General features: G+C 67.8%; 107 protein-coding genes, 3 tRNA genes and 2 pseudogenes (1 of these 112 only partly in view). 46 read left to right on the top strand and 66 right to left on the bottom strand.

The annotated features are described in order from the left end of the window. Nucleotides 1–36, bottom strand: the 5' portion of a protein-coding gene (locus tag U5N23_RS17195; protein ID WP_322593998.1) for an ABC transporter permease. Its footprint begins 810 nt before the window's first position; 36 of the gene's 846 nt are visible here — the first part of the coding sequence; the start codon lies at nt 34–36; its stop codon lies off the left edge, out of view. A gap of 53 nt (nt 37–89) precedes the next feature. Between U5N23_RS17195 and U5N23_RS17190 the strand changes: the two genes are divergently transcribed. The 6 genes from U5N23_RS17190 (at nt 90) to cynS (ending at nt 5,979) form a co-directional block, all read left to right on the top strand. Then, a complete protein-coding gene (locus U5N23_RS17190) occupies nt 90–1,301 on the top strand; it encodes a PAS domain-containing sensor histidine kinase (protein WP_322593997.1) in 1,212 nt (403 codons plus the stop codon). Next, nucleotides 1,298–1,984 (top strand): response regulator transcription factor, encoded by a 687-nt coding sequence (locus U5N23_RS17185; RefSeq protein WP_322593996.1) that lies wholly within the window; start codon nt 1,298–1,300, stop codon nt 1,982–1,984. Before U5N23_RS17190 ends, U5N23_RS17185 begins: the two co-directional genes overlap by 4 nt. Nucleotides 1,985–2,130: 146 nt before the next feature. Next, entirely contained in the window at nt 2,131–3,534 is a 1,404-nt protein-coding gene (locus U5N23_RS17180; protein WP_322593995.1) for a CmpA/NrtA family ABC transporter substrate-binding protein, read from the top strand. Between the two features lie 171 nt (nt 3,535–3,705). Next, on the top strand, nt 3,706–4,575 hold the full coding sequence (ntrB, locus tag U5N23_RS17175) for a nitrate ABC transporter permease (protein ID WP_322593994.1): 870 nt from the start codon (nt 3,706–3,708) through the stop codon (nt 4,573–4,575). Further along, a complete protein-coding gene (locus U5N23_RS17170; RefSeq protein WP_322593993.1) occupies nt 4,565–5,431 on the top strand; it encodes an ABC transporter ATP-binding protein in 867 nt (288 codons plus the stop codon). The genes ntrB and U5N23_RS17170 overlap by 11 nt, the downstream gene beginning before the upstream one ends. 104 nt (nt 5,432–5,535) lie before the next feature. Further along, nucleotides 5,536–5,979 carry a cyanase gene (gene cynS, locus U5N23_RS17165; RefSeq protein ID WP_057199926.1) on the top strand — a complete coding sequence of 148 codons (444 nt, stop codon included), beginning with the start codon at nt 5,536–5,538 and terminating at the stop codon, nt 5,977–5,979. A gap of 33 nt (nt 5,980–6,012) precedes the next feature. On the opposite strand, the gene U5N23_RS17160 is transcribed toward cynS, so the two are convergent. The 8 genes from U5N23_RS17160 to U5N23_RS17125 all read right to left on the bottom strand — a co-directional run bounded on the left by U5N23_RS17160 (nt 6,013) and on the right by U5N23_RS17125 (nt 14,078). Then, on the bottom strand, nt 6,013–6,768 hold the full coding sequence (locus U5N23_RS17160; protein WP_322593992.1) for an anti-sigma factor domain-containing protein: 756 nt from the start codon (nt 6,766–6,768) through the stop codon (nt 6,013–6,015). Continuing rightward, nucleotides 6,765–7,331, bottom strand: a complete 567-nt coding sequence (locus U5N23_RS17155) for a sigma-70 family RNA polymerase sigma factor (protein ID WP_322593991.1) — start codon at nt 7,329–7,331, stop codon at nt 6,765–6,767. The genes U5N23_RS17160 and U5N23_RS17155 overlap by 4 nt, the downstream gene beginning before the upstream one ends. A gap of 154 nt (nt 7,332–7,485) precedes the next feature. Beyond that, on the bottom strand, nt 7,486–8,064 hold the full coding sequence (locus tag U5N23_RS17150; RefSeq protein ID WP_322593990.1) for a DUF3455 domain-containing protein: 579 nt from the start codon (nt 8,062–8,064) through the stop codon (nt 7,486–7,488). Nucleotides 8,065–8,206: 142 nt separating this feature from the next. Further along, entirely contained in the window at nt 8,207–9,487 is a 1,281-nt protein-coding gene (locus tag U5N23_RS17145) for an FAD-dependent oxidoreductase (RefSeq protein WP_322593989.1), read from the bottom strand. Then, nucleotides 9,484–10,638, bottom strand: coding sequence for an acyl-CoA dehydrogenase family protein (locus U5N23_RS17140; protein ID WP_322593988.1), 1,155 nt, complete (start codon nt 10,636–10,638; stop codon nt 9,484–9,486). The genes U5N23_RS17145 and U5N23_RS17140 overlap by 4 nt, the downstream gene beginning before the upstream one ends. A 56-nt stretch (nt 10,639–10,694) precedes the next feature. Continuing rightward, nucleotides 10,695–11,264 carry an OsmC family protein gene (locus tag U5N23_RS17135; RefSeq protein WP_322593987.1) on the bottom strand — a complete coding sequence of 190 codons (570 nt, stop codon included), beginning with the start codon at nt 11,262–11,264 and terminating at the stop codon, nt 10,695–10,697. A gap of 73 nt (nt 11,265–11,337) precedes the next feature. Then, nucleotides 11,338–12,237, bottom strand: coding sequence for a sulfurtransferase (locus U5N23_RS17130; protein ID WP_322593986.1), 900 nt, complete (start codon nt 12,235–12,237; stop codon nt 11,338–11,340). A 236-nt stretch (nt 12,238–12,473) separates the two neighbouring features. Continuing rightward, nucleotides 12,474–14,078, bottom strand: a complete 1,605-nt coding sequence (locus tag U5N23_RS17125; RefSeq protein WP_322593985.1) for a sigma-54 interaction domain-containing protein — start codon at nt 14,076–14,078, stop codon at nt 12,474–12,476. Between the two features lie 114 nt (nt 14,079–14,192). Between U5N23_RS17125 and purT the strand changes: the two genes are divergently transcribed. After that, nucleotides 14,193–15,395 (top strand): formate-dependent phosphoribosylglycinamide formyltransferase, encoded by a 1,203-nt coding sequence (gene purT, locus U5N23_RS17120; protein WP_322593984.1) that lies wholly within the window; start codon nt 14,193–14,195, stop codon nt 15,393–15,395. A 165-nt stretch (nt 15,396–15,560) separates the two neighbouring features. Here purT and U5N23_RS17115 read toward each other — a convergent pair whose 3' ends face one another. The 4 genes from U5N23_RS17115 to U5N23_RS17100 all read right to left on the bottom strand — a co-directional run bounded on the left by U5N23_RS17115 (nt 15,561) and on the right by U5N23_RS17100 (nt 21,383). After that, a complete protein-coding gene (locus U5N23_RS17115) occupies nt 15,561–16,502 on the bottom strand; it encodes an ATP-binding cassette domain-containing protein (protein ID WP_322593983.1) in 942 nt (313 codons plus the stop codon). Between the two features lie 38 nt (nt 16,503–16,540). Continuing rightward, nucleotides 16,541–17,674 carry a GGDEF domain-containing protein gene (locus U5N23_RS17110; protein WP_322593982.1) on the bottom strand — a complete coding sequence of 378 codons (1,134 nt, stop codon included), beginning with the start codon at nt 17,672–17,674 and terminating at the stop codon, nt 16,541–16,543. 34 nt (nt 17,675–17,708) lie between these two features. Further along, the gene (locus U5N23_RS17105) at nt 17,709–19,190 is read right to left on the bottom strand and encodes an AMP nucleosidase (protein WP_322593981.1); all 1,482 of its coding nucleotides are present in this window, start codon (nt 19,188–19,190) and stop codon (nt 17,709–17,711) included. A gap of 111 nt (nt 19,191–19,301) precedes the next feature. Beyond that, nucleotides 19,302–21,383, bottom strand: a complete 2,082-nt coding sequence (locus U5N23_RS17100) for a putative bifunctional diguanylate cyclase/phosphodiesterase (protein ID WP_322593980.1) — start codon at nt 21,381–21,383, stop codon at nt 19,302–19,304. Between the two features lie 127 nt (nt 21,384–21,510). Between U5N23_RS17100 and dbpA the strand changes: the two genes are divergently transcribed. Continuing rightward, on the top strand, nt 21,511–22,914 hold the full coding sequence (dbpA, locus tag U5N23_RS17095) for an ATP-dependent RNA helicase DbpA (protein ID WP_322593979.1): 1,404 nt from the start codon (nt 21,511–21,513) through the stop codon (nt 22,912–22,914). On the opposite strand, the gene U5N23_RS17090 is transcribed toward dbpA, so the two are convergent. The 4 genes from U5N23_RS17090 to U5N23_RS17075 all read right to left on the bottom strand — a co-directional run bounded on the left by U5N23_RS17090 (nt 22,904) and on the right by U5N23_RS17075 (nt 26,434). Further along, complete coding sequence (locus U5N23_RS17090; protein ID WP_322593978.1) at nt 22,904–23,623, bottom strand: ankyrin repeat domain-containing protein; 720 nt, start codon at nt 23,621–23,623, stop codon at nt 22,904–22,906. The genes dbpA and U5N23_RS17090 overlap by 11 nt on opposite strands. A gap of 28 nt (nt 23,624–23,651) precedes the next feature. After that, on the bottom strand, nt 23,652–24,143 hold the full coding sequence (locus U5N23_RS17085) for a GlcG/HbpS family heme-binding protein (RefSeq protein ID WP_057266446.1): 492 nt from the start codon (nt 24,141–24,143) through the stop codon (nt 23,652–23,654). Nucleotides 24,144–24,260: 117 nt separating this feature from the next. Further along, on the bottom strand, nt 24,261–24,896 hold the full coding sequence (locus U5N23_RS17080; RefSeq protein WP_322593977.1) for a response regulator transcription factor: 636 nt from the start codon (nt 24,894–24,896) through the stop codon (nt 24,261–24,263). After that, a complete protein-coding gene (locus U5N23_RS17075) occupies nt 24,893–26,434 on the bottom strand; it encodes a sensor histidine kinase (protein ID WP_322593976.1) in 1,542 nt (513 codons plus the stop codon). Before U5N23_RS17075 ends, U5N23_RS17080 begins: the two co-directional genes overlap by 4 nt. 46 nt (nt 26,435–26,480) lie before the next feature. On the opposite strand from U5N23_RS17075, the gene U5N23_RS17070 reads away from it, so the two are divergent. Next, a complete protein-coding gene (locus tag U5N23_RS17070; RefSeq protein ID WP_322593975.1) occupies nt 26,481–27,416 on the top strand; it encodes a cation diffusion facilitator family transporter in 936 nt (311 codons plus the stop codon). Beyond that, nucleotides 27,413–27,871, top strand: coding sequence for a D-aminoacyl-tRNA deacylase (gene dtd, locus U5N23_RS17065; protein ID WP_322593974.1), 459 nt, complete (start codon nt 27,413–27,415; stop codon nt 27,869–27,871). Before U5N23_RS17070 ends, dtd begins: the two co-directional genes overlap by 4 nt. 6 nt (nt 27,872–27,877) lie before the next feature. On the opposite strand, the gene U5N23_RS17060 is transcribed toward dtd, so the two are convergent. The 6 genes from U5N23_RS17060 to U5N23_RS17035 form a co-directional block, all read right to left on the bottom strand. Further along, entirely contained in the window at nt 27,878–28,246 is a 369-nt protein-coding gene (locus tag U5N23_RS17060) for a response regulator (RefSeq protein ID WP_322593973.1), read from the bottom strand. A 22-nt stretch (nt 28,247–28,268) separates the two neighbouring features. Next, a complete protein-coding gene (locus tag U5N23_RS17055; protein ID WP_322593972.1) occupies nt 28,269–28,823 on the bottom strand; it encodes a hypothetical protein in 555 nt (184 codons plus the stop codon). Nucleotides 28,824–28,833: 10 nt separating this feature from the next. After that, a complete protein-coding gene (locus tag U5N23_RS17050; RefSeq protein WP_322593971.1) occupies nt 28,834–29,547 on the bottom strand; it encodes a methyl-accepting chemotaxis protein in 714 nt (237 codons plus the stop codon). Continuing rightward, the gene (locus tag U5N23_RS17045; RefSeq protein ID WP_322593970.1) at nt 29,544–31,910 is read right to left on the bottom strand and encodes an ATP-binding protein; all 2,367 of its coding nucleotides are present in this window, start codon (nt 31,908–31,910) and stop codon (nt 29,544–29,546) included. Before U5N23_RS17045 ends, U5N23_RS17050 begins: the two co-directional genes overlap by 4 nt. Before the next feature lie 347 nt (nt 31,911–32,257). Beyond that, nucleotides 32,258–33,133 carry an AEC family transporter gene (locus U5N23_RS17040; RefSeq protein ID WP_322593969.1) on the bottom strand — a complete coding sequence of 292 codons (876 nt, stop codon included), beginning with the start codon at nt 33,131–33,133 and terminating at the stop codon, nt 32,258–32,260. Nucleotides 33,134–33,182: 49 nt separating this feature from the next. After that, nucleotides 33,183–33,923, bottom strand: a complete 741-nt coding sequence (locus U5N23_RS17035; RefSeq protein ID WP_322593968.1) for a sulfite exporter TauE/SafE family protein — start codon at nt 33,921–33,923, stop codon at nt 33,183–33,185. A gap of 273 nt (nt 33,924–34,196) precedes the next feature. Here U5N23_RS17035 and U5N23_RS17030 point away from each other — a divergent pair, with 273 nt between their 5' ends. Further along, nucleotides 34,197–34,793, top strand: coding sequence for a histidine phosphatase family protein (locus tag U5N23_RS17030; RefSeq protein WP_322593967.1), 597 nt, complete (start codon nt 34,197–34,199; stop codon nt 34,791–34,793). Here U5N23_RS17030 and ybeY read toward each other — a convergent pair. Then, nucleotides 34,790–35,287, bottom strand: coding sequence for an rRNA maturation RNase YbeY (gene ybeY, locus U5N23_RS17025; protein WP_322593966.1), 498 nt, complete (start codon nt 35,285–35,287; stop codon nt 34,790–34,792). The genes U5N23_RS17030 and ybeY overlap by 4 nt on opposite strands. Nucleotides 35,288–35,318: 31 nt before the next feature. Next, the gene (locus U5N23_RS17020) at nt 35,319–36,275 is read right to left on the bottom strand and encodes a PhoH family protein (protein ID WP_322593965.1); all 957 of its coding nucleotides are present in this window, start codon (nt 36,273–36,275) and stop codon (nt 35,319–35,321) included. An 82-nt stretch (nt 36,276–36,357) separates the two neighbouring features. Between U5N23_RS17020 and ruvA the strand changes: the two genes are divergently transcribed. Then, on the top strand, nt 36,358–36,933 hold the full coding sequence (gene ruvA / locus U5N23_RS17015) for a Holliday junction branch migration protein RuvA (protein WP_322593964.1): 576 nt from the start codon (nt 36,358–36,360) through the stop codon (nt 36,931–36,933). Here ruvA and U5N23_RS17010 read toward each other — a convergent pair whose 3' ends face one another. Then, nucleotides 36,934–38,076 (bottom strand): carbonic anhydrase family protein, encoded by a 1,143-nt coding sequence (locus tag U5N23_RS17010; protein ID WP_322593963.1) that lies wholly within the window; start codon nt 38,074–38,076, stop codon nt 36,934–36,936. A gap of 119 nt (nt 38,077–38,195) precedes the next feature. Between U5N23_RS17010 and ruvB the strand changes: the two genes are divergently transcribed. Both ruvB and U5N23_RS17000 read left to right on the top strand, forming a co-directional pair. Continuing rightward, nucleotides 38,196–39,260: a Holliday junction branch migration DNA helicase RuvB gene (gene ruvB, locus U5N23_RS17005; RefSeq protein WP_322593962.1), complete on the top strand. Its 1,065-nt coding sequence runs from the start codon at nt 38,196–38,198 to the stop codon at nt 39,258–39,260. A gap of 24 nt (nt 39,261–39,284) precedes the next feature. Further along, nucleotides 39,285–40,163 (top strand): hypothetical protein, encoded by an 879-nt coding sequence (locus tag U5N23_RS17000; protein ID WP_322593961.1) that lies wholly within the window; start codon nt 39,285–39,287, stop codon nt 40,161–40,163. Here U5N23_RS17000 and U5N23_RS16995 read toward each other — a convergent pair. From U5N23_RS16995 to U5N23_RS16970, 6 genes are all read right to left on the bottom strand, one after another. Then, nucleotides 40,114–41,922, bottom strand: coding sequence for a lysoplasmalogenase family protein (locus U5N23_RS16995; RefSeq protein ID WP_322593960.1), 1,809 nt, complete (start codon nt 41,920–41,922; stop codon nt 40,114–40,116). The two genes, U5N23_RS17000 and U5N23_RS16995, sit on opposite strands and share 50 nt — an antisense overlap. Before the next feature lie 38 nt (nt 41,923–41,960). Continuing rightward, nucleotides 41,961–43,133 carry a DSD1 family PLP-dependent enzyme gene (locus U5N23_RS16990; RefSeq protein WP_322593959.1) on the bottom strand — a complete coding sequence of 391 codons (1,173 nt, stop codon included), beginning with the start codon at nt 43,131–43,133 and terminating at the stop codon, nt 41,961–41,963. Continuing rightward, a complete protein-coding gene (locus U5N23_RS16985; RefSeq protein WP_322593958.1) occupies nt 43,117–43,755 on the bottom strand; it encodes a histidine phosphatase family protein in 639 nt (212 codons plus the stop codon). Before U5N23_RS16985 ends, U5N23_RS16990 begins: the two co-directional genes overlap by 17 nt. A gap of 10 nt (nt 43,756–43,765) precedes the next feature. Next, nucleotides 43,766–44,377, bottom strand: a complete 612-nt coding sequence (locus U5N23_RS16980) for a DUF4136 domain-containing protein (RefSeq protein ID WP_322593957.1) — start codon at nt 44,375–44,377, stop codon at nt 43,766–43,768. Between the two features lie 56 nt (nt 44,378–44,433). Next, the gene (ttcA, locus tag U5N23_RS16975; protein WP_322593956.1) at nt 44,434–45,420 is read right to left on the bottom strand and encodes a tRNA 2-thiocytidine(32) synthetase TtcA; all 987 of its coding nucleotides are present in this window, start codon (nt 45,418–45,420) and stop codon (nt 44,434–44,436) included. Nucleotides 45,421–45,584: 164 nt separating this feature from the next. Beyond that, nucleotides 45,585–46,007: a hypothetical protein gene (locus U5N23_RS16970; protein ID WP_322593955.1), complete on the bottom strand. Its 423-nt coding sequence runs from the start codon at nt 46,005–46,007 to the stop codon at nt 45,585–45,587. Between the two features lie 823 nt (nt 46,008–46,830). Between U5N23_RS16970 and U5N23_RS16965 the strand changes: the two genes are divergently transcribed. The 6 genes from U5N23_RS16965 to tnpA all read left to right on the top strand — a co-directional run bounded on the left by U5N23_RS16965 (nt 46,831) and on the right by tnpA (nt 49,064). Beyond that, nucleotides 46,831–46,906 (top strand) — tRNA-Trp (locus U5N23_RS16965). Nucleotides 46,907–46,933: 27 nt separating this feature from the next. Further along, nucleotides 46,934–47,008 (top strand) — tRNA-Glu (locus U5N23_RS16960). A gap of 30 nt (nt 47,009–47,038) precedes the next feature. Then, a tRNA-Gln gene (locus tag U5N23_RS16955) sits at nt 47,039–47,109 on the top strand. Nucleotides 47,110–47,173: 64 nt separating this feature from the next. Beyond that, nucleotides 47,174–47,362: a short-chain dehydrogenase gene (locus U5N23_RS16950; protein ID WP_322593954.1), complete on the top strand. Its 189-nt coding sequence runs from the start codon at nt 47,174–47,176 to the stop codon at nt 47,360–47,362. Between the two features lie 166 nt (nt 47,363–47,528). Beyond that, nucleotides 47,529–48,137, top strand: coding sequence for an HNH endonuclease (locus tag U5N23_RS16945; RefSeq protein WP_322593953.1), 609 nt, complete (start codon nt 47,529–47,531; stop codon nt 48,135–48,137). 495 nt (nt 48,138–48,632) lie between these two features. Beyond that, nucleotides 48,633–49,064: an IS200/IS605 family transposase gene (gene tnpA, locus U5N23_RS16940; protein ID WP_322593130.1), complete on the top strand. Its 432-nt coding sequence runs from the start codon at nt 48,633–48,635 to the stop codon at nt 49,062–49,064. A 164-nt stretch (nt 49,065–49,228) separates the two neighbouring features. Here the strand turns inward: tnpA and U5N23_RS16935 are convergent, their stop codons facing one another. Genes U5N23_RS16935 through U5N23_RS16920 form a run of 4 tightly spaced genes read right to left on the bottom strand, consistent with a single transcriptional unit; the run spans nt 49,229 to nt 54,529 of the window. Then, nucleotides 49,229–50,974, bottom strand: coding sequence for a carboxylesterase/lipase family protein (locus U5N23_RS16935; protein WP_322593952.1), 1,746 nt, complete (start codon nt 50,972–50,974; stop codon nt 49,229–49,231). Nucleotides 50,975–50,978: 4 nt separating this feature from the next. Further along, complete coding sequence (locus tag U5N23_RS16930; protein WP_322593951.1) at nt 50,979–51,998, bottom strand: tripartite tricarboxylate transporter substrate binding protein; 1,020 nt, start codon at nt 51,996–51,998, stop codon at nt 50,979–50,981. 39 nt (nt 51,999–52,037) lie between these two features. Then, nucleotides 52,038–53,315 (bottom strand): DUF1254 domain-containing protein, encoded by a 1,278-nt coding sequence (locus tag U5N23_RS16925; RefSeq protein ID WP_322593950.1) that lies wholly within the window; start codon nt 53,313–53,315, stop codon nt 52,038–52,040. Nucleotides 53,316–53,317: 2 nt separating this feature from the next. Next, nucleotides 53,318–54,529, bottom strand: coding sequence for a CoA transferase (locus tag U5N23_RS16920; RefSeq protein WP_322593949.1), 1,212 nt, complete (start codon nt 54,527–54,529; stop codon nt 53,318–53,320). A gap of 107 nt (nt 54,530–54,636) precedes the next feature. On the opposite strand from U5N23_RS16920, the gene U5N23_RS16915 reads away from it, so the two are divergent. Both U5N23_RS16915 and U5N23_RS16910 read left to right on the top strand, forming a co-directional pair. Then, nucleotides 54,637–55,626, top strand: a complete 990-nt coding sequence (locus U5N23_RS16915; RefSeq protein WP_322593948.1) for a LysR family transcriptional regulator — start codon at nt 54,637–54,639, stop codon at nt 55,624–55,626. Nucleotides 55,627–55,810: 184 nt separating this feature from the next. Further along, nucleotides 55,811–56,140, top strand: a pseudogene (locus U5N23_RS16910) (transposase); the annotation flags it as partial. A 610-nt stretch (nt 56,141–56,750) separates the two neighbouring features. On the opposite strand, the gene U5N23_RS16905 reads toward U5N23_RS16910, so the two are convergent. Both U5N23_RS16905 and U5N23_RS16900 read right to left on the bottom strand, forming a co-directional pair. Then, nucleotides 56,751–57,128 (bottom strand): dihydroneopterin aldolase, encoded by a 378-nt coding sequence (locus U5N23_RS16905; protein WP_007856513.1) that lies wholly within the window; start codon nt 57,126–57,128, stop codon nt 56,751–56,753. Between the two features lie 28 nt (nt 57,129–57,156). Further along, the gene (locus U5N23_RS16900; protein WP_322593947.1) at nt 57,157–57,945 is read right to left on the bottom strand and encodes an SDR family oxidoreductase; all 789 of its coding nucleotides are present in this window, start codon (nt 57,943–57,945) and stop codon (nt 57,157–57,159) included. 8 nt (nt 57,946–57,953) lie between these two features. Between U5N23_RS16900 and U5N23_RS16895 the strand changes: the two genes are divergently transcribed. After that, nucleotides 57,954–59,069: a class I SAM-dependent methyltransferase gene (locus U5N23_RS16895; protein WP_322593946.1), complete on the top strand. Its 1,116-nt coding sequence runs from the start codon at nt 57,954–57,956 to the stop codon at nt 59,067–59,069. 13 nt (nt 59,070–59,082) lie between these two features. On the opposite strand, the gene eutC is transcribed toward U5N23_RS16895, so the two are convergent. Beyond that, entirely contained in the window at nt 59,083–59,895 is an 813-nt protein-coding gene (eutC, locus tag U5N23_RS16890; RefSeq protein WP_322593945.1) for an ethanolamine ammonia-lyase subunit EutC, read from the bottom strand. After that, complete coding sequence (locus U5N23_RS16885; protein ID WP_322593944.1) at nt 59,892–61,286, bottom strand: ethanolamine ammonia-lyase subunit EutB; 1,395 nt, start codon at nt 61,284–61,286, stop codon at nt 59,892–59,894. The genes eutC and U5N23_RS16885 overlap by 4 nt, the downstream gene beginning before the upstream one ends. Nucleotides 61,287–61,533: 247 nt before the next feature. On the opposite strand from U5N23_RS16885, the gene U5N23_RS16880 reads away from it, so the two are divergent. Continuing rightward, a complete protein-coding gene (locus U5N23_RS16880) occupies nt 61,534–61,728 on the top strand; it encodes a DUF2905 domain-containing protein (RefSeq protein WP_322593943.1) in 195 nt (64 codons plus the stop codon). 11 nt (nt 61,729–61,739) lie between these two features. Here the strand turns inward: U5N23_RS16880 and otsA are convergent, their stop codons facing one another. The 3 genes from otsA to otsB are packed head-to-tail and all read right to left on the bottom strand — an operon-like array spanning nt 61,740 to nt 65,724. After that, entirely contained in the window at nt 61,740–63,119 is a 1,380-nt protein-coding gene (otsA, locus tag U5N23_RS16875; RefSeq protein WP_322593942.1) for an alpha,alpha-trehalose-phosphate synthase (UDP-forming), read from the bottom strand. Nucleotides 63,120–63,166: 47 nt separating this feature from the next. Next, nucleotides 63,167–64,990, bottom strand: coding sequence for a glycoside hydrolase family 15 protein (locus tag U5N23_RS16870; protein ID WP_322593941.1), 1,824 nt, complete (start codon nt 64,988–64,990; stop codon nt 63,167–63,169). Further along, entirely contained in the window at nt 64,987–65,724 is a 738-nt protein-coding gene (otsB, locus tag U5N23_RS16865; protein ID WP_322593940.1) for a trehalose-phosphatase, read from the bottom strand. Before otsB ends, U5N23_RS16870 begins: the two co-directional genes overlap by 4 nt. A 238-nt stretch (nt 65,725–65,962) precedes the next feature. Here otsB and trxC point away from each other — a divergent pair, with 238 nt between their 5' ends. Next, nucleotides 65,963–66,403 carry a thioredoxin TrxC gene (gene trxC / locus U5N23_RS16860; protein ID WP_322593939.1) on the top strand — a complete coding sequence of 147 codons (441 nt, stop codon included), beginning with the start codon at nt 65,963–65,965 and terminating at the stop codon, nt 66,401–66,403. 19 nt (nt 66,404–66,422) lie between these two features. On the opposite strand, the gene U5N23_RS16855 is transcribed toward trxC, so the two are convergent. From U5N23_RS16855 to U5N23_RS16840, 4 genes are read right to left on the bottom strand one after another with little or no spacing between them, the layout of a single operon-like run. Beyond that, entirely contained in the window at nt 66,423–66,905 is a 483-nt protein-coding gene (locus U5N23_RS16855; RefSeq protein ID WP_416208625.1) for a DoxX family protein, read from the bottom strand. Next, nucleotides 66,902–67,684, bottom strand: a complete 783-nt coding sequence (locus tag U5N23_RS16850; protein WP_322593938.1) for a DNA-binding domain-containing protein — start codon at nt 67,682–67,684, stop codon at nt 66,902–66,904. The genes U5N23_RS16855 and U5N23_RS16850 overlap by 4 nt, the downstream gene beginning before the upstream one ends. Further along, entirely contained in the window at nt 67,675–68,514 is an 840-nt protein-coding gene (locus tag U5N23_RS16845; RefSeq protein WP_322593937.1) for a DUF692 domain-containing protein, read from the bottom strand. Before U5N23_RS16845 ends, U5N23_RS16850 begins: the two co-directional genes overlap by 10 nt. Nucleotides 68,515–68,541: 27 nt before the next feature. Continuing rightward, a complete protein-coding gene (locus U5N23_RS16840; protein WP_322593936.1) occupies nt 68,542–68,835 on the bottom strand; it encodes a DUF2282 domain-containing protein in 294 nt (97 codons plus the stop codon). A gap of 206 nt (nt 68,836–69,041) precedes the next feature. Here U5N23_RS16840 and U5N23_RS16835 point away from each other — a divergent pair, with 206 nt between their 5' ends. Then, nucleotides 69,042–69,584 (top strand): sigma-70 family RNA polymerase sigma factor, encoded by a 543-nt coding sequence (locus U5N23_RS16835; RefSeq protein ID WP_322593935.1) that lies wholly within the window; start codon nt 69,042–69,044, stop codon nt 69,582–69,584. Continuing rightward, a complete protein-coding gene (locus tag U5N23_RS16830) occupies nt 69,581–70,222 on the top strand; it encodes a DUF1109 domain-containing protein (RefSeq protein ID WP_322593934.1) in 642 nt (213 codons plus the stop codon). Before U5N23_RS16835 ends, U5N23_RS16830 begins: the two co-directional genes overlap by 4 nt. An 8-nt stretch (nt 70,223–70,230) precedes the next feature. On the opposite strand, the gene U5N23_RS16825 is transcribed toward U5N23_RS16830, so the two are convergent. Beyond that, nucleotides 70,231–71,472, bottom strand: a complete 1,242-nt coding sequence (locus U5N23_RS16825) for a multifunctional CCA addition/repair protein (RefSeq protein ID WP_322593933.1) — start codon at nt 71,470–71,472, stop codon at nt 70,231–70,233. An 85-nt stretch (nt 71,473–71,557) separates the two neighbouring features. On the opposite strand from U5N23_RS16825, the gene U5N23_RS16820 reads away from it, so the two are divergent. After that, entirely contained in the window at nt 71,558–72,013 is a 456-nt protein-coding gene (locus U5N23_RS16820) for a hypothetical protein (RefSeq protein ID WP_322593932.1), read from the top strand. Between the two features lie 5 nt (nt 72,014–72,018). On the opposite strand, the gene U5N23_RS16815 is transcribed toward U5N23_RS16820, so the two are convergent. Together U5N23_RS16815 and U5N23_RS16810 are read right to left on the bottom strand one after the other, a co-directional pair. Continuing rightward, nucleotides 72,019–72,327 (bottom strand): NIPSNAP family protein, encoded by a 309-nt coding sequence (locus U5N23_RS16815; protein ID WP_322593931.1) that lies wholly within the window; start codon nt 72,325–72,327, stop codon nt 72,019–72,021. A 4-nt stretch (nt 72,328–72,331) separates the two neighbouring features. Beyond that, nucleotides 72,332–73,027 (bottom strand): glutathione S-transferase family protein, encoded by a 696-nt coding sequence (locus U5N23_RS16810; RefSeq protein ID WP_322593930.1) that lies wholly within the window; start codon nt 73,025–73,027, stop codon nt 72,332–72,334. Nucleotides 73,028–73,121: 94 nt separating this feature from the next. On the opposite strand from U5N23_RS16810, the gene U5N23_RS16805 reads away from it, so the two are divergent. Then, entirely contained in the window at nt 73,122–74,423 is a 1,302-nt protein-coding gene (locus tag U5N23_RS16805; RefSeq protein WP_322593929.1) for a J domain-containing protein, read from the top strand. A 33-nt stretch (nt 74,424–74,456) separates the two neighbouring features. On the opposite strand, the gene U5N23_RS16800 is transcribed toward U5N23_RS16805, so the two are convergent. Continuing rightward, a complete protein-coding gene (locus U5N23_RS16800) occupies nt 74,457–75,029 on the bottom strand; it encodes a 5-formyltetrahydrofolate cyclo-ligase (protein WP_322593928.1) in 573 nt (190 codons plus the stop codon). A 14-nt stretch (nt 75,030–75,043) separates the two neighbouring features. On the opposite strand from U5N23_RS16800, the gene U5N23_RS16795 reads away from it, so the two are divergent. Beyond that, entirely contained in the window at nt 75,044–77,026 is a 1,983-nt protein-coding gene (locus U5N23_RS16795) for a lytic transglycosylase domain-containing protein (RefSeq protein WP_322593927.1), read from the top strand. Nucleotides 77,027–77,056: 30 nt separating this feature from the next. Here the strand turns inward: U5N23_RS16795 and U5N23_RS16790 are convergent, their stop codons facing one another. From U5N23_RS16790 to U5N23_RS16740, 11 genes are all read right to left on the bottom strand, one after another. Then, nucleotides 77,057–77,734, bottom strand: a complete 678-nt coding sequence (locus U5N23_RS16790; RefSeq protein ID WP_322593926.1) for a Fe2+-dependent dioxygenase — start codon at nt 77,732–77,734, stop codon at nt 77,057–77,059. Between the two features lie 75 nt (nt 77,735–77,809). Further along, the gene (locus tag U5N23_RS16785) at nt 77,810–80,173 is read right to left on the bottom strand and encodes a catecholate siderophore receptor Fiu (RefSeq protein WP_322593925.1); all 2,364 of its coding nucleotides are present in this window, start codon (nt 80,171–80,173) and stop codon (nt 77,810–77,812) included. 279 nt (nt 80,174–80,452) lie between these two features. Beyond that, complete coding sequence (locus U5N23_RS16780) at nt 80,453–81,388, bottom strand: MBL fold metallo-hydrolase (protein WP_322593924.1); 936 nt, start codon at nt 81,386–81,388, stop codon at nt 80,453–80,455. A 124-nt stretch (nt 81,389–81,512) separates the two neighbouring features. Further along, nucleotides 81,513–81,902 carry a D-ribose pyranase gene (gene rbsD, locus U5N23_RS16775; protein WP_322593923.1) on the bottom strand — a complete coding sequence of 130 codons (390 nt, stop codon included), beginning with the start codon at nt 81,900–81,902 and terminating at the stop codon, nt 81,513–81,515. After that, a complete protein-coding gene (gene rbsK, locus U5N23_RS16770) occupies nt 81,899–82,852 on the bottom strand; it encodes a ribokinase (RefSeq protein WP_322593922.1) in 954 nt (317 codons plus the stop codon). The genes rbsD and rbsK overlap by 4 nt, the downstream gene beginning before the upstream one ends. Continuing rightward, nucleotides 82,849–83,862, bottom strand: a complete 1,014-nt coding sequence (locus U5N23_RS16765) for a LacI family DNA-binding transcriptional regulator (protein WP_322593921.1) — start codon at nt 83,860–83,862, stop codon at nt 82,849–82,851. Before U5N23_RS16765 ends, rbsK begins: the two co-directional genes overlap by 4 nt. Before the next feature lie 42 nt (nt 83,863–83,904). Continuing rightward, the gene (locus U5N23_RS16760; RefSeq protein WP_322593920.1) at nt 83,905–84,894 is read right to left on the bottom strand and encodes an ABC transporter permease; all 990 of its coding nucleotides are present in this window, start codon (nt 84,892–84,894) and stop codon (nt 83,905–83,907) included. Continuing rightward, nucleotides 84,891–86,489, bottom strand: a complete 1,599-nt coding sequence (locus U5N23_RS16755) for a sugar ABC transporter ATP-binding protein (protein ID WP_322593919.1) — start codon at nt 86,487–86,489, stop codon at nt 84,891–84,893. Before U5N23_RS16755 ends, U5N23_RS16760 begins: the two co-directional genes overlap by 4 nt. Nucleotides 86,490–86,514: 25 nt before the next feature. After that, a complete protein-coding gene (locus tag U5N23_RS16750; protein ID WP_322593918.1) occupies nt 86,515–87,468 on the bottom strand; it encodes a sugar ABC transporter substrate-binding protein in 954 nt (317 codons plus the stop codon). Between the two features lie 283 nt (nt 87,469–87,751). Further along, nucleotides 87,752–89,440, bottom strand: a complete 1,689-nt coding sequence (locus U5N23_RS16745; RefSeq protein ID WP_322593917.1) for an AMP-binding protein — start codon at nt 89,438–89,440, stop codon at nt 87,752–87,754. 64 nt (nt 89,441–89,504) lie between these two features. Beyond that, on the bottom strand, nt 89,505–90,245 hold the full coding sequence (locus U5N23_RS16740) for an FFLEELY motif protein (RefSeq protein WP_305745030.1): 741 nt from the start codon (nt 90,243–90,245) through the stop codon (nt 89,505–89,507). Between the two features lie 100 nt (nt 90,246–90,345). Between U5N23_RS16740 and U5N23_RS16735 the strand changes: the two genes are divergently transcribed. Further along, a complete protein-coding gene (locus U5N23_RS16735) occupies nt 90,346–91,242 on the top strand; it encodes a permease (protein WP_322593916.1) in 897 nt (298 codons plus the stop codon). Nucleotides 91,243–91,253: 11 nt separating this feature from the next. Here U5N23_RS16735 and U5N23_RS16730 read toward each other — a convergent pair whose 3' ends face one another. From U5N23_RS16730 to U5N23_RS16720, 3 genes are all read right to left on the bottom strand, one after another. Beyond that, the gene (locus U5N23_RS16730) at nt 91,254–92,222 is read right to left on the bottom strand and encodes a tripartite tricarboxylate transporter substrate binding protein (RefSeq protein WP_322593915.1); all 969 of its coding nucleotides are present in this window, start codon (nt 92,220–92,222) and stop codon (nt 91,254–91,256) included. Between the two features lie 106 nt (nt 92,223–92,328). Beyond that, a complete protein-coding gene (locus U5N23_RS16725; protein ID WP_322593914.1) occupies nt 92,329–93,324 on the bottom strand; it encodes a lipase secretion chaperone in 996 nt (331 codons plus the stop codon). Nucleotides 93,325–93,343: 19 nt separating this feature from the next. After that, nucleotides 93,344–94,285, bottom strand: coding sequence for a triacylglycerol lipase (locus U5N23_RS16720; protein WP_322593913.1), 942 nt, complete (start codon nt 94,283–94,285; stop codon nt 93,344–93,346). Nucleotides 94,286–94,452: 167 nt separating this feature from the next. On the opposite strand from U5N23_RS16720, the gene U5N23_RS16715 reads away from it, so the two are divergent. From U5N23_RS16715 to fabB, 9 genes are all read left to right on the top strand, one after another. Next, nucleotides 94,453–94,935, top strand: coding sequence for an Lrp/AsnC family transcriptional regulator (locus tag U5N23_RS16715; RefSeq protein WP_145694738.1), 483 nt, complete (start codon nt 94,453–94,455; stop codon nt 94,933–94,935). A 55-nt stretch (nt 94,936–94,990) separates the two neighbouring features. After that, nucleotides 94,991–95,884, top strand: coding sequence for an ABC transporter ATP-binding protein (locus U5N23_RS16710; RefSeq protein WP_322593912.1), 894 nt, complete (start codon nt 94,991–94,993; stop codon nt 95,882–95,884). Beyond that, nucleotides 95,881–96,714, top strand: a complete 834-nt coding sequence (locus tag U5N23_RS16705) for a hypothetical protein (protein ID WP_322593911.1) — start codon at nt 95,881–95,883, stop codon at nt 96,712–96,714. The genes U5N23_RS16710 and U5N23_RS16705 overlap by 4 nt, the downstream gene beginning before the upstream one ends. Next, nucleotides 96,711–97,667, top strand: coding sequence for a hypothetical protein (locus U5N23_RS16700; RefSeq protein ID WP_322593910.1), 957 nt, complete (start codon nt 96,711–96,713; stop codon nt 97,665–97,667). The genes U5N23_RS16705 and U5N23_RS16700 overlap by 4 nt, the downstream gene beginning before the upstream one ends. 279 nt (nt 97,668–97,946) lie before the next feature. After that, nucleotides 97,947–98,678, top strand: coding sequence for a GNAT family N-acetyltransferase (locus tag U5N23_RS16695; protein ID WP_322593909.1), 732 nt, complete (start codon nt 97,947–97,949; stop codon nt 98,676–98,678). Nucleotides 98,679–98,800: 122 nt separating this feature from the next. After that, a complete protein-coding gene (locus U5N23_RS16690) occupies nt 98,801–99,676 on the top strand; it encodes an HlyC/CorC family transporter (protein WP_322593908.1) in 876 nt (291 codons plus the stop codon). Next, nucleotides 99,676–101,301: an apolipoprotein N-acyltransferase gene (gene lnt / locus U5N23_RS16685; RefSeq protein ID WP_322593907.1), complete on the top strand. Its 1,626-nt coding sequence runs from the start codon at nt 99,676–99,678 to the stop codon at nt 101,299–101,301. Before U5N23_RS16690 ends, lnt begins: the two co-directional genes overlap by 1 nt. 173 nt (nt 101,302–101,474) lie before the next feature. Next, nucleotides 101,475–102,005 carry a 3-hydroxyacyl-[acyl-carrier-protein] dehydratase FabA gene (fabA, locus tag U5N23_RS16680; protein ID WP_057200013.1) on the top strand — a complete coding sequence of 177 codons (531 nt, stop codon included), beginning with the start codon at nt 101,475–101,477 and terminating at the stop codon, nt 102,003–102,005. Continuing rightward, entirely contained in the window at nt 102,002–103,216 is a 1,215-nt protein-coding gene (fabB, locus tag U5N23_RS16675; RefSeq protein WP_322593906.1) for a beta-ketoacyl-ACP synthase I, read from the top strand. Before fabA ends, fabB begins: the two co-directional genes overlap by 4 nt. Nucleotides 103,217–103,267: 51 nt before the next feature. Here fabB and U5N23_RS16670 read toward each other — a convergent pair whose 3' ends face one another. Continuing rightward, nucleotides 103,268–104,179 carry a LysR family transcriptional regulator gene (locus tag U5N23_RS16670; RefSeq protein ID WP_322593905.1) on the bottom strand — a complete coding sequence of 304 codons (912 nt, stop codon included), beginning with the start codon at nt 104,177–104,179 and terminating at the stop codon, nt 103,268–103,270. Between the two features lie 155 nt (nt 104,180–104,334). On the opposite strand from U5N23_RS16670, the gene U5N23_RS16665 reads away from it, so the two are divergent. From U5N23_RS16665 to U5N23_RS16640, 6 genes and pseudogenes are all read left to right on the top strand, one after another. Next, nucleotides 104,335–105,405, top strand: a complete 1,071-nt coding sequence (locus U5N23_RS16665) for a type II asparaginase (RefSeq protein ID WP_322593904.1) — start codon at nt 104,335–104,337, stop codon at nt 105,403–105,405. A gap of 313 nt (nt 105,406–105,718) precedes the next feature. Continuing rightward, entirely contained in the window at nt 105,719–106,639 is a 921-nt protein-coding gene (glyQ, locus tag U5N23_RS16660; RefSeq protein ID WP_057200239.1) for a glycine--tRNA ligase subunit alpha, read from the top strand. Nucleotides 106,640–106,662: 23 nt separating this feature from the next. Next, a complete protein-coding gene (gene glyS / locus U5N23_RS16655) occupies nt 106,663–108,795 on the top strand; it encodes a glycine--tRNA ligase subunit beta (RefSeq protein WP_322593903.1) in 2,133 nt (710 codons plus the stop codon). 35 nt (nt 108,796–108,830) lie between these two features. Beyond that, nucleotides 108,831–109,400, top strand: coding sequence for a D-glycero-beta-D-manno-heptose 1,7-bisphosphate 7-phosphatase (gmhB, locus tag U5N23_RS16650; protein ID WP_305745044.1), 570 nt, complete (start codon nt 108,831–108,833; stop codon nt 109,398–109,400). A 69-nt stretch (nt 109,401–109,469) separates the two neighbouring features. Then, nucleotides 109,470–110,216, top strand: a complete 747-nt coding sequence (locus U5N23_RS16645) for a lysophospholipid acyltransferase family protein (RefSeq protein ID WP_322593902.1) — start codon at nt 109,470–109,472, stop codon at nt 110,214–110,216. A gap of 12 nt (nt 110,217–110,228) precedes the next feature. After that, nucleotides 110,229–110,664: pseudogene (locus tag U5N23_RS16640) on the top strand (YgjP-like metallopeptidase domain-containing protein); the annotation flags it as partial.

Genomic DNA, 110,664 nt, shown 5'->3' with positions numbered 1-110,664 from the left:
CGGTGGCAGCGGGGTCGATGGGTTGGCGGCTTGCATGCCCCTATTGTGCTGTGCATCGGCCGGGCATGCCCATTGCTTGTGCCCAGGGCATGAGCGCCAACGTCCTGCACCTGTCCCCCAGCGCCCACGCGCTGTGGCGCGAGCGGCTGGGCCTGCTGCTCGAATCCACGGGCGAGGGCGTGTTCGGCATCGACCTGGCGGGCGACTGCGTGTTCATCAACCAGGCCGGTGCGCGCATGCTCGGCCTGGCCGCAGCCGAAGTGATGGGGCGCAACATGCACGCGCTCACCCACCATTCGCACCCCGACGGCAGCCCCTACGCGGACAGCGACTGCCCGATCTTCAACGCCTTTCGCAGTGGCCTGCCTTGCCGGGTGGACAGCGAGGTGTTCTGGCGCCACGACGGCTCGTCCTTCGCGGTCGAGTACTCGAGCCATCCCATCATGGAGGACGGCCGGGTGCACGGCGCGGTGATCACCTTCGTGGACATCACCGAGCGCAGGCGCGCAGCCGGCGAGCTGCAGCGCGCCCACGACGAACTGGCCCGCGCCAACGATGAACTGGAGCGCCGGGTGGCCGCGCGCACGCAGGAGCTGTCGCAGGCGCTGGGCCAGCTGCGCGAGCTCTCGGCGTATTCCGAGCAGGTGCGCGAGGACGAGCGCACGCGCATCGCGCGCGAGGTGCACGACGAGCTGGGCAGCCTGCTCGTTGCCCTCAAGATGGACGTCAACTGGCTGCACAAGCGCCTGGGCGAGCAGGGCGAGCGCAGCCCCGAGGCCGCAGGCGACATGCGCCAGCAGATGCGCTGCAAGTGCCAGAACATGAGCCGCCTGATAGAGAATGCGGTGGACAACGTGGGCCGCATCATCACCGACCTGCGCCCCAGCATCCTGGACCACCAGGGCCTGTGGGCGGCCCTGGAGTGGCAGGCGCAGGAATTCGTGCAGTCGGCAGAATTGCAGCTGCGCTGGCAGATGGAGGTGCCCGAGACGCTGCACCTGCCCGAGCCGGCTGCCATCGCGGTGTTCCGCATCTTCCAGGAGATGCTGAGCAACGTCGGGCGCCATGCCCAGGCCAGCGCCATCGCCATCCGCATCGATACCGAGGAGCAGCAATTGCATCTGCGCGTGCAGGACAACGGCGTGGGCGCCACGCGCCAGGCGCTCGAAGCGCCCACGGCCTATGGCGTCATGGGCATGCGCGAGCGTGCGCGGCAGCTGGGCGGGCAGTTGCACATCACCAGCGAGCCGGGCGAAGGCTCGTGCCTGCAGCTGAGCATTCCGCTGGAGGTGGCTCCATGAGCGCCCCGGTGCGCGTGCTCATCGGCGACGACCACCGCATCGTGCGCGAGGGCTTGAAGCAGGTGCTGGGCGACCCGGCCAACGGCCTGCCCGACATCGTGGTGGTGGCCGAGGCCACGCACGGCCAGGAGGTGCTGGACCAGGTGGCGGCCCTCGGTGGCACGGCCGGCATCGACCTGGTGTTGCTCGATATCGCCATGCCGGGCATGGATGGCCTGGAGGTGCTGCAGGCCCTGCGCAAGGCCTGGCCGGGCCTGGCGGTGCTGATGCTCAGCACCTATCCCGAGCGGCAGTACGCGGTGCGCTGCATCCAGATGGGCGCGGCCGGCTACCTGCACAAGAGCGCCGACCCCGACGACATGGTGGCCGCCGTGCGCAAGGTGGCCGGCGGTGGCCGCTACCTCACGGAGGCCACGGCCCAGGCGCTGGCCGGCGCGGTGGAGCGCACCGGGGTGGTGCGGGCGGCCCAGCAGGGTGTGCCAGCCGGGGTGGACGCGCTATCGTACCGGGAGCATCAGGTGTTCCGTCTGCTCACGGCGGGGCAGAGCGTGGGCGAAATTGGTGCGCAGCTCAAGCTCGCGCCCAACACGGTGAGCACCTACCGCGCCCGCATCCTCGAAAAGACCGGTGCGCGCAACGACGTGGAGTTGGCGCTGCTGGCGCGCGGCACGCCTGCGGAGTGATTTTGGGGCCCTGCAGGCCCGATTTGTAGTGCTGCCCCTACACGCTGTAGACACGGCACCCACGAATTCACGGCGGCAGGCCTGAACGGGCCGCAACTGGCCCGCGCTTTGCGTAGCGCATGGCACCAACTTCTCCGAGGTGTGCCATGTCCGAATTCTTCTCGCCTTTCGATGCCGACCGCCCGTTGATGCTCAAGTGCAGCTGCGGCCGCGACCATTCGGTCGCAGACCACCATGCCGAAGTGTCTGCCGACGCTGCCGCCGCCACCTTGCGCCAGCGCAGCCTCACCAGCGAATTCGAGGCCTACAGCAACGAGTTCATCGAGGCCACGCTGGTCAAGGCGCTGTTCCCGCAGGACGCGGTGCGCCGGCGCTTCATCAAGGCCGTGGGCAAGGGCACGGCCATGGCGGCCATCGCCAGCGTGCTGCCCGTGGCCAGCATGCAGGCCATGGCACAGGAGAAAGGCGCGCTGGAGAAGACCAACCTGAAGATCGGCTTCATCCCGATCACCTGCGCCACGCCGCTGATCATGGCCCACCCGCTGGGCTTCTACAGCAAGCAGGGCCTGAATGTCGAAGTCACCAAGACGGCTGGCTGGGCGCTGATCCGCGACAAGATGATCAACAAGGAGTACGACGCCACGCATTTCCTGTCGCCCATGCCGCTGGCGATCTCGATGGGCCTGGGTTCCAACGCCACGCCCATGAACGTGGCCACCATCCAGAACGTGAATGGCCAGGCCATCACGATGAGCCTCAAGCACAAGGACAACCGCGACCCGAAGAACTGGAAGGGCTTCAAGTTCGCGATCCCGTTCGAGTACAGCATGCACAACTTCCTGCTGCGCTACTACCTGGCCGAGGCCGGCCTGAACCCCGACACCGACGTGCAGCTGCGCGTGGTGCCGCCGGCCGAGATGGTGGCCAACCTGCGCGCGGGCAACATCGACGGCTTCCTCGGCCCTGATCCGTTCAACCAGCGCGCCGTGTTCGAGGAAGCGGGCTTCATCCACCTGCTCACCAAGGACCTGTGGAACGGCCACCCGTGCTGCGCTTTCGGCACCAGCACCGAGTTCATCCAGAAGAACCCCAACACCTTCGCCGCGCTGTACCGCGCGGTGCTCACCTCGGCGGCGATGGCGCGCGACCCGGCCAACCGCGAACTCATCGCCAAGGTGATCGCGCCCCAGGCCTACCTGAACCAGCCCGAGGCCGTGATCACCCAGGTGCTCACAGGCAAGTTTGCCGACGGCCTGGGCAAGATCCAGAACGTGCCCGACCGTGCCGACTTCGACCCCATGCCCTGGCAGAGCATGGCCGTGTGGATGCTCACGCAGATGCAGCGCTGGGGCTACGTCAAGGGCGACGTGGACTACAAGCAGATCGCCGAGAAGGTCTTCCTCATCACCGACGCCAAGAAGCAGATGAAGGCGCTGGACCAGAAGGTGCCCGAGGGCGCCTACCCCAAGTTCAAGATCATGGGCCGCGAGTTCGATGCCGCCAAGGCAGCCGAATACGCGAGAAGCTTCCCGATCCGCAAGGTGACCTGAAATGAAGCAGCCCCTGAGTCGCTTCGCGCCTTCACCCCTCTCTCATATTGTTTCGCAATCTGGGAGGGGGACGCCCCCAAGCGCGGCGGGGCGGCCCTTGCGCGGGGGCGCTGGCTTCGGCCCTGCCCGTTTCGCGGGCTGGTGGATTTGTGAAGCGCACGGAGATTTGACATGACAAGTTCCAAGAGTCTGAACCTGCGCGCGGGCCTGCTGTCCGTGCTGATCTTCCTGACCCTTCTGGGCATCTGGTATGCGGCCACGGCGTCGTCGGGCCCTGCCAACAGCACGGCGGGCATGACGCCCGAGCAGATCGAATACGCCAAGATGATGGGCAAGGACCCGGGCGCCGGCACCAAGAGCAGCGGTTTCCCCTCACTCGGCGAGATGGGCACCACGGTGTGGAGCCATGTGTCCAACCCGTTCTACGACAACGGGCCCAACGACAAGGGCATCGCCATCCAGCTCGCGCATTCACTGGGTCGCGTGGCGCTGGGCTTCGGCCTGGCCTGCCTGGTGGCGATACCGCTGGGCTTCATCATCGGCATGTCGCCGCTGCTGCGCCGCGCCTTCGACCCCTTCATCCAGGTGCTCAAGCCCATCAGCCCGCTGGCGTGGATGCCGCTGGCGCTCTACACCATCAAGGACTCGTCGATCTCGGGCATCTTCGTGATCTTCATCTGCTCGGTCTGGCCGATGCTGGTGAACACGGCCTTCGGCGTGGCCTCGGTCAAGCGCGAGTGGCTCAACGTCTCGGCCACGCTGCAGGTCAACCCGCTGCGCAAGGCCTTCCTGGTGATCCTGCCGGCAGCGGCGCCGACCATCCTCACGGGCATGCGTATCAGCATGGGCATCGCCTGGCTGGTGATCGTGGCCGCCGAGATGCTGGTGGGCGGCACGGGCATCGGCTACTTCGTCTGGAACGAGTGGAACAACCTGTCGCTGACCAACGTGATCTTCGCCATCCTGGTCATCGGCGTGGTCGGCATGCTCCTGGATCTGGCCTTCGGCCAACTGCAGAAGGTGGTGACCTATGTGGAGTGACGTCGCTCAGCGCCCGGCCGCCACTGTCCCCGACGCCCCGCAACGAAAGGCCTCCCCCGTGTCCTCCGGCTTCCTCCAGATCGATCGCCTCAGCAAGGCCTATGTGCCCGCCAAGCCGGTGTTCGCCGACGTGTCGTTCACGCTCGACAAGGGCGAGTTCGTCTGCATCATCGGCCACTCGGGCTGTGGCAAGACCACCATCCTCAACGTGCTGGCGGGCCTGGACACCGCCACCTCGGGCACCGTCATCATGGACGGCCGCGAGGTCGCCGGCCCGAGCCTGGACCGGGGCGTGGTGTTCCAGAGCCATGCACTCATGCCCTGGCTCACCGTGCGCCAGAACATCGCCTTCGCCGTCAAGTCGCGCTGGCCCGACTGGAAGAGGCCCCAAGTCGATGCGCACGTGGAGAAGTTCGTCGCCCTGGTGGGCCTGTCGCCCGCCATCGACAAGAAGCCCTCGCAGCTGTCGGGCGGCATGAAGCAGCGCGTGGGCATTGCGCGCGCCTTCTCCATCCAGCCCAAGATGCTGCTGCTCGACGAGCCCTTCGGCGCGCTCGATGCGCTCACGCGCGGCACCATCCAGGACGAGCTGATGGCCATCGTGCGCCAGACGCAGCAGACGGTGTTCATGATCACCCACGACGTGGACGAGGCCATCCTGCTGGCCGACCGCATCCTGCTCATGAGCAACGGCAACGAGTCGCCCGCGGGCTACCACCCGGGCGGCATCGCCGAGGTGGTGGTGAACCCGCTGCCGCGCGAACGCACGCGCAGCAGCCTGCACCACCTGGACGGCTACTACGCGCTGCGCAACCACATCGTGGACTTTCTCGTGACCCGGGCCAAGGCCCACTGACCCCGCCAGAGACCGCCCCGCCGGGTCGCCTGCATGGGCGGCCGGGGAGATCTGCACCCTGAATTCTGCCCCCTGTTCCAACGTCCAAACCCAAAGGAGCCCACATGAACCGCAACGACGTCACCGAAAAGATCATCAGCACCAAAGTCTCGAAAGGCCTGCAATGGGACGCCATTGCCAAGAAGGTCGGCCAGTCCAAGGAATGGACCACCGCCCTGTGCCTGGGCCAGATGACCGCATCGCCCGAACAGGCCAAGGTGCTGGGCAAGATCTTCGGCCTCACGGCCGAAGAGCAGAAGTGGCTGCAGGTCGTGCCGTACAAGGGCTCGCTGCCCACGCCCGTGCCCACCGACCCGCTGATCTACCGCTGGTACGAGATCGTGAGCGTGTACGGCACGACCATCAAGGAGCTGATCCACGAAGAGTTCGGCGACGGCATCATGAGCGCCATCGACTTCAGCATGGACATCACGCGCGAGGCCGACCCCAAGGGCGATCGCGTGAATGTGGTTCTGTCAGGCAAGTTCCTGCCCTACAAGCAGTATTGAGACGGGCCCGGGGCGCCAGCGCGCGGGGCCAGGTCAGAGTACCTGGACCGCCCGACCAATGAACTGGATGGGGCCCGTGGGCTTGCCGATGGGCGAGCCCGTGGGCGGCTCCAGCGTCAGCTCGAAGAGCTGGTTGGGCTGCAGTGGCGGCAGCTTGTCGAGCTGCACCTGCAGCGGCTGGCCGGGTTTGACCAGGCCCAGGGAGACGGGGCCGTTCCAGTCATCGGCCTTGGTCCAGAACTCGAGCGCCTTGTCGGCCGGCACTTCGGCCACGCCCAGCGGGATCAGGCTGATCTGCTGTGGCGAGCTGGCCTGCACCACCCAGCCGGGCGCCTTGTCCTGCGGTGCGACCAGCACCACCATGAACTTCGGCGGCGCTGCCACGGGCGCGGTACGGGTGACGAGCACCGCTGCCAGCACGGCGGCCATGGCAAAGCCCGATCCGGCGAGGGCGCGCCACAGGCCCAGGTGGTTCCACCAGCCGCCGGAGCGGCTGCGCGGGGGCATTGTTGCCACGGGCGCAGCCTGCGCCCTGGTCTGCTGGCCCATGCCTTGCAGCGATGCCTCGATGCGCGAAGCCAGGTGGGGGGGCAGGGGCACGGGCTCGGCCAGTTGGGTCAGCGGTAGCAACCGTTCCTCCCAGTCGTTCACCGCCTGCTGCAGCGCGGGCTCCGTGGCCAGGCGCTGCGAGACGGCCAGGCGCTCGGCCGCGGGCAGCGTGCCCAGCACGTACTCGCCGGCCAGCACCTGCAGGTCGTCGTTCGGGTCTTCGGGGTAGGGTGTGCTCATGCCATGCACTCCCGCAGCGAGGTCAGGCTGCGCCGTATCCAGGCCTTCACGGTGCCCAGTGGCGCGCCCAGGCGTTCGGCGATCTCGCCGTGCGAGCAGCCTTCCACATAGGCGTGCAGCACGCAGTTGCGCCGTGCCGGCTCCAGCGCCTCCAGGCAGTGCTGCAGGCGGCCCAGGCTGGCGTTGAGCTCGAAGCTGCTGGCGGCATCATGGAAGGCCTGCACGGACATGTCGGCCTCCAGGGTGTGGGTGGTTTCTTCGTCGATGTCGACGTGGCGGCGCGCATTGCGCACGGCGTTCAGAGCCAGGTGGCGCACCACGCTGTAGATCCAGCCGCGCGCACTGCCGCGCGCCGCATCGTAGCCCGTGGCGCGGCTCCAGATGTTCACGCAGGCGTCGTGCACGATGTCCTCGGCCAGCGCGCGCTGGCGCACGATGCGCAGTGCCACGCCCAGCATGCGTGGGCCCTCGTGCTCGTACAGCCGGCGCATGGCCTGGCGGTCGCCGGCGGCGCAGGCGGCCAGGGCCGCTTCGTAGTCAAAATCGCCAGGGGTTTCAGGCACGGTTGCGCAAGGGGCTCGGCACGGTCGTCGGTTGGCTGGGGCTGGCGCAATGCCAGCGCCCAGGGCGTGCCTGCATCCTAGCCCACCAGGCCCTGCATCCACGCGCAATCCCCTGAATTGCAAGGGATTGCGTTCATCGCACTGCGGGAGGCGCTTACGCGGCCTTCCAGAAGATGTAGTCGGCCTGGTACTTCACGATCTGGCGCTCGCCCTTGTTGGCGGCGCTGCAGGTGGCAGCAGGGGCCGCGCCACCCTTCAAGGCCACGCGCTGGATGTAGGTCACACCCGTCATGGCGCCCGAACCCATGGCCGGGTTGGCCTTGACCAGCTGGTAGGGGATGTTGCCAGCACCGGCCGGGGCCACGGCGACCTGCGTGGCGGTCAGCTTGGAGCCGTCCTTCGATTCCCAGGTGGCAGGTGGGCCGTAGTAGGTGCCCACTTGCTTGCCGCCGCGGTCGTTGAGCACGGCCTTGGGGCCCACGAAGAACCATTCGGTCTGGCCGGGGGCGTTGGCCTTGTCGCGGCATTCGTAGGTGATCTCGCCCACGCCCACGGTTTCCATGGCGACCTTGTTGCCGCCGGGCACCTTCACGGTGTCGGGCAGGCTGTCCTGCGAGAACATGGGCCCGCTGCTGGAGCCCATCATCGAGCCGCAGGCCGTCAGCAGCGCTGCTGCGGCGATGGCTCCGGCCAGGGAGATGGTGCGGGAGATCGTTGGCTGGGTGGTCGTCATGGCGTTCCTCTTCTTCAAATGGGTTGAATGGACAGCAGCAAAAAGTGGGCTGCTGCAGGTACTACCCGCGAGGACGCCGTTTGGATGCAGGCCGGCAGAAAAATAGTGGAAATATTTTTTTTGCGTGCCCGGGTTTCGCCGATCAGAGGCTCATGGGCCAGGAGCTGGTCTTGACCCGGATGGAGGCGGGCCGGGGCTCATACGGCACATCGCCCGCCCCTGCAATCGCTGCCGCAATGGTGCGCGCCTGCCGCGCGATGGGCTCGATGAAGCGGCTGGCCTGCCCGCCGATGGTGATGCAGTCGCCCAGTGCGTGGATGCCCTGGACGCTGGTCTGCAGCTGCTGCGGCGTCACGGCGATGCCGCCGTCCCAGGCCAGGCCGGCACTCTGCGCCAGGCGCGGCGGGGTCTGCAGGCCGGCAGCCACGATCACCTGGTCGGCCGTGAACTGCCGGCCGTCGGTGGTGGTCAGCTGCAGGGCTCCATCCGGACTGGGCACTGCGAGGGGGTCGAGCGAAGCCACGCGCACGCTACCCACGAACGCGATGGGCAGCTGCCCCCATGCCGCCAGCAGTTCACTGGCGCGGGCTTCGCCAGCGCAGCGCGCCAGCGGCAGGGGCTCGGTATCGAGCAGGGTGATGCTGTGGCCGCCCAGTGCCAGGTCGTTGGCCAGTTCGCAGCCGATCAGACCGGCGCCCACGATGAGCACCCGGCGCGGTGTGTGCCCCAGCGCGGCGCGCAGGCGCTGGTAGGCCTGCAGGTGGTTGATGCGCCAGCACAGCGCGGCCGGCAGCCCCGGGGGCAGGGCAGCGCGCGCGCCATGGGCCAGCACCAGGTGCTGGTAGCGCAGCGGCCCGCGCGTGGTGCGCAGGGTGCCGCCGTTCGCAGAGGTGTCGATGCGCACGGCATGCGTGTGTGCCAGCAGCCGCAGGTTCAGGCGCGCCGCCGCGGCGGTGCCGGTTTCGCGCACCAGGCGCTCGGCGGGCAGGTGCTTGGCCATGGCGATGGACAGCTGCGGCTTGTCGTACAAATCGCCGCTGCAGTCGGTCACCAGGGTGATGGGGCGCTGCGCGTCCAGCGCGCGCAGGGCTTCGGCCACCAGCCAGCCTGCACGCCCGGCGCCCACGATGACAACGCCTGGCCGGGCGTTGCGTGCGGTGGTGGGTACAACTGCCGTGCCGCTGCGTGCCTGGGCTTTCAGTGCCTCCATGCTGGGCGCCAGGTAGGGCTCGAAATCGGCCTTGGTCACGCCGCACAGCGGGCAGGCCCAGTCGTCGGGGATGTCGGCGAAGCGCGTGCCGGGCGGCAGGCCACCGTCGGGGTCGCCCTGTGCCTCGTCGTAGAGGTAGCCGCAGGCGTGGCAGATGTACTGCAGCCAGGGGTCGTCGGCCAGCGTGGAGTGGGTGGTGGTGGCAGCGCTCATGCCGGCATCTCCTCGGTGGACAGGCGCGCGATCTCCTTGCGCAAATGCTTGATGGCCGGGGTGACGATGGCCACGAAGTGCGATTCGCGCACCCGGCGCTGCACCTCCGAGCTCATCAGGTAGCCGCGCGCGCCCTGGTGCATCAGGGCCGACTGGGCAGCGCGCAGGCACAGCTCGGCGCCGTGGGCGCGGGCGTCCAGCACGTCGATGAAGAAATCGGTACGGGTGTCGAACGGGGTCTGCGCGAGTGCCATCACGCGCGCCGTCAGCGCGTCGAGTTCGGCCTGCAGGGCATCGGGCCGGTCTTCGAGGAACTGGTTGACGTGGCCGAGCTGTGCCTCCACCGCCCACATCGAGTCGATGGCCCCCTGGGTGATGCCCACCGCCATGCCGCACTGCAGCATGACGAAGGCGGCACGGATGCGCGCGATGGTCGGCCGTGTCGGGTCGGCAATGGTGTGGTCCGCGCCCACGAAATGGTCCTTGAGGCGCAGCGCATAGGTGCCCGTGCCCTCCATGCCCGAGAAGCTCGGGCACTCGCGCATCTCCACGCCTGGCGCACCGCAGCGCAGCAAGAACATCAGCTCGCGCGGCGCGCTGCCTTCGGGCTGGGCGATCGCCGCCACGGCGCCGCAGTAGTGGTCGGGCCCCAGGTTGCTGACCCAGGGCAGGGTGCCGTTCACCAGGTAGCCACCCTCCACGGGCGTGGCCTTGAGCAGCAGGGATTCGATCTGGGCGTAGCTCTTCATGGGGTTGGACAGGGCGGTGCCGCCCAGGCCGACCCCGCTGGCATGGCGCTGCAGCACCTCGCCCATCAGCGCGGGGTTGCCCGACTGCTGCAGGTACAGCCCGCACACCGCCTGGCACCACAGCATGAAGCCGGTGGCACCGCACACGCGCGAGACCTCGGCCATGGCGCGGATGGCCAGACCGTAGTCCGCCGGGCCGGCCGTGCTGTCCAGGTGCACCCCCATGGCGCCCACGGCCCCCAGTTGCTGCAGCTCGGCGCGCGGGTAGTAGCCCACGCGGTCGATGGCCTCGGCCTGCGCGGCCAGCGGGCCCTGGGCGATGGCGCGCACGGCGGCGAGCAGCGCGTCGCCCTGCAGGGCGCCTTCCAGGTGGAGTTGGGGTGGGAGGTCGGCGGGGTTCATGGGGAAAGTCCTTGGAAGCGCAGGCAGGCAAAGAAATGGCGGAGCGGGGCCGGTGGTCAATCCATCAGGCCGATCTCGAACGGAATCGGATTGCGCATGCTGTTGGCCACGGGCGAGTAGAAGTTGGCGTGCTGCACGATCTCGTCGAGCACTTCGCGCGGTGCGTCGCCCTCGATCAGCACCTTCACGCGGATCGCCTGGAAGCCCATCTCGGGCGGTAGCTTCTGCAGCGCGCCACCGGCGCCCCAGGCGGCGGGGTTGCCGATGTCGCCCTCCATGAAGATCTCGATCTTGCTGAGCGTGACCTGCTTCCAGGTGGCCACGGCGGTGATGCCCACGGCCAGGCAGCCGCCCAGGCCAGAGAGCACGATCTCGCCCGGGGCGGGCGCCGTGTCCTGGCCGAACAGGTGCAGTGGTTCGTCCACCACCACCGGTGTGTGGTTGCCCACGGTGCTCAGCGAGCGGTATTGCCCCTCCATGACCGTGTGGACCTTGTTGGTGCCGCGGCTGGCGGGGTTGTTGCGGCCCTTCTCGGCAAACGCCATCAGGCCATCGCGGTCGATGGGACGCAGCGCGGTGTGGACGGTGGTGACGGGGGCGGTGGGTTCCAGCAGGTCGGTGGACATGGGTTTCCTTGGAGGCAGTGATGAATGAAAGAAGCAAAAAGGGATGGGTGGGGCAGCCTGCCCCAGCCCGTGGTCAGGCCGCCAGTGCCAGCGCGGGCTTCCTGGCCGTGCGCAGCAGGGGCAGTCCGCTCTCGATGGGCAGCTTGTCGTCGCGCGACCACTCGTTCCAGGAGCCGAAGTACATGCGCACGTCGGCAAAGCCGGCCTGCTTGAGCGCCAGGAAGGTGTTGGAGGCGCGCGCGCCCTTGAAGCAGTACAGGTACACCGTGTCGCTCGGGGCAATGCCGGCGGTGGCGCATTCGGCGCGCACCTCGTCGGGCGACTTGAAGACCGGGCCCTGGGCCGAGGGCTTCATGAAGCGGTACCACTCCACCCACTTGGCGCCCGGCAGGCGGCCCTTGCGGGGTGCGAAGTCCTTGCCATAGGGGCTGGAGCTTTCGCCGATCCACTCGTCCACGTCGCGCACGTCCAGCAGCACGGTGTCGGTGCCCAGGGCCTGGGCGACGTCGTCCTTGGTCAGCATCACGTCGGCGGTGGCCAGTGTGGTCGGGAAGATGGCGGGCGTGGGCACCGCTGCTTCGGTGGAGACGGGCAGCTCGGCCGCCTTCCAGGCCGAGTAGCCGCCGTTCAATACCTTGACCTTGGGGTAGCCCAGCCAGGTCAGCAGGTAGTAGCCGCGGCAGGACTGGCCGTAGCCGCTGTTCAGCGCGTCTTCGTAGAACACCGCCGTCTCGGCACCTGACAGGCCGATGGCCCCCAGGTGCGCGGCAAAGGTGTCCTTGAGTTCCTGCAGCCCCTCGGGGCTGGAGGTGGCCAGGAAGGTGAAGGTCTCGCGCAGGTTCACCGCACCCGGGATGTGGCCCAGGGCATAGGTGTCGGCGTCGCGGGTGTCGATCAGGACGACAGGCTCGGCGGCCTGCAGGGCCTGCAACTGGGTGGGCGAGATCAGGACGGCGTCGGAATCGGTGCTCATGGAAAACCTTTCGATGCGGTGGTGGGCAGGATGGCCTGCCTCCCTTACCGCAACAGGTGTGCCAGAGTGGTCGATTCGAGGTGAAATTCCATGCAGGTGTCTGCTGTGCTTTGTTTGATGCTATTGAATGAGTAGCAAAAATGATCGCCATGGCTCCGAAGGCAAGGTCCGCTGGCTGGTGCTCTGGACACTGTGTCGACAAATTGTCGACACAGTGGCGAGTCTTCTTACCAGGCTCAGCGCAACCCAGCTTTGCGCAGGCGGTAGCTGAACTGGCGCAGCGTGAGGCCCAGGCTTTGCGCCGCGCGAGACTGGTTGCCGTGGTGCTCGGCCAACGCCGCCTGCAGGGTGTGGGTGCTGTGGGAATGCGCCGGGGCGTAGTCGCGCACCAGGGGCGCCTCGCCCGGCGGCTGCGCCTGGGGGGCGGCCATGGGGGCCGCCTGGGTGGCCATGGCGCCGGGCAGGAAGCGGTCCAGCTCCGCGTCGGTCACCAGTGCGTCGTTGGCCAGCAGCACCAGGCGCTCGATCACGTTGCCCAGTTCGCGGATGTTGCCGGGCCAGGGCTGGCCCTCCAGCCGGGCCAGGGCGTCGGCCGAGAGGTTCACGTTGCGCTGGTGGGCCTGGTTGGCGCGGCTCACAAAGTGCAGCGCCAGTGCGCGGATGTCCTCGCGCCGCTCGGCCAGCGAGGGCAGGCGGATTGGTATCACGTTGAGCCGGTAGTACAGGTCCTGGCGGAAATGTCCGGCCTCCACCTCGCGTGCCAGGTCGCGGTTGGTGGCGGCCACCAGGCGCACGTTGACCTTCACCTCGCGCTGCCCGCCCAGGCGCACCAGCGTGCCCTCCTGCAAGGTGCGCAACAGCTTGGACTGCATGGCCAGCGGCAGCTCGCCGATCTCATCGAGAAAGATGGTGCCGCTGTCGGCCTGCTCGAACCAGCCCGCGCGCGCCGTGCTCGCGCCTGTGAAGGCGCCGCGCTCGTAGCCGAAGAGTTCGGATTCGAACAGCGCATCCGGTATGGCCGAGCAGTTGACCTTGATGAAGGGCCGGTCGCGCCGCCCGCTGGCCAGGTGCACGGCGCGCGCGAACAGCTCCTTGCCCGTGCCCGACTCGCCCAGCAGCAGCACCGTGGCCTGGGTCTGCGAGACGCGCTCGAGCTCGCCCAGCGCCTGCAGCAGCGGCGGCGAGTTGCCGATCAGCCCGTAGCGCGCGCTCTTGGTGTTGAGCGCATTGGCCAGCACGGCGTTGCGCGCCTCCAACTGGCGCGTCTGCTCGGCCACCAGGGCTTCGAGCTGCAGCAACTGGCCCACCAGCGTGGCCAGCACGCGCAGCACGGCCAAGTCGTCGTTCAGGTGGCGCTGGCGGCTGCGGATGCGGTGGCAGGCCAGCACCCCGATGGGCGCGTGGTGGAGCTCAATGGGCAGGGCGATGAAGGCCACGGTCTCTGGCGGCAGGTGGCTGCGCTGCACCGCGCGCGCCAGGAACAGCGGCTCGGCATCGATGTCCTGCACAATGGCCGGCTGTCCCGTGGCCAGCACCCGCCCGGTGATGCCCTCGCCCCAGGCGTAGCGCCCACGTTCCACCTCGGCCTGGGTCAGACCATAGGCGTGCTGGATGGAGGAGGTGCGGGGCGCTGCGGCCCCGCCCGCATCCACCAGCACGATGCGCCCCCGGTTCAGGCCCAAAAGCTCGCTCATCAGGTGCAGCATTTCGCGCAGCACCAGGCCCGGTGCCAGGCTGCGGCCGATCAGCCGCATCACCTCGCGCATCAGCAGCAGCTCCTGCGCATGCCAGTCGGGTGTGTCCTGGGGGCGGGGCTTGCCGGAGGAGGGCGGGGCGGTCATGCCCGAGGTATTGCAAGTTCTGCGCCACGCGGGCTGCCTCCGGGGTGCATTAAAGTCGGCACCCACGGGCCGTCTGGCGGCCCACCCCATTCACCCTCTGTCGAAAGCACCGCCATGATCACCTTCGGAACCCCCTTGTCCCCGCATGCCACCAAAGTCATGCTGCTGGGCTCGGGCGAACTCGGCAAGGAGGTGCTGATCGCGCTGCAGCGCCTGGGCGTGGAAACCATTGCGGTCGACCGCTACGAGAACGCCCCCGGCCAGCAGGTGGCACACCACCGCCGCACCATCACCATGAGCGACCCGGCACAGCTCAAGGCCCTGATCGAGGCCGAGCGCCCCCACCTGGTGGTGCCCGAGATCGAAGCCATCGCCACCCCCATGCTCGAAGAGCTGGAAGCCGCCGGCACGGTGCGCGTGATCCCCACCGCCCGCGCCGCGCGCCTGACCATGGACCGCGAGGGCATCCGCGTGCTGGCCGCCGAGACCCTGGGCCTGCCCACCAGCCCCTACCAGTTCTGCAATTCGCTCGAAGAACTGCAGGCCGCCATCGACGCCGGCATCGGCTACCCCTGCATCGTCAAGCCGGTGATGAGCAGCTCGGGCAAGGGCCAGAGCAAGATCGACGGCCCCGGCGACGTAAAGACCGCCTGGGACTACGCCATGGCCGGTGGCCGCGTGAGCCACGGCCGCGTGATCGTCGAGGGCTTCATCGACTTCGACTACGAGATCACCCAGCTCACCGTGCGCGCCGTGGGCGCCGATGGCCAGATCGAGACCCATTTCTGCGACCCCATCGGCCACGTGCAGGTCAGCGGCGACTATGTGGAAAGCTGGCAGCCGCACCCCATGCACCCGGCAGCGCTCGACAAGTCGCGCCAGATCGCCAAGGCCGTGACCGACAACCTGGGCGGCCAGGGCCTGTTCGGGGTGGAGCTGTTCGTCAAGGGCCAGGACGTCTGGTTCAGCGAGGTGAGCCCGCGCCCGCACGATACCGGCCTGGTTACCTTGTGCACCCAGCACCAGAGCGAGTTCGAGCTGCATGCCCGCGCCATCCTGGGCCTGCCGGTGGACACCCGTCTGCGCAACCCCGGCGCCAGCGCCGTGATCTATGGCGGCGTGGACGCCGTGGGCATCGTCTTCGACGGCGTGGAGGAGGCCCTGCGCGTGCCCGATACCGACCTGCGCCTCTTCGGCAAGCCCGAGAGCTTCACCAAGCGCCGGATGGGCGTGGCCCTGGCACGTGCTTCAGACGTGCACACCGCTCGCGACAACGCCAAGCTTGCCGCCAGCAAGGTGAAACCACGCACCCCCTGAGTCGCTTCGCGCCTTCCCCCTCTCTCATATTGCTTCGCAATCTGGGAGGGGGACGCCCCCAGTGCGGCGGGGCGGCCCTTGCACGGGGGCACTGGCTTCAGCAGCGTCAGTTTTCTCCGCTGCGTAGAGTGCTAAGCATCGGGCAAAGTTGGCACGGACTCCAAATCAGCCGTCTTCGCGGATCTGGCGCCCTGTGAGCTTGAGGAACAGGTCCTCCAGGTTGGCCGGCCGGTGCAGGGTGCGCAGGTGCGGGTGCGCGCCCAGCGCATGCAGCAGGGGCTGGGCGTTCTGGGTGTAGAAGAACACCGTTTCGCCGCTGACCTCCACGCGCGCCGCCAGCGCGCGCAGCGCGGCATCCTCGGCCAGGGCCACGGCGCCCACGCCGAAGACCTCCACCACGTCGGGCTCCAGGTGCTGGGCGATGAGTTCGCGCGGGCGGCCCTCGGCGATCTTCTTGCCATGGTCGAGCACCAGCAGGCGCGAGCACAGGCGCTCGGCCTCGTCCATGAAGTGGGTGGTCAGCAGGATGGACTTGCCCTGCTGCAGCAACAATTGCAGGCGCTCCCACATCAGGTGGCGGGCCTGCGGGTCGAGGCCCGTGGTGGGCTCGTCGAGCAGCAGCAGGCGCGGGTCGTTGACCAGGGCGCGCGCCAGGCTCAGGCGCCGCTTCATGCCGCCCGACAATTCACCGGGCTTGGCATTCGCCTTGTGCGTGAGGGCCGCGAACTCGAGCAGTTGGGGCACGCGCTCGTCCATGGCCGGGCCCTTGATGCCGAAGTAGCGACCGAACACGCGCAGGTTCTCGTAGCAGGTGAAGTCCGGGTCCAGCGTGTCGAACTGCGTCACCACGCCGATCTGTGCCTTGATGGCCAGCGCATCGTGCGGCATGTGCAGGGGCGAGGCGTCAGCGCCGGGGTAGAAGCGCACGCTGCCGCTGTCGGGGTTGGTCAGGCCCAGGCACATGCGGATGGTGGTGGTCTTTCCCGCGCCGTTGGGGCCGATCACGCCCAGGCATTCCCCGGGGGCGATGGCGAACGAGACGTCCTTGACCACTGTGGTTTCGCCATAGCTTTTGCGCAGATCGCGCACTTCGAATAGATCCGTCATGCACCGATTGTGTGCGATCACGGGCCGTCGCGTTTCGGTCAGGCTTCCACCATCCGGCCGCGCCCTTGTGCCTTGGCCAGGTAAAGGGCGGCATCGGCCCGGGCCATCAGGTCGGGCAGGCGCGTTTCCGCAGGCAGCAGCACGGCCATGCCGGCGCTGTAGTCGAGCGCAAAGCCCAGTTCGGCGGCGCTGGCGTCCTGCAGGCGCGTGCGCAAGCGGCGGTCGAAGGCAATGCCCGCCGGCGCGCTGTTGTGCAGCAGCAGCACACCGAATTCCTCGCCCCCGAGCCGCCCGACCAGGTCGCCGGTGCGGCAGGTTTCCTCGAGCAGGCGGGCAAAGAGCTTCAGGGCACGGTCACCCGTCTCGTGGCCATGGGTGTCGTTGATCTGCTTGAAGTAGTCCAGATCCAGCACCAGTGCCGTGAGCGGCAGGTGGTGGCGCCAGGCGTGCGAGAGCATGTTCTCCGCCTGCTTGGTGAACCCACGCCGGTTGAGCACGCCGGTCAGCCCGTCGGTCATGGCCAGGGCGCGCAGCTTCTGTTCGGCCTCGGCACGCCAGGCCACCAGCAGGGCCGCAGTGCCCAGCACCAGGCAGACATTGGTGGCCACGGCCGCAGCCAGGTTCACGGGGTGGGGCGTGCGAAAGCTCGGGTACTGGTCGGTGAAGGCGCCCAGCAGGCCGCGCGCCAGCGTGAACGCCGCCGAGGTGACCAGGCAGGCCAGCAGCAGGCGCCGCCAGCGCGGGTCGGCATAGCGTGCAGGGTAGAGGGTGGCGCGGGCCACGATGAGCAGGATGGCCGCCATCAGGATGTTGGCCCAGCCCACACGCCAGGCATAGTCGCCAAAGGCGAGCGTGTAGCCGAGCGGCGTGACCACCACCAGCACCAGCAGCAGGGATTTCAGGGGGCGCTCGCCCAGCCATTCGCGCAGGGCCCGGTACAGCAGCCATTGCGCCAGCGCATTGCAGGCCACCGACAGGGTGGACAGGGCCTGGTCCCACCAGGACCCGGCCGCGATGATGGCCGCCCAGGCCGTGGCCTGCAGCAGCATGCTGGCCTGCACATAGCGGGCTGCGGGGCTCACTCCGGGGCCCATGATCAGCGGCAGGGCGGCCGAGATCATGAACAGGTTGGCGGCCATCACCGCCATCAGTGTCAGAAAGTCCAGTGGCATGGATGAGGGCGCCGCCGTGGGGCAGGGGATGCTCTTACTGGAACGCCACCTCGGCAAAGCTGCGCAGCTTGCGGCTGTGCAGGCGGTGGATGCCTCCTTCGCGCAGGATCTCGATGGCGCGCATGCCGATGCGCAGGTGCTGGTCGACCCGCTCGCGGTAGAAGTGGTTGGCCATGCCGGGCAGCTTGATCTCGCCATGCAGTGGCTTGTCGCTCACGCACAGCAGGGTGCCGTAGGGCACGCGGAAGCGGAAACCGTTGGCCGCGATGGTGGCGCTCTCCATGTCCAGCGCCACGGCGCGGCTCTGGCTGAAGCGGCGCTGGGGCATGTTGTCGGGCAACAGCTCCCAGTTGCGGTTGTCGGTGCTGGCCACGGTGCCCGTGCGCATGATGCGCTTGAGGTCGGCTTCGGGGATCTGCGTGACGTCCGCCACGGCCTGCTCCAGCGCCACCTGGATCTCGGCCAGCGCCGGGATCGGCACCCACAGCGGCAGTTCCTCGTCGAGCACATGGTCCTCGCGCACATAGGCATGCGCCAGCACGTAGTCGCCCAGTTGCTGGCTGTTGCGCAGGCCGGCGCAGTGGCCCAGCATCATCCAGGCGTGCGGGCGCAGCACGGCGATGTGGTCGGTGATGGTCTTGGCGTTGGCCGGGCCCACGCCGATGTTGACCATGGTGATGCCGCTGCGGTCCTTGCGCACCAGGTGGTAGGCGGGCATCTGCGGCAGGCGCGGCGGGGCCACGCCCAGGGCGTCGGCCTCTGCGGCCGGCAGGCCGGTGCGGCGCGTGATCACGTTGCCCGGCTCGATGAAGGCCACGTACTCGCTGTCGGGCTTGGCCATCTCGGCATGGCCCAGGCGCACGAACTCGTCGATGTAGAACTGGTAGTTGGTGAACAGCACGAAGTTCTGGAACCACTCGGGCGCCGTGCCCGTGTAATGGCGGAGCCGGTGCAGCGAGTAGTCCACGCGCGGCGCGGTGAACAGCGACAGCGGCTGGGCCTCGCCCTGGCGCGGCGCCCAGGTGCCGTTGGCGATGCCATCGTCCATGGCCGCCAGATCGGGCAGGTCGAACACGTCGCGCATCAGCATGCGGCGCTCCTGCGTCAGCGTGCCCTCGATGTGGTCGTGCTCGGCAAACGAGAAGTGGATCGGGATGGGCTGGGCGCTGGTGCCCACCTCCAGCTCGACATTGTGGCTCTTGCGCAGCAGGCGGAACTGCTCGGCGTAGTAGTCGCCGAACAGGTCCGGGCGGGTCAACGTGGTCTCGTAGCGGCCGGGCCCCTCCACGAAGCCATAGGCCAGCTTGGTGTCCGCCCGCGCCACCGTCGCGGTGTGGATGCGCACGAAGGGGTAGAAGGCGCGCACATGCCCCCCCGGCGTCTCGCCGGACACGAACTGGTGCATGGCCTCGCGCAGGTGGCCGATCTGCTGCTGGTAGATGCGCTGCACCTGGGCCAGGGCCTCGGCAGGGTCGGTGTGGCGGGTGGGGGCGATGAAGTCGGGAATCAGGGGCATGGCCCTATTGTCCACATGCGGCGGGGTGGTGGGGATGACAGCGACCTGCACCGCAGCAGAAATTCACGGGAAACCGCCCTGTCGGACCCCCGCCCGGGGCCGCTGTGGCGTTCAGGCCGCAGTTTGCGCGCCCTGGCCCAGCAGCCACTGGCGAATGGCCGGGGCGTCCATGGGCACCGAGATCAGGTGCCCCTGGATCAGATCGCAACCCAGGCTGCGCAGCAGGGCCATCTGTTCGGCGGTCTCCACCCCCTCGGCCACGGTTTGGAGCTGCAGGCTGCGGCCCATCTGCACGATGGCGGTGACGATGGCCACATCGTCGGCGCTGTCCGGGGTGTCCATCACGAAGGAGCGGTCGATCTTGAGCTTGTCGATGGGGTAGCGCTTGAGGTAGGCCAGCGACGAGTAGCCGGTGCCGAAATCATCGATGGAGATACCCACGCCCAGGTCCTTGAGGGCTTGCAGCGTGCCGAGCACCTGGCCGGTCTGGTGCATCAGCACCGATTCGGTCAGCTCGATCTCCAGGTACTGCGGCGCCAGGCCCGTGGCCGTGAGGGCGGCGGCGATCTCGCCGGCCACATCGCGCTGGCGGAACTCCAGGGCCGACAGGTTCACGGCCACCGGCACCAGGGCCAGCCCCTCGTCCTGCCAGGCCTTGAGCTGGCGGCAGGCCTCGTGCAGCACCCACCGGCCAATCGGCGTGATGAGCCCGCGCGACTCGGCGAAGGCGATGAAATCGGTGGGGCCCACCAGGCCGCGCACCGGGTGGTTCCAGCGCACCAGGGCCTCGAAGCCCCTGAGCGTGCCGTCCTTCAGGCAGATCTGCGGCTGGTAGTGCAGCACGAAGGCGTTGTCCGCGATGGCCTCGCGCAGCAGGCGTTCCTGCTGCAGCACCTCCATGGCGCGCAGGTCCATGCCCGGCTGGTAGAACTGGCGGTTGCCGCGGCCACTGTCCTTGGCCTGCTGCATGGCCGCATCGGCGCAGCGCAGCAGCGCGTCGCCGGTGGCCCCGTCGCCCGGGAACAGGCTGATGCCGATGGACGGCGACATGGTCAGCGGCAGGTGGCCCACGGTGAAGACGGTGCGCATGGCCTGCAGCACGGCATCGGCCACCCGCGCCGCATCTTCGGGTGCGTGGATGCTGGTGAGCACCAGCACGAACTCGTCGCTGCCCAGGCGGGCGACCACGTCGGCGGCACCGACACAATGGCGCAGCCGGTCGGCCACTTCGCGCAGCAACTGGTCGCCGGCGTGGTGGCCGAGCGAATCGTTCACGGTCTTGAAATGGTCCAGGTTCACGAACAGCACCGCCACCTGGCCCTGGCGGCGGGCCAGCGCCTTGGCCAACTGGTCCATCAGGTGGCGGCGGTTGGGCAACTGCGTGAGCGAGTCGTGCAGGGCGTTGAAGGCCTCGCGCTCCTGCGCCTGCTTGCGCGCGGTGATGTCGCGCACCACCACGATGCGGTAGTCCGCATGGTGGAACGGCATGGTCTTGCCCACCACCTCCACCGGGATGGCATGGCCATCCTTGTGGCGAATGGTGACCTCGTAGGGGTCTTCGCGGCCGCTGCGCGTGTAGTCGAGCGCCACGGCGCGCCATTCGGGGCTGATGAAGTTGAAGATGGACAGGCCCACCACTTCGTGCAGCGCATAGCCCGTGAGCCGGTAGAGGGCCTCGTTGCCGTCGGAGATCAGGCCATCGCGGTGGAACACGATGGCTTCGTCCGTGGCTTCGGTGAACTTGCGCATGCGCTCTTCGCTCTCGCGCACCGAGCGCTCGGCGCGCCAGCGCTCGGTGATGTCGGTGATCAGCACGAAGGAGCCCAGTTGCCGGTCCTTTTGCGCGCCTTCGAAGTGCGGGATGAGATTCACTTCGATCATGCGCACTTCGCCATTGGGCAGGGTCTGCTCGCGCGCGTACTTGACGTGTTCGCCCCGGGTGGAACGTTCCACATGGGGCTGTATGGCCTGCCAGGCCTTGTCGCCGATGGCCTGCTGCACCGTGAGGCCGAGGATGGATTCGGTGGAATGGCCGTTGTAGGCCGCATAGCCCTGGTTGGCGAACAGGCAATGCAGGCCGGGCAGGTCGTAATAGGCCATCAGCGCGGGCACGGAGTCCGCGATCAGGCGCAGCAGCAGGTCGCTGGAGCGGCCCTGCCCGGCGGTGCTGGCTGCGTTGATCGTTTCTGGCATGTACCACCCGGTTCCTGCGCTGTATTCCGTTATAGCCGATTCACCTGACGCTGGCGTAAGGTAGTTCTCCCTATGCACAGGGCGGGGCAAATAGGTCTTTTCCGGCGCGCCCCGGATAATCGGGGCCATGACCTCCAAAGAAAACCAAGCCGGCACTGACTTCGGCACGCTGGCCCTCGGCCCCGCCACGCTGGCCAACCTGCAGCAGCTGGGCTACACGCAGATGACCCCCATCCAGGCCGCCAGCCTGCCGCCCGCCCTGCTCGGCAAGGACCTGATCGCCCAGGCCAGCACCGGCAGCGGCAAGACGGCCGCCTTCGCCCTGGCCCTGCTGGCCAACCTCAACCCACGCCGCTTTGCCGTGCAGGCGCTGGTGCTGTGCCCCACGCGCGAACTGGCCGACCAGGTGACCACCGAGATCCGCCGCCTGGCGCGGGCCGAGGAGAACATCAAGGTCGTGACGCTGTGCGGCGGCGTGCCGCTGCGCGGCCAGACCGTGAGCCTGGAGCACGGTGCCCACATCGTGGTCGGCACGCCTGGCCGCGTGATGGACCACCTGGAGCGCCAGCACCTGTCGCTGGAAGCGCTCAACACCCTGGTGCTCGACGAGGCCGACCGCATGCTGGACATGGGTTTCTTCGACGACATCGCCACCGTGGCGCGCCAGTGTCCCAAGGAGCGCCAGACCCTGCTGTTCTCGGCCACCTACCCCGAGGGCATCGCCAGGCTGAGCCAGCAGTTCATGAAGGCGCCCGAGCAGATCACCGTGCAGGCCCAGCATGCCGAGGGCAAGATCGAGCAGCGCTGGTACGAGGTGAAGAACTCCGAGCGCCTGCACGCCGTATCGCAGATCCTCGACCACTTCCGGCCCGAGTCCTCGCTGGCCTTTTGCAACACCAAGCAGCAATGCCGCGACCTGGTGGCCGTGCTGCAGGCCCAGGGCTTCAGCGCCCTGGCGCTGTATGGTGAGCTCGAACAGCGCGAGCGCGACCAGGTGCTGGTGCAGTTCGCCAACCGCAGCTGCTCGGTGCTGGTGGCCACCGACGTGGCCGCGCGCGGCCTCGACATCGCCAACCTGGCCGCCGTGATCAACGTGGACGTGACGCCCGACCCCGAAGTGCACATCCACCGCATCGGCCGCACCGGCCGGGGCGATGCCGAGGGCCTGGCGCTCAACCTGTCGAGCATGGACGAGATGGGCAGCGTGGGCAAGATCGAGCAGTTGCAGGGCCGCGAATCGCGTTTTTACCCCTTGGCCGAACTCACGCCCACCGGCGACGGGCCACTGGTGCCCCCCATGGCCACCATCCAGATCATCGGTGGCCGCAAGGAGAAGATCCGCGCGGGCGACGTGCTGGGCGCGCTGACCGGCGAGATGGGCTTCACGCGCGAGCAGATCGGCAAGATCAACGTCAACGAGTTCTCCACCTATGTGGCGGTGGATCGCACCGTGGGCCGCCAGGTGGCCGACCGCCTCAACAGCGGCAAGGTCAAGGGCAAGTCCGTGAAGGCCCGCCTGGTCACCGACTGACCAGCATCTGCACCATGGCATCGTAGCCCCGCTGCTTTGCCAGTTGCAGGGGCGTGTTGCCCTGACGGTCGGTCAGCGCCTGGCTGGCCCCCGCCTTGACCAGGGCCTTGAGCGTGGCCTGGTGGCGCGGCCCGCCGTTGCCCAGCACGATGGATTCGATCAGCGCCGTCCAGTGCAGGTTGTTCACATGGTCCAGCGGGGCGCCGGCCGCGATCAGCTGGCGCACCACGCCGTCGTGGCCCAGGTGGGCGGCGGCGATCAGGGCCGTGCCGTCGTAGCGGCTGGTCACCTGCTTCGCGCTGGCACCCAGCGACAGCAGCAGGGCCAGCGTTTCCTCGTCATCGGCCACGGCGGCAATCGTCACTGCGTCGTAGCGGTCGTTCTCCAGCAGGTCCAGCCCGGCGCCGGCCTTGGCCAGGGTGCGGATGGCGTCGCGCTGGCGGGCAAACGTGGCCACGTGCAGCGGCGTGCGCCCATGGGCGTCGCGGGCATTGAGCTGGGTGGCTGCGGCACCTGCAAGCAGGCGCTGCAGCGCGGCAGTGTCGCCCTGGGCCGCAGCCGCATGCAGGCCTTGGTAGGCCGCGATGTCTGCAGGGCTGGGCGCTACCTGGGCCTGGGCAGGCTGCAGGGCAGCGAAGGCCAGGGTGGCGGCGATGGCGCACAGCGCACGCGCCGTGCTTGAAAAAGAAGGGGCGGTGCAGTGGGCCATGGCTCTTTCCTCGTCGGTCAGGTGTGGCTTACTTGAGCAGGTCCTGCACCTTGGCGATGCCGGCCACGGCGCATTGCTCGTCCAGGTGGCCGCCGGGCGCACCGCCCACGCCCACGGCGCCGATCACTTCGTTGCCCACCTTCACGGGCACGCCGCCGCCCAGCAGCAGGTAGCCGGGGATGTTGACCAGGTTGGCGGCTGCGGGGTTCTTCTGCGCGCCTTCCATCATGGCCAGCGTGGTGTTCTTGGCCGAGGCCGAGGTGTAGGCCTTCAGGCGGCTGGCTTCCAGGGTGTGTGGGCCGGCATTGTCGGCGCGGTGCACGGCGCGCACGGTGCCGGCGCGGTCCACCACGGTGGCGGTCACGGCGTAGCCGTTGGCGGTGCAGGTGGCCACGGTCTGGGCGGCGATCTGCGTGGCCAGGTCCAGCGAGATGTTCTTTTCGGTGCGCACGCCTTCGGCGCTGGCAGCGGTGGCGACGAAAGCGAGGGCGATGGCGGCGGTCTTGAAGTGGCGTTGCATGGTGTGTTCTCCGGTGGTTTGGAAGGCCGGCCTGGCAGGTCGTCAGGCCGTGGGAGAACTGTAAAAAATGCAGGCCGCCGGCACCATTCGTGCGGCTACGCGCGGGCCTCCGTAGAACTACGCAGTGTCGCTGTCCACCAGCGCCGCGTAGCGCCGGATCAGCTGTGCCAGCGATTCGGCGCCGAGCTTGGCGAACAGGTTGGCGCGGTGGGTTTCCACCGTGCGCGGCGAGAGCTCCAGCGCACGGCCGATCTCCTTGTTGGTCAGCCCTTCGACGATCAGGCCCAGCACCTCGCGCTCGCGCCCCGAGAGCTGGGCATGGCGCTCGCGCGCCTGCTGGTCGGCCTGGTGGCGCTCGCGCGAGCGCACGTGCTGGCGCACCGCGTTCTGCAGCGCTTCGAGCAGCACCTCGTCGTCCACCGGTTTTTCGAGGAACTCGGCGGCGCCGGCCTTGAAGGCGCGCCGGCACATGTCCACCGTGCCATGGCCGGTGAGCATGATCACCGGCTGGTCCACACCCTGCGCCAGCAACTGCTCCAGCAGGGCCAGGCCGCTGGTGCCGGGCATGCGCACGTCGAGCACGATGGCCCCGATGCTGGCGCGGTCGAAGCCCGCGGCAAAGGCCAGCGGGTCGGCCCAGGCCTGCACGCGCAGGCCCACGGTGCCGATCAGCAGGGCGAGTCCCTCGCGCACGGCGGCATCGTCATCCACCAGGTGGATCAGCGGGGACAGGGGCGTGGCGTTGTCGGTCATGGAAGCACGGGGGTGTGGAGCGGGGCGGCCGGGTGGGCGGCAGGGGCCTGCGCCGCCACCGGCAGCACCAGCACGAAGGCCGCACCCCGGCCGGCAGCGGGTGCCAGCCACAGCTGCGCGCCCATGGCCTGGGCCAGGCTTTCGCACAGCGTGAGCCCCAGGCCCAGGCCGCCTTCGCGCGTGGTGTAGAAGGGCTCGAACAGGCGCTCGCGCGCCTCGGCCGGTATGCCCGGGCCATGGTCGCGAACGGTCAGCGCCACCTGGCCCGTGTCCTGCCGGGCCAGGTGCAGCTCCAGCCGGCGCTCGGTGGCGGGCACCTGCTCCATGGCCTGCAGGGCATTCATCACCAGGTTGTGCACGATCTGCTGCAGGGCCACGGGTTCGGCCAGCACCGCAGGCAGGTCGGGTTCCGCCTCCAGGATGAGTGCCACGCCGCGCTGCTGCAGTTCGGGCTCCACCAGGTGCAGCACGTCCTGCACGGCGGCGGGCAGGGCCAGCGAATGGGCCTGCCCGGCCAGGTCGGGGCGCTCCACCAGGCGGCGCAGCCGGCCCACCACGGCCGATGCGCGGCGCGCCTGCTCCACGGCACGGCCCATGGCGTCGAAGGCGGTGTCCAGGTCGGGTGGCGATTCGCCCAGCAGGCGCTTGGCAGCCTGGGTGCTGGCCAGCAAGGCCGTCAGGGGTTGGTTGAGTTCGTGCGCCATGCCGGCTGCCAGCTCGCCCAGGGTGTTGAGCCGCGCCACCTGGCCCAGGCGCAGCAGTTCCTCGGCCCGCTGGCGCGCCACGCGCTGGCGCCACCAGGCCAGGGCGCCGGCCCACAGGGCAGCCGTGAGCACGCACCAGCCCAGCATGGCCCACCAGGGTAGCTCGGCCGGCGTCACGGTGCGCTCGGCCACCACGTCCAGGGGTTGGCTCGGCGATGCCAGCAGCTTGTGCACATTGAAATGCCAGCCCATGCGGTCCAGGCGGCGCCCCGGCTGCACGACGAAGGACTGGCCGGCCCGTGTGAGCGCCACGCGCACCGGGCTGGTCACCGGGTTCATGGGCCATTCGTCCAGCGGCACGGTGGCCGCCAGATCGATCTGCAGCGCATAGCTGGCCGGCGTGCCGGCCAGCACCAGGTGGTAGCGGCCGGCGGCCAGGTCGGCCAGGGCCATCTCGGCCCGGCCGGAGCGGCGCGAGGCGGCCTCGGCCGCATCGAGCGCGGCTTTCTGCTCAGCGGGCCAGGCTCCTGCGGCCGGGCGCTGCAGCACGGCCAGGATCTGGGGGTAGACAGACGGCAGGCGCGGCAGGGCCGATGCGGCCGCCGTGTCGGCCACCGCACCGGGTACCGGGGGCTGCAGCAGCGCCAGCGTGGCCATCACGGCGTCGTGCTGTACCACGCGCTGGCTCAGCAGCCGGTGCACGATGCGCGCGTCCGTATCGAAGGCCGCACGCAACTGTTCCACGCGCGCATGCGCCAGCCAGCCGGCACCGGCGGCCGCCACGAGGGCCCACAACAGCAATCCTGCGAGGCGGTGACGCCATGCCTTGGTCATGGGGCGGATTCTGGCACGCGCACGGTCTGGTGTAATCCAGCCAGCCATGTCCGCACCTGCCCCTTCCCTGCATCCCTGGTTCACGCCGCGCAACCTGCTGTGGGCGTCCGTGGCCGTGGCGCTGGTCACCATCGTTCTCAAGACGCTGGCCTGGTACGTGACCGGCTCGGTGGGGCTGCTGTCGGACGCCCTGGAGTCCTTCGTCAACCTGGCCAGCGCCATCTTTGCCCTGGCCATGGTCACCGTGGCGCAGCGCCCGGCGGACGACAACCACCCCTACGGCCACCACAAGGCCGAGTATTTTTCATCCGGCTTCGAAGGCATCCTGATCGTTGGCGTGTCGTTGGGCATCTTCTGGGCGGCGGGGCATCGGCTGTTCGACCCGCAACCTCTGGAGCAGGTGGGCTGGGGCTTGGTGCTCTCGGCGGTGAGTTCCGGCCTCAACGGCCTGCTGGCCTGGTTCATGTTCCGGTCCGCCCGCGCGTACCGCTCGATTGCGCTGGAAGCCGACGCCCGCCACCTCGTCACCGACGTATGGACTTCGGCCGGGGTGCTGGTCGGCATTGCCGGCGCCGCGCTCACTGGCTGGCTCTGGCTCGACGCGGTGGCCGCCATCGCCGTGGCGATCAACATTCTCAAGGAAGGCGTGTCGCTGGTCTGGCGCTCGTCCCAGGGGTTGATGGACGAGGCCGCCCCGCCTGCGGTGCAGGCACGCATCGAAGCCACCCTGCAGCAGTTCGTGCAAGGGCAGGCACCGGGGGTGCTGCGCTTTGACCATGTGTCCACGCGCCGGGCCGGCCAGCGCCAGTTCGTCGATCTGCATCTGCATGTGCCAGCCATTTGGACCCTGGGCCAGGCCGCCGACTTGCGTGGCCAGGTGGAGCGGGCGCTGATGGCCGCCGTGCCTGGCCTGCGCGCGACCATCGAACTGCTGCCCACCGATGTGGAAGCCCATTTTGACGACCCCAAGGATGTGACGTGATCAGTGTCTTGCAACGCGTGCGCGAAGCCCGCGTGGATGTGGAGGAAACCACCGTGGGCGCCATCGGCGCCGGCCTGCTGGTGCTGGTGTGCGCCGAGCGCGGCGACACCGAGGCCGAGGCGGACAAATTGCTGGCCAAGCTGCTCAAGCTGCGCATCTTTGCCGACGATGCCGGCAAGATGAACCGCAGCGTGCAGGACGTGGCGGGCGGCCTGCTGCTCGTGAGCCAGTTCACGCTGGCGGCCGACACCACGGGCGGCAACCGCCCGAGCTTTACCCAGGCTGCGGCACCCGACGACGGGCGCCGCCTGTTCGACTACCTGGTGCAGCAGGCGCGTGCCCTGCACCCGGTGGTGGCCACCGGCCGCTTCGCCACCGAGATGCAGGTGCACCTCGTCAACGACGGGCCGATCACGATCCCGCTGCGCATTGCGCCTGCGGCACCCCTCGCATAGGAAGGGTCAGGCCCCGACGAGCTTCTGGAACGACCCGAGCACCGCTGGGCCGTTGAAAGGCTTGACGATCCAGCCGCGGATGCCGGCGGCCTTGCCGCGCTCCTTCATCGCGGGCGAGTTCTCGGTGGTCAGCATCACGATGTTGACGCCGCTGTTCTTGAGCTCGCTGCGCACTTTCTCGGCCATGGTCAGGCCGTCCATGTGGGGCATGTTCACGTCGCAGACCACGAGCTTGATGCGCGGGTCCTGCTGCAGCTTGGCCAGGCCATCGCGGCCGTCCACCGCGTAGGCGATGTCGAATCCGTTTTTGCCCAGGAAGCCGCCGACTTCGTTGCGCACGGTGCTGGAGTCGTCAACGACGAGGATGTTGGCCATGGTGCGGGTCCTTCAAAAATGGTCAGAAAAATTCCAGTTCGCCCGCTGCCTCTTCGACCTCGGGGGCCTTCCAGTCGAAGTCCATGGGGGTGTAGGCACGGGCGCACAGGGTGGCATGCAGCGGCAGGCCGCCGGGCATGTCGATGCGGAAATGCTGCAGGTGGTCGGTGCCGATCTGCGCCATGTGCGGCAGGCTGCGGATGTCCAGGATCTGCGGGGTCGACAGGCCCAGGCAGTCGTAGAAGGCGCCCAGTTCGCGGTTCATCGCGCCACAGCACATGTTGCCGATCTCGCAGATGGCGTCGATGAATGGCTGCGGGCCCAGCCCGTGTTCGTCCTGCCCGACCATGCCTGCGATCCATGCGCGTGTGCGCGCATCGTGCGAAAAGTGCAGCGCCGCGATGACGCGAAACGAGTAGGACGCGATCGAGAGCACCGCCATGTGGGTGAGCGACTCCTGCGCCACCGCAGGCACCGTGCAGACCTGCACCTCCGAAGGTTGCGGCCCCATGCTCTGGCGCAGGCCTGCGATCATCATGCGGTCCAGGCTGTCCCTGGCGCGTTGGCTCAGCGTCATGGCGGCGGGCTCAGGAGGACAGGGCGGCCTGGATCTTGCGATTCGTCAGCGCGAGCCCCATGGACGCATTGATGATCATCTTGCCGCCGGCCTGCATGTCCTGGAAGGTGGTGGTGGCGATCAGGTCGTTCTTGTAGAGGTTGTCCCGGTAGTGCTTGGACAGGGCCTCGGCGTTCACCGACAGCGTGCGCATCTCGTTGGCCACCACAGCGAAGCCGCGCCCGGCGCCGCCCGCGCGCGCCGCCTCGATCGAGGCGTTGAGCGCCACGATCACCATCTGGCGCACGATGCGCGCGAACTCGTCGTTCTTCTCGTGCATGTCCTTGTTGTGGGCCACCAGCTTGCTCATGTCGGCATGCCAGCGCTCGAAGGTCTTGCTGATGCCCTGCAGATCGGCCAGCGCCTTGGCCAGCGTCTGGCTGTGGCCCATGGCGCCCTGCACCACGGCCTGCGTCTGTTGGCTGGCACTGTGTTCGATCAGGCGCTGTTCCTGCTCCCACTGCCCGATGGCTTCCTGCATGCGCGCCTGTGCCTGCTGCAGCGCGCCGTGCAACTGATCGATCTGGGACTGGAGCCGGGCGTTCTCGCTCTGCACCTCCCATTGCGCATCCCTGCCCAGGTCCTCGGTCTGCAATGCGGCCGTGCGCAGCCTGCGGCCGCACATCCACCAGCCCGCCACGGCGCCCAGGGCGCAGCCGCACAGCAGAATCAGCACTTCCATCATTGCGCTTCCTTCTCGGCGTGCTCCGCCGGGGCGCGGTGTGCCACGCCGTACTGGGCGGGCAGGTGGATCACGGTGTGGAACGGTGTGTGGCCTGCCTGCCCATGGGTCGGCTGGAGTTCCAGCGCGATGCTGCCGCCCACGGATTCGATGAAGGCCTTCACCGCGTCCATGCCCACGCCACGTCCCGAGATGGCGGTCACTTCGCTGGCTGTGGAGAAGCCGGGCGCAAAGATCAACTGCGCCGTCTCGGCCGCAGCCAGGGCGCTGCCTTCCTGCACCAGGCCCGAGGCAATGGCTTTTGCGCGGATGCGGTCCAGGTCCAGGCCCCGCCCGTCGTCGGACAGCCGCAGCGTGATCCGGCCGTCCGCCTGGTGCAGCGCGATCTCGATCCGGCCCTGTTGCGCCTTGCCTTGCGCGGCGCGCTCCCGCGGGGCTTCGATGCCATGGTCGAGCGCATTGCGCAGCAGGTGCATGAAGCTGTTGCGCAGCACATCGGTCACCTGGGTGCGCAGCACGACGCCGCCATCGGTGATGACGACCTTGGGCGCCTGCTTGCCCAGTTCCTGCGCCAGGTCGGACAATGAGGCCACCACCGTCTCCAGCACGTCGTGCAGCGTGTGGGTGCCCAGCAACTGCAGCGCGTGCTGTACCTGCTCCAGCATGGCGTGCGTGGCATGCGCGTCGCCGCTCTGGATGGCACTGTTGGTTGCTTGCAGCAGTTCGTCGACGCGTTCGCGCGGCACCATCAGGTACTTCTCGACGCTGCCGCGGCGCCCGGGGCCCTTGCGGCCCAGCTTGGTGTCGTTGATCTGCGCGTAGCTGACCAGCGACGCGCGCACCGCCTGCAACTCGGCCAGCAGTGCCGCGTTGTCCCAGCCAGAGAGGTCCTGGCGCAGCGCGTCGTAGCGCTGCTCGGCCGCGTGCGCCATGTCGGCCAACTGCAGCAGTCCGTAGGTTCGGGCATTGCCCTTGATGGTGTGCATGTTGCGAAACAGCTCCGCCACGGCGGCTGCACGGGCCGCCGCATCGGTGGTCGCACCATCCAGCAGGCGCTGGTTGTGCAGCACGAAGGAGGCCGAGCTGTCCACGAAGTCGTGGAATTTCTCCTGCTGCACGGCGAGCACCTCGCCGATCATCGCCAGCTCCTGTTTCTGCGCCTGGGCGGCGCGCGCGAGCTCGCGCAGTTCGGTGACGTCGCGCACGCACAGCATCAGGCGCTCGGTGCTGCCGTCGCCCGAGGCGATGGGCGACCAGGTGAGGTCCAGCACCTTGGTCTTGCCATCCGCGAAGCGCGCGCTCACCTCGCCCGGCAGCAGGTGGGCATTGAAATCGAAGTTCATGGCGTCTTCGCCGATGCAGGCATCGATGGCCGTCGTCGCTTGCGACAGGGCATCCGCTCCCAGGTCGGTATGGGCCAGCAGCACATCGGTCACACTGCGCCCCGCGAGATCGCTGGTTTCCACGATGCTGGCCAGGTGGTCCGAGTATTCGGGGTGGATCACGCCGCCGGCCTGCAGGGTCATGATGCCCTGCGGGATGGTGTGCAGCATGACCTGGATGTCGGCCGTCTTCTGGCGCACGAGTTCCGTGCTTTCCTGGATCTTCTCCACCATCAGGTTGAAGGCCGTGAGCGAGCGCCCGATCTCGTCCATTCGGGTGACCGGAACGCGGTGCGAGAAGTCCTGGCTGGTGGCAATCTCGGTCATCTTGTGCTCCATCTCACCAATGGGGCGCACGATCTGCCGGTACAGCACGAAACCGATGCCGCCCATGACCAGCACGGCCACCATGGTGATGGCAGTCAGCGTCGTCGTGGTCTGGGTCAGGTTGGCGTTCAGCGAGGCGATGGCCTGGTCCTTGCCGCGGCGCTTCTCGACCTGCACGGCCTCGATCATTTGGCCCTGCTCGCGCAGGTACTGGTCCACGGTGGCGGCCATGGTGGCCTCGGCGGCATCCTGCTGGCCCGCCAGCTTGAATTGGGCCGTGTCGTCGATGGCCTGGAAATAGTTCTCCAGGCTCATCTCGGCCTCCTTGATCAGGCCGCGCTGCGCATCGCTGTCGGCCTGGCGCATCTGCGAAGCCAGCGCGTCCTTGAGTTCGGCCTTGCGCGAGCTCAGCGCCTCGTAGGTGGCCTTGGCGCTCTCCCCGTCCGGCGCCGCCACCATGGCCATGGTGGCGATGTGCACGTCCTTGAGCTGCCCCATCATTTCCACGGACTGGATGGTGCTGGGCACCACGCCCTCGGTCACCGCCTTGACCTGCTGCGCACCCCGGGACGATTGGTAGAGCGCGAAGCCACCGATGGCACACAGCGCCAGGAAGGTGAGGGTGATAAGCAGGATGATGCGCAGGCGAACGGTCATGGGAGGGCGGTCGCTGGACCTGTAACAATTTGTGTAACTATTAGGGATTACCATTGCGCCTTCATGACAACGCCGAATGGGCTTGCTGGACTCGGGGCCATTGAGGCTGTCCATCGGCGCAGCATCAAGGACCGTGTCATGACGACTGTCATGAGAAAAAATGGCGCTGTCATGTGGCGACATTTGCGGCCTTTCGCCATTGCCGGCCATGCGGCGTGTTCAGCACGCGCAGTCGATGAATGTGGCCCAACCGCACAGACGGTCCATGGAATTTGCACTTGCCGCAGAACTGCTCGACGGGCTGAACCAGAGCGCGTGATGCGTGCCCGGGACCAGGCTGCGCTTTTTTAGCGAAGCGTCAGCGCCAGCGCGATGGGCAGGAACACCAGCGCCCCGAGGTTGCCGATCAGCACCATCGAGGCCACCTTCTCGGGTTCCTGCCGGTAGCGCTCGGCCAGGATGAAATTGATCACCGCCGGGGGCAGGGCGCCGAACACCAGCAGCAAGCCCTGCTCGCGCGGTGCCAGGCCCATGCCCCAGGCCACGGCCCAGGCGATGGCCATGCCGGCAACGGGGCGCAGTACCGCGCCGAAGAGGCCGAAGCCGACGGACTGGATGTGCGAATCCGCCAGGCGCGCACCCAGCGCGAACAGCATCAGCGGAATCGACACATCGCCCACCATGCGGATGGCCGTGAGCAACGGCGGCCACAGGTCCACGCCTGCCATGCCCACCGCCAGTCCCGCGATGGCGGCCAGGATGGAGGGCGAGGTCCACACGCTGCGCAGCCGCGCCTGGTGGTCCAGCAGCCAGATGCCGAAGGAGAACTGCAGCGCGTTCGACACCACGAACATCGCGATGGCCGGCGCCAGCGCTTCCTGCCCGAAAGCCAGCACCGCCAGCGGCAGGCCTAGGTTGCCGCAGTTGTTGAACATCATGGGCGGCACCAGCGTCTTGGGGTCCATGCGCAGCGCACGGGCCACCAGCCAGCCCACCACCCCTGTGCCCGCGATCAGCAGCAGCGTGGCCAGCAGCAGCGCCAGGTGGTCTTGCGCCCGGAAGTCCTTGCCCGCCATGGCCCCGAACACCAGGGCCGGCACGAACACCGCCAGGTTGAGCTGGTTGGCGGTCGAGAGGTCGGGCTTCATGCGCCGCCCGACGGCATAGCCCAGGGCTGCAATGGCAAACAGGGGAAACAGGATGGAGAGGATGCGCAGCAGCATGGAGGACGTGGTGGACGGCCCTGCGAGCTTAAGGCACGGGCGCCGCCGTTCACTGCCGCCAGAAGAACAGCCCCGCCATCACCAGCCCCGTGGCCACGATGCCGCCGCGCAGCCACTGCGCGGGAATGCGCCGTGCCACGCGCGCACCGCCATAGCCCCCGGCCGTGGCGGCCAGCATCATCATGAGGGCTTGCGGCCACTGCACCACGCCGCCCGCCGCATAAATGGCCACGGCAATCGCCGTGAGCAGGGCCGAGACCCCGTTCTTGAGCCCGTTCATGGCATGCAGGTTCGTCTGCCCGAGCAGGCCGAACAAGGCCAGCAGCAGGATGCCCAGCCCGCCGTTGAAATAGCCGCCATAGACCGCCACGGCCAGCAGGCCTGCGACCGCCTTGAAGCGCGAGGGCGCGCCGCCCGCGAGGCGCTGCCGCAGCCAGGGGCCGAAGGCGAACAGCGCGGTGGCGGCCAGCAGCAGCCAGGGCACCACGCGGCGGAAGGTGGCCTCGGGCGTCACCAGCAGCAGCGCCGCACCGGCGGCGCCGCCGGCCAGGGACAGCCCCACCAGCAGCCGCATCGACAGGCCCGGCGGTGGGGCCGTGTCCTCGCGAAAGCCCCAGGCCCCGGCCAGGTAGCCTGGCAGCAGCGCCACGGTGCCCGTGGCATTGGCCACCACGGGCGGCACCCCTGTGAACACCAGGGCTGGCAGGGTCAGGAAGCTGCCGCCCCCGGCAACGGCATTGAGGGCGCCGGCCACGAAGGCGGCGGTGAGCAGCAGGGCGGTTTCGAACATGGGGCTTTCACAGGGTGGACAAGCCGGTCTGGGGCCGGCGCGCCGCGCATCTTAGGTGCGGGCCTCGGGCTTTTTCGGCGTCCAAGCTCTCTACAGCGGGCTGGCCCGCACCGCGCCGGCTGCGCACGACAGGCTGCCAGGGCGCGCCAGTGTTGGGAATGGCGACGCCATGGCGCCGCGCCGTGCCTGCGCCAGGTAAAAAGTGTTTTGCGTTAAAAACAGCGATGGCGAGGGCCGTGCCCGCGCCACCCGAACCATTCCCGCACGGAGCCCATGCGCACGATCCATTTCATCAGCCACCCCGACGTGGTGATCAGCCCCCATGTGCCGATCACCCGCTGGCCCTTGTCCGAGCGCGGGCGTGCGCGCATGGCGGCGGCCCTTGCACAGCCCTGGGTGCCAGGCATCTCGGCGGTGTACTGCAGCACCGAGCAAAAGGCCATCGACGGTGCGCTGATGCTGGCCATACACCGGGGGCTGGCGCCCACGCAGGTGGCATCGCTCGGCGAGAACGACCGGACTTCCACCGGCTACCTGCCGCTGGCCGAGTTCGAGACCGTGGCCGACGCCTTCTTTGCCCAGCCGGGCCAATCGGTGCGCGGGTGGGAGACGGCTGTGCACGCCCAGGCCCGCATTGTGGAGGCCGTGGCATCCATCGCCGCGGCCGATACCTCCGCCGGGGCCCTGGCCATCGTCTCGCACGGCGCGGTGGGTGGGCTGCTCTACTGCCACCTCTCGGGGCAGCCCATCTCGCGGCACTGGGACCAGCCGGCCAATGGCGGTGGCAACTACTTCCCGATCGAGTGGGGAGAGCAGCCCCGGGCGCTGTCGTGGTGGCTGCCGGTCGATGAAGTCGCGCCTGCCCTCTAACGTTTGCGCGCCTTGGCGGGCGGGGGGGGCACAGGCTGGGTGTCGTACGGGTCGGCAAAGCCCAGCTCCTGCAGGATGGCGGTCTCGTAGGCTTCCATCTCATCGGCATCGGCCGCGCTGGTCTCGTGGTCCCAGCCCTGGGCGTGCAGCGCGCCATGCACCAGCATGTGGGCGTAGTGCTCTTGCAGGCTCTTGTTCTGCTCCTTCGCCTCGCGTTCGATCACCGGGGCGCACAGCACCAGGTCGGCCGTGACCAGGGGCTCCTGCGTGTAGTCGAAGGTCAGCACGTTGGTCGCGTAGTCCTTGTGGCGGTAGTCCTTGTTGAGCTGGCGACCCTCCTCGGCGTCCACGATGCGCACGGTGATCTCGGCATCGGTGGCCAGGGCGTGGCGTATCCAGCGCGTGACCTGGTGGCGCGGCAGCACGGCGCGGTGCGCAGCGGCGCCATCGAAACGGCCGAACTGCAGCGACAGGGAAAGTTGGTTCAAGGGCATGGGTGGGAATGTCTTGTCAGGAGCGGCCTGCTCAGGTGCGGGTGCGCGTAGCCGCGGCGCGGCGGGGGGCATCGTAGGCGTCCACGATGCGTGCCACCAGGGGGTGGCGCACCACGTCGGCGCTGGTGAAATGGGTGACGGCGATGCCCTTGACGCGCTTGAGCACGCGTTCGGCGTCGACCAGCCCGCTCATCGCCCCCTTGGGCAGGTCGATCTGGCTCACATCGCCCGTGACCACGGCGCGTGCGCCGAAACCGATGCGGGTGAGGAACATCTTCATCTGCTCGGGCGTGGTGTTCTGGGCTTCGTCCAGGATCACGAAGGCGTTGTTCAGCGTGCGCCCGCGCATGAAGGCCAGGGGCGCGATCTCGATGGCGTTGCGCTCGAAGGCCTTTTGCACCTTGTCGTTGCCCATCAGTTCGTACAGCGCGTCGTACAGTGGGCGCAGGTAGGGGTCGACCTTCTGCGCCAGGTCACCCGGCAAAAAGCCCAGGCGCTCGCCGGCCTCCACCGCAGGGCGCGTCAGCACAATGCGCTGCACGTTGCTGCGCTCCAGGGCATCCACCGCGCAGGCCACGGCCAGGTAGGTCTTGCCGGTGCCGGCCGGACCGATGCCGAAGGTGATGTCGTGCGTGGCGATGTTCTGCAGGTACAGGTTCTGCGTGGGCGTGCGCCCGCGCAGGTCGGGTCGGCGCGTGTTGAGCACGATGGCGTCGTCCGGGGCCTCCAGCAGATCGCTGTCGCCCGCCAGCATGAGCTGGATATGGTCCTCTGGGATGGGGCGCTCCGCCATCTCGTACAGCGCCTGCAGCAGCTCCATGGCCTGGGTGGCCTTGGCCTTGGGGCCGTCCACCTTGAACTGTTCGTGCCGGTGCGCAATGCTCACCTGCAGCGCCACCTCGATGGTGCGCAGGTGCGCATCGGCCGGGCCGCACAGGTGCGTGAGCCGGGTGTTGTTGTGGGGAGTGAAGGTGTGGCGCAGGATCACGCTGATAATTCCCGTCAGGCAATGGAAAAGAACGCAAGAGCGACGGCGCTGCTTGTCACGCCAGCGACGGCAAAGGACATCAATGATAGGCAAATTGACCGGCACCCTGCTGGAGAAGAATCCCCCCGAGGTGCTTTTGGACTGCCACGGGGTGGGCTACGAGGTGAATGTGCCCATGAGCACCTTCTACAACCTGCCTTCCGTGGGCGAGCGCGTGAGCCTGCTCACGCAGTTCATCGTGCGCGAGGATGCGCAGTTGCTGTATGGCTTTGGCACGGCCGAGGAGCGCCAGGCCTTTCGCGAGCTGATCAAGATCTCGGGCGTGGGCCCGCGCACGGCGCTGTCCATCCTGAGCGGCATGGGCGTGGGCGACCTGGCCCAGGCCATCACGCTGCAGGAGGCCGGGCGCCTGGTCAAGGTGCCCGGCATCGGCAAGAAGACCGCCGAGCGCCTGCTGCTGGAGCTCAAGGGCAAGCTGGGTGCCGACATGGGCGGCGCGCACAGCCACGCCGCCAGCGACGCCCAGGCCGACATCCTGCAAGCCCTGCTGGCCCTGGGCTACAACGACAAGGAAGCGGCCGCCGCCCTCAAGGCGCTGCCGGCCGATGTGGGGGTGAGCGACGGCATCAAGCTGGCGCTCAAATCGCTGGCCAAATAGTTACTGGGCTTCACGCACCAGGCGGCCGTTGGTGGCCTGTATGGGGCGCGCGTTCGGGGGTGACACGCGCTGCAGCAGGCGCAGCTGTTCGAGCCCGACGCTCACCGGCGTCTTCATCACGATGCGCAGCACGCCCTCGGTGCAGGGCGGGGTGGTCAACGAGCCTGCGTACTGGTAGTAGCGCCGGTCCTGCGGCAGCAGCTCGCCCACCGAGAGCACCGGCTGCTGGATGCGCACGCGGTCCTGGGCGTCCAGCGGCATGTGCATCCAGAGGCGGGTGATGAAGGCATTGGGGCTGCCCAGCTGCATGGGCACGCTCACCACGGCCATCTGGCCGCTCGGGCCCTGGTACACCAGTTCGGTGGCCATGGGGTAGTTCTGCAGGTGCACGCGCTCCTCTGCCGGGTGGCGGAACTGCAGGCGCAGCAGCCGCCAGGGGGCACCGCGCAGCGGCAGGATGCTGGTGCCCTCCACCTCCAGCGCCAGGCCATGCCCCGTGTTCCACACCGTGCCGCCGAAAAACTGGTTGCCGAACGGCAAGGGCTCGGCCGGGCCGGTCGCCACGTCCTGGGCCGTGATGTGGATCGGCGATTGCCGTGTGCCCTGGCTGCAGGCCGAAAAATCCGGGTGCAGGCCACCCCAGGCCTGTGGTCCCTTGTCGCCGCTGGCATGGTCCCAGGGCACCGTGCGCGGGTCGGCGGGCGCTGGCGCGGGGGCCGGTGGCGCGGCGGCCGCCAGTTCGGCCGCCCGCGACTGGATGTAGCGGCGGCTGGCGCCGGGGTCCTGCACGGCCGGGCGAGGTGGTGCCGGTGGGGCCGCTTCGGCCTTGGCAGGCCTGGGCGGGCGTTCTGGGGGAATGCGCACCTCCACGCTGGGGATGGGCTGGGCACGCCCGCGTGCGCCCCGCGCCGCCGGGGCGGCGTTCCTGGCCTTGGCGCGCTGGATGGCCTCGTCGATCCGGGTGGCCAGGGTGGCCTTGTCCTGCGGGTTCTCGATGCGGATGGTGCCGCTGGCCGCCCGGGAGGGCGGGGGCGGCGTGGTCTGTGCGGTCGCGGCAAGGGTGGCTGCGCCACAGGCAGCCAGCGTGGCCAGCAGTTGCAGCGGCCGTGGCAGGCGGGTGGGCGCAGGCATCATCTGTTTCATGGTGTGCGTCATGTATCGGCACAGTACACACTTACTTGACCCCTGGGCGGTCGCCCCGGGCGATATAGTTCCAGCCTGCCCGCCCCCGCGCGGGTATTTGCCCCCCTGACGGAACCACCGTGACCATCCAGACCGACGACTTTGCCCCCGTACCGCCGCCCAAGCGCGTGGTGTCCGCTGCGCCCGCTTCCCCGCAGGAGGAGGCCATCGAGCGCGCGCTGCGCCCCAAGCTGCTGCAGGAATACGTGGGCCAGTCCAAGGCGCGCGAACAGCTCGAGATCTTCATCGGCGCGGCGCGCAAGCGCGGCGAGGCGCTGGACCATGTGCTGCTGTTCGGCCCGCCCGGCCTGGGCAAGACCACGCTGAGCCACATCATCGCGGCCGAGCTCGGGGTGAACCTGCGCCAGACCAGCGGCCCCGTGCTCGAAAAGCCCAAGGACCTGGCCGCGCTGCTGACCAACCTGGAAAAGAACGACGTCCTGTTCATCGACGAGATCCACCGCCTCTCGCCCGTGGTCGAGGAAATCCTGTACCCGGCGCTCGAGGACTACCAGATCGACATCATGATCGGCGAGGGGCCGGCGGCGCGCAGCATCAAGCTCGACCTGCAGCCCTTTACGCTGGTGGGGGCCACCACGCGCGCCGGCATGCTCACCAACCCGCTGCGCGACCGCTTCGGCATCGTGGCGCGGCTGGAGTTCTACACCGCGCAGGAGCTCGCGCGCATCGTGCAGCGCAGCGCCGGCCTGCTCAATGCGCCCATGGACGAGGCCGGCGGCTTCGAGATCGCGCGCCGCTCACGCGGCACGCCGCGCATCGCCAACCGCCTGCTGCGACGGGTGCGCGACTACGCCGATGTCAAGGGCGACGGGCGCATCAACCTCGATATCGCCAACCGCGCCCTGGCCATGCTCGACGTGGACCCGCAGGGCTTCGACGTGATGGACCGCAAGCTGCTCGAAGCCGTGATCCACCGCTTCGATGGCGGCCCCGTGGGTCTGGACAATATCGCCGCCAGCATCGGCGAGGAGGCCGGCACCATCGAGGACGTGATCGAGCCCTACCTGATACAGCAGGGTTTTCTGCAGCGCACCACGCGCGGCCGGGTGGCCACATTGGCCGCCTACCGGCACCTGGGCGTGACCCCGCCCAGGACCGGCGGGCAGGACCTGTTCGAGGGCTGAAGGTACTGGGGGAGCTGCTCGTCCATGGCCCGCTCCAGCAAACGCCGCAAGCAGCTGCGCGAAAGCGCCAGGTCTGCACCCGTGCGCACAGGCGCCAATGTGGACTGGGCTCAGGTCAGGTGGGATGCACTCACGCCCGAGCTGAAATTCGTCATGTCCTTCAGCCAGGTGCTCCTTGTGGGCACCATGCTGCTGCACGGCTTGAGCGGCCCGGTCTATGGTCAGCTCTCCGTGTTCGTGGGGGCGGGGTTCGCGGATATGCCCGGCTGGGTCGCCTTGTGGGGCGCGACCAGCGTGTGGTGCCTGGCCGCCGCCGTGGCCACCCATCTGGCCGAGCGCTACTTGCCGTTGATGGGCCACCTGCGCTGCGCGCGCTGGCGACTGCAGGCCTATGTGGCCGCAGCTGTGCTCGCCGGCATCAGCCTGTTGCTGTGGTTGCTGAGCACGCCGGGAATGTGGGGCTCTCTGGGTGTCTGGCCCGGCCTTGCGCCGCGGTCCGAATGGCTGCTGGCTCCCTTGCCCTGGGCGTGGGAATGGATGTTGCCCGCCGCACGTGATGAGGTTCAGCGCTGGTGGCTGGGTATTGCACTGGCAAGCATCCTCCTGTCGGCGTGTTGCTTGGAACGGGGTCGGTGGCCGCGCACCGGGCTGGCCTTCATGGCCACAGCGCTGCTCGCCTCTGGCCTGTGGGCGCTGGGCGGCGCGGCCTACCACTACGTGGCCGGCCGGAGTTTCGCGGGCGTCGCCGATGCGATCGCGGTGTTGAACCTGCAGTCCCATCCGGGCCAGCGCAACGCCGATACCTTGCTATGGCTCGTCTGGGCCTGGTTTCTGCTGGGCCTGGGAGCCCTGGTCATGGTCGTGGTGCTGCATACCCCGTCGAAGGAACTGCAGAGGTCTTAGGCGCGTCGGTGACCGAGGCGCGCCTCGTGGTCGACGCTTTGTCCAGCATGCCCGCCACGATCAGCACCTGCGCGATGTAGTAGGTGGCCAGTACCCAGAGCTGCGCCAGCGGCAGGGGTTGCACGAAGCGGTTGGTGGCCAGTGTGGCATCGCTGAGCATGAAGAAGCCGGCGCCGATGGCCACCAGCCAGGCGCCGCGCCCGCCCAGCACGGCAGCGCGGCCGATGGCCTGGGCCGCCATGAGCGCGATCACCAGCACATAGGCGGCCACCGGCCCGCGCAGCGCGGCGGGCAGGCCGCCGAGCCACAGGAAGGCGTACATGCCCACGCCGATGGCCAGTGTGGCCACCAGCGCGCCGCGCCGGGCAAACCACGGAACGCCCTGGCGGAACAGCACGATGTAGCACAGGTGGGCGAGCAGAAAGCTCACCAGCCCGGGGATGAAGAAGCCGCCGAACATCAGGAACACATCGCCCGCCAGCGAGCCGGCCAGCGCCGCGATGAGCCAGCGACCTTCGGTCCTGTCGAGGTGGTTGCCATGGGCCGCCGTGCGCAGATGCTGGGCGACCACGGCGATGGCGATCACCATCGTCAGCGGCTTGAAGAGCCAGTGCCATTCCTGCAGTCCCAGGGCGCTGGTGGCGGTGGCCAGGGCGGCCGATTCGACCAGCAGCGCCATGCCCATGCCGATGCGCCCCTGCACCGCCGCACCCAGGGCCCATTGCGCGGCCAGCAGGGTGGTGAACCAGATGGCGTTGTGCACCAGCGGTGCCGTATCGGCCTGCCACAGGAAGGCCGCCACTCCCGCCAGCATGAGCGCGAACTGTACGCCCGCAAACCACTGCAGCGCGCGCGACATGGGCGGGTGGTACAGCGGCATCCGGGCGATATCGAAGGGGGGCTTGGGAAAGCGCTCTGCCACGTCGGCTGGCCGCCAGCCTGGCGGCTTGAGCCAGACACGCAGCTTGTCTGCCCAGCTGCGCGCATGCCAGCTGTCGTGCGCCAGGCCCGCATACACCTGGGCATTGGCCCACAGCGGATCCCAGCTGTTGAGCAGGCCGCGCGTGCCGTAGACGCATTTCTCCCGGTCGTCCTCGTCCTTGAAGGTTCCGAACATCCGGTCCCACAGGATCAGGATGCCGCCGTAGTTCTTGTCCAGGTACACATCGTTCACCGCATGGTGCACGCGGTGGTTGCTGGGGCTGCAGAACCAGCGGTCGAACCACCCCAGGCGCCCCACCTGCTCGGTGTGCACCCAGAACTGGTAGAGCAGGTCCACCAGCGCCACGATGGCGAACACCAGCGGCGGCACGCCCGCCAGCGCCATGGGCACGTAGAACACCCAGCCCAGCAGCGCGCCCGAGCTGGTCTGGCGCAGCGCGGTCGAGAGGTTGTAGTCCTGGCTCTGGTGGTGCACCGCGTGCGCGGCCCATAGCACGGCAGATTCGTGGCCCATGCGGTGCAGCCAGTAGTAGCAAAAATCGTAGAACACCAGCGCCAGCAGCCAGCCCGGCAGGCTGAGCCAGAAGGCGTCATTGCGCCACAGCGCCACATGCTCGAACACGGCGGTGTAGATGCCCACGCGCAGGAGGCGCGTGAACACCGCGCTGGTCTGGCTCAGCATGCCCAGGCTGATGCTGCTGATGGCGTCGGGCAGCCGATAGGTGACGCGCTGGCGCTTGTAGCCCACCGCCAGTTCGATGGCGATCAGCAGGAAGAAGACGGGTGTGGCAAGGACGATGATCTGGCTGGGGCTCATGAAGGGCGAATGCAGTGTTTCGCCGATTCTTGCCCCAATCAGGTCAGCGCGCCTCTGGCATCAACCCTGATGATGCGCTCCACCGTGCCCAGGGCCAGCCCGCCGCGCACGCCGATCAGGTGGTCGTGCAGGTTCACCGTGGGATCGCAGTGCCCGGGAATGAGCCACAGCATGCGGCCCAGGGCCGGCAGCCGGGCCTTGGGGCTCTCGGTGTAGAGCAGGCCATGTTCGTCGCCACCATTGCCGTAGCGCAGCGCGCGCTCGGGCGGCAGCATGGCCACCAAGGGCAGGCCCGAATCGATGGCATGGCTCTTGTGGCCGGCATCGCACACCGCATGGGTGTCGCGCACGGAAACCACCTGTGTCTTGATGAACAGGGCGTGCTCGAACGTGGGTTGCGCCGGCTCGCGCTCGTTGCGCGCGTAGTCGGCATCCATGAACAGGAAGGAGCCGGCCTGCAGCTCGCCGTAGACGCCGCTGGCCGCTTCATGCACCAGGGTGCCCGTGCCCGAACCCGTGATCAGGGGCACCGGAATGCCTGCGGCTTCGATGCAGTGGCGGGTGTAGGCCGCCGCGCGCACCACGCCGGCAATGGTCTCGCGCCGCTCGGCCGTGCCCGGCAGGTGCTGGGCGCGGCCGTGGTAGGCCTGCAGCCCGGCAAAGCGCAGGCGCTGGGCGTGGCGCACGATGGCCTGGGCCAGCGGCACGGCATCCTCGCCGGGGGGCACGCCGCAGCGGCCCTGGCCCACATCGATCTCCACGAACACGTCGATGCCGGCATCGCTGCCGGCCAGCGCCATGGCCTCGGCCAGGCGTTCGATGCCTTCGGGGTGGTCCACTGCCAGCGCCAGGCGCCCGCCGCGTGCGGCCAGCTGGGCCGCCAGCCGCGCCACGCGCAGCAGCTTGGGGCCGGCCACGACCTGGTTGCTGATGTAGATGTCGGTCACGCCGCCGGCGGCCAGGGCCTCGGCCTCGGCCACCTTCTGCACGCACACGCCCTGGGCCCCGGCCTGCTGCATCAGCAGGGCCAGCTCGGCGCTCTTGTGCATCTTGGCATGGGGGCGCCAGCGCACCCGGTGCTTGCGCGCGAATTCGGCCATGCGCTGGATGTTGCGTTCCATGGCATCGAGGTCCACCACCAGCGCGGGCGTGTCGATCAGGTCCACCCGTGCGCCGATGCTGGCGCGCAGGGCTTCAGGCAAGGGTTTCATCGCGGGCCGCGTTGTCCAGGTGTTGGGTATCGGCCCAGCCGACCAGCGTGAGGCCATCGGGTGTCCAGAGCAGGCGGTTGATGGCCGCGTTCGACAGCTGCCAGGTGCGCGGCGCCTGGATCTCCTGGCGCGTGGCCAGGCGGTACAGCACGTCAAGCACGCCGCCGTGGGCCACCATCAGCACCTGCTCGCCGGGGTGCTTTTCGGCCAGCGCGAACACCGTGCGCTCGATGCGCTCGCGCAGCATGACCAGCGATTCGCCGCCTTCGGGCACGTAATCGGGGTCCCGCTTGCGCCAGCGCCGCGCGTCCTCGGGCAACTCCGCCTCGATCTCGGCGAAGGTGCGGCCCTGGAAATGGCCGAAGCTGCGCTCGCGCAGGCCGGTCTCGGGCGTGATGGGTGCGCCCGTGGCGTCGGCCACGGCCTGGGCCGTGGCGAAGGCGCGTTGCAGGTCGCTGGCGTAGATGGCGTCGATGGGCTCGTCCGCCAGGGCCTGCGCCAACTGCTGTGCCTGCCACTGGCCGGTCTCGTTCAAAGGGATGTCCAGGTGGCCCTGGATGCGGGTGTCCACGTTCCAGGCGGTTTCGCCATGGCGTACGGCAATGATGCGGGTGGCTTGCATTCAGATGGGGTCAGGGTGGGGGCGCGAAGGGAATGCGCACCTGGCGCGGGCCGGCGGGCGGTTGGGGGAAGCCGGTGAGGGCCGCGTCGAAGAGGATGCCGAACACGGCGGGGTCGGCCACCCACACATCCTCGTGCACGGCCGAGGTTTCGTAGACGCTGGCCTGCGTGGCCGTGTCGCGCATCACCAGGCTCACCGCGCGTCGATGCAGCGGCGTGGGCTCGCCCATGCGCCACAGGCCGCCCATGCCCCAGCCGCGACCGTACCAGCCACCGCCAAAGCCCCAGGGGTAGGGGCCGTAGAAGCCGTGGGGGCCGTAATAGGGGTCATGGCGCGGCACCGTGCCTGCCTGAACGCCGATCTGCACCAACAGCTTCGGGGCGGCATCGTCGCGCTGCAGGCCAATGCGGCCCAGCGACTGCTCGGCCAGCGCGGCAATGGCGTCGAACGCCGGGGTCTGCTGCGAGGGCAGGCGGTCGATGCGGTAGGTGGCCGGGCTGGGCACGGCGGCCAGGGTGGAGAAGCTCTGCACCTGGCCTTCCACCACGCGGGTGGTGCTGCAGCCGGCCAGGGTGGTCACTGCTGCGCACAGCAGCAGGGCGGGAATCCAGCGACGGGTCATGGTTGTCTCCGGGGATGGGGTCAATCCACCTTGGAGTGTGCTCCTGTCGCCGGGGTTCACGACAGCTGCACCACCTGCACACCTGGTAACGACGGGCTGGGCGCCGAAAACTCTTCCTTGTCGAAGGCCTTGTCGCCGTCATCGCTGGCCACACCCGTGGCGCGCGCGTTCTTGAAGTCGTACTGGCTGCCGTCCAGCAGGTGCGAGGGCACCACGTTCTGCAGGGCGTTGAACATGTTCTCCACGCGGCCGGGGAATTTCTTCTCCCACTCGCGCAGCATCTCGCCCACCTGCTTGCGTTGCAGGTTCTCCTGGCTGCCGCACAGGTTGCACGGGATGATGGGGAAATTGCGCTGCGCGGCCCAGCGCGTGGTGTCCTTCTCGGTCACGTAGGCGAGCGGGCGGATCACCACGTGGCGGCCATCGTCGCTGACCAGCTTGGGCGGCATGCTCTTCATCTTGCCGCCAAAGAACATGTTGAGCAGCAGGGTCTGCAGAATGTCGTCGCGGTGGTGGCCCAGCGCGATCTTGGTGCAGCCCAGCTCGTCGGCCACGCGGTACAGAATGCCCCGGCGCAGGCGGCTGCACAGGCTGCAGGTGGTCTTGCCCTCGGGAATCAGGCGCTTGACGATGCTGTAGGTGTCCTCGTTCTCGATGTGAAAGGGCACGCCCGTGCTCGCCAGGTACTCGGGCAGCACATGCTCGGGAAAGCCGGGCTGCTTCTGGTCCAGGTTCACGGCCACCAGGTCGAAATGAATAGGCGCGCGCGCCTTGAGCTTTTGCAGGATGTCCAGCAGGGCATAGCTGTCCTTGCCGCCGGACATGCAGACCATGACCTTGTCGCCCTCTTCGATCATGTTGAAGTCGACGATGGCCTTGCCGACCTCGCGGCACAGGCGCTTTTCAAGCTTGTGCGCCTCGCGCTCGATCTTCAGGCGCGCAGGGCCCGATGCAGCCGCAGCCGCATCGGCGCCGGTGTCTGCCGCTTCGGGGGGCTCGGCGGTCCAGCCGGCCCGTTGGGGTTCGTTCATCACTGCGCTCATGGAAGGGGCTCTGGGGTCTGGTGAAAGCGGGGCCCGCCGGGCGCCCGGACAGGGTGCGCTCGCGCTGGGGCCAAAAAGACAGGAATAAACCCAATTGTCGGCGAAACCGCCCGCCCATGGGCTGGAGCGGGCTCTCCAGTGCGGGCAAAGCCCCGGTGCAAGCGCTATTTTTCTGTTTCCGCCGTCTCGCCTTCAGAGGATGCACCGCCTTGTTGGAGGGGTGCGGCCCGCTCTGCCAGCCACAGCCGCATGTCGCGCTTGCCCTTGGCATTGGCGCGGCGCCAGGCCTCGCGGGCCAGTGCCAGGAAGCGTTCCTCCCCCGGGTCGGGGTGCTGCGTGGCGTGCTCAGTGTCGAGCCAGCCGCTGTCCACCTGCGCATGGCGCTCGATCTGGCGTGCCAGCGTGTCGCCGATGGGGCGCGAGCTCTTGATCTGGCTCCACATGCTCGGGGAGATTTCGAGCGAGGCGGCAAAGGCCTGGTCCAGCCCCTTGGCCGGCTTGCCGGCAGCGATCTCTTTTTCGAGGAACAGGCGGTGCAGCGCCAGCACGTTGGTGCGGCGGATGACGGTGAGGGGAGGCGGGGTCACAAAGAAAAAACAACAAACGCAGAAAAAAGATTGTGCAGGGTGTTGACGGGTAAGTAAAGACTATTTACAGTCCATTCCCATCAGGACTCTCTGTCCTCCTCGAATTCACCACCGAACCGACCTACCGCCGAAAGACCACCGTGAAAGCCTGCCGCACCGCCATCCTCCACCGCTCCCGCCAGGGTGCCGTGGCCGTGCGCGGGGCGTTGGTTGCGCGCACGTTGTCGTCCATGCCATCCCATGCAAAGCGACTGCCATCGCAGCAGCGCACCTCGTATTTGCAGGGCAATGGCAGCCAGCCGCAGTGGCTGGGCAATGGTTTCGAGGATACCGCGCCCCCCCCGGGCGGAGGTTGCAGCGCAGGGCAATAGCCCACAGGCGCTCTCCCTCCCGATCTCTTGATCAAGAGGCCCGGCAACCAGGTGGTTCCGGGCCTTTTTCATTGCCGGCCGTTTTTTTTCAATTCCCCTTCTTTTCCCGCAGCGCCAGCCGCTGCCCCCGCAGGCATCGACCCGCCGGGGACCCAGGTTCTTTAACAGTTCGCTGCAGGCGGTCTGCTCCACCAGAGCGACGACCGGCCTGCCCATCGAAAGCAGAGAGGCAGGCGTGTGCAACACCCCGACCCTCTCTCCATTTCGGGTGTGCCTTTGCTTTTCACCGCCGGACCCGGCCGCATGCGCGGCCCGGCGGGATGTGCTGGGATTGATCACCCAGTGCAGCGACGTGCATGCGCAGTTACTTCGGAACTGTGGTCGCGTGAAGACACAACCGAAATGGAGATGCGCTCAGGCAGGAGTGCCTGATATTTCGTTTTTCGCTTTCTACGCGTGTAGCTCAACTGGCAGAGCACCGGCCTCCAAATCCGACGGTTGAGGGTTCGACTCCTTCCGCGCGTGCCAATCTTTTTCCTGGCCATGGCCAGGCATGCCGTAGCAGCCCTGTCGGATTGGGGCGCCTGGTCTTCGTGCCAGGGATTGCAGGTTCGACTCCTGTCTGCGGCTCCCTCCCTTTTTCCCCTTTTCCCTTTTGCTGACCGGTCGCCAAGTGGTAAGGCAGCGGATTTTGATTCCGCCATTCGGAGGTTCGATCCCTCCCCGGTCTGCCCTTTTTCCCTTCACCAACCCCCCCTCATTTCTATTCACCACACCGCTTTCCAGGAGACCACCATGGCCACCCCTATCCAGATCACTTTCGGCGCCCGGCAGCGGCGCCGCCCCGGCCTCATCGCAGGCTGGGTTGCACGCCTGGCCCTCGTGCGTGCGCGCGCTCAGCGTGGCGCCAGTGCGGCGGCGGCCGCCCGCCGCCTAGAGCACCTCGACCTCGACCAGCGCGTGCGCGAGGTCGGCGAGTGGTAGCGGCGTGTGCGCCTGTGCGCCCGCTGCCTGCCCCACCGCATCCAACAGGGCGTCCATCGATTGCCGATGGATGCCCGCTTTTGCCATTGACTGACGGTTGTTGAAACGGGGCGTGCGCTTGGCTGGGCGGCTGCGCCCTCCATTGCCAAGCAAGAAAGGACGCCCCATGCCCCGCACCGAACCCGAAACCCTTTACCGAAAGCCCCCGGCACCCACGCCCCGCGTGCTGCAGCTGGACCTGCACGGCACGCCCCAATCCTGGATGCCGCTGGAACAAGCCGCCGTGCACTACGCCAGCGGTGCCGTGGCCTGGGATGCCGGCCTCGATGTCCTGGCCACATTGCGTGGCGGGCACAACGCCGCGACGGGCCGGCAGTCGGTGCTTCAGATCGCACCCATCATCGCCCTGCGCGGTGTGTCCAGGATCAACCTCTTTGACGTGGTGCCCGGGCTCACCAAGCGCCGCCTGCTGCGCCGCGACCGCCACACCTGTGCCTACTGCGGCGGCGTCTTCGGCGAAGAGCTGCTGCAGTGCGAGCACATCGTGCCGCAGTCGCGCGGTGGTGCCACCTCGTGGACCAACCTCGTGGCGGCCTGCGCCGGGTGCAACGGCTACAAGGCCGACCGCCTGCCAGAAGAGGCCGGCATGCGTCTCTTGTATCTGCCCTATGTGCCCAGCCGGTATGAATCCTTCCTGCTGGATGGGCGCAATGTGCGCGCGGACGTGCACGAGTGGCTGGCCAAGAGGCTGCCCAAGGGCTCCAGGCTTCATTGAGATAGCCTGGGCCTTCCCAGCCGGAGGTTAGCGGGTCGTGGTCAGTGACCACGGCCCTTTTCCGCATCCCGGCGCTCAGCCGTGGCAAGTGCCGCGAGCAATGGAACTTGCGAAGCACCCAAGTGCAGAGGATCAGGGCAAGGATGACCGGGAACGCACGGCTGCAGCTTTGCGGTTCACTCTGCGGATCGCCTCTGCGAAAGCCGTCAGGATATCCGGCTTTGCCTGTCCCATCCCTGCGGAAGAAAAGGCCGAAGGAGGGCAGAACCATGGGTGGCATGACCTTGAGCTGCCCTGCAGTTCGTGGGGTCCGGTTGGATTCCTCGGGTTGATGGCCCTAGATCCTGGCTCTTCGTCCCCACTCTCGCCTAGTCCGTTGGGAGACCCCCCGGCTCTGCCGGGGAGGCAGTAGAAGTTTGACGTATTCGTAGGTATGGATGTCCATCGCAGAAACTGCCAATCGTGAGCCGCCAAGCAAACGAAAGGAAGAACTGGATGGACAAGATAGAAAGCCTAAATCACACGAAATGGGACTGCAAGTACCACGTGGTGTTCATACCGAAATGTCGAAGAAAGACGCTGTACCTGGAGCTGCGAAAGCACCTGGGGGAGGTGTTTCGGACATTGGCGAGTCAAAAAGAGAGCCAGATAGAAGAGGGGCATCTGATGCCGGACCACGTGCACATGATGCTATCGATACCGCCGAAATACGCGGTGTCTCAGGTGGTGGGATACAACAAGGGCAAGAGCGCGATCCATCTGGCCAGGGTGTACGTAGAGCGCAGAAGGAATTTTGTAGGCCAACACTTTTGGGCGCGAGGGTACTTTGTTTCGACGGTGGGACGAGACGAAGAGGTGATCCGAAACTATATAAGGCACCAAGAGGAGGAGGACGCGAGATTGGAACAGCTTGGGTTGTGGAGGTAGCGGCCACCGGATAGGTGGCGCAAAGAGTTGGGGCCGCGTTAGCGACCCCTTTAGCCGCTTTGAGCGGCTCACATCCCGAAAGCCCCCGGCTTTGCCGGGGGATGGTTACTGCCCATAACGCGGTCTTCGAGCGAGGCCATGACGCCAAGCTGCAACGTCCAGGTTCACTCCACCGCCAGCCGTGCCGCTTCGAGGCTCGAATCAAAAACCAGTGAACGGGGCCACGCTGGCCAGGCGGAGCCCAGACCTGGGCTGTTGGGGTCCCCGTCCTGCGCAAAGCTGCCGATACTCTGAATCATCTTTGCCGACAAGTCGAGCCGGCCCGCCTTGTTCGCCCGATTGAACGAGATGTTCGAGTAGAGCGATGGCCCGAAATTGCCGAAGATGAACGGCAGGTCAAAACTGTGTGCCGCGCCATAGACCTTGTCAAAAGGCGGCGGCAGCTCATCCCAGTCAAAACGGTAGTGCCAAACATCGGGCTGGCGAGACTTGAGCGCATTGAGCACATCATCCCGAAATGCAAAGAACCAGTTGCGGTCGAGTTCTGCTATGCGCGCGTTCAGCCCTGTCGTCGGCGCGTCGACCGGCAGGTATTGTGCAGGCACCCAGTCCTCGATACGGCTGGCGGGTGGGGCGTCAGGCTGGTAGCCATGGACCAGCTTGAACACCGCGGCGTCATCGAGCAGGCGGCCGCTGGTGCCGCCAAAGGCTGGCCGAGTTGCCAGTAAGGCAGGAAATAGTTTGCTTTCGTCGCGCGTATTCCCCGCCAATACCGGCACCTTGACGTAACGGCCGGCGCGGATTGCAGCGATGGGATCCGCAGGCACGACGTATCCGTCGGGGATCGGGTTGGCAGCCGACAGTCCCAGCGGTGCAAGCCGCCTGAGCACGGTGGTCAAGATGGCGTCGGGTGATAGCCCGCGCAGGTAGGCGGCTAGCTGCTGGGGCGTGCGCGAAGCAATGTGTGCCTCTGCGGCAGGCCGATCAGCGGCTACACCGTCGGCCACGAGAGAATGAGTCAGCAAGGCGTTGCCCCGCGTCGCCCACACGCTGCGGGGCAAGATGGTTGCAAAGGAGCCCGGCGGCAGGGTGGCTGCCGATGAAATGCCCCCGCTGAGCGCCACCAACCGGTGAAACAAGGGCGTGGGCTTGGCAACCACCATGGGCGAGGTGAGCAGCGCGTACACGTTGACCGCCCCCGCCGACTCACCCATCAACGTGACCCGGCCAGGGTTGCCTCCAAAGGCGCCGATATTGCGCTGGACGAATTCCAGCGACTTCACGATGTCGAGCAGCGCGAAGTTGCCTGAGTCGGTAGCAGCGTCACCTGTCTTCAAGGGTGCAAGCTCCAGAAAACCGAAGACACCGAGCCGGTAGGCGACCGACACCACGACCGAGCCGGTAGCGCGTGCCAGCGTGGCGCCGTCGTACACCGGGTCCGCGGTGTAGCCGGTGATATTGCTGCCGCCGTGGACCCAAACGATGACGGGCCTCGGGGTCGATGCGGAAGCGGTGGGCGCCCAGATGTTGAGGTAGAGGCAGTCCTCCGAGCCCAATGTCTGGCCCAGCGTGCTGCCGATGGTGGCGTCGTATCGGTTGTTCAAGCCCGGCCCATACAGTCGGCCGGTCTGCATGCACGCGTTCGCAAACGACGTCGCCGCACGTGGCTGCGTCCATGCGGGCGGATCCTCAGGTGCTCGCCAGCGGCGCTGCCCCACTGGCGCGGCCGCATAGGGAATACCTTTCCAGCTGTGAATGCCACCGACCGATGCATCTTCGGCGCCGACCACAGGACCAAAGGCCGTGGGTCGTTGAAGGCCCGTGTTCACGGCGGGTGTGTGGGTGCAGGCGTTGAGCGTCAACAGTGCGCTAATGGCGAGAGCCCAGCAAGTCGAGGAGGATTTCATCATGCGCTCAATCGATCTTGATGTTGGCATCACGGATCACACCGGTCCACTTGCGTGTCTGGTCGTCGATGTACGTCGCGAACTTGGCTCCGGGCGCGCCGCTGGCCTCCAGACCCATGTCGAGCAGCTTCTGTTTAATGGTGGAGTCGTCCAGTGCCCGCAAGATGGCAGCTTGCAGCTTCGCCACCACATCCCCTGGCGTGGCGGCTGGCACCATGAAGCCGTACCACCCGGACGCGACCACCCCCGGGAAGCCCTGTTCGCGAATCGTAGGTGCTGCCGGATATAGCGCACTGCGTTTTTCGGAGGCCACGCCCAGCACCCGCAACTTGCCGGCCGCGATGTGGGGCAGCGCCGTACTGATCGCCGTCAAGGTGGCATCGAGGCGCCCCCCCAATAACTCCGAGTAGGCGACGGAATCCCCTTTCATGTGGACGTTGATGCCCTCAATGCCGGCTTCACGCAAAAGCAGTTCGCCAGCCAGGTGGGGTTGCGACCCTGCGCCAGGCGTGCCAATGTTGATGCCCCCCGGGCGGGTCTTGGCGAACGCGACCAGATCGCGCGTGCTCTTTATCTGAGTCTGCGCATTGACGATCAGGAACAAGGGCGCGTGCATGGCCATCGCGATGGGGCGCAGCTGCTCGCGCTGGTAGCTCAGACCCTTCCCGTAAAGCGCCTCGGCCGTTGCATAGGGCGCCGCCACGTAGAGCACGGTGTAGCCATCGGCGGGCGCGCGCGCCACGAACTCGGTCCCCAGCCGAGTGCCCGCCCCAGGCTTGTTTTCGACGACAAACTGCTGGCCCAGGACCTTGGCAAGATACTCGCCCAGCACTCGTGCCGAGAGGTCACTGGCCCCGCCCGCCGCGTAAGGCGAGATCAACTTGACCGGCCGCGTGGGCCAGTCCGCCTGCGCATGCGCTAGCAGGCCGGTGCCCGAAGCCAAGCCGGCGGCCATCGTGGCGAGCACGGTGCGGCGCTGGAGCCGCGTTGATCCAAGGGTGTTCAAAGCCCGATGGTGCAAGGTCATGTCTGTCTCCTGTTGTGGTTGTGTGGAAGGGCGGCCGTGCTACAGACGGCGCAAGGGCGGGTATGGAAACCGGAACTCTCGGTGTCGAAGTCTGGGCTGATAGAGACGAAGGACCAGGAAGAACTCCTCTGCGGGTGTGGCGGGCAGCCAGTTGTGCGCCGGGCCCGGGTCCTCGGCTTGAATTCGGATGGAAAGGCTTCCGTCCGAACCCTTCAGCAGACCCGGCAGGCGATCGCCGACCGAATAGCGGTGCGCTGGGTTGGCTACCAGCAGGCAGTCGCTTCGCCGGTACAGCGTAAGCGACCAGAAGGCATCCACCTCCGGCACTGCGCCTGGCTCGAAGTGCAGCTCGTAGGCGTGCGACCCGTTGAGCAGCGCGCCATCGGCGTCCACCTCCGCTGTCGGGTACATGGCCTCCTCGATGCCCAGTGCACCGATGAAGTTGCGCGCGACGCGCGCTCGCATCGCTACGTCTGCGCCCCAGTGCGTTCGCACCGCGACGGGCAGCGCCCAGCCACCCCCGAGGGCGTGCGGCTGGGCCTTCTGGCGAAGCTCCTCGTACACCAGTGGCAACGCGTCCGCGAGAGCTCCCTCATCTACTGGCCAACACAGGCTCTCCCCCATCGGCACCGGGTTGCGAGCCAGGGCCTCGTCGATCGTGGCGCGGTAGAGTGCGGCATCCGGCGCATGCTCCGCGCGGCCATCGAGCCCCGTGTCCACCCTAAAGGCGGCCTCCCCGCCGTCCAGCCGGTGCGTGGAGATGCCGCGTTGCAGCGCGGCAGCCTGTTCCAGGTCATCGGGACGATCGTCCACCAGGAGGCGTCCGATCACCCAGACATCCTCGCCCGGCGCGGCGATCACGTTGTCCACACCGTTGGGCACAGGGCCTTGCCAGGCAGGCCCATGCACCAGCGTGCGCTGGCGCCGGTTCCCGGTGGTGCGGCGCCCTACGTAAGCAAACGGGTTGGTCCATGCGTCGAGCAAGCCCAATGTCCAGTAACGCTCACCCATGTCTGGCGTGTCTATGAGCACGGGCCCTCGGGACAGATCCAGCCACGCATTGCTAAAGACGGTGTCGTTGTTGGGACTGACCACTTCGCGGTCTTCCGGCCCGATTCGGCGGTGGGTGTGGGTGAAATGATTGACCCATCGCATGTACGACGCGCGGTCGTCGCTCGCGAAACCCTGAACGGGATGGCGGCGCGCCGTGGTGGCAGCGCGCATGCGCATCATCTCGAACAGCGGTAAGGTCTGCAGCACCGCGGCACCTGCGGTGCCATGCGAAGGCGTCTCGGTCTTGGAGAAGGTAGGTGTCATGCTCATGCCACCACCCCGGATTCGCGCATTGTGGAAATGTCGTGCGCCGAGTAGCCTAACCCGGCGAGCACTTCGGCGCTGTCCGCCCCGCACTCTGGCGCCGCGGCGGGTGTGGGCCGGGCACCACTGCCCATGCGATACGGCAGTCCAAGGGCCCGATACCTTCCGCCGTCGCTCGACGCGGAGTCCACGAAGATACCGGTAGCCATCACGTCCGCGTTGGTCAGCACATCGCGGTAAGGCCTCACTGCCCCGGCAACAATCTGGTGCTGACTGAGCATCTGGACGGCCGCGTCGCTGGTGTAGGCCGAGAGGCATTCATCCAGCACCTGACGCAATTCGGCGCGGTGGGCAACGCGTTGCTCGTTGCTGGAGAATCGCGGGTCTTGAACCAGTTCTTCCCGGCCCAAGGCCCGACAAAAGCGCTTCCAATGATCCTCAACGTAGGCGGATAGCACTATGTGGCCATCTCGCGTAGCCACGACCTCGGCTGCGGGCGCGTTATTGGGCTGACCATGTCCGATGCGGGTGGGCTCTGGCCCGCCACCCAGGTATTCGCACCAGGTGGCCGCCTGAAGATGGAGGGCCGTCTCCAGCAGCGACACCTCCAGCGTCTCGCCCACGCCGCTGCGTTCGCGTCCATAGAGGGCCGCCAGGACGGCCTGGGCCCCCAGGTCCGCTGCAGCAGCATCGATGATCGGCACACCCACCTTTTGCGGCGGGCGATCAGCCTCACCCGTGACGGACATGAGGCCGCTCTCCGCCTGCGCCGCAATGTCGTAGCCGGGGCGTTCGCGCGATGGCCCCTCGCTGCCAAAGCCCGAGATCGACAGGTAGATAACCCGAGGATGACGAGCACGCACCTGCGTAGGGCCCAGGCCGAGCTTCTCGACTGCGCCCGGGCGCAGGTTTTGCACGACCACGTCGCATTGGGCAATGAGACGCCAAGCAACTTCCCGGCCCGACTCGCTCTTGAGGTCCAGCGCGATGGACCGTTTGCCCCGGTTGTAAGCCCTCACCATGGCCTCGCCATATCTCCCCACATGGCGTGCCTGATCGCCCGTCATCGGCTCGACCTTGATCACCGTGGCCCCCAAATCTGCCAGCGCCATCGCGGCACCGGGGCCTGCAATGTATTGGCCCAGATCAATGACGGAGACCCCGGCCAAGGGCGCTGCGGGTGAAGTCGAAGTGTTTTCTCGGGAATAAGTCATGGCCACAACCATAGTCGTGGTCGACATTCCTGAAAAATCCATAATCCTGATTGCATGATTACTTTAGGTGATCACTATCAATTGGTAGCCATTCGCGGAGGCGCTTCATGTCTTTACCATCCGACTACCTGGTGCGGCGTCTGCGCATGCGGCATCTGGAACTGCTGGTGGCCCTTGTCGATGCGGGCTCAATGCGCGCCGCCGCAACCCATTTGAACTTGAGCCAGCCAGCTCTAAGCAAGATGCTGGGCGAGATCGAAGCGGGATTCGATGCCCGCCTGTTCGAGCGCACAGCGCATGGACTGGTTGCCAACGCGGCGGGCAACGCAGCGATCTACCGTGCCCGGGTCATCCTGGGCGAGCTTTCGCGCAGCAAGGACGAAGTGGATGCGGTGCGAGACGGCGCAGAGGGGTTGCTGCGATTGGGCACCCTCTCCGTAACCGCCACCGTGCCTCAAGCGGTGATCGAACTACGCAGGCGACTACCGCTTGCCAAAGTACAAGTGCACGAAGGCAGGGTCCGCGAGCTGATCCAGCGACTCTTGAACAGCGAGCTCGACTGCGTGTTCGGCGCCGTCACCCCCGAACTGCTCACCAGCGCACAACTCTCGCTGCTGAAGCCGGAGTTGCTGGTGGCTGACGAACTGTGCGTGTTGTGCGCGCAAGGACACTCTCTGTCGCGCAAGCGCCGATTGACATGGCGCGATGTTCAATTGCAGCCGTGGGTCGCCCCCCCAAAGGACACGCTGGTTCGACAGGCATTGATGACCGCGTTTCTCAACGCGGGCCTGAAGCCGCCAGAACCCGCGATTGAAGTGCTCTCGTCTGTGACCCTCGGCAGCGTTTTGCGCCTTGATGAGAACATGCTCGGCGCGGTGCGCTTTGAACAGGCACGAGACGAACTGGCGCGCGGAGGCATCGTTCGTCTGCCCATCACACCGCCGGCGCTGCTTCCTTCGCTAGGTCTTTACACGCGGCAAGCTGCAGAAGGACCTCCCGCGGTCGTGCAGGCTTTCGCAGATGCAATTCGCTCGGTGAGCACCCGTGTCAACATACAGAAGCCATCAGGCACGGCCAAAAAAAGAAAGTCCGGATGATCCATTGCAGGTATCCGGCGGTCAGCCGTCGCACTTTGGTCACACCGTTCACGGCGAGGTGAAGACAATCTACTCCGCAGCACCGTCCTGGCAGGCTGAAAAAATGCCTCCCACCCAGCCAGCCCAGCAGCCCAACCCCGCTAAGCCTCACCGGTCCCTCCTACCTGGCTTGACCCTGACCCCCATGCGCGGCGCCGACACCTTCACCGAGAGCCTGCTCTCTGTACGCATGCTCGAATACTTCGTGCCAGCATCGCACCCCCTGCGCCCGTTCGCAAGACGGTCAACACCGCCTTGGCCAAGATGGATGCCCTGTTCTCGCGCATGTACGAAGCAGACATCAAGGGCGGCCGCCCCAGCGTCGCCCCAGAGAAGCTGCTGCGCGCCATGCTGCTGCAGGTGCTGTACAGAGTGCGCTCGGAACGCCAGTTGATGTGCAACCCTGTTTCGTTGGTTCATCGGCCTGTCCATGGACGACGAGGTCTGGGTGCCCAGCGTATTCACCAGCTACCGTAGGCTCAAGAAGAACACGGCCCAGCTGTTCACGCTGTTTGCACTGCCCAACCTGTGGATGGTGCGCAGCAAACTGTTGGGTGGTCAGACATGAGTGCGCCTGAAAAGGGCAAATGCGCCGCGATTGCCCGCAAATCAAAACCCGTTGCGGGCTGAGGTACCGCCAAGATTTGCCGATCGGAGCACCGGGGCCTGTCTTGGATCAATTCAACTTGCTACGTTGTCATGCATCGCTTTGTGCAGACCTTCCTTAGCACAAGTTTCCCCGCTACTGACACCAGCAGTTCGTCGTCGAAGTACTTGCGCAACCGCGTTGGGGACTGAAGATAGTTTCGCCGTCACTCTCGACGGCACCATGGCTCACGGAGAGCGTTTCCATCTTGGTGGTGGTCTTGCGGGTGCCGTCCCAGCCGAACTGGCCGGCGCGTAGCTTCTGGTGCTGCAGCCAAGTGCAGATCTCGACCAGCCGTCTGGAGCTTTGGGAACTGGGCAGTGCCTTGTATTCAGTTTCAAATAGTTTGTGCAGGCACTGTAACTTGTTGATTTATATGGAGAATGATTTCAATTTCAATTATCGACCTTCACCTTCAATTGTTTTCGGCAGCAGCCGCTCACCATTGCCCGGTTTCGATGCGGATGGCCACCTCGCAATCGTCGAAAATCTCGAGCTTGGCGATCTTCACGCGCACGCCCAGCACGCCGGGCAGTTGCATCAGGCGGTTGGCGAGCTTGCCGATCAGGCTTTCGAGCAGGTTCACGTGCTCGGCGCGGCACTCGTCGATGATGATCTGGCGCACTTTGCGGTAGTCCAGCACGTGCAGGATGTCGTCGTCGCGCGGCGTCAGCGGCTGGGCGCCCAGGCTCAGTTCGGCATCCACCTGGATGGGTTGGGGGGCGGTCTTCTCGTGCGAGAGGATGCCCAGGTTGGCGTCGAAGCGCAAACCGGTGAGCGTGAGGATCTGGGTGCCTGTGGCGTGGGTGGTCGTCATGGGGTTTCCTGCGTGAGCGGGTGGGGGCTCACATCAACGAGAAGTCGCGCTCGAATTTCATCAGGTGCTGGCCGCCGTCCACCATCAGCGTGGTGCCGGTGATGGAGCGGTTCTCCAGCGCAAAGCGCACGGTGGCGGCCACGTCCTCGGGGGTGGAAGAGCGGCCCAGCGGGCTCAGGGCGTGCAGCTGGGCGAATTTCTCGTCGCTGAGCATGTGGCTCGTGAGCGTCAGGCCCGGGGCCACGCCCACCACCCGCACGCGCGGCGCCAGCGCCAGTGCCAGCATGGTGCCGGCCGCCTCCAGCGCCGCCTTGGACAGCGTGTAGCTCATGAAGTCGGGGTTTTGGTTCCACAGCTTCTGGTCGAGCAGGTTGACCACCGCGCCCTGGGCATCGGCCTCGCCGGCAGCCGCGCGCGCCTGCAGGTGCTCGTGCAGGGCCTGGGCCAGCAACACCGGGGCGCCGGCATTGCTGCGCAGGTGCTTTTCCAGGCTGGCAAAGCCCAGCGTGGCGGCGTTGTCGTGCTCGAACAGCGAGGCGTTGTTGACCACGGCATCGAGCGCGCCGAAGCGGTCCACCACGCGCGGCACCAGGCCACGCACGGCGGCTTCGTCATCGAAGTCGCCATCGAAATGCGCGCTCTGGCCCGCTGACAGTCGCGCACACTCGGCCACCGTGTCGATGGCGTCCTGCTCGGAGCTGCGGTAGTGCACGGCCACCTGCCAGCCGCCGGCCGCCAGCGCCAGCGCAATGCTGCGGCCCAGGCGCCTGGCGGCGCCGGTGACGAGCACGGTACGGGGGCGGGGTGAAGAGGGCATGGAGGACAATGCGGGCCGTGACAAAAACACCCGACAGTTTAACGACCGCCCTCCAGGCGCACATTGCCGATGCCATTGCCGCTGCCGGCGGCTGGATCGGCTTTGACCAGTTCATGGCCCTGGCCCTGTACACCCCCGGCCTGGGCTACTACGCCAACGACTCCGCCAAGTTCGGCCTGCTGCCCGGATCGGGCAGCGACTTCGTGACCGCGCCCGAGCTCACGCCCCTGTTCGGCCAGACCCTGGCCGTGCAGGTGGCCGAGGCCTTCGAGCACACCGGCACCAGCGAGGTCTGGGAGTTCGGCGCCGGGTCCGGCGCGCTGGCGCTGCAACTGCTCGACGCCCTGGGTGATCGGGTGCAGCGCTACACCATCGTGGATCTGTCGGGCAGCCTGCGCGCGCGCCAGCAGGCGTTGCTGGCACCACACGCGCACAAGGTGCAGTGGGTCGATGCCCTGCCCGAGCGGTTCGATGGCGTGGTGGTGGGCAACGAGGTGCTCGACGCCATGCCCGTCAAGCTGCTGGCCCGCCATGGTGGCCAGCACGGGGGCGTGTGGCATGAGCGCGGCGTGGCGCTGCACGAAGGCGCCTTCACCTGGGCCGACCAGGCCACCGACCTGCGCCCGCCGCTGGAGGTGGAGGGCCCGCAGGACTACCTGACCGAGATCCACCCCCAGGGCGAGGGCTTCATCCGCATGCTGGCCGACCGCCTGCAGCGCGGCGCGGCCTTTCTGCTGGACTATGGTTTTGGCGAGAGTGAGTACTACCACCCCCAGCGCCACATGGGCACCGTGATGTGCCACCAGGGTCACCTGTCCGACAGCGACCCGCTGGTGGAGGTGGGCCGCAAGGACATCACCGCCCACGTCAATTTCACCGCCATGGCGCTGGCCGCGCAGGAGGCCGGCCTGCAGGTGCTGGGCTACACCACGCAGGCGCACTTCCTCATCAACTGCGGACTGGCGCAGCGCATGGTGGAGCTGCCCCCGCTGGAGCGCGCTACCGCCGCGAAGCTGATCATGGAGCACGAGATGGGCGAGCTGTTCAAGGTCATCGCCCTGGGCGCGGGCGAGGCCTGGGAGCCCCTGGGCTTCTCCCAGGGGGACCGTTCGCACCGGTTGTAGCCCGTGGCCGCGATCAGGGGCCTGGCAACGCAGTGCCTGCCGCCAACCCCGCCTGCAGCGTCAGCGCATCGCTGCGGTCCTTGAGGCCTATGCCCGTCAGCCCCAGGCGCCGGGCTTCGGCGCACAGCCACCACAGGCGCGCTGCCGCAGAGTCCGGCGCCAGCCCCTCGGGCCGCACGTTGGAGATGCAGTTGCGTTCGGCATCGCTGCGGCCCGCCTGCGGGTGCCAGGTGAGGTAGATGCCCAGGCTGTCGGGCGAGCTCAGGCCCGGGCGCTCGCCGATCAGCACCGCCACCATGCGCGCACCCAGCAGCGCGCCCACCTCGTCACCCAGCGCCACGCGCGCCTGGGTGGCGATGGCCACCGGGCCGATGTGCCAACCCGGCGGTGCCGTGCGCAAAATGGCCTGCACCAGCGGCACGGCATTGCGCTCGGTGGCCAGCGCCGACAGGCCGTCGGCCACCACCAGCAGCAGGTCGCAGCCCGCACCATCGTTATCCGCCTGGCCGCGCAGCCGCTGCGCATCGGCATCGCCCAGGCGCCGGCCCAGGTCGGGGCGCAGCAGGTAGGTGGCACGGTCGGGCGCTGCACTGGCCACGCGCAGCGTGGTGCAGCCCAGCCCGGTGAGCTGCACCGCCAGCGCATCGGCGTCGAGCGGCAGGTGCACGGCATCGCGTGCCTGGGCATGGGCCAGGCCGAAGTCGAGCAGTTCGCGCGTGGGGATGGCGTTGCCCGCGCGGCCCAGGGCGAGCCGCGCGGCGGTGTGGGCGCGCAGGTCGCCCCAGGGGTCGGGCGGCGGGCCGGTGAAGAGCGTTGGATCGCTCATGCCCGCATCCCGATCTGCCGCAGCTGCGCGATGGCGGCCTGCTGCTGTGCAGCGGGCAGCAGCCGTCCCGCCCCATCGGCCAGTTGCATGCCCTGCAGCCAGGCCTCGAACTCGGGCGCGCGCTTCAGACCCAGCACCTCGCGCAGGTACAGCGCGTCGTGGAACGAGGTGCTCTGGTAGTTCAGCATGATGTCGTCGGCCCCCGGCACGCCCATGATGAAAGTCAGGCCCGCCACGCCGAGCAGCGTCATCAGCGTGTCCATGTCGTCCGAATCGGCCTCGGCATGGTTGGTGTAGCAGACGTCGCAGCCCAGCGGCACGCCCAGCAGCTTGCCGCAGAAGTGGTCTTCCAGGCCGGCGCGGATGATCTGCTTGCCGTCGTACAGGTACTCCGGCCCGATGAAGCCGACCACCGTATTGGTGAGCAGCGGCGAGAACGCGCGCGCCACGCCGTAGGCCCGCGCCTCGCAGGTCTGCTGGTCCACGCCGTGGTGGGCGTTGGCCGACAGGGCGCTGCCCTGGCCGGTCTCGAAATACATCACGTTGTCGCCCAGCGTGCCGCGCTTGAGGGACAGGGCCGCCTCGCGCGCCTCGCGCAGCAGTGTGAGGTGGATGCCGAAGCCGGCATTGGCCTTCTCGGTGCCCGCGATGGACTGGAATACCAGGTCCACCGGCGCACCCTGCTCGATCATCTGCACGGTGTTGGTCACATGCGTGAGCACACACGATTGCGTGGGGATCTGCAACTTGGTGATGACCTCGTCCAGCATATGCACCAGACCGGTGAGGGCAGCGATGCTGTCCGTGGCCGGGTTGATGCCGATCACCGCGTCCCCCGCGCCATAGAGCAGGCCGTCGACCATCGACGCGGCGATGCCGCGCAGGTCGTCGGTCGGGTGGTTGGGCTGCAGGCGCACGGCCAGGTGGCTCGGCAGGCCGATGGTGTTGCGAAAGCGCGTGACCACCTGGCACTTGCGCGCCACGGCGACCAGGTCCTGGTTGCGCATGAGCTTGCTCACGGCGGCTGCCATCTCGGGGGTGAGGCCAGGGGCCACGGCGACAAGCGCGGCCGTGTCGGCGGCCAGCAGCCAGTCGCGCAGGCCGCCCACGGTGAGGTGTGCGATGGGCGCAAACGCCGCCGCGTCTTGCGTGTCGATGATGAGGCGGGTGACCTCGTCGCTCTCGTAAGGCACCAGGGCCTCGCTCAGGAAGCGTGTCAGCGGCAGGTCTGCCAGGCACATGCGCGCGGCCATGCGCTCCACCGCCGAGCCGGCCGCAATGCCGGCCAATGCGTCCCCGGAGCGCGCTGGCGTGGCCTTGGCCATCACATCGCGCAGGTCGCCAAACAGCCAGCGGTGGCCGTGGATGGTGTGGTGGTAGGTGGCTGGCATGCGAGGGGGCCTGGCGGTGTGACAGGCAATGATGACGCAGCCACCTGCTGCCGGCAAGGTCGACAGGCCCGCCAGGCCGAGATGCGCTCAGACCCTGGCATCGCTGATGGTGGTGCCGATGCCGGGCATGCCCGCGTGCACCAAGCGGCTGGCCTGACCGGCCATGGCGCATGCACTGCAATCTCGCGGTGCTCCCAGCGCTTGGCACCGAAGCGGTGCGGGTCGGCTCACGCCCTACACTCGGGGCATGCTCCGCTGGTTCCTTGTCGTCTTTCTCGCGCTGATGTTCATCAGCTGGCTGTCGCCCATGCTGCGGCGCATCGGCTTCGGCAGGCTGCCGGGGGACCTGCGCTTCAGATGGCGAGGGCGTGAGTGGGATCTACCGCTGGCCTCCACCCTGCTGCTGAGCTTCGTCGCCAGCCTGATCGCCAAATTCATCTGAAGGACTGTCGATCAGTCGCCCGCAGTCTGCAGGGCGGCGAGGAAGGCCTTGCGCCACCAGTGCACATCCTGCTCGCGGATGCGCGCCATGAGCTTCTGGTGCCGCGCCTGCCGCTCGGGCAGCGGCATCTGCAGGGCATGCTGGATGCTGTCTGCCGTGCCCTGGGTGTCGTAGGGGTTCACCAGCAGCGCTTCCTTGAGCTGCTCGGCCGCACCGGCAAAGCGCGAGAGCACCAGCACGCCGGGGTCCTCGGGGTCCTGCGCGACCACGTATTCCTTGGCCACCAGATTCATGCCGTCGCGCAGCGGCGTCACCAGGCCCACGGCGGCGGCGCGGCACAGGCCGGGCACGCGCTTGCGCGCCACGGTGCGGTGGATGTAGCGCACGGGCATCCAGTCGAGTTCGCCATAGTCGCCGTTGACCGATCCGCACAGCCCTTCGAGCTCCTGGCGCAGGTCCGAATAGGCGTGCACGTCGTCGCGCGAGGGCGAGGCGATCATGATCATCGTGGCGCTGTTGCGGTTTTCGGGGTAACGATCGAGCAATTCGCGGTAGGCGCGCACGCGGTGCGGTATGCCCTTGGAGTAGTCGAGCCGGTCGATGCCCAGCAGCAGGCGCCGGCGCGAGTACTCGTCGCGCATGTTCTCGTAGGTTTCCACGGCGTCGGGGGCCTGCGCCAGGCGTGTGAACTCGTCCACGTCGATGCCGATGGGAAAGGCCTGCACCTGCACCGTGCCGCCGAACGCACGCAGCCGCTGGGCGCCCACTTCTTCGGCACTGCCCTCGTTGCGCACATAGCGCGTGAAATGCGCCACATCGGCCTCGCTCTGCAGCCCCACCAGGTCGTAGGCGAAGAGCGAGCGCATCAGCCACTCGTGCTGGGGGATGGCCGCCATGATGAGCGGAGGTGGCACAGGTATGTGCAGGAAGAACCCCATGCGCTGGCGACAGCCCATGGCGCGCAGCTCGGCGGCCAGCGGGATCAGGTGGTAGTCATGGACCCAGATGACGTCGTCGTCGCGCAGCAGCGGCAGCAGCTTGCGCGCGAACATCTGGTTGACGCGGCGATAGCCGGCAATGTAGCTGGCGTTGAAGTCGGCCAAGTCCAGCCGGTAGTGGAACACCGGCCACAGCACGCTGTTGCTGTAGCCCTGGTAGTAGCTGTGGTGGTCCTCGCGGCACAGGTCCACAGTGGCCAGCGTCACGGCACCGGCGTTGCGGATGCGAAGATCGCCCTCGCCGGGAGTGCCGTCCTCCACCACGGTGCCGCTCCAGCCAAACCAGAGCCCTCCGGTCTGGTTCAGGGCTTCACCCAGAGCCACTGCGAGGCCTCCGGCGGCGGGTTTGCGGGGATCGGCAAGGCGGTTGGAGATGACAACAAGACGGCTCATTGCTCAATCATTACCGTAGTAAGTGCTCGGGGCTGTGGGACAGGACCTCAAATCACGCTGTCCCACTTGGCGGACAGGCGCACCGCAGCGTTGATCACGCCCACCATCGAGTAGGTCTGCGGGAAGTTGCCCCACATCTCCTGGGTCTCGGGGTGGGTGTCTTCGGACAATAGCCCCAGCGGGTTGCGTGCGGCCAGCATGGTCTCGAAAATCGCACGCGCCTCGTCCTTGCGGCCGATGCGGGCCAGCGCGTCGATGCGCCAGAAGGTGCAGATGTTGAACGCCGTCTCGGGCTTGCCGAAGTCGTCGGCCGCCTCGTAGCGGCGCATGTAGGGGCCGTCGCACAGGCTTTTTTCCATGGCCTCCACGGTGCTCACGAAGCGCGGGTCCCGGGGGTCGATCAAGCCGACCTCGGCCATCAGCAGCACGCTGGCGTCGAGCTCGTTGCCGCCGAAGCTTTCGGCGAAGGCCTGGCGCGATTCGCTCCAGGATTTGGTGATGATCTCCTCCTGCATGCGCCGGGCGTGGCCGTGCCAGTACTCTGCCCGGTCGGGCAGGTTGAGCACCGTGGCGATCTTGGCCAGGCGGTCGCAGGCCGCCCAGCTCATGAGGGCCGAGGAGGTGTGCACCCGCGCCCGGGTGCGCAGCTCCCACATGCCCGCATCGGGCTGGCCGTAGACGCGCACCGCGTTCTCACCCACCTGTTCGAGCCGCGTGAATTCGCCCAGGCCCGCGCGGTGCAGCAGCCGGTGGTCGTGGAAGGCCTGTGCCGCACCGAGCACGATGTTGCCGTACACGTCGTGCTGGAAATGCTCGGCCGCCTGGTTGCCCACGCGCACCGGGCCCATGCCGCGGTAGCCGGCCAGCTGGGGCATCATCGATTCGGGAAGCTCGCGCTCCAGGCCGATGCCGTAGAGCGGCTGGATGTGGCCGCTGCCGGCATCCACCACCACGTTGCTCAGCCAGCGCAGGTAGTCCTCCATGGTGCCTACCTCGGAGATGCTGTTGAGCGCACGCACCACGAAGAACGCATCGCGCAGCCAGCAGTAGCGGTAGTCCCAGTTGCGCCCGCTGTGCGCGGATTCGGGGATGCTGGTGGTCATGGCCGCCACGATGGCCCCCGTGTCCTCGTACAGCGAGAGCTTGAGCGTGATCGCCGCGCGGATCACCGCGTCCTGCCACTCCAGCGGCACGGCCAGGGCCCGGCTCCAGCCGCGCCAGTAGGAGGTGGTCTCCTGCTCGAACAGGCGCGCCGTGTCGGCGATGCCGTCCAGCAGGCTCTCGTCGGCACCCAGGATGAAGTTGTGCTCGCGCGTGAGCACGAAAGGCTGGCCCGAGAGCACATGCGACAGCGGCGCATCGGTGGACAGGCGCAGCGCCATGCTGCCGCCCACGTAGCGGATATGGTTGCTGCCGCGCGTGATCTGCGGCTCGCTCTGGCCCCAGTCGTAGCGCACCTTGACGGCCACGCGGATGCGCGGCGACCCCTGGATGGGGCGCACGCGGCGCACCAGCGTCATGGGCCGAAAAAAGCGCGAGCGGCTGTAAAAGCGCGGCGCGAAGTCGGTGATCTCCACGCCATGCCCGGCCTTGTCGAACAGCTGCGTGCGCAGGATGGCGGTGTTCGGTTCGTACCACTGGTGCGCCGAGGCCATGTCCTCGATCTCGATGGCGAAATGGCTGCCCTCGTCGCCCGGCTGCAGCAGGGCGTTGAAGACCGGGTCGCCATCGAAGCGCGGCAGGCAGCACCAGACCATGCGGGCATGGTTGTCGATCAGGGCGCTGATGGCGCAATTGCCGATCATGCCCAGGTTGAGCGAGCCCTGTTGCGGGTCTATGGCTGCGGTGTTGTGCTCGTTCGTGGTGGTCATCGTGCGCGCTCCCAGGAGGTTCGTGCCGCGGACAGCCAGCCGCGCAATGCGGCCGGCGTCATGCAGCGGTGTTGTGCCTGCGTCGGGCCTTCGCCCACCTTGATGCCCCAGCCGCCCAGGGCATGCACGGCGGCAAAGCCGGCTTCGTCGGTCACGTCGTCACCGGCGAAGACGGGCACGCGGCCGGCGAACGGCGCCTGGGTCATGAAATCGGTGATGGCCTGGCCCTTGTCCACGCCGCGGGGCTTGGCTTCGAACACGAACTTGCCCTCCATGAGTTCCAGGCCATGCACCTTGCGCAGCGCGGTGAGCATGGTCTCGCGGCACAGCTCCTCCAGGTGCGGTGCCAGCCGGTAGTGCAGGGCCACGCTGGCGCGCTTGGGCTCCACCAGCAGGCCGGCGTACTGCACGGCCAGCTGCGTGGCAGCCTGCAGCACGTGCTCCAGGTTGGGCGGTGCGATGGCCGGGCGTGAGCCATCGGCCAGCCGGTACTGCGAGCCGTGCTCGCTGGCCAGGGGCAGGCACAAGGGGTCCAGAAAGTGGTCGATATCGCTTTCGCGCCGGCCCGTGACGATGGCGAGTGCGCCGTCGAGGTGCGTGCTCAGCGCCGCGAGGGTGGGGACCAGGCCGGAAGAGATGCGCACGGCCTCGGGCCGGGGCGCCATCTCGGTGAGGGTGCCGTCGAAATCAAGGAAAAGCGCATGGGCTGTTGTCAGGGATGGGAGCAGCTGCATGTGGCGGCACCTTAGCAGACGGGTGGGGCCTTGCCAGCATGCTGCGGGCCCTGCGCAGGCAACCCGAAAGTGCCCCAGCCGCGCCACAAAGCCGCGCCAGGCTTGGGCCTGCGCGCAATGGGGGCTTGCAAAGCCAGCGCTGTATTCCCAATTGTCACAAAATGAAAACGGCCATTTGTCTTACAAGCAGCTACCATCGCGCGGCGCACGCTGCGGCGTGCCCCACGGAGATTTTTGCGTGAACGAAGAAGCATCACCCCACATCGTCTGCCCCCACTGCCACACCACCAACCGGGTCAAGCGCTCGGACCTGGGGCAAGCCCCAGACTGCGGCAGTTGCCATCAGCCCTTGTTTGCCGGAGCGCCCGTGGCCTTGGATGCGGCCTCGTTCGACAAGCATGTCGGCCGCAGCCACCTGCCCGTGGTGGTGGATTTCTGGGCCCCCTGGTGCGGCCCGTGCCTGCAGATGGCGCCGGCCTTTGCCCAGGCCGCGCGCGACCTGGAGCCGCAGGTGCAACTGGCCAAGCTCGATACCGAGGCCCACCAGGCGATTGCGGGCCGCTTCGGCATCCGCAGCATCCCGACCATGATCGTGTTCAAGGAGGGGCGCGAGGCCGCACGCATCTCGGGCGCGATGAATGCCAGCGATATCGCGCGCTGGGTGCGCAGCGTCAGCTGACCCTGCCAGAGGGGCGGCATCAGCGGATGCCGAGAACGCGGTCCAGCGAGAGGTTGCCGGCGCCGCGCCCCGCGATGTACAGCAGCAGCCCTGCCCACGACAGGTGCGTGGGCCAGGCGTCCGGGTAGACGAAGACCTGGATCACCAGCGTCATGCCCAGCAGTGCCAGGGCCGACAGCCGCGTGCACAGCCCCAGCACCAGCAGCACGGGGAACACATGCTCGGCCACCGTGGCCATCTGCGCGGCCAGCTCGGGCGGCAGCAGCGGCAGCTTGTACTCCTCGCGGAACAGCAGGTAGGCGCTGTCCGAAATGGTGAACCAGCCCTCCACCTTGGTGCGTGCCGACATCCAGAAGATCGCGGCGATGCCCACCCGGTTCACCAGCGCCAGCAGGCTGTTCGGTGTGAGCCAGGCCAGGGCATCGGCCAGCCGGCCCATCCAGTGGCGCGGCCCGGTGGCGGCTACGGTGGGCGTGACCTGGGGGAAGGGGGGCGTGTTCATGGGGTGTCCTCGTCAAGATGGGGTGGTGCGCGCAGCGCGCCGGCCTGCAGCAACTGCGCCATCAGCGCGCCCAGGTCTGCGTCGGGTTGTGCCTGCTGGGCATGGGCGGCCGCCAATTCCAGCGGCAGGGTGGCGGCGCAGGCATCCAGGAAGGCGATGCCCGCGCGCGCCAGCGGCGTCCACTGCACGGCGCCATCGGGGCGGGTGAGCAGGGCGCCATCGCCCTCCCATGCCAGCTCCGCGTCCATCGGGGCGCCCTCGCGCTGGCGTTGCCACAGGGTGCTGGCCGGGTGCGCCTCGCTCCAGGCCCAGCGGGCGGCTGGGTGCGGCGCAAGGCGCAGTCCGGACAGGGCTTCGGGCGACTGTCGGGCCAGCCATGCAGCGTCCAGCAAGGGGGCGTCCGCCGCCAGGTGGCTTTCGGTCCAGCAGCGGTCCAGCCGCGCCACGGCAGGCAGGTAGGGCAGGCCGGCTGCGGCTTCGAAGCCTTGCAGAAAGTGTTCAAAACCTTCGCCATACGCCATGAGCCGGCCATCCGTCGGCGGCTGGGCTTGAACGAACAGGGCCGCCGCGGCGCGGAACCATTCTTCGCCCACGAGGGCGCAGACGGTGGGGTAGTTGGCCTGCAGCGTGTCGATGCAGGCCTTGTGCACGGTATTGCGGTACACGGCGAAGCCGGGCTGGGACCGCAGGGTGGACAGCCAGGGTGCGGTGTCCGCTGGGTGGGCGGCCTGGGGCATCAGTGCGCCGGCCAGGCCATCCTGGAAGGTGCTCAGTTGCATGGCTGGGCCTCGGTGAGTGCCGCATGGGCGCGGTCACGCTCGGTGAGCAATACGTCGAGCTCTGGCAACTGGTCGTCGCGCTCGATCAGCGTGGGCAGCGGGCCGTTGGCGGCGATCACGCGCAGGTACAGGGCCCACACGGCGTCGGCCACCGGGGCATCGTGGCTGTCGATCAGCAGGGCCTCGCCCAACTCGGGGTCGGCATGGTGGCCGGCCAGGTGGATCTCGGCCACGGCGTGCAGGGGAAAGGCGGCCAGGTAGTCCTCGGCGCGGGTGCCCAGGTTGTGGGCGCTGATATGGACGTTGTTCACGTCCAGCAGCAGGTGGCAGCCGGTGCGCCGCACCAGCTCGGCCAGAAAATCGGTCTCGGCCCAGTCATGGCCGTCGATGTGCAGGTAATGGGTGGGGTTCTCGATGGCAATCGGGCGCTGCAGTACCTCCTGCGTGCGCGCGATATTGGCGGCAATGCGTGCCAGAGCCGCATGGGTGCGCGGAAACGGCAACAGGTCTGGCAGGTAGTGCTCGCGCCACGTGGACCAGGCCAGGTGCTCGGAGACGAGGGCCGGCTCGATGCGCCGCGCCAGGGCGGCCAGCCGCGCCAGGTGTGCTTCGTCGGGCGGCGCATCGGCTGCCAGTGACAGCGATACCCCGTGCAGCGCCACCGGGTGCCGCGCACGGATGGCTTCGAGCCACGCCAGGCGCGGCCCGCCCTCGGCCAGGTAGTTCTCGGGGTGCACCTCCCACCACAGCCCCGGGTCCTTGCACTGCACGGCCTGCGCGTAGTGCTGGGGCTTGAGCGAGAGGCCGGCGGTGAGGTGTGCGGCTGCCATGGCGGAGGGTCTGGTGGCGAACGAAGATCAGCTCTTCATGGGCGTCAGCGTGCCCATGCCCTTGGGCGTCTTGATCGAGGCGCAGGTGCCTGCGGGCACGAACTTCCAGGCGTTGGCCTGGTAGTCCACCTTGGAGGTGCCTGCGCAGGTGGTGCCGGCCCCGGCAGCGCAATCGTTCTTGCCGGCCATGGACACGCCATAGCACTTTTCCATGGCAGGCTTGGCTGCGGCATCCGGGGCGGGCTTGGTCTGGGCCAGGGCAGCGCCGGATGCAAGGGCTGCGATTGCCAGGGCGCCGAGGGTGAGGGTACGTGAGGTCATGCGGGTTCTCCGTAAGAGCTGGAAGGTTGTGGAAACAAACAGACCGGGGTGCTGGTGCGGGCTGCTCCATGGCGGCCGATCTGCGTTGTAATTCGCGGGGGCAGGCCGCAGGGTTACACGGGCGGCAGAAAAATGAGAGAAAAATATTTCTGGCCACCGCTGTAACCCGGCGGTGCGTGGCTGCGAATACCTGTCAGGGAGAGAACATGGAGATCGAAGAAAGGCTGCGCGGTTTGCTGCTGCTGGGGTTGGACGCCGATGCGGCGGCCTACCAGCGGTTTTTGAAGGAGCTGAGTGCCCACCTGCGCGCTTTTCTGCGCCGCAGGCTGGCCCAGCGGCCCGACGAGGTGGAAGACCTGGTGCAGGAGACCTTGCTGGCCGTGCACAACCAGCGCCATACCTACCGGCCCGACATGCCGGTGACGGCCTGGGCGCATGCGATCGCGCGCTACAAGCTGATCGACTGGCTGCGCTCGCACCGGGTCAAGGAGGGGCTCAACGACCCGCTCGACGATGCCAATGAGATGTTCTCGACTTGCGATGGCGATGCGGCCCAGGCGCGGCGTGATCTGGGCCAACTGCTGCAGACACTGCCGGACCGCCAGCGCCTGCCCATCGTGCATGTGAAGCTCGAGGGGCTGTCGGTGGTGGAGACGGCGCAACTCACGGGGCTGTCGGAATCGGCGGTCAAAATCGGCGTACACCGGGGGCTCAAGGCCCTGGCCGCCAAGATCAGGGGAATGGCATGAGAACCGAAGAATTGATCCAACTGCTGGCCACCGATGCCGGCCCGGTGCAGGCCCAGGCCATCGAGCGCCGCTTTGCCATGGCTTCCGTGGCAGGCATCGCAGGCGCGGGCGTGCTCATGGTCGCATTGTTCGGCGTGCGCCACGACCTGGTGCAGACCATGGGCCTGCCCATGTTCTGGGGCAAGCTGGTGTTCGCTGCGGCGCTGGCGGTTGCCGGCATGGCACTGCTGCGGCGCATGGCGCGGCCAGGCATGGCGGTGGGCCATGCGGCCGCGTTGCTGGCCGTACCTCCTTTGGTGCTGTGGGCCATGGCGGCGGGCAGCCTGTCGCAGGCCGAGCCGGCCGAGCGCATGGCACTCATCCTGGGCAGCACCTGGCGCAGTTGCCCGTTCAACATCGCCCTGCTGTCGGTGCCGGCTTTCATGGCGAGTTTTTGGGCCCTGAAAGGGGCGGCGCCCACGCGCCTGGCCTGGGCCGGTGCGGGCGCAGGCCTGTTGTCCGGGGCCCTGGGGGCGCTGGTCTATGCGCTGCACTGCCCCGAGATGGCCACGCCCTTCCTGGCCGTGTGGTACCTGGCCGGCATGGCCCTGCCCACGGCATTGGGCGCCTTGCTCGGGCCCCGCCTGCTGCGCTGGTAAAGCGCGTTTCAGGAAGGGGTGGTGCCGAGCCACTGCGCCACGGCCTGCACGCGGGCCTGGTGGATCAGGTCGCCGACCTGCGGGCCGGCCAGACCCTTCGCTGCGGCTTTTGCTGCAATGTCGCGCGTGACCACCGATTGCGCCGCGGCCAGCACGGCCAGCAGGCGCGGGCGCTGGGGGTAGGCGTTCTCTTCCATGCCCAGTCGGCCGCGCGCATCGCACTCGCAGGCCAGCAGGATGTCGGGCAGCCGGCCCGGCTTGCGCAGCGCGTCGCAGCGCTCCAGCAGGCGCACCAGCGGGGCGGCAGCCAGATCCCCACTGCGGTGGATGTTGCCGTGCTCGCGCGCCACCACGTCGGCGATCTCGCGGCAGTCCACGGGCACGCGCAGGCGCTCGGCCACGTCGTGCAGCAGCTCGGCGCTGCGGCGCTCGTGGTCGATGTGGCGCGGCAGCATGTCGGTCGGCGTCGTGCCCTTGCCCAGGTCGTGCGCCAGGCAGGCAAAGCGCACGGTGAGCGGAGCGTTCAGGCGCGCCGCCATGTCCAGCACCATCATCAGGTGGATGCCGGTGTCCACCTCGGGGTGGTGCTCGGCGCGCTGGGGCACGCCCCACAGGCGCGCCACCTCGGGCAGCAGCACCTGCAGGGCCCCGCACTCGCGCAGCACCTCGAACATGCGCGAGGGCTTGGCCTCCATCAGCCCGCGCGCCAGTTCCTGCCATACGCGCTCGGGCACCAGGTGGTCCACCTCGCCGTCTGCCACCATATGGCGCATCAGCTCCAGGGTCTCGGGCGCCACCGTGAAGTCGGTGAAGCGCGCCGCAAAACGCGCCAGCCGCAGGATGCGCACCGGGTCTTCGCGAAAGGCATCGGTCACATGGCGCAGCAGACGCGCCTGCAGGTCCTGGCGTCCGTGGTACGGGTCGATCAGGGTGTGTGGGTCATCGGGGCTCTGGGCGATGGCATTGATGGTCAGGTCGCGGCGCGACAGGTCTTCCTCCAGCGTCACCTCGGGCGAGCTTTCCACCACGAAGCCGCGATAGCCGCGCCCGCTCTTGCGCTCGGTGCGCGCGAGCGCGTACTCCTCGCGTGTCGTGGGGTGCAGGAAGACCGGGAAATCGCGGCCCACGGGCAAATAGCCCTCGGCCAGCATCTGCTCGGGCGTGGCGCCCACCACCACCCAGTCGTGGTCGTTCACGGGGCGTCCGAGCAAGGCATCGCGCACGGCGCCGCCCACCATGTAGATTTGCATGCGCCGGAGTTTAGCGGGGCCCGGCATTGTGAAGACGGTGCGCCACGCCGTATAGTGCGCCCCTCACCCGCCCGGCGCCCGCACCATGTCCATCTCCTCCTCCCTCACCATCGCCCAGCTCAATCCCGACGGCAGCGTGCCGGTGCCCACGCCGCCCGACGCGGCAGCCAATGCGGCCGCAGAGGCCTTGCAGCGCGAGGCGCAGTTCGAGGCCCTGCAGACCCAGGTGGAGGAGTTGCAGGAAATCCTGGCCAAGCCGCTCACCGAAATCCTCGCCGACCGCGAGAAGTTCAAGGACGCCGCTGCCGCCTGGGACTCCTTCGGTGCCATGTGGATGCTGTCCCAGCGGGCCATGAAGCGCGTGGCGCTGGACCTCGCTGCACAGCAGAGCGTCAGCGAGGAGGAGGTGGTTGCCCGCGCGATGGGCCATGCCAACGCGGTGCTCAATGGCGATGGCGAGAACCTCGGTGGCACCATCGCCGAGGCCCAGATGGCACACATTGCGCGCCACCGGGCGTTTTTGCGCAAACAGTTTCGATAGGCCGATCAGGAGAACATGGGCCTGAAAAAGCTGCGCTCGTAGCTCACGATGCAGCCCGTTTCTTCCGCATAGCGAAAAGCTGCCCGGCATTCGGCGTCTTCCATGGACCGCTGGCGGTAGACCTCGTACGCAGCCAGGCTGTCGAAGGTGAACAGCGCCAGCGCGATGTTGTTGGCGCCCTCGCTGGGCATGAAGTAGCCATGGTGCTGGCCGCCGAATTTCTCGACCAGCGGGATCCACAGCTTGCCATAGTGCTCGAATTCCTTGAGCTTGGCCGTGTTGAGCACGTAGCGCAGATAGATGGTGACGGCCATGGGTTCAATCCTGGGTGGGGTGGCACATGCGGTAGGGTTCCTCGAAATCGAGGAAATCCTTCTCGGCCAGGGCGTCGTCGATCCAGGCCTTCACGCCGGGCAGGGCGCGCACGCGTTCCACATAGGCGGCGATCTGCGGCGGCAGGGGCAGGGCGTAGCTGTGCAGGCGCATGCACACGGGGGCGAAGTAGGCGTCGGCAATGGTGAATTCGCCAAACAGCAGCGGGCCGCCATGCTCCTGCAGCAGGGCGCTCCACATGTCCACCAGGCGCTGCACGTCGGCGCGCACGCCGGCCTTGTCGCGCCAGATCAGGGCGCCGGTCGCGGCCAGGTAGGCCTCGATGTTCATCGGGCAGTTGCCGCGCAGGGCGGTGAAGCCGCTGTGCATCTCGGCGCACACGCTGCGGGCGCGGGCGCGCGCCTTGGCATCCGTGGGCCAGAGCTTCTTGGCAGGGTGGGTTTCGGCCACGTACTCGGCAATGGCCAGGGTGTCCCAGACCACCAGATCGCCGTCCACCAGCACAGGTACCTTGCCGGTAGGGCTCACGGGGCCGATGACCCGCTTGAACTCCGAATCGGCTTGGAAACTGTCGAAACGCACGCGGATTTCTTCAAAGTCGATGCTGGCCTGGCGCAGCAGCACCCAGGGGCGCATGGACCATGAGGAGTAATTCTTGTTACCGATATAGAGCTTTGGCATGATGGCAATCCTGGGGTGGCAGCGGGGCTGGGCTAGACTTTCCATGCTAACGCGGACCTGTCGCTCGCGCCAATGACCGATGGAGGCCTCTTTGATGCGCGCTGCGCATCAACGCGGATGCTGCCCAACGGGTTCCGTCGTGCTGCTGCACAGACAGTCCGCCCCATTTTCCCGATCCGTTCGGCGGATCGGTCGTTTGGAATCCATGATGAACAGCCAACTCAACTACGACCTGTTTGGTGAATTGCCCCCTGCCGAGCCCGTGCGTTCGGCGGAGGGTGTGGCACGCCTGAAAGTTCAGAAAGCTGCGCAGGGCAAGCTCAGCCCTGCGCAGCAGCGCTTCAACAAGTTGCTTGCGCGGGTCGACAACCTGGGCCGCCAGATGCAGGACCTGGAGCAACTGGCGGCAAGCGTGCGGGCGCCCCATCTGGCGCAGATGTCGGAAATCGAGCGGAGCATTGCGCAGACGCAGGTGACCATGCTGCTGTTTCTGCACGAGCGCCTGCAACGCAAGGGCTTGTCGGCGGCCCAACAGAAATCGGTGCGCGGCGTGGTGCAGGGGTTGTTGCTGGCGGTGGAGGGGAGCATGGATGAGCCGCAGTGGACGGCGCTGCACTCTGCGTATTTCCCGCCGGAGGTCAAGGCGCAACATGCGCAGGAACTCCAGGATGCCAAGCGGCAGGTGCTGGAGACGGTGGAGGAGCTCCTGGGGCGTCCCTTGGACCTGGAGGGGCTCGATCAGGTGGATTCGCCGCAGGAGCTGATGGAAGCCGTGATGCGCCAGGTACAGGCCGACCGCGAGGCCGAGCAGGCGCGCAAAGCCCGGCGTCCGCCAACGGCCAAGCAGCGCAAGGCCGATCAGCACGCCCAGGATGCCAAGGCGGCGATGCGCGCCATTTACCGGCAACTGGCCAGCGCCTTGCACCCCGATCGTGAGACCGACCCTGCCGAACGCGAGCGCAAGAGCGCACTGATGGGTCAGGCCAACGCCGCGTACGAGCGCGGGGACCTGACCACGCTGCTGCGCCTGCAACTGCAGGCCCAGCAGGTGGATGAAGCCAGCATTGCCCGCATGGCCGACGAAAAGCTGGCGGCCTTGTCGCTGCTGCTGAAGGAGCAGGTGGCCGTGCTGGAGCATGAGGTGGCCGTGGCGGAGATGCAACTGAGCGACGAGCTGGGTCTGATGGTCTCTGCCAGCATGAAAGCGCCCATACTGGCCATGCGTCTGCAACGGTTGCGGGACGAAATGACCGAAACCGTCGACATCATGCAGCAGGACGTGGAACGCGTGCGCGACGACGCCGAACTCAAACGCTGGCTGCGCGAACAAGCGGCCCTGGCCCGGCAGCAGGAGCGCGAAGAGGCCCTGTTGATGCAGTTCGGCCGCTTCTATTGAGCCGGTTCGCGCTTTGCCCCCGCAGCGGCGCCTTCACACCGGCCAGACCACCCCGTTGTCATTCAGGATCGCATCCAGGGGCAGGTCGTACGATTCCGGCTCGAAATCGTCCAGGTAGCCATTGGTGAAGCCCAGGCCCACCGTGAAGGGCTTGGGCTGCAGCGTGGCCAGGGTGCGGTCGTAGAAGCCGCCGCCATAGCCCAGCCGGTAGCCGCCCGGAGCATAGCCCACGCAGGGCACGAACAGCAGGGTGGGCACGATGACCTCGGTGTCCTTGGGCTTGGGGATGCCGTAGGCATCCTCCTCCATGGGGCAGCCAGGGTACCAGGCGTGGAAGGTCAGGGTCTTGTGCTGCTTGTTGACCACCGGCAGGCCGATGCGGCGCAACTGCGGCTCGTCGAGCAGCTCGCCGTCTTCCTTCCAGCGGTGCAGGGCGGGAAGTGGGTCGAATTCGCCCTTGATGGGCCAGTAGGCGCCGATCACCGTGTCGGGCCGGTTCACGAGCCAGATGCGCATCACCTGTTGTAACAGGTCGGCCCGTTGTAGGCGATCGGGCAGGTTCAGGCGTTCTTCTATCAATGCGCGCCGCAGGGCTGCTTTGTCCATCAGATAATTCCCCCATGCAATTGCTTCAGATTTTGACACCGCTGCTGGTCAGCGCCGTGCTGGCCACCGCCGCGCCCCTGGTCCAGGCGCAAACCAAGGCCGACGATACCCTGTTGGAGATGCAGCAGGCGTTCAAGCGCGGCGACCGCAAGAAACTGGAGCAATTGTTGCCCGCCGCGCGCGGCCACGTGCTGGAACCCTGGGCCGCCTACTGGGAGCTCAGGCTGCGCCTGGCCGAGGCCTCGCCCTCGGAAATCCAGTCCTTCATGCAGCGCTATGCCGGCAGCTACCAGGAGGACCGCCTGCGCAACGACTGGCTGCTGCTGTTGGGCCAGCGGCGCGACTGGGCCCAGTTCGCCGAGCAGCACCCCAGCTACCGCATGTCCGACGACCGCGAGGTGCGCTGCTACGCCCTGCTGATCGATGACATCAAAGGCAGTCCCCAGCCTGGCGCCGCTGAGGACATCAAGCGCAACTGGTACGCCTTGCGCGATGTCGACGACGGCTGCACCCATGCAGCCAGCCAGTTCTACGCGACCAAAAAAATCAGTGCCCTGGATGTCTGGCGCAAGGCGCGCTTCGCGGTGGACGCCAACCGGCCCCGCGTCGCCCGCAATGCCGTGGAGATCGTCGCGCCCGATGCCGTGGCCCAGGTCAAGGAGCTGATGGACGCCCCCACCAAATACCTCACGGGCCGCGCCACGGCCCGGGGCCAGGTGCGCCAGGAACTGGTGACGCTGGCCCTCATCAAGCTGGCCTCGGGCGACCCGGACAATGCCGCCGCCCAGCTCGACAACAAATGGAGCGTGCACCTCTCGCCCGAGGAGCGCAATTGGATCTGGGGCGTGATCGGCAAGCAACTGGCCCAGAAGCTGTCGTCTGACGCCAACCGGTTCTTCGCCAACATCACGCGCGATGCCGATCTCAACGACGACTTGCTCGGCTGGAAGGTGCGCGCCGCCCTGCGCGCCGGCCAGTGGAAGGTGGTGCGCAAGGCCATCGACGCCATGAGCGAGGAAGGCCGCCAGGACAGCACCTGGGTGTACTGGAAGGCCCGCTCCCTGCTGGCCGGCAAACCCAGCGAGGCCGAGCGCGCCGAAGCCCGCCAACTGCTCGAAGGCATTGCCAGCACGCGCGGCTTCTACGAGCAACTGGCCACCGAGGAACTGGGCCAGCGCATCACCATGCCGCCAGCACCTGCGCCGCTCACGGCCGAGGAAAAAGCGGCGGCGCGCGCCAACCCTGGGCTCAACCGGGGGCTGTACGCCATCTTCCTGGGCCTGCGCTCCGAAGGCGTGCGCGAGTGGAACTACGCCACCAACCTGCACATCCCCGGCGGCATGCCCGACCGCGAGCTGCTGGCCGCCGCCGATTTCGCCTGCGCCCGCGAGGTCTGGGACCGCTGCATCAACACCAGCGAGCGCACGCGCAGCCTGATCGAGACCAGCCAGCGCTTTCCCACGCCGTTTCGCTCTGCCGTGGTCGAGCGCGCCAACGGCATCGGCCTTGACCCGGCCTATGTGTACGGACTGATCCGCCAGGAAAGCCGCTTCATCATGGACGCGCGCTCGCATGTGGGTGCCTCGGGCCTGATGCAGGTGATGCCCGCCACCGCACGCTGGACGGCCAAGAAGATCGGCATGACCAATTTCACGGCCGACCAGATCAACGACCGCGACACCAACATCGCCATTGGTACGGCCTACCTCAAGCTGGCGCTCGACGATTTCGCGGGCTCCATGCCCATGGCCGCTGCGGCCTACAACGCCGGCCCCGGCCGCCCGCGCAGCTGGCGCAACGGCCCGGTGCTCGATGCCGCCATCTGGGCCGAGAACGTGCCCTTCGGCGAAACCCGTGACTACGTGAAGAAGGTGCTGGCCAATACCACCAACTACGCGGCCATGCTCACCGGCCAGCCCCAGTCGCTCAAGGGCCGGCTGGGCACCATCGGGCCGCGCGATGCGGCGACCCCTGGGGTGAACAAGGACCTGCCCTGACCGGAACAGCCCCGAAGGGGCGGTTGCACTTCATACCTCCGACCACATGCGCAGCAGGTTGTGGTACTGCCCGGTGAGGGACACCGTTTCTTCGCTCTCTCCCAGCCGGGCGCGCAGCTTCTGGATGGTCTGGTCCATTTCGAACAGCATGGCGCGGCGGGCATCGTCGCGGACCATGCTCTGCACCCAGAAGAACGAGCATACGCGCTCGCCGCGCGTGACCGGCTCCACGCGGTGCAGGCTGGTGGAGGGGTAGAGGACCAGGTCGCCCGCAGGCAGCTTGACCTCGTGCGCGCCATAGGTGTCCACCACCACCAACTCGCCCCCTTCGTAGTCCTCGGGCTCGCACAGGAACAGCGTGCACGACAGGTCGGTGCGCAGCGCCGCCCCGTGCGGCAGGGGGCGCATGGCGCCATCGACATGCAGGCCGTAGGTCTCGCCGCATGCATAGCGGTTGAACAGCGGCGGCACGGCGCGCAGCGGCAGCGCTGCGCCGAAGTACAGGGGGTGCACGGCCAGCGCCTGCTGCACGATGCAGCCTTGTTCCAGCGCCACGGGCGAGGTCTCGGGCAACTGCCGGTTGTTCTTGACCCGCGCGCCCTGCGCGCCCACGGTGGCCCGGCCGTCCACCCAGTCGGCGGCGTCGATGGCCGCGCGCATGGCGCGCACCTGCTCGGGTGTGAGGACGTTGGGGATGTGCAGCATCATCGCGATAAGCCTTTCAGGAACGGAAAGGCCCCGGGGTTGCCGGGGCCCTGAGATCGCAGGCAGCGTTTCTGGCTGTCAGAACGTGAAGTTGGCCGTCAGGCGTGCCGAGCGGGGGATGCCCGGCGTGTAGCGGTAGCCGCTCTTGTTGATGGCGGCCACGTAGTCCTTGTCGGCCAGGTTGTACACGTTGAGCTGGACGTCCAGGTTCTTGTTGATGCGGTAGGAGGCCATGGCATCGAAGACCCAGTAGGCTTCGGTGTAGGCCGGTGTTCCCACGGCACCGTCGGTGCCGCGCAGCAGCTTGCCGGCGTAGCGTGCACCGCCGCCGATCGTCACGCCGAAGGGCAGGCGGTAGGTGCTCCACAGCGTGAAGGCGCTCTTGGGTGTGTAGGCCAGGGCCGTGCTACCGTCGGCCGTCTTGGGCACGCCACTGAGCACCTTGGTGTCCATGGTGGTGTAGCCCGCGCTCAGCGACCAGTCGTTGGTGATGGCGCCGATGGCAGTCAGCTCCAGGCCCTGCACGCGCTTCTTGCCGGTCTGCACGAAGTTGGCGGCGTTGGTGGGGTCCGTTTCGATGTCATTGGAGACATCGGTGCGGTACAGCGCACCGGCCAGGGCGAGGCGACCGCCCAGCACGTCCCACTTGGTGCCGATCTCGATGGTCTTGGCCTTCTGCGGGTCGAACTTGGGGTTGGCCGCATTGTTGGCGGCGGCGCTCAGTTGGTTGTTGGCGCCGCCTGGCGGCTGGGCCGAGGTGGCGTACAGCGCATACACGCTGCCATTGCTTGCAGGCTTGTAGACCACGCCGACCTTGGCACCGATGAGCGTGTCGGACAGGCTGATCGACGACGGCGTGAGCGCGCCGGCGGGCAGCGCGCCGAGCGTCACGGCATCGAAGTCGGTCTTGAAGCGGTCCACGCGAACGCCGCCCGTGATCTGCCACTGTGGCGACAGCTTGGCGGTGTCGAACAGGTAGGCCGCCACGGTGTTGGTCACGCCCTTGGACCAGGCGCCGTTGGCGATGCGGTTGAAGCCCGTCACGTTGGGGTTGGGGTTGTACAGGTTGGCCGCGGGCAGCGAACCGGCCGGTGCGTACGTGGTGCTCACGCTGGCGAAGCCCTGGCCGTAGTAGCCCAGGTTGGTCTGCTCTTCACGCGACAGTTCCAGGCCCGCGGCGAGGTCGTGCTGCACCGAGCCCGTGCTCACCGTGGTGGTCAGGCTGGTCTGGTTGACGGCGATCTTGTTGACCTGGTTGACGTTGGTCGGCAGGTTGCGCGTCACTGTCCAGGTGGCGGGATCGTTCGGGTTGGGCGTGGCCAGCAGGGCCGAGGCGGCCGTGAGGGCGCCGGTGGCAGGGAAACCGCCGCCCATGAAGGCCGTGAGGCGGTAGTCGTTGTGCGTGCGGCCAAAGCGCGTGGTGTTGCGCAGCTTCGTGCCGGAGGCAAAGTCATGCTCGATGCGCGCCGTGACCATGTCCATGTCCACGTTCGCGAAGTCTGAGGTGGTGCCGTAGAAGTTGCTCGAATCCACGCGTGCTGCGCTGTTCAGGAAGGGGCGGCGGTTGGTCAGGGCCCGCGCGTCGGGCGAGGTGTAGCCGGGCAGGCCGATGGTGGGCACGCCGCCATCGGGCATGTTGTCCTGCGTGACGTGCAGGTAGTTCAGGAACACGCGGGTGGGCGAGTTCAGGCCCAGTGCCAGCGAGGGCGCAATGCCCCAGCGCTTGTTCTTGACCAGGTCACGCCCGGCGACGCCGGAGTCTTCGGTCATCACATTCAGGCGGAAGGCGGCACCCGGGTAGGCCTCCAGGGCCTTGTTCCAATCCACCGTGCCGCGTTTGTACGAGGCGGTGCCGGCGCCCAGCGATGCGGCGAAGCTGTTTTCCAGCGTGGGCTGCTTGCTCACGAGGTTGATGGCGCCGGTGGGGGCGGTGCGGCCATTGTCGGTACCGGCCGGGCCCTTGACCACTTCGACCTGCTGGATGTTGAACACGTCGCGCGAGACGGCGCCCAGGTCGCGCACGCCGTCGACGAAGATGCTGCTGGAGCTGTCGAAACCGCGCATGTAGATCGCATCACCTGTGCTGGTGTTGCCGTTCTCACCGAGGAAGAAGGTGCTGGCGCCGGGGGTGTTGCGCAGGGCTTCGGTCAGGGTCGAGGCGGCCTGCTCGCGCAGCACCTGCTCCTTGACGACCGAGATGGTCTGGGGGGTGTCCAGCAGCGGCTGGGTGAACTTGGGCGAGGAGACCGTGCCGGCTTTGTAACCCGCATCGCCTGCCGATTCGACCTTGACCTCCGGCAGGGTGCCGCTGGAGGCGGTCTGTGCCTGTACCGGCATGCCCAGTGCCACGAGGGCAGCGGCGGCCGCCATGCCGACGGGCGTGATGCGCGCGCCCGCGACGGGGTGTTTGCGGCTCTTGATGTATGTGGTGTTGTGCGCCATGGAAGGATCCGTGTGAATGAATGAACGGAACTTGGCTGGCTACAGGGACAACACGGCACGCCATGGCGCGGGGGTCCTGTCGTTGGCTGGCTGGGGTCTTGCGGCTGGCGGCGCCAGCCCGCAAAGAATGTTGAATGATAACTACTATCATTTAATGGCGGTTACATCTCTCTGCAGCACAGCAGAATTCGCCCTGAAAAAGGCCGCGATGTGGCAGTGCGGCAACATGCCTGCGGCAGCCAGCCGCCTGGGAGGTGCTGCCGCAGCCTTGGGGTACCCTCAGGCGTTGTGCAGCAATTCGCCCCGGCGCACGGCAGCGCCCGAGCGCACCAGTTCGTCCATCAGGCCCTGCAACCAGGCGCCCTCGTCCTGGTCGGCGAAGTGGCGTTCGTGCAGCATGCCGAAGTAAGGCGTGGCCTGCGTCCAGACCGTGAGATCTGCGAGGCTGATCTGCTGCCATTCGAGCAGCTTGTACTTGAGCAGCACCTTGGCGGCGTACAGCGCATGCTTGCGCGGGTTGCGCACGAAGCCGTCCAGTCGGCGGCGTGCGCCCTCGATGGCGCGCGGAGCGTCAGCGAACACTGGGCCGTGGCCCGGGATCACCGTGCGCGGCGCCAGGCGCTCGATCAGGTCCAGCGTGCCGGCCACCTGGGCGAAGGCATCCTCGCCTTCGAGTTCGGGGAAGACCACACCGAAGCCGTTCTCCCACAGCGCGTCGGCCGAGATCAGGATCGCATCGCGCGGCTCGAACAGCACGATGGAATGGGTGTCGTGCCCTGGCGCGGCATGCACCTGCCAGGTGCGGTCGCCCAGCAGCACGCAGGAGCCGGGGTCGAGCAGGCAGTCGGCGCGAAACGGCGGGCACTGCTGGCCAGTGGGCGTGTAGCTCAGGGCATAGGCGTCCCATTGGCGCACGTGCCGGGCCTGCCCGGGCGGTATGGAGGTGAGCACGCGCGGCCAGGTCTTCTGCAGCGCGGCGTTGCCGCCGCAGTGGTCGCTGTGCAGATGGGTGTTGAGCACCCGGTCCAGCGGCCTGCCGCCCAGGGCCGCCTGCACCAGCGCCACGGTCTGCTCTGCATGGCTGCAATAGCCGGTGTCCACCACGGCCGTGTCATAGTGGCCGATGAACAGGATGTTGTTGGCCGACAGCCAGCCGCGCTCCAGGACGGCGATTTCAGGGGGCAGGAAGGGCGTGGCTGCGTCGGGCGTGGGCATCGGTGGCGGCGGGCTGGCGAATGGCGTGGCGCAGCAGGTGCGCCGCTGCGGCGATCTGCCAGCCTAACGCAGCCCACGCGCCTGCCGGGTTATCCAAAACCCGCGCGTTCGTGCCCAGGTTGCTTCAGAACGTCACACCGGCGCACAGGATTACATTGGCATAGGGCGTGCACTCCCCCGTGCGCACCATCACGCGGGCTTCGCGGCACAGGCGCTTGAACTCTTCGTGCGGCACCGCTTCGGGCGCCACGGGCAGGCGGCACCAAGCGGGCAGGGCGCCCTGGGCGCGGTCCACGGCCTCGGTCGCGATCACGGCGCGCTCGACCTGCATCTCCGCCAGCACGGCGGCCAGCACGTCGGCCACCGCCGGGATCCCCGGCGTCAGCGCCAGGTCGATGCGCCGGAGACCGGGAGGAATGGGCAGGCCCACGTCGCCGATCACCAGCATGTCGCCATGGCCCAGGCAGGCGATGGCGTGGGAAAGTTCTGCGTGCAGCAAGGTCGTGCGTTTCACAGCGGGATCCAGTTGGGTGCTTGCGGGCTGGCCGCCACGGCGGCCCGGGTGGGGATGGAGGGCTGGGCCCCCGCCTGCGTGACGCACAGTGCGGCAGCGCGGATGCCTTCGCGCACAGCGGCATTCAGCGGCTCGCCCCGCGCCAGGGCCACGGCCAGTGCGCCAAGGAAGGTGTCGCCTGCGGCGGTGGTGTCCACGGCCTTCACGGCCATTCCGGGGTGGTGCGTGCTGCCCAGGGTGTCGGCGGCCACGGCGCCGGCGGCGCCGAGCGTGACCACCACCTGCGCCGGCCCCAGGCCGCGCAGCGTCTGTGCGGCCATGGCGGCGTCGGCCACGGTTTCGACGGCCGTGCCCGCCAGTGCGGTTGCCTCCACCTCGTTGACGACCAGCGTGTGTACCAGCGGCCACAGGGCCTCGGGCAGGCGCTGGATGGGCGAGGGGTTGAGCAGCACCTGGCAGCCGGCGGCAAACGCCTGTTGCGCGGCGGCCAGCACCTGGGGCAGGGGGGTCTCGAACTGCAGAACCAGGCTGTGGGCATGGGCCAGCACGGCGCCGAGGGCCTGCGTGTCGAGTTCGAAGCGGCCATTGGCGCCGGGTACCACGACGATGCGGTTCTGCCCCGTGGCTTCCACGGTGATGGCGGCCACTCCTGTGGTCTCGGTGGGGTCGGTCTGCACGCCGCTGTGGTCGATGCCGTCCTGTGCCAGGCGGGTGCGCAGCGTGTGCCCGTAGGCATCGCCGCCCACTCGGCCGAACAGGTGCACCCGGGCACCCTGGCGTGCGCAGGCCACGGCCTGGTTGCCGCCCTTGCCGCCAGGCACCAGGTGCAGCGCCTGCGCCAGCACCGTTTCGCCGGGGCCGGGGGCCTGGTCCACCTGCAGCACCAGGTCCATGTTGAGGCTGCCCACCACGGCGATGGTGGGCGCGCTGTGCTCCGCTGCGCCCGTCATGGCTGGACCTGTGCCGTGGAGGCCCGCACGCGCAGCTCCGGCTGCAGCATGACCTTGCGCGCATCCTGGCGCTTGCCGTCGATGCGTTCGAGCAGCATGTCCACTGCCAGCGCACCGATGCGCTGCTTGGGCTGGGCCACGGTGGTCAGCGGCGGGCTGGTGAACGCGGCGAGTTCGATGTCATCGAAGCCCACGATGGACAGGGCTTCGGGCACGCGCAGTTCGCGCTCATGCGCTGCGCACAGCGCACCCATGGCCATGAGGTCGTTGCAGACGAACACGGCGGTGGGCGGTTGCTGTGCGCGCAGCACGGCATGCATGGCCTCGTAGCCGCCTTGGCTGGTGAAGTTGCCGTGCCACAGCAGGCCTTCGCCGGTGCCGCAGCCGGCATCGGCCAGTGCGGCACGCCAGCCGGCGATGCGCTGCTCGCTCGGCGCAATGCCCTCGGGCCCGCCGATGCAGGCGATGCGCCGGTGGCCCAGCGACAGCAGGTGGCGCGTGGCCAGCAGGCCGCCCTGCATGTGGGCGGTTTCCACCAGGTCGCAGGGCTGCTGCTCGGCCAGCTCGATTTCGCGGTCCACCAGCACCGTGGGGATGGACAGGCCCGCCAGCTGCGTGGGCAGGGTGGCGTCGTGCCCGGTGGAGACGACGATCAGCCCGTCGATGCGCCGCTCGGCCAGCACTTGCAGGTAGCTGCCCTGGCGGTGCGCCTCGTCATTGGTGTTGCACAGGATGAGGTTGTAGCCCGCGCCGAAGCACCGGTCTTCGACCGCATGCACGATCTCGGCGAAGTAGGGGTTGGAGCTGTTGGGGATCAGCATGCCCAGCGTGCGCGTGTTGTTGCTCTTGAGGCTGCGCGCGATGGCGCTGGGCACGTAGCCCAGGGCACGGATGGCTTTTTCGACGCGCTCGCGCCCCTCCGGGCTCACGTGGCGCGTGCCGTTGACCACGTGGGACACGGTGGTGACCGATACGTCGGCATGCCGCGCAACGTCCTTGATAGTAGCCATGGAGAATGTTGAAGCAGGTAATTCGTGAGGGGAATGGATGATTCAGGCCGCCGCGCGCCGCTGGCGCAAGGTGTCTACGATGACCGCCGCGACGATCACCACCCCCGTGATGATGCGCTTGCTCGGCTCGCTCGCGCCCACCTGGGCCAGGCCGGCCTCCAGCACCGCGATGATCAGCACGCCGAAGGCGGTGTTTACCACCGAGCCGCGCCCGCCCATGAGGCTGGTGCCGCCGATCACCACGGCGGCGATCACCTGCAGCTCCATGCCGGTACCGGCATTGGGGTCGGCCGCTTCGAGCCGTGCCGACTGCATCAGCCCGGCCAGGCCCGCGAGCAGGCCGGTCACGGCAAACACGATGATGCGGATCGGCCGTGGGTCCACCCCGGCCAGGCGCATGGCCTCTTCATTGGTGCCGATGCCCACCACACAGCGACCGAACACCGTGCGCGTGAGCACCAGCTGCGCCACCACCACCAGTGCCAGCGCGATCAGAAAGGCCACCGAGATGCCACCGAGCATCGGTGCGGACAGCCATGAGATCGCATCGCCCACGTACTGCGTGCGCGAATCCGTGACCACGTAGGCCCCGCCGCGCACGGCCTCGAGCATGCCCAGCGAGACGATGAAGGACGGCAGGCGCCAGGCCACCGACACGGCCCCGGTGACGGTGCCGCAGATGAGACCCGTGGCCAGCGCCAGCAGCGCGGCGGCGGGCACGCTCCATTTCCACTGCACGATGGCGGCGGCCGAGGTGGCGGCGGCCAGCGCCATCACCGAGCCCACCGAGAGGTCGATGCCCGCGATGATCAGCACGAAGGTCATGCCCACGGCCATCACGGCCAGCGCCGGGATCTCGTTGGCAATGGTGACGAAGGTCTCCACGCTCCAGAAGTAGTCGGAGAGGCTGGAGAACAGCGCCACCATGCCCGCCAGCACGGCCAGCAGCCCGAGGTAGGTGCCCAACTGGCTGCGCCAGGCGGGCGTGGGGCGGGGCGCTGGAGCAGCAGCAGGGGATGCGTGGGCGTTCATGCGGTGGCGGGGGTGGAAGAGGAAGAATGGCCAGGGGCTTCGCGGCCGCCCGGCTCGGAGAATGCAGCGGCCAGCAGCGATTGCTCGGACCACTGCCCGCGCTCGAACACGGCCACCAGGCGGCCCGCGCTCATCACGCCGATGCGGTCGGCCATGGCCATCAGCTCGCGCAGGTCGGACGAGACCATGAGCAGGGCGCGCCCGCTGGCGGCCATGCGGTCGAGTTCGCCATAGAGTTCGGCGCGCGCGCCCACGTCCACGCCGCGCGTGGGTTCGTCGAGCAGCAGCACGCGGCCTTCGCGGTGCAGCCAGCGCGCGAACACCACCTTCTGCTGGTTGCCGCCCGACAGCGTGCCCACGGGCTGCTCCGGGCTGCGGCAGCGGATGCCCAGTGTCTGGACGAAGCCCTGCACCAGGCGGTTTTCCCTGGCGCGCTGCAGCCAGCCCGCGCGCGAGATGGCGGACAGATCGGACAGCGTGGCATTGATGCGGATGGACTGGCCCAGCAGCAGGCCCTGGGACTTGCGGTCCTCGGTGACCAGGCCCACGCCGGCCGCGATGGCCTGCATCGGTGAGGCAAAGCCGCGCGGCAGTAGGCGCGGCGCGGCGCTTGCCGCAGTGTCGGGATCAGGGTGCAGGGTGACGCTGCCCCGGTCGGCGCGGTCCGCGCCGAACAGCAGCCGCACGAGCTCGGTGCGGCCCGAGCCCACCAGGCCCGCAATGCCGAACACCTCGCCAGCGCGCAGCTCCAGGCTCACGTCCTGCACCGCCGCGCCCCGGCCGATGGCCTGGACGCTCAGCACCACGGGCCCCGCCGTGCGGCGCGGGCGGTGCTCCAGGTCGCTCACGGAGCGGCCCACCATGCGCTGCACCAGGTCGTCCTCGCTCATGCCGGCCATGGGGCGCGCGTCCACCAGGCGGCCGTCGCGCAGCACAGCCACCCGGTCGGCAATGCGGCGCAGCTCTTCGAGCCGGTGCGACACGTAGACGATGGCCACACCGCGTGCCGTGAGGCGGGCGATCTGGTCGAACAGGTAGGTCGTCTCGCGCGGGGTGAGCATGGCCGTGGGCTCGTCGAGCACCAGGATGCGCGTGTCGTCCTGTAGGTTGCGCGCAATCTCCACCATCTGCTGCTGGCCTATGCCCAGCTGCGACACGGGCGTGGCAGGGTCGATGCTGTCCAGGCCGATCTTCGCCAGTTGCGCGCGCGCAGCGGTGTGCAGCGCATCGCGCCGCAGCCAGCCCGCGCGGTGCGGCAGGCGGCCCATGAGCAGGTTCTCGGCCACGGTGAGCGTGGGCACCAGGCCCAGTTCCTGCATCACCATGCGCACGCCCTGGCGCTCGGCCTCGCGGCGCGAGGTGGGCGCGTAGGTCTCGCCGGCCAGGCGCATGCCGCCGCGCGTGGCCGACTCCAGCCCGCAGACGATCTTGGACAGGGTGCTCTTGCCCGCACCGTTCTCCCCCGTGAGCGCCAGCACCTCGCCCGCGTTGAGCGCCAGCGTGATGCCGTCGAGCACGGTGGCGGTGTAGTCCTTGCCCACTGCGTCGATGCACAGCAGCGGCGCGGCAGGGGCTTGGGAGACAGGTCTGTTCATATCGTCAGCGGCTGGGATGGGCCGTTTACTTGCTGCCCTTGGTGACCAGCACCACGTCGGTCTTCACCTCGGCGGGCAACTGGGCCTGGGGCGTCTTGGCGGCAATCGCCTTTTGCGCCAGCTCGATGCCGAACACGGCCTGCTTGGCGGCGTACTGGTCGGCGGTGGCCAGCACGCGGCCATCGGCCAGCATGGGCTTGATGGCGCCGATGTTGTCATAGCCCACCACCTGCACCTTGCCGGTCTTGCCCGCGGCCTTGACGGCGGCGACCACGCCCAGCGCCATGCTGTCGTTGCCGGCCAAAAGGGCCTTGAGGTCGGGGTGCTCGCGCAGCATGCCGGCAGCCACGGTGTTGCCCTTCTCGATCTCCCACTGGCCCGACTGCACGCCCACCACGGTGATGCCGGCGGCCTGCATCGCATCCTTGTAGCCCAGGGTGCGCTGCTGCGCATTGAAGGTGGTCGACACGCCTTCGATGATGCCCACCTTGTCACCCGACTTGAGCGATTTGGCCAGGTGCTCGCCCACCAGCTTGGCGCCGGCGCGGTTGTCCGGGCCGACGAAGGGCACGGTCAGGTTCTTTTCCTTCAAGGCATCGCCGTCCAGCCGGTTGTCGATGTTGACCACGATGATGCCCTTGTCCACGGCGGCCTTGACCACCGGCACCAGCGCCTTGGAGTCGGCCGGGGCGAGCACGATGGCGCTGACCTTCTGCGCCATGGCCTGCTCGATCATCTTGATCTGGGCCGCCGTGTCGGTCTCGTTCTTGATGCCGTTGGCCACCAGCGTGTACTCGCTGGCATGGGCCTTCTGGTGCGCCTTGGCGCCGTCTTCCATGGTGCGGAAGAACTCGTTGGCCAGCGACTTCATGACCAGGGCGATCTTGGGCTTGTCCTGCGCCCAGACAGGGCTGGCAAGCATGCCGCCGAGCACGGCAATGGCGGCGGCGGTCTGAACGGAACGGCGGGTGAACTGCATGGTGTCTCCTGTTGGAATGGTAGGCAAGGCACGGCCACCGAAAAGCCGCGCGAAATGGCGCGAAAGCCCCGGCGGCGTGCCTGACCAGTGCGGTGTCGCCCGGCGATCATAGCGTTAGCAATCGTTTGCGCAAACGTTTGCTAATCGGGGATTACCCTGAATGGGGCGGTGCGCACGGCGCAGCTTTGGGGGCCCGGGAACACCCGAAGGGCATAGCGAACGTGCAGAAAAAAGGGCGCCGGAGCGCCCTGGGAAGTGGTGCAGCCCCGTGCGGGGCCGGGCGCTATGCCGTGGGGGCGCGCAGCTCGCGCCGCAGGATCTTGCCCACATTGCTCTTGGGCAGCTCGTCGCGGAACTCGATGTACTTGGGGCGCTTGTAGCCGGTCAGGTTTTCCTGGCAGAAGCGGGCCACGTCCTCTTCGCTCAGGGCCGGGTCGCTCTTGATCACGAAGACCTTGATCGCCTCGCCCTGCTTCTCGTCGGGGATGCCGATGGCCGCGCACTCCACCACGCCGGGGCACAGCGAGACGACCTGCTCGAGTTCATTGGGGAAGACGTTGAAGCCGCTGACCAGGATCATGTCCTTCTTGCGGTCGATGATGCGCGTGTAGCCGCGCTCGTCCATGATGCCGATGTCTCCCGTGCGCATGAAGCCGTCGGCCGTGAAGGCCTTGGCGTTCTCTTCTGGCTGGTTGTAGTAGCCGGTCATCACGTTCGGGCCGCGAATGCAGATCTCGCCTGATTCGCCCTGGGCCACGCTGTTGCCCGCGTCGTCCTTGATGGCGATGTCGATGCCCGGCAGCGGCAGGCCGATGCTGCCGCTGAACTCCGTGTTGGTCACCGGGTTGTTGGTGCCGATGGCGCAGGTCTCGCTCATGCCCCAGCCCTCGATCATGGTGCTGCCCGTGAGCTTTTGCCACTGCTTGGCCGTGCCTTCCGATGCGGCCATGCCCCCGGCCTGCGACACGCACAGGTGCGAGAAATCGAGCGCGCGGAACTGCGGGTTCTGCAGCAGGGCGTTGAACAGGGTGTTCACGGCGGGCAGCATGTGGAAGGGGCGCTTCTTGAGTTCGGCCACGAACTTGGGGATGTCGCGCGGGTTCGGGATCAGTGTGAGGCTGGAGCCCTGGCGGATGGCCAGCAGGCACAGCGTGAGCGCGAAGATGTGGTACAGCGGCAGCGCGGCGATGCTGTTGGCGCGGCTGAGGTCGCCCACCTTGGACAGGGCCGGGGTGAACCAGGCCTCGGCCTGCAGCGTGGCGGCCACGATGCAGCGGTGGGTGAGCACTGCGCCCTTGGACAGGCCGGTGGTGCCGCCCGTGTACTGCAGGAAGGCGATGGAGTCGAGCGTGGCCTGGCTGGGCGCCAGCGTGCGGCGCTCGCCCAGGGCGAGCGCCTTCTTGAACGGGACCACCTTGCGGCCGTTGGTCAGCGGCAGGTCGTAGGCCGGCACCATCTTCGCCAGGTGGCGCACGGCAAAGGTGATCCACGCGCCGTACACGCTGCCCAGCAGGTCGCCCATGGACGCCATCACCACGTGCTGCACGGCGGTGTTGTCGACCACCTCGGCCAGCGTGTGGGCGAAATTTTCCAGGATGACGATGGCCGTGGCGCCCGAATCCTTGAGCTGGTGCTGCAGCTCGCGCGCGGTGTACAGCGGGTTCACGTTCACGCAGGTGTAGCCGGCGCGCAGCACGGCGGCCATGGTCACGCCGAACTGGGGCACGTTGGGCAGCATGATGGCCACACGGGCCCCGGGCTCAAGCCCCAGGCCCTGCAGGTAGGCGCCCATGGCGCCGGACAGGCGATCGAGCTCGCCATACGACATCCACTGGTCCATGCAGACCGAGAAGGGGCTCGATGCGTTCTTGCGGAAGGATTCCTCCAGCATATGGGCCACAGAGCGGTATTGCTCGGGCTTCACGTCATGCGGGACGCCCGGTGGGTAGCTCTTGAGCCAGATCTTTTCCATGCGCTTTTCCTTGCTCGCCAGTAAGTGTTGGGCACAGATTGTCAAAGCGCGGGGGGGCAATCAGCTACCGGGCTTGTCCTAGGGTGCGGGCCAGTTCGGTCCCCGAGGTGACAGCATCGCCGTCGAACAGCAGGTGCATCAGTGCCTGCTCGCGCTGCTCGATGGTGGCCAGGAACTGCTCGACCGCGCCGCGCTGGCGTGCCAACTGGCCGAAGGTGTCGAACCCGGCTTCCAGGAACTGCTGCAAGGCGCCCATGCCGGCTGCCGTGGCGGGCCCGCGCATCATGCGCAGCATGGTGCGCAGGCCGGGTGTGCGGGTCAGGCGCGCCAGGTCGCGTCCCATGGCCAGCACCCGCGCCAATTGTTGCTGGCGCCCGGTGCGCTGGCCTACAGCGCGCCATGCGGCGGCGTAGCGGGGGGCTTCGGGCGCTGCCGCATCGGCCTGCAGCCAGGCGCGGCCCATGTCCTGGTCCAGGTTCTCGGTCTGGGCATGCAGCACGGCCAGCGCCACGGCGGTGTCCACCACGGGGCGCGGAAACATGGTCTGCAGCGTCCCCGCGATGCGGGCGAATTGCTGGTCGCGGGCCGTGTAGTCCTTGTCGCTGTAGAGCTCCTCCAGAAAGAAGCGCGCTGCGGGGCCGAAGGCGGGCGATGCCATCAGGTCGGCATAGGTGCCCGCAAAGCGGCGCGCCTGCAGTGTCTTGACGGTGGCCACCACCGCCCCCAGGGGGGCATCCCCCGTACGGTGCAGGCGCAGCGCGTTGACATCGGCAATGCTGTCGCGGATGGTCTGGGCCGCGTCCATAGGTCCTTCTCCTGAGGCCGCACAATGCAGCGATGCCATTAGAACCTGTTCAAAATGGTCTTGCACAGCGTCGTTGACGGGAAACAACTCCACTCACATCATGATTGCGCACGGGCAGAAAATCCTCCTCCTGATTCTTGCACTGGCTGAAGCCGCCTGGCTGGCCTGGCAGTGGCCGCAATCCCCGGCGTGGGCGCTGGCCGGTGCGCTGCTGCCCCTGGCCTTGTTCTGGACCGTGATGGCCATCGAGTTCGTGCTCATGCACCGGCTCAACCGGCACGACGCCGCGCCACGGGCGCGCCTGTCCCAGGTGGTCGGCGCCTGGTGGGCCGAGATATGGGTGTCTCTGGTGGTGTTCTGCTGGCGCCAGCCGTTTCGCCACCAGGCGGTGGGGGACTGGCTGCCCGAGCAGCCTACAGGCCGCCGCGGCGTGGTGCTGGTGCATGGTTTCATGTGCAACCGGGGGCTGTGGCTGCCCTGGCATGCGCCGCTTCGGGCACAGGGCCATGCCCACGTAGCGGTGAACCTGGAGCCGGTGATGGGCTCCATCGACGAGTATGCCGCGATCATCGAAGACGCCGTGCTGCGCGTGACGGCTGCCACCGGCATGGCGCCGGTGCTGCTGTGCCACAGCATGGGTGGGCTCGCCGTGCGTGCCTGGCTGCGTGCGCATGCGGCCGATGCGCGCGTGCACCGCGTCCTGACCCTGGGCACGCCGCACGGCGGCACTTGGCTCGGGCGTTTCAGCCGCGCCGTCAATGGCCGCCAGATGAGCCTGGCAGGCGATTGGGTCAAGGCCCTTCTGAGCGTGGAGCCGCAGGGGCGGGCCCAGCGCTTCACCTGCTGGTACTCCAACTGTGACAACATCGTCTTTCCGGCCAGCACCGCGACCCTGGCAGGGGCAGACAACCGCTTCGTCGACGGCCTGGCGCATGTGCAGCTGGCACTGCACCCCGGGGTGATGGCCGCCTGCCTGGCGGAAATCGCCAGGGACTAGCGGCCCGGCCCCTATTCGATCTTGATCTTTGCCGCCCGGATCAGGAACTCGTACTTGCTGTTTTCCGAGCGCACGAACTGCGCGAATCCGTCCAGCGTGAGCTCCTCGGGGGTGATGCCCATCTGCTTGAACTTCTCCTTGCCGGCCGCCGACTGCATGGCGGCCGTGAAGGCCGCTGCGTAGCGCTGCGCATCCGCCTGCGGCAGCGATGCCGGTGCGAACAGCCCGAACCAGGTCGAGACGTTGAAGCCCTGCACGGCATCGTTGATGCTGGGCACCTGCGGCAGCGCCTCGCTGCGGCTCAGGGTCGTCACGCCAAGGGCGTGCAGCTTGCCCGAGCGGATGTGCGGCAAGGCGGAGGCGAGGTTGTCGAACACCAGCAGCACCTGGCCCGACTGCAGCGCCGCCAGCGCCGGGTTCGATCCCTGGAAGGGCGTGTGGCCCATCCTGGTGTTGGTGAGTGACTTGAACATCTCGGCCGAGATGTGGCCGATGCTGCCGTTGCCGCCCGAGCCGTACTTGGCCTGGTCGGGGTTCTTCTTGAGGTACTGCACCAGGTCGGGCGTGGTCTTGATGCCCAGCTTGGTGGCCTGCTCGGCGTTCACGACCAGCACGTTGGGTGTGCGGGCCACGAGCGAGATGGGCTTGAAGTCCTTGATCGGGTTGTACGGAAAATTCTTGTACAGCCAGGGATTCACGGCATGGGTGGCCACGGCGCCCATCAGCAGCTGGTTGCTGCCGGCAGGCGACTTGGCCACCAGGTCGGCACCGGTTCCGCCCCCGGCGCCGGGTTTGTTCTCTACCTTGATGGCACCCAGTTGCGCGGCAGCGCCTTCCGCGATGATGCGGGCCGAGGTGTCCAGAGGGCCGCCCGCAGGGTAGGGCACCACGATGGTCATCGGGGCGGAAGGGGTCTGGGCCAGGGCAGCGGTGGCCGCCGTGGCCAGGGCCACACTGAACAAGGTGCTACGGAGCGACATCGGGATCCTCTTGATTTCCGGGAATGCGCAGTATAGGCACCTGTACAGGGTTTACCCTTTGTTACTTACCGAGTGGTCAAACCGCCTGTATGGGAGGTGTGCCGCTTCAGCGAACCGGAACTCCTGCCTGGAGGGCGCGCAACGCCAGGGCGGCATCCACGCGCTGCTGTTCCTCTGGCGTGAACAGCTGCTGGCGCAGAGCTTGCGCTGCGGACTCGCCCTGTCCTGCGCGCGCCTGGCTGAGTTCGTCGAGCCGGCGCTGCCACTGCTGCTCCTCGCGGTCCAGCTGCGCCAGGGCATGGGCGGCCTGTTCGCCGAACTGCGCACTGCGCGCCATGTGGCGCTGGAAATCGCCCACGCCCTGGGCATTGAAGGCGGCCGTCTGCGCGGCGGCGTCCATGTGGGCCGTGGCCGCAGTGCGCTCGGCACGGCGCTCGGGAGCGAGTTCGGACTCGGCGGCGCGCAGCGCGCTGTCGCGCTGCTGCGGCGAGAGCTGGGTGTTGCGCGCGATCTCCAGGCGCGCCAGGGTGTAGCGGTCGAGCTCGGCCTCCTGCGCGAACAGGGCGTCGTACTCTTCTTCCTGGAAATGCTGCTGCCGGACCTTCTGGCGTGCCTCCAAGGCCTCGCGCAGCGCGCGCGGATCGCCAGGGTCGCGTGGGGGCGACAAGGCGCCCAGCGCCACGCGGTAGTCCACATAGCGCTCGGCCAGGGCCAGGGCGCGGGTGGCCAGTGCGGCCGGGAAATGCTGGCCCACCAGCTGTGCCAGGCGCTGCTTGAGCGCCTCGGGATCGCTGGCGTCGCCGGCCTCCAGGAGCAGGGCCTCCAGCGTGTGGCGCAGGCCGGGCACCAGCAAGGGGTCAGCGCCTGCGGCCACCGACGCAGCTGACGAAGCGGCGGCGAGCGCCGCGGATGCCGGTGTGAGTGCGGCCGATGCCGTGCCGTGGGCGGGTAGCGCCGCGCCTCCTGCAAGCGCTGCCGCGCTGGCACCGGGGCCGGTGTCCTGGCCCGCGTCGGCACGCCAGGCCCGCCACCCGAGCACGGCTGCGACCAGCAACGCCAGCACGATGGCTGCGGTTACGGCAGGGCGGGGGAGGCGGTCCATGGCGGCCATCATCGCAAAATCACAGGCCGGCCGCCTTGAGGCGGTTGGCCTGCTGGCGGTACAGCGTGACCGGGTCGGTCGAGAACCAGTCGCGCAGGCCCACGAGCTGGTTCACTTCATCGAGGTGGTTCTGGCGGTAGTCGCCCAGGTGCTTGCCCAGGCGCGAAGAGCAGGCCGAGACCAGGCCGTCGTTGGCTTCGCCGAAGACCAGGCCCAGCACGCCGAGCAGCGCATCGCTGGCGTCCAGCACGTTGGTCAGGGTCTTGGTGCCCGTCCAGGAGTAGTAGCGCACGCCGTTGACCAGTTCGGCGCCATTGCCGCAGCCGGCGGTGGGCACACCCTGCGGGAAGCGGCGGTTGAACGCGGCTGAGCCCGCCGTGGTCAGTGAATCGAGCGCCGCCGTGGGCATCTGCGGCAGGCCCGAGCCCCCCGAAGTCAGATTGATCAGTGCCACCAGGGCCGAGGCCGCGCCGCTGGCGACGGTTTCGGACACCGAACCCGCAGGCGCCACGCCGCGCAGGATGTCGGCCACGCGCGAGCCGCGGTTCACGCCGCCGACCGAGGTCACCGAGGCAATCTTGCCCGGGGCCACGCCGGCCACGTAGCGGGCGGTGGGGCCACCATGCGAGTGGCCCACCAGGTTCACCTTGGCCGCGCCGGTGATGGCCAGGATGTTCTTCACCTGGGCCAGCAACTGCTCGCCGCGCACCTCGGTGCTGTTGGCCGCCGAGACCTGGGCCACGTAGACCTTGGCGCCGCCCTGGCGCAGCGCGTCGGGAATGCCGTAGAAATAGTCCACGCCCAGTGCCGAGTCGAAGCCGAAGAGGCCGTGCACCAGCACGATGGGGTAGCGCGTCTGCGTGTACCCGGCCTGTGCGTGGGCACCGGCCCCGAGGAGCAGTGTCGATGCCGTGGCGGCGAGCGCCAGTCGCCGCAGAAGGCGGCCAAAGAAACCTGTCATGTGCTTGTCTCCGTTGAGGGATATTTTTGGTTTTCACAAAAAAGAACGACCGTTCGTTTTTGCGGTATTCATTGTTCGCCGGCAGGCCTGCGTGTCACTATCGGGACATACCCGAGTTTGGTGAAGGGCCATCGTGGCGTCCCGTTCATTTCGTAAAATCCTGCGCAATGACTGCTTTCAACGCACTTGACAAGCTGGATCGGGCCATCCTGCGCCGGTTGCAGGAAAACGGCCGCGAGACCTACGACGTGATCGGCGAGCAGGTGGGGCTCTCGCCCAGCGCCGTGCTGCGCCGTGTGAAGCGGCTTGAGGACGCGGGCGTGATCGCGCGCTACGTGGCCCTGGTGCCGCCCGAGGCCGTGGGCCTGGGGCTCACGGCCTACCTCAACGTGCGCCTCGAAAAGCACACCGAAAGCCACAAGCGCAACCCCATGGATGTGTTCCGCGCGAGCGTGCAGACCTGGCCCGAGGTGGTCGAGTGCGCCTCGCTTACGGGCGAGATGGACTACCTGCTGCGCGTGGTGGTGGCCGACATGGCGCACTACAGCCGCTTCATCATGGACACGCTGCTCAAGCACCCCAGCGTGCAGGACTGCAAGACCAGCTTCGTGCTGGACCGCGTGAAGGCGACCACCGCAGTGCCCGTGTGACAATGCGCGCGCCGTGGCCCTGCGCCTGTGCGCATGAAAGGCCGGACTGCACCCCATGATCGCCATCGACGACCTGCACTTCGGCTACGGCCGCAACGCGCTCTTCCAGGGCTTTTCGGCCCAGGTGCGCCAGCCCGGCATCTACGGCCTCTTCGGGCGCAACGGCAGTGGCAAGTCCACCTTGCTCAAGCTCCTGTGCGGGCTGCTCACGCCCTGGGGCGGGCAGGTGCAGGTCATGGGCCAGGTGCCGCGCCAGCGGGCGGCGGACTTCCTGGCCAGTGTCTACATCGTGCCCGAGGAATTCCACCTGCCCAACCTGACCACGGGCCAACTGGCGGACACGCAGGGCCTGTTCTACCCGCGCTTTTCCAAGGCCCTGTTCGGTGACTACCTGGCCGAACTCGAGGTGCCCACCGCCAGCCGTTTCGAGGCCATGAGCCTGGGGCAGAAGAAAAAGGCCGCGATCGCCTTCGCGCTGGCCACGGGCACGCCACTGCTGCTGATGGACGAGCCCACCAACGGCCTGGACATCGTGGGCCGCGGCCAGTTCCGCCGCCTGATGCAGCGCCCCGAGCATGCCGAGCGCGCCGTGCTCATCAGCACCCACCAGGCCCATGACCTTGAAAGCATCCTGAGCCACATCTGGTTCATCGACCAGGGCCAACTGGCCCTGTCGGCGCGCATGGCCGATCTGGCCGAGGTGTTGCGCACCGGCGTGGCGAGCAGCGATCAGGATTTGCCTGCCACGCAGGATGTGCTCTACCAGGAGCGCATTGGTCAGCAGATCGCCTATGTGGCGCGGCATTCCCGATCCGACGCGCAGGCCCCGCTGGCTGGCGGGGCGGTGCAGCTGGAGCTGCTCTACAAGGCGCTCAGCCTCAATCGCGATGGCATGCTGGCGGCGCTGGTGCCAGCGCAGCAGGCGGGCTTGTCCGTGGAGCCGGCATGAACAGGGAATTCATCCCGGTGCGCGGCCCGGAATCGCCCACTTTTTCGTGGGCGCGCTGGCGGCGCCTTGCGCGGGCCCAGTGGGCCGAGCAGCGGCCCCAGTACCTGGCGCACCTGCTGGTGTGCGGCATGCTCTACATCGCGCTGCTGCTGTTCCTGCTGGGGGTGTCGGGCTTTTCTGCCTTCCAGACCCCGGTCCAGGTCTCGCTGTACTTGGGTGGCTTGTTCCTCACGGGCTTTGTGTTCGCCGGGCGCTATTTCGGGGCCATGGCGCAGCGCGAGTCGGCCTTGCTGGCCATGATGCGGCCCGCGTCGGTGTTCGAGAAATGGCTGCTGTGCGCCGTGGTGGTGGCCATGGCCTACCCGCTGGCCTACAGCCTGCTGTTCCTGGCGATTTCCTGGCCCGTGCAGCAGGTGGTCATCGCAGTGCGCTCGGCCCTGGAGCCGCAGACCTTCAAGCCCGAGGACTATGCGCTCTTCGTGCCGCTGGCGAAGATGGCCGTTCGGCAGGCCATGCCGGTGCCCCAGCAGGCAGGCTTTCTGGTCGCTTTCTGGGCCCTGCAGGCCTTTGCCGTGGCGGGCTCGCTCTACTATGCGCGCGCCTCTTTGCTCAAGACCCTGGCGTTGGGCTTTGCGCTGTTCGTGCTCACGGCGCTGGTGTGCTCCGTGGCGGGAGTTCGGGCTGAGGTGCTGCTTGCCTGGTGGTCCTCGCGCGGGGCCGTGCCCCGGGATGCGGGTGTCCATGCCATCAACGCGCTGTTGTGGATCGGCCTGCCCGCGCTGCTGTGGCTGCAGGCCTATGTGCACCTGAAAGAAAAGGAGCTGCTGTGAGCACCCCCGTGGCCCCACGGCGTGCCCCGCCCCGGCGCGGGCGCTGGCTCTTTCTGGCAACCCTGCTGCTGTTCTGGACGCTGCTGTCCACGAGCGGCATGGATCGCTTCAAGAGGCCGGAGCCCACCGCCGTCGCCTACACCATCGAGGCCCGGGCGCTGGTGGGCGTGACCGGTCTGCGGCTGGAGGAGGCGGGCGACCATGCCTCGCGGCTGTCGGTGCGCGTGGTGCTGGACGATGTGCCCGATGTGCGGATCACCGTGCAGTCGCGCCATGGGGATGGCGATGGTCCGGACACGCTGCCCGGAAAATTCCCGGGGCTCACCGCCACCCGCGAAGCCGATACGCTGGTGCTGCACTGGACTGGCGTGCCGGCGCCTGCCGGGGCGCAGCCCAGACGGCATGGGAAACCCGCAGTGTGGATGGAACAGATTGTTCTGCCCACCCAGTTCAGGCACCTGGCACTCGCACGCGCCCGTATCGAAGCGCAAGCCCCCGTGGAGCGGCTGGAAGTGGCCGGGCAGTCCATCGCCGTGCGCGGCAGCGTCACACACCTGGACCTGTGGTCCACGCAGTGCCGGCCCTGCGGCACCTGGGTGGTGCCCGCAGTGGCCGAGGACCCGGCGCAGTGCGCGGAACGCACCCGCCGGGGCACGGCGTCGATGGAGGTGCATGCGGCCGGCATGCGTTCGCTGCGGGTGGACGCCCTCGCCGGGAAACTGGATCTGTCGGAGACCCAGGGCCTGCAAAGCGCGGTTCTGCAACTGGGGGACTCCGTCGCACTGTCGGTCGACCGTGCGAGCGTGCTGGAGAAGGCGCGCGGCAGCGCCAGGGATGCTGCCCCGGGCCTGCCTGGCGCCTGCGGCGTGCCGGCCGCGGCACCCAGGCCCGTGCCCGTGTCGTCGGCCTACACACCGCAAGCCGAGGACATACCCGTCCGCCAAATGCCTTGAACGGTGAGCTGCCCACAGCGGGCAGTCCCTGTGGGGCCAGGGGTGTTGCTCTTGCATCCTGTGCGCCGCAGGCTTAACGTGGCACCGTCAGGCGGATGGCGCACAGGGCTGGTGAATCACCGGCGTGCCGGTCGTTTTGCTATGAAATACAGAGCTCCCGTTGCATGCGGCTTATAGCGTAACCCCACTTTTCGTAGGAATTCGACGTGCCTCCCTATTTTGTTGCGATGCAGCAAAAACCACTGGAAATTCCTAGGGAAAACCCTTATATTTGTAGGCATGATCGCTACCAAAGACTGGCTCAAGGCATCCTGGGACGCAGGCCGGGGCATGCTGCGCCCGGTCACGGGGCGCCCGCATGAGAGCGAGGACACCATGTCTGCACCGTTGATGGTCCCCATCCGTTCGCTCGGACCCTCCTACCGCGAGCGCATCACGGCCCACCTGCTGCGCCTGGAACCCGCCGACCGCTACCTGCGCTTTGGCTACGCGGCCAACGACGAGCAGATCCGCCGCTATGCGGACCAGCTCGACTTCAACCGCGACGAGATCTTCGGCATCTACAACCGCCGCCTGGAACTCATCGCCATGGCGCACCTGGCCTTTTCCGAGCACCCCGAATACAAGCACTGCGCCGAGTTCGGTGTCTCCGTGCTCAAGCAGGCCCGCGGCCGGGGCTTCGGCGCGCGCCTGTTCGAGCGCGCCGTGATGCATGCGCGCAACGAAGGGGTGAACATGGTGTTCATCCATGCCCTGTCGGAAAACACCGCCATGCTCAAAATCGCCCGCAACGCGGGCGCACAGGTGCGCCGCGATGGCTCGGAGTCCGAAGCCTACCTGCAGATCGCGCCGGCCAGCCTCGATACCCGCATGGCCGAGCTGGTCGAGCAGCAGTTCGCCGAGGTGGATTACCAGCTCAAGCGCCAGGCCAAGCAGTTCTGGGACTTCCTGGCCAACGTGCAGGAAGTGCGCAGCGGCGTGCAGCATGCACGCCACCAGTCCGCCGAATAGGCCGGATGGCGTGGGCAGGCGGTCCTGCACCTGCCGATTGGCCTCAGGACGACAGGCGATGTCACCACAATCCGCTATCCTAGAGGCCTGTTCCACTACCGCACGTCCTGCACTCCAAGACAGTGTCTGACCCGCACCCCGGGCGATTGCCCGAAAAGGAAGACAAGCGCACCTTCCTGCAGAAAGTCGCCGAGTTCATCCACCCCGGACCGGACTCGACCGAAGAGCTGATCGAAACGCTGGCCGAGGCCGAGGACAACGACGTCATTGGCGCCGAGTCGCGGGTCATGCTCGAGCGTGTGATCCGCATGGCCGACATGACGGCGGGCGACGTGATGGTGGCCGCGCCCCGCATGGACCTCGTCAACATCGACGCGCCGTTCGATGATCTTCTGTACCTGGTCATCAACACGGCACATTCGCGCTTTCCGGTGTACCACGGCGAGCGCGAGAACATCATCGGCATCCTGATGGCCAAGGACCTGCTCAAGCTGCAGCGGGCGCCCGAGCTGAACATCCGCGCGCTGCTGCGCCCGGCCGTGTTCGTGCCCGAGAGCAAGGGCCTGAACGACCTGCTGCGCGAGTTCCGCGGCAACCGCAACCACCTGGCCATCGTGATCGACGAGTTCGGCCGCGTCGCAGGGCTCGTGACCATCGAGGACGTGCTCGAACAGATCGTCGGCGAGATCGAGGACGAGTTCGATATCCCCGAGGATGCGGGCGACATCTTCGCCCTGGCCGACCGCACCTACCGGGTGAGCGGCGACACGCCCATCGAGCGCGTGGCCGAGTCCTTCGAGGTCACGCTGCAGGGCAGCGACCGTGAGGAGGCGTTCGACACCATCGGCGGACTCATCGCCCATGAAATGGGCCATGTGCCCAAGCGTGGCGAGCAGGTGCAGCTCGGTGGCCTGCACTTCGTGGTGCTGCATACCAAGGGCGGCGCCGTGCGCTGGTTCAAGGTATCGCGGATCGAAGAGAGCCAGGCTGGCGATTGATGGGGTTGGCGCGCCGAACGCAGGGATCCGGACTTGCCTTGCCCGTGCTGGTCGCCGTGTTGGCGGGGCTCGCGCAGGCCGTCTCGCTGGCCTTGCCCTGGAATGGGCAGCCCCAATGGTGGCTGCAGATTGCATCGCTGGCCGTGCTGGCCTGTCAGGTGCGCGCGGGTGCCCCCACCGGGCGCCGTGGCGCGCTGCTGGGTTTTGCCTTCGCCACCGCCTGGCTGTGCGGCACCTTCTGGTGGCTCTATATCTCCATGCACACCTATGGCGGGCTGGCTGCGCCGCTCACGGTGGCTGCCATCCTCGGGCTGGCGGCCTTTCTGGCCAGCTACTACGCGATTGCGCTCGGTGTCTTCTGCCGGCTGGCCGTGCGGTACCGTGCGGGCGCCGCGCTGCTGTTCGCAGCGCTCTGGACGCTTGCCGAGTTGGCGCGCGGCTGGCTCTGGACCGGCTTTCCCTGGGGCGCCGGCGGCTATGCCCATGTGGATGGCCCGCTGGCGCCGCTGGCGCGCTATGTCGGTGTCTATGGCCTGTGCTTTGCCACGGCCTGGATCGCCATGCTGCTCGCGCAGGTGCGCGCCAGCGATCTGCGCAGCCTGCGCGCCTGGGCGCTGGCGGGGGCCGGTCTGGCCTTGCTGGGCCTGGCCACCGTCGACCGCCACTGTGCCGTGGAGTTGTGCCACACACCCGCCGCGCGCGCCCCGGCCCCCCTGCAACTGGCGCTGCTGCAAGGCAATATCCCGCAGGACGAGAAATTCCAGCCCGGCTCGGGCGTGCCCTTGGCACTGCAGTGGTACCGCGAGCAGCTCGACGGCGCCAGCGCGTCCCTGGTCGTAGCGCCCGAGACGGCCATTCCCCTGCTGCCGCAGCAACTCCTGCCGGGCTACCTCGAAGGCATTGCAAAGCGCTACGCCGGCGGCGCGCAGGCCGTGCTGCTGGGTATTCCCCTGGGGGACGAGCGCGAGGGCTATACCAACTCGGTGCTGGGCGCGCGCGCGGGCCTGGCCGCGCCCTACCGCTACGACAAGCACCACCTGGTGCCGTTTGGCGAGTTCATCCCGCCCTTCTTCAAGTGGTTCACGCAGATGATGAACATCCCCCTGGGCGACTTCAACCGGGGTGGCTTGGGCCAGGCACCGTTTGTCTTCGCGGGCCAGCGCATCGCCCCCAACATCTGTTACGAGGATCTGTTTGGCGAGGAACTGGGGGTGCGCTTTGCCGACCCGGCCGGCGCCCCCACGGTGTTCGTCAATTTCAGCAACATCGGCTGGTTCGGCAACACGGTGGCCATCGACCAGCACCTGCACATCAGCCGCATGCGCGCTCTGGAGTTCGAGCGCCCCATGGTGCGCGCCACCAACACCGGTGCCACGGCCATCATCGACCACCGCGGAGTGGTCACGCACGAGCTGGAGCGCCATACCCGCGGTGTATTGCTCGGATCGGTGCAGGGACGGGGCATGGATGCCCAGCAGGGCTGGTTCATCACGCCCTACGCCTGGTGGGTGTCGCGTTGGGGCCTGCTGCCCCTGGCCATGCTGGCCATCGCCATCGTGCTGGTGGCCGCCCTCGGGGCGGGACGGCGTGGCCGCGCCGCCCGGTCGAAAACCGGTGATTTCTGAGGGGAGCGGGCTTGACCGAGGTCAGTGGCGGCAGGGGTGCCCCAGTGCCTTGGCAGGCCAATGCGCGGCACAGGCTCGCCGTGCCTTGATAATAGAGCCCGCAAGCGGGGGCTTGTGTTGCAAACAACGATGATTTGAAGCGGTGTGGCCGCTGTTCTGGAGCACGACTGAAAATGGCAGATTCCTTTTCCTACGAACAACTGATCGCCTCGGGCGAGGGCCGGCTGTTCGACGCTGACAGCGGGCGTCTGCCGCTGCCGCCCATGCTGATGTTCGACCGCATCACGCACATCGACAGCGATGGTGGCGAGCACGGGCTGGGAAAGGTTCGCGCCGAGCTGGACGTGCGTCCCGACCTCTGGTTCTTTGCCTGCCACTTCCAGGGTGACCCGGTCATGCCCGGTTGCCTGGGCCTGGACGCCATGTGGCAGCTGATCGGCTTTTACCTGACCTGGCTGCGCCTGCCCGGCAAGGGCCGCGCCCTGGGCGCCGGCGAAGTCAAGTTCACCGGCGAAGTGGGCCCGGACGTGAAGCTGGTCACCTATGAAATCGACATCAAGCGCGTGATCAAGCGCAAACTGGTCATGGCCATCGGCGATGCGCGCCTGTATGCTGACGGCAAGGAAATCTACGTCGCCAGCGACCTGCGTGTCGGCCTGTTCAAGCGCGAGGAAGCCGGCGCAGCCCCAGGGGAGGCAGCATGAAACGCGTGGTCATCACGGGCACGGGCATCGTGTCGTGCATTGGCAATGACAATGCCAGCGTCACCGAGTCGCTGCGCGAGAGCCGCCCGGGCATCCGCGCCATGCCCCAGTTCACCGAGCTGGGCATGCGCAGCCAGGTGGCGGGCGTGCCGCAGATCAACCTCGAAGAGCTGATCGACCGCAAGCAACTGCGCTTCATGGGCGATGCGGCGGCCTATGCCCACATTTCGCTGGCCAACGCCATTGCCGAATCGGGCCTCACTCCCGAGCAGGTCTCGCACCCGCGCACCGGGCTCATCATGGGCTCGGGCGGCGGCTCGCCCGCCAACCAGATCGAGGCCGCCGACATCCTGCGCAGCAAGGGCATCCGCCGTGTGGGTCCGTACCAGGTCACGCGCTGCATGAGCTCCACCGTGTCCGCCTGCCTGTCGACCAACTTCGGCATCAAGGGCATCAACTATTCCATCACCTCGGCCTGCAGCACCTCGGCGCACTGCATCGGCGCGGCGGCCCAGCAGATCGCCTGGGGCATGCAGGACGTGATGTTCGCCGGCGGCGGCGAGGAAGTCAGCTGGGGCATGGGCCTGCTGTTCGACGCCATGGGCGCCATGTCCAGCGCCTACAACGCCACGCCCGAAAAAGCCTCGCGCGCCTATGACGCCCACCGCGACGGCTTCGTGCTGTCGGGCGGCGGCGGTGCCGTGGTGCTCGAAAGCCTGGAGCATGCGCAGGCACGCGGCGCCACCATCCTGGGCGAAATCGTCGGTTTCGGCGCCACCTCGGACGGCGCCGACATGGTCGCCCCCTCGGGCGACGGCGCCATCGCCTGCATGCGCCAAGCCATCGCCACGGTGGAGGGCCCCATCGACTACATCAACACCCACGGCACCTCCACGCCCGTGGGCGACGTGCCCGAGCTGCGCGCGATCCGCGAAGTGTTCGGCGATGCCATTCCCCCGTTCTCGTCCACCAAGTCGCTCACCGGCCACTCGCTGGGTGCCACCGGTGTGCAGGAGGCGATCTACTGCCTGTTGATGCTGCGCCAGGGCTTCATCGCCGGTTCTGCCAACATCGAGAACCTGGAGCCCGCTGCCGAGGGCATGCCCCTGGTGCGCGAGACGCGCGATGCGCCGATCCGCACGGCGCTGTCCAACAGCTTCGGCTTTGGCGGCACCAACGCCAGCCTGGTTCTGCGCCGCTGGGATAACTGATCCGCGCGATTTCCTGCAACCCGCCATCCTGCAAGGGATGGGCGGGTTTTTTCATGCCCTCTGGTTCTGGGATGACAGGGCTTGGTGCAACAAGCCCGGCAGCATGGCCAGCATGCGCGTGGCCTGCAGGCCCGGGGGCAGGGCGCGGGCGTGGTAGCAGTACAGCGACATGGGCGGCAGTTCGTGCAGTTCCACGGCCACCATGGCCTGCGGGTCGAGCTGGGTGGCAGTGAGGAAGTCGACCACCGTCCAGCCCATGCCGCGACGCACCAGGTCCAGCGCCAGGCGCGAGGTCTGCACCTGCAGCCCCGGGCCGGCGGGCGTGCCCAGGCGCTGGGCGAGCTCGTCGATGGACTGGCGCATGGGGTCGTCGCCCACGAGCCGGATCACCGGCACCTGGGCCAGCCGGGCTGCGGGCGTCACGGCACGCGGCGCACGCGTCCACACCGACTGTGCCACCGCCAGGTACATGCGGCCGCTGACCAGCAGGTCGCTGCGCACCTGCGGATGCGGGTGCTTGTAGAAGCCCAGGCAGAAGTCCACGCTGCGCGTGAGCAGCGCCTGCGTCATCTGGTCCTGGTGGATGGTGCGCACCTCCACGCCGACCTGCGGGTAGCGCAGCGCGTGCTCCTGCAATACCAGGGGCAGGAATTCGTGCGTGATGGACGGAATGGCCGCCAGGCGCACGTCCCCCGTGTCGCTGGTACCCAGGTTGCGCGCGGTGCGGCGCAATGCATCGAGCTGGCGGTGGATGCCGCTGGACTCGGCTGCCAGCACCTGGGCCTCGGGCGTGGGCGTGAGGCCGGCCGGCGTGCGCACGAACAGGCGGTAGCCCAGCTGCAGCTCGGTGTGCGCCACGGCCTTGCTCACGGCCGAGGGGGTTATGCACAGCAGGCGCGCTGCCGCGCTCATGTTGCCGGTTTGCAGCACGGCCTGGAACACCTCGAGTTGGCGCAGGTTCATGGGTATGAGTGAAATTCACAAGGATTGGCTGATTATTCCCTGTTGGTGTGCGCGAGTCTCTCATACGATCCGGCACCGCCAACGAGCGGGTGAGGGCGCAGCAGCAAAGTCTGTTGGCAAGCCTCTTCAAAAACAACTGTCTGGAGATTTCCGTCATGCGCATTTCCCACCCCCTGCACCGCTGGCTTGCCGGCCTGCTGCTCTCCGCTGCCTCGGCCGTGGCCATGGCCCAGGCCGCCCGCCCCCATGTCGTGGTGCTGGCCACCGGTGGCACCATTGCCGGTGCCGGCGCATCGGCGGCCAACAGCGCCACCTATGCGGCGGCCAAGGTGCCGGTGGACAAGCTGCTGGCCGGCCTGCCCGAACTGACGGGCGTGGCCCGCGTCACGGGTGAGCAGGTGTTCCAGATCGCCTCGGAAAGCTTCACCAACGCGCACCTTCTGCAGCTCGGCAAGCGCGTCTCGGCCCTGGCCAAGCAGGCGGACGTGGATGGCATCGTCGTCACGCACGGCACCGACACGCTCGAAGAAACGGCGTATTTCCTGAACCTGGTGGTGCGCACCGCCAAGCCCATCGTGGTGGTCGGCTCCATGCGCCCCGGCACGGCCCTGTCCGCCGACGGTGCGCTGAACCTGTACGACGCCGTGAGCGTGGCCGCCAGCAAGGACGCTGCCGGCAAGGGCGTGCTGGTCACCATGAACGACGAGATCCAGAGCGGCCGTGACGTGAGCAAGACCATCAACATCAAGACCGAGGCCTTCAAGAGCCAGTGGGGCCCGCTGGGCATGGTGGTGGAAGGCAAGAACTACTGGTTCCGCGCGCCGGTCAAGCGCCACACCACGGCGTCCGAGTTCAACATCGACGAGATCCAGGCCCTGCCCGCAGTGGACATCGTCTACGGCTACGGCAACATGAACAGCACCGGCATAGAGGCCTACGGCAAGATCGGCGTGAAGGCGCTGGTCCACGCCGGCACCGGCAATGGCTCGGTGGCGGCCCAGGCCGTGGCCTCGCTGCAGGCGCTGCGCGCCCAGGGCGTGCAGATCGTGCGCTCGGCCCGTGTGCCCGATGGTTTTGTGCTGCGCAATGCCGAGCAGCCCGACGACAAGTACGACTGGGTGGTGGCCCACGACCTGCGCCCACAGAAGGCCCGCATCCTGGCCATGGTCGCCTTGACAAAAACAAACGACAGCAAAGAGCTGCAGCGCATCTTCTGGGAATACTGATTTTTGACTTGGCGCACCACGCGTGCGCCGACCGGTCGTCCTGATGGGCGGCCACCGGTGCGCACCGGCTGACTGCCCGCGCAACTGGTTGGAAAGGCCGGGGCTCCAAAAGGGCCTCGGCCTTTGTACTTGGTGCCTTGTTTTCGCGCTCTGGCGCGGCCTACTGGAGCCTTGCGAGCGAAGGCTTGCTGCAGCGCCGTAAAATCACGGGTTTTGCGCGCTCGCTGCAAAGGCCCCCGGACCTCTCTGCTGCGCGCCTTCGGCTTTTTCATCCCCCTTTGCCCGGCCCTGGTCCGCCAGCGCCACAGACGCCATGTTGACATTCCAGCAAATCATTCTGAAGCTGCAGTCCTACTGGGACGCGCAGGGTTGCGCCCTCTTGCAGCCCTACGACATGGAAGTGGGCGCTGGCACCTCGCACACCGCCACCTTCCTGCGCGCCATTGGCCCCGAGCCCTGGAAGGCCGCCTACGTGCAGCCCAGCCGCCGCCCCAAGGATGGCCGCTACGGCGAGAACCCCAACCGCCTGCAGCACTACTACCAGTTCCAGGTGGTCCTGAAGCCCGCACCGGCCAACATCCTGGAGCTCTACCTGGGCTCGCTCGAAGCGCTGGGTTTCGATCTCAAGAAAAACGACATCCGCTTCGTCGAAGACGACTGGGAAAACCCCACCCTGGGTGCCTGGGGCCTGGGCTGGGAAGTCTGGCTCAACGGCATGGAAGTGACGCAGTTCACCTACTTCCAGCAGGTGGGCGGCATCGACTGCAAGCCCGCCACCGGTGAGATCACCTATGGCCTGGAGCGCCTGGCCATGTACCTGCAGGGCGTGGACAACGTCTACAACCTGACCTGGACCGAGGGAGCGGACGGCTCGAAATTGAGCTATGGCGACGTCTACAAGCAAAACGAGGTGGAGCAGTCCACCTACAACTTCGAGCACAGCGACGCCGACTTTTTGTTCACCGCCTTCAACGCGCATGAAAAGCAGGCCAAGCACCTCATGGAGCAGCAGCTCGCCCTGCCGGCCTACGAGCAGGTGCTCAAGGCGGCGCACAGCTTCAACCTGCTGGATGCGCGCGGTGCCATCAGCGTGACCGAGCGAGCGGCCTACATCGGCCGCATCCGCAACCTGGCGCGCGCCGTGGCGCAAAGCTACTACGAGAGCCGCGAGCGCCTGGGCTTTCCCATGGCACCCCGCGAATGGGTGGAACAAATGCCCAAGAAAGCCGCCTGAGCCACCGCCGGAGCCCCTGAAAAATGACAACGCAAAATCTTCTCGTCGAACTGTTTGTGGAAGAGCTGCCCCCCAAGGTGCTCAAGAAGCTGGGCGACGCCTTTGCCGGCGTGCTGGCCGATCAGCTCAAGGCCCTGGGCCTGGCCACGCCGGCCTCCACCGTGACGGCCTTCGCCTCGCCGCGCCGCCTGGCCGCGCACGTGACGGCCGTGGCCGGCAAGGCCGCCGACAAGGCCGTGCAGCAAAAGCTCATGCCCGTGACGGTGGGCCTGGATGCCAGCGGCAACGCCACGCCCGCGCTGCTCAAGAAGCTGCAGGCGCTGGGTGCTGATGTGTCCGACCCGGCCGCCGCCGTGGCCGCCTTGAAGCGCGCCCCCGATGGCAAGGCCGAGGCGCTGTTCTATGACAGCGTGGTGCCCGGCGCCACGCTGGAGGAAGGCTTGCAGAAGGCGCTGCAGGAATCCATTGCCAAGCTGCCCATCCCCAAGGTCATGAGCTACCAGCTCGAGTCCGACTGCGAGTTGCCCGGCTGGACCAGCGTGAACTTCGTGCGCCCCGCGCATGGCCTGGTGGCGCTGCATGGCAGCGCCGTGGTGCCCGTGAAGGCGCTGGGCCTGAAAGCCGGCAACAGCACCCTGGGCCACCGCTTCGAGGCGGCCGTGTCGCCCGTGGTGTTCAAGGATGCCGACAGCTACGCCGCCACCTTGCTGGAAGACGGCGCGGTGATCGCCTCGTTCGAGGGCCGCAAGGCTGAGATCGCACGCCAACTGGCCGCAGCCGCCGCCAAGGTCGGCAATGGCGCCCGCCCGATCGAAGATGACGCGCTGCTCGACGAAGTCACCGCCCTGGTCGAGCGCCCCAATGTGCTGACCTGCGCGTTCGAGCAGGAATTCCTCGACGTGCCGCAGGAGTGCCTGATCCTCACGATGAAGGCCAACCAGAAGTATTTCCCGCTTCTGGACGCGGCTGGCAAGCTCACGCACCAGTTCCTGGTGGTGAGCAACATCAGCCCTGAGGACGCGAGCTTCGTGATCGGCGGCAACGAGCGCGTGGTGCGCCCGCGCCTGGCCGATGCCAAGTTCTTCTTCGACCAGGACCGCAAGAAGACCCTGGCCTCGCGTGTCGAAGGCCTGTCCAAGGTGGTCTACCACAACAAGCTCGGAACCCAGGGCGAGCGCGTGGAGCGGGTGCGCGCCATCGCCAAAGCCATTGCCGAGCAACTGGGCGACGACACGCTGGTGGCGCAGGCCGACCAGGCCGCGATGCTGGCCAAGACCGACCTGGTGACCGACATGGTCGGCGAGTTCCCTGAATTGCAGGGCACCATGGGCCGCTACTACGCGCTCAACGACGGCCTGGGCGAGGTGGTGGCCGACGCCATCGAAGACCACTACAAGCCGCGCTTTGCCGGCGACACGCTGCCGCGCAACACCGCTGGCGTCGTGGTGGCCCTGGCCGACAAGCTCGAAACCCTGGTCGGCATGTTCGGCATCGGCAACCTGCCCACGGGCGACCGCGACCCGTTCGCGCTGCGCCGCCACGCGCTGGGTGTGATCCGCATGCTGGTCGAAAAGGACCTGTCGCTGGACCTGAACGCCCTGCTGGCGGGCGCCGTGCCGGCCTTCGGCGACAAGATCACCGATGCCTCGGCCGCGCTGGCCGACTTCATCTACGACCGTCTGGCCGGCAGCCTGCGCGAGCAGGGTTACAGCGCTCAGGAAGTCGACGCCGTGTTGGCCCTGCGCCCGCAGCGCCTGGCCCTGGTCGAAAAGCAGCTGGCGGCCGTGCGCGCCTTTGCCGCGCTGCCCGAAAGCCCGGCCCTGGCCGCCGCCAACAAGCGCGTGGCCAACATCCTCAAGAAGGCCGGCGAGGTGGACGCCCACGTCAACCCCGAGTTGCTGCAGGAAAAGGCCGAGCAGGATTTGTATGCGGCGCTGCAGCGCTTCGTGCCCGAGGCGAACGCGCAGTTCGAGGCGGGCGACTACACCGCATCGCTGCAGACCCTGGCCGTGCTGCGCGCGCCGGTGGACGCCTTCTTCGACGACGTGATGGTGAATGCCGAGCAGATGGACCTGCGCCTGAATCGCCAGGGCCTGCTCAAGAGCCTGCACGATGCGATGAACCGGGTAGCCGACCTCTCCCGCCTGGCGGCCTGACCTGCTAGGCTGGCGTCTGTCACAAGGGGACCCCCATGAAACTCGCCATCCTGGACCGCGACGGCACGCTGAACCCGCTGGGTGAGGATTTCGTCACCTCGCCCGAGGAGTGGACGGCCGTTCCCGGTGCGCTCGAAGCCATTGCACGGCTGAACCACGCCGGCTGGCATGTGGCACTGGCCACCAACCAGCCGGGGCTGGGGCGCGGGCTGTTCGACGTGGTGGCGCTCAATGCCATCCACGCCAAGATGCACAAGCAGCTGTCGGCCGTGGGCGGGCGCATCGACGCCGTGTTCTATTGCCCCCATGCGCCCGACGAAGACTGCGCCTGCCGCAAGCCCGGCCCGGGCCTGCTCGAGCAGATCAGCGACCGCTACGGCGTGGAGCGCAATGACGTGCAGGTGGTGGGCAGCTGCCTGGCGCACCTGCAGGCCGGCGCCGCGCTCGGTGCGCAACTGCACCTGGTGTGCACGGGCAGTTCCGCCGGCGTGGTGCCGGGCCAGGCGCTGCCGCCCGGCTATCCCCCCGGCACGCAGGTGCATGCGAGCCTGGCGGCCTTCGTCGAGCAGCTGCTGCCGGCCGCCATCCCTTTGATGGCGGTCTGACCCACAGCGCCCCTTGGTGCCTGCCACACGCCTTCGCTGCGGCGGCACCCATCGCAAGACCTTTTCACCATGGCCCTGATCCGTTCCATCATCCACCTGATTTGGATGGCGACCACCGTCATGCCCTATGCGCTGGCCATCATGCTGGGCACATTGCTCGGCGTGCGCGGCCTGCCGCTGTACCGCATCGCGGCCGCCTGGCTGTCGCTGTGCATCAGCGGCGCACGCGTGCTGCTGGACATCCGCACCCGGGTGACGGGCATGGAAAACCTGCCGCAGGGCGCCAACGAAGGCGCCATCCTGCTGGTCAAGCACCAGTCCACGTACGAGACCTTTCTGATGCCCACGATCATGCCGCACCCGCTGGCCTACGTGTTCAAGAAGGAGCTGCTGTACGTGCCCTTCTTCGGCTGGGCCATCGGCCGGCTGGACATGATCCACATCGACCGCAGCCAGCGCGCCCAGGCCTTCAACAAGGTGGTGCAGCAGGGCAAGGACCTGCTGGCCAAGGGCATCTGGATCATCATGTTCCCCGAGGGCACGCGCATCGAGCGCGGCCAGAAGGGCACCTACAAGACCGGCGGCACCCGCCTGGCCATCGATACCGGCGCACCGGTGGTGCCGATTGCCGTGACCTCGGCCAAGGTCTGGTCGCGCAAGGCCTTCATCAAGCGCCCCGGCGTGGTGGACGTCTCCATCGGCAAGCCCATTTCCAGCCTCGGGCGCGAGCCGGAAGAGCTGATGCGCGAGGTCGAGGGCTGGATCGAGGCCGAGATGCGCCGCCTTGACCCCGAGGCCTACCCTGCAGCCCGTTGAGCACCGGCCATGATGCAGCGGCTCGTGCAACTGGCGCTGGACTTCTTCGATACCCCGCCCGCGGCCAGCGCACCGGCACCCAAGGTGGTCGAGCCCCCGCCGCAGGCCAAGGTGCCAGTTGCGGCGCCGCCCCGGCCTGTGGGTCCGCCTGCGCTCCCGCTGCCTTCGCTGCTGTCTCCCGCCGAGTTCCGCCACCCCGACGCCAAACGCGAACTGCTGCTGGGGGAGGCCGTGGTGGCCTATGCGCTGCAGCGTGCGCGCCGGCGCACCATTGGATTCAGCGTGGGGCCGGACGGCCTGTCCGTGCGCGCCCCCAGCTGGGTCACCCTGGCTGCCATCGATGCGGCGCTGCGCGAAAAGTCCGAGTGGATCCTGCGCAAGCTCGGCGAGGCGCGCGAGCGCCAGCAGCGCATGGAGGGGGGGCGCATCGTCTGGGCCGACGGCGCCG

Source organism: Acidovorax sp., from assembly GCF_034519795.1.
In the GTDB taxonomy this organism is placed as follows: Bacteria; Pseudomonadota; Gammaproteobacteria; order Burkholderiales; family Burkholderiaceae_C; genus Acidovorax.
This window is presented reverse-complemented; position numbering and strand designations above follow the sequence as displayed.

Excerpts from the sequence above, each read along its gene's own strand:
- U5N23_RS17190 (WP_322593997.1), top strand. The coding sequence starts at position 90 with ATGAGCGCCAACGTCCTGCACCTGTCCCCCAGCGCCCACGCGCTGTGG.
- U5N23_RS17185 (WP_322593996.1), top strand. The coding sequence starts at position 1,298 with ATGAGCGCCCCGGTGCGCGTGCTCATCGGCGACGACCACCGCATCGTG.
- U5N23_RS17180 (WP_322593995.1), top strand. The coding sequence starts at position 2,131 with ATGTCCGAATTCTTCTCGCCTTTCGATGCCGACCGCCCGTTGATGCTC.
- ntrB (WP_322593994.1), top strand. The coding sequence starts at position 3,706 with ATGACAAGTTCCAAGAGTCTGAACCTGCGCGCGGGCCTGCTGTCCGTG.
- U5N23_RS17170 (WP_322593993.1), top strand. The coding sequence starts at position 4,565 with ATGTGGAGTGACGTCGCTCAGCGCCCGGCCGCCACTGTCCCCGACGCC.
- cynS (WP_057199926.1), top strand. The coding sequence starts at position 5,536 with ATGAACCGCAACGACGTCACCGAAAAGATCATCAGCACCAAAGTCTCG.
- U5N23_RS17160 (WP_322593992.1), bottom strand. The coding sequence starts at position 6,768 with ATGAGCACACCCTACCCCGAAGACCCGAACGACGACCTGCAGGTGCTG.
- U5N23_RS17150 (WP_322593990.1), bottom strand. The coding sequence starts at position 8,064 with ATGACGACCACCCAGCCAACGATCTCCCGCACCATCTCCCTGGCCGGA.
- U5N23_RS17145 (WP_322593989.1), bottom strand. The coding sequence starts at position 9,487 with ATGAGCGCTGCCACCACCACCCACTCCACGCTGGCCGACGACCCCTGG.
- U5N23_RS17140 (WP_322593988.1), bottom strand. The coding sequence starts at position 10,638 with ATGAACCCCGCCGACCTCCCACCCCAACTCCACCTGGAAGGCGCCCTG.
- U5N23_RS17135 (WP_322593987.1), bottom strand. The coding sequence starts at position 11,264 with ATGTCCACCGACCTGCTGGAACCCACCGCCCCCGTCACCACCGTCCAC.
- U5N23_RS17130 (WP_322593986.1), bottom strand. The coding sequence starts at position 12,237 with ATGAGCACCGATTCCGACGCCGTCCTGATCTCGCCCACCCAGTTGCAG.
- U5N23_RS17125 (WP_322593985.1), bottom strand. The coding sequence starts at position 14,078 with ATGACCGCCCCGCCCTCCTCCGGCAAGCCCCGCCCCCAGGACACACCC.
- purT (WP_322593984.1), top strand. The coding sequence starts at position 14,193 with ATGATCACCTTCGGAACCCCCTTGTCCCCGCATGCCACCAAAGTCATG.
- U5N23_RS17115 (WP_322593983.1), bottom strand. The coding sequence starts at position 16,502 with ATGACGGATCTATTCGAAGTGCGCGATCTGCGCAAAAGCTATGGCGAA.
- U5N23_RS17110 (WP_322593982.1), bottom strand. The coding sequence starts at position 17,674 with ATGCCACTGGACTTTCTGACACTGATGGCGGTGATGGCCGCCAACCTG.
- U5N23_RS17105 (WP_322593981.1), bottom strand. The coding sequence starts at position 19,190 with ATGCCCCTGATTCCCGACTTCATCGCCCCCACCCGCCACACCGACCCT.
- U5N23_RS17100 (WP_322593980.1), bottom strand. The coding sequence starts at position 21,383 with ATGCCAGAAACGATCAACGCAGCCAGCACCGCCGGGCAGGGCCGCTCC.
- dbpA (WP_322593979.1), top strand. The coding sequence starts at position 21,511 with ATGACCTCCAAAGAAAACCAAGCCGGCACTGACTTCGGCACGCTGGCC.
- U5N23_RS17090 (WP_322593978.1), bottom strand. The coding sequence starts at position 23,623 with ATGGCCCACTGCACCGCCCCTTCTTTTTCAAGCACGGCGCGTGCGCTG.
- U5N23_RS17085 (WP_057266446.1), bottom strand. The coding sequence starts at position 24,143 with ATGCAACGCCACTTCAAGACCGCCGCCATCGCCCTCGCTTTCGTCGCC.
- U5N23_RS17080 (WP_322593977.1), bottom strand. The coding sequence starts at position 24,896 with ATGACCGACAACGCCACGCCCCTGTCCCCGCTGATCCACCTGGTGGAT.
- U5N23_RS17075 (WP_322593976.1), bottom strand. The coding sequence starts at position 26,434 with ATGACCAAGGCATGGCGTCACCGCCTCGCAGGATTGCTGTTGTGGGCC.
- U5N23_RS17070 (WP_322593975.1), top strand. The coding sequence starts at position 26,481 with ATGTCCGCACCTGCCCCTTCCCTGCATCCCTGGTTCACGCCGCGCAAC.
- U5N23_RS17060 (WP_322593973.1), bottom strand. The coding sequence starts at position 28,246 with ATGGCCAACATCCTCGTCGTTGACGACTCCAGCACCGTGCGCAACGAA.
- U5N23_RS17055 (WP_322593972.1), bottom strand. The coding sequence starts at position 28,823 with ATGACGCTGAGCCAACGCGCCAGGGACAGCCTGGACCGCATGATGATC.
- U5N23_RS17050 (WP_322593971.1), bottom strand. The coding sequence starts at position 29,547 with ATGATGGAAGTGCTGATTCTGCTGTGCGGCTGCGCCCTGGGCGCCGTG.
- U5N23_RS17045 (WP_322593970.1), bottom strand. The coding sequence starts at position 31,910 with ATGACCGTTCGCCTGCGCATCATCCTGCTTATCACCCTCACCTTCCTG.
- U5N23_RS17040 (WP_322593969.1), bottom strand. The coding sequence starts at position 33,133 with ATGCTGCTGCGCATCCTCTCCATCCTGTTTCCCCTGTTTGCCATTGCA.
- U5N23_RS17035 (WP_322593968.1), bottom strand. The coding sequence starts at position 33,923 with ATGTTCGAAACCGCCCTGCTGCTCACCGCCGCCTTCGTGGCCGGCGCC.
- U5N23_RS17030 (WP_322593967.1), top strand. The coding sequence starts at position 34,197 with ATGCGCACGATCCATTTCATCAGCCACCCCGACGTGGTGATCAGCCCC.
- ybeY (WP_322593966.1), bottom strand. The coding sequence starts at position 35,287 with ATGCCCTTGAACCAACTTTCCCTGTCGCTGCAGTTCGGCCGTTTCGAT.
- ruvA (WP_322593964.1), top strand. The coding sequence starts at position 36,358 with ATGATAGGCAAATTGACCGGCACCCTGCTGGAGAAGAATCCCCCCGAG.
- U5N23_RS17010 (WP_322593963.1), bottom strand. The coding sequence starts at position 38,076 with ATGAAACAGATGATGCCTGCGCCCACCCGCCTGCCACGGCCGCTGCAA.
- U5N23_RS17000 (WP_322593961.1), top strand. The coding sequence starts at position 39,285 with ATGGCCCGCTCCAGCAAACGCCGCAAGCAGCTGCGCGAAAGCGCCAGG.
- U5N23_RS16995 (WP_322593960.1), bottom strand. The coding sequence starts at position 41,922 with ATGAGCCCCAGCCAGATCATCGTCCTTGCCACACCCGTCTTCTTCCTG.
- U5N23_RS16990 (WP_322593959.1), bottom strand. The coding sequence starts at position 43,133 with ATGAAACCCTTGCCTGAAGCCCTGCGCGCCAGCATCGGCGCACGGGTG.
- U5N23_RS16985 (WP_322593958.1), bottom strand. The coding sequence starts at position 43,755 with ATGCAAGCCACCCGCATCATTGCCGTACGCCATGGCGAAACCGCCTGG.
- U5N23_RS16980 (WP_322593957.1), bottom strand. The coding sequence starts at position 44,377 with ATGACCCGTCGCTGGATTCCCGCCCTGCTGCTGTGCGCAGCAGTGACC.
- ttcA (WP_322593956.1), bottom strand. The coding sequence starts at position 45,420 with ATGAGCGCAGTGATGAACGAACCCCAACGGGCCGGCTGGACCGCCGAG.
- U5N23_RS16950 (WP_322593954.1), top strand. The coding sequence starts at position 47,174 with ATGGCCACCCCTATCCAGATCACTTTCGGCGCCCGGCAGCGGCGCCGC.
- U5N23_RS16945 (WP_322593953.1), top strand. The coding sequence starts at position 47,529 with ATGCCCCGCACCGAACCCGAAACCCTTTACCGAAAGCCCCCGGCACCC.
- tnpA (WP_322593130.1), top strand. The coding sequence starts at position 48,633 with ATGGACAAGATAGAAAGCCTAAATCACACGAAATGGGACTGCAAGTAC.
- U5N23_RS16935 (WP_322593952.1), bottom strand. The coding sequence starts at position 50,974 with ATGATGAAATCCTCCTCGACTTGCTGGGCTCTCGCCATTAGCGCACTG.
- U5N23_RS16930 (WP_322593951.1), bottom strand. The coding sequence starts at position 51,998 with ATGACCTTGCACCATCGGGCTTTGAACACCCTTGGATCAACGCGGCTC.
- U5N23_RS16925 (WP_322593950.1), bottom strand. The coding sequence starts at position 53,315 with ATGACACCTACCTTCTCCAAGACCGAGACGCCTTCGCATGGCACCGCA.
- U5N23_RS16920 (WP_322593949.1), bottom strand. The coding sequence starts at position 54,529 with ATGACTTATTCCCGAGAAAACACTTCGACTTCACCCGCAGCGCCCTTG.
- U5N23_RS16915 (WP_322593948.1), top strand. The coding sequence starts at position 54,637 with ATGTCTTTACCATCCGACTACCTGGTGCGGCGTCTGCGCATGCGGCAT.
- U5N23_RS16905 (WP_007856513.1), bottom strand. The coding sequence starts at position 57,128 with ATGACGACCACCCACGCCACAGGCACCCAGATCCTCACGCTCACCGGT.
- U5N23_RS16900 (WP_322593947.1), bottom strand. The coding sequence starts at position 57,945 with ATGCCCTCTTCACCCCGCCCCCGTACCGTGCTCGTCACCGGCGCCGCC.
- U5N23_RS16895 (WP_322593946.1), top strand. The coding sequence starts at position 57,954 with ATGCGGGCCGTGACAAAAACACCCGACAGTTTAACGACCGCCCTCCAG.
- eutC (WP_322593945.1), bottom strand. The coding sequence starts at position 59,895 with ATGAGCGATCCAACGCTCTTCACCGGCCCGCCGCCCGACCCCTGGGGC.
- U5N23_RS16885 (WP_322593944.1), bottom strand. The coding sequence starts at position 61,286 with ATGCCAGCCACCTACCACCACACCATCCACGGCCACCGCTGGCTGTTT.
- U5N23_RS16880 (WP_322593943.1), top strand. The coding sequence starts at position 61,534 with ATGCTCCGCTGGTTCCTTGTCGTCTTTCTCGCGCTGATGTTCATCAGC.
- otsA (WP_322593942.1), bottom strand. The coding sequence starts at position 63,119 with ATGAGCCGTCTTGTTGTCATCTCCAACCGCCTTGCCGATCCCCGCAAA.
- U5N23_RS16870 (WP_322593941.1), bottom strand. The coding sequence starts at position 64,990 with ATGACCACCACGAACGAGCACAACACCGCAGCCATAGACCCGCAACAG.
- otsB (WP_322593940.1), bottom strand. The coding sequence starts at position 65,724 with ATGCAGCTGCTCCCATCCCTGACAACAGCCCATGCGCTTTTCCTTGAT.
- U5N23_RS16855 (WP_416208625.1), bottom strand. The coding sequence starts at position 66,905 with ATGAACACGCCCCCCTTCCCCCAGGTCACGCCCACCGTAGCCGCCACC.
- U5N23_RS16850 (WP_322593938.1), bottom strand. The coding sequence starts at position 67,684 with ATGCAACTGAGCACCTTCCAGGATGGCCTGGCCGGCGCACTGATGCCC.
- U5N23_RS16845 (WP_322593937.1), bottom strand. The coding sequence starts at position 68,514 with ATGGCAGCCGCACACCTCACCGCCGGCCTCTCGCTCAAGCCCCAGCAC.
- U5N23_RS16840 (WP_322593936.1), bottom strand. The coding sequence starts at position 68,835 with ATGACCTCACGTACCCTCACCCTCGGCGCCCTGGCAATCGCAGCCCTT.
- U5N23_RS16835 (WP_322593935.1), top strand. The coding sequence starts at position 69,042 with ATGGAGATCGAAGAAAGGCTGCGCGGTTTGCTGCTGCTGGGGTTGGAC.
- U5N23_RS16830 (WP_322593934.1), top strand. The coding sequence starts at position 69,581 with ATGAGAACCGAAGAATTGATCCAACTGCTGGCCACCGATGCCGGCCCG.
- U5N23_RS16825 (WP_322593933.1), bottom strand. The coding sequence starts at position 71,472 with ATGCAAATCTACATGGTGGGCGGCGCCGTGCGCGATGCCTTGCTCGGA.
- U5N23_RS16820 (WP_322593932.1), top strand. The coding sequence starts at position 71,558 with ATGTCCATCTCCTCCTCCCTCACCATCGCCCAGCTCAATCCCGACGGC.
- U5N23_RS16815 (WP_322593931.1), bottom strand. The coding sequence starts at position 72,327 with ATGGCCGTCACCATCTATCTGCGCTACGTGCTCAACACGGCCAAGCTC.
- U5N23_RS16810 (WP_322593930.1), bottom strand. The coding sequence starts at position 73,027 with ATGCCAAAGCTCTATATCGGTAACAAGAATTACTCCTCATGGTCCATG.
- U5N23_RS16805 (WP_322593929.1), top strand. The coding sequence starts at position 73,122 with ATGCGCGCTGCGCATCAACGCGGATGCTGCCCAACGGGTTCCGTCGTG.
- U5N23_RS16800 (WP_322593928.1), bottom strand. The coding sequence starts at position 75,029 with ATGGACAAAGCAGCCCTGCGGCGCGCATTGATAGAAGAACGCCTGAAC.
- U5N23_RS16795 (WP_322593927.1), top strand. The coding sequence starts at position 75,044 with ATGCAATTGCTTCAGATTTTGACACCGCTGCTGGTCAGCGCCGTGCTG.
- U5N23_RS16790 (WP_322593926.1), bottom strand. The coding sequence starts at position 77,734 with ATGATGCTGCACATCCCCAACGTCCTCACACCCGAGCAGGTGCGCGCC.
- U5N23_RS16785 (WP_322593925.1), bottom strand. The coding sequence starts at position 80,173 with ATGGCGCACAACACCACATACATCAAGAGCCGCAAACACCCCGTCGCG.
- U5N23_RS16780 (WP_322593924.1), bottom strand. The coding sequence starts at position 81,388 with ATGCCCACGCCCGACGCAGCCACGCCCTTCCTGCCCCCTGAAATCGCC.
- rbsK (WP_322593922.1), bottom strand. The coding sequence starts at position 82,852 with ATGACGGGCGCAGCGGAGCACAGCGCGCCCACCATCGCCGTGGTGGGC.
- U5N23_RS16765 (WP_322593921.1), bottom strand. The coding sequence starts at position 83,862 with ATGGCTACTATCAAGGACGTTGCGCGGCATGCCGACGTATCGGTCACC.
- U5N23_RS16760 (WP_322593920.1), bottom strand. The coding sequence starts at position 84,894 with ATGAACGCCCACGCATCCCCTGCTGCTGCTCCAGCGCCCCGCCCCACG.
- U5N23_RS16755 (WP_322593919.1), bottom strand. The coding sequence starts at position 86,489 with ATGAACAGACCTGTCTCCCAAGCCCCTGCCGCGCCGCTGCTGTGCATC.
- U5N23_RS16750 (WP_322593918.1), bottom strand. The coding sequence starts at position 87,468 with ATGCAGTTCACCCGCCGTTCCGTTCAGACCGCCGCCGCCATTGCCGTG.
- U5N23_RS16745 (WP_322593917.1), bottom strand. The coding sequence starts at position 89,440 with ATGGAAAAGATCTGGCTCAAGAGCTACCCACCGGGCGTCCCGCATGAC.
- U5N23_RS16740 (WP_305745030.1), bottom strand. The coding sequence starts at position 90,245 with ATGGACGCGGCCCAGACCATCCGCGACAGCATTGCCGATGTCAACGCG.
- U5N23_RS16735 (WP_322593916.1), top strand. The coding sequence starts at position 90,346 with ATGATTGCGCACGGGCAGAAAATCCTCCTCCTGATTCTTGCACTGGCT.
- U5N23_RS16730 (WP_322593915.1), bottom strand. The coding sequence starts at position 92,222 with ATGTCGCTCCGTAGCACCTTGTTCAGTGTGGCCCTGGCCACGGCGGCC.
- U5N23_RS16725 (WP_322593914.1), bottom strand. The coding sequence starts at position 93,324 with ATGGACCGCCTCCCCCGCCCTGCCGTAACCGCAGCCATCGTGCTGGCG.
- U5N23_RS16720 (WP_322593913.1), bottom strand. The coding sequence starts at position 94,285 with ATGACAGGTTTCTTTGGCCGCCTTCTGCGGCGACTGGCGCTCGCCGCC.
- U5N23_RS16715 (WP_145694738.1), top strand. The coding sequence starts at position 94,453 with ATGACTGCTTTCAACGCACTTGACAAGCTGGATCGGGCCATCCTGCGC.
- U5N23_RS16710 (WP_322593912.1), top strand. The coding sequence starts at position 94,991 with ATGATCGCCATCGACGACCTGCACTTCGGCTACGGCCGCAACGCGCTC.
- U5N23_RS16705 (WP_322593911.1), top strand. The coding sequence starts at position 95,881 with ATGAACAGGGAATTCATCCCGGTGCGCGGCCCGGAATCGCCCACTTTT.
- U5N23_RS16695 (WP_322593909.1), top strand. The coding sequence starts at position 97,947 with ATGATCGCTACCAAAGACTGGCTCAAGGCATCCTGGGACGCAGGCCGG.
- lnt (WP_322593907.1), top strand. The coding sequence starts at position 99,676 with ATGGGGTTGGCGCGCCGAACGCAGGGATCCGGACTTGCCTTGCCCGTG.
- fabA (WP_057200013.1), top strand. The coding sequence starts at position 101,475 with ATGGCAGATTCCTTTTCCTACGAACAACTGATCGCCTCGGGCGAGGGC.
- fabB (WP_322593906.1), top strand. The coding sequence starts at position 102,002 with ATGAAACGCGTGGTCATCACGGGCACGGGCATCGTGTCGTGCATTGGC.
- U5N23_RS16670 (WP_322593905.1), bottom strand. The coding sequence starts at position 104,179 with ATGAACCTGCGCCAACTCGAGGTGTTCCAGGCCGTGCTGCAAACCGGC.
- U5N23_RS16665 (WP_322593904.1), top strand. The coding sequence starts at position 104,335 with ATGCGCATTTCCCACCCCCTGCACCGCTGGCTTGCCGGCCTGCTGCTC.
- glyQ (WP_057200239.1), top strand. The coding sequence starts at position 105,719 with ATGTTGACATTCCAGCAAATCATTCTGAAGCTGCAGTCCTACTGGGAC.
- glyS (WP_322593903.1), top strand. The coding sequence starts at position 106,663 with ATGACAACGCAAAATCTTCTCGTCGAACTGTTTGTGGAAGAGCTGCCC.
- gmhB (WP_305745044.1), top strand. The coding sequence starts at position 108,831 with ATGAAACTCGCCATCCTGGACCGCGACGGCACGCTGAACCCGCTGGGT.
- U5N23_RS16645 (WP_322593902.1), top strand. The coding sequence starts at position 109,470 with ATGGCCCTGATCCGTTCCATCATCCACCTGATTTGGATGGCGACCACC.